The organism is Halopseudomonas sp., assembly GCF_041579695.1.
Taxonomy (GTDB): domain Bacteria; phylum Pseudomonadota; class Gammaproteobacteria; order Pseudomonadales; family Pseudomonadaceae; genus Halopseudomonas.
Genome location: NZ_JBFGFI010000001.1, coordinates 55,242 through 168,684, shown reverse-complemented (window position 1 = coordinate 168,684; position 113,443 = coordinate 55,242). Strand labels below are relative to the sequence as shown.

Genomic DNA, 113,443 nt, shown 5'->3' with positions numbered 1-113,443 from the left:
GCGCCGGTTTCGATCATCTTGGCCTTGATCATTGAATGCCCGGATTTCCACATGACCGGGCGACCGCCCATGCGGCTGACCAGCGCAGGCAGTCGGCGGGTGCATTTTACATCAAACACGATGTCCGCTCCGGGGTGGCGGGTCACTATGTCTTCGGCGAATAGCATCAAAAGTCGGTCGGGATAGATCATTTCGCCAGAGCGGGTGACGACGCCCAGGCGGTCGCCGTCGCCATCAAAGGCGATGCCGATATCGGCGTCGGTCCGCTTGACCTCGGCAATCAGATCCTGAAGATTTTCCAGGTGGCCGGGGTCCGGGTGATGGTTCGGGAAATTGCCGTCAACCTCGCAGAACAGCGGTACAACCTCGCAACCCAGGTCCTCGAGCAGCGCCTGCGCAACTACACCGGCAACACCGTTTCCGCAATCGACAACGACTTTCAGCGAGCGGCCCAGAACCACGTCTTCGGCAATCTGGCGCCGGTAGGTGTCGAGCAGCTCCAGTTGCTGGCGTCCCCCTGAACCCTCGCTGAGATCGTTTTCCCTGAGCCGCTGGTGCAGGGCCTGGATGCGCTGGTCAGCGAGTGTTTCGCCGGAGATGACAACCTTCAAGCCGTTGTAATCGGCCGGGTTGTGGCTGCCGGTGAGCATGACGCCGGACGTGGCCTGGGTAGTGTGGGTTGCGTAATAGAGGACCGGTGTAGGCACCATGCCCAGGTCGATCACCTGACAGCCGCTTTCCATCAGTCCGCGGATAAGCTGTTCCACCAGCGCCGGGCCGGACAGGCGACCGTCACGGCCCACTGCGATATTGGATTCACCGCAGGCGATGCTCTCGCTGCCGATCGCGCGACCGAGCCAGTAGACAGTATCAGCTGTCAGGGTGCGGTCGACTACACCACGGATGTCATAGGCGCGAAAGATTTCCGACGGCACTTCCGGGATCGCCGGCGATGCAGGGGTGCTGCTGGCGCCGAACATGTCGTCTTCGAGATCGTCAATGTTATCGATGATGTCGATATCGAGTATTTCGGTGTCTCTGGGCACCGGTCGCGACGGCGCTGATGCTTTTTTGTCTGATTGCGCCGGCGGGTCCTCGCGGTCGGGGCTTGGTCCCAGTTTTCGGCCATTGCCGGAAGCCAGATGCATGATCTGCTGGGCCACCGGTGCCAGCGGGCCCAGGCGCAGCCCGGCGACCTTGTGGCCCTGTGCGAGCCGGCTGAGTACCGAGGCGTCGGATTTCAGATCGGCAGTCCAGCTGCGCTGCAGCCAGACCAGACCGGCCACTATGCCAAACAGCGCAAGCAGTGCCGACCCGAGCAGGAGCAGGGGGTTGGCCATGCTGGAGACCAGCGCTGCACCAGGCTGGAACTCGATACGCCATATCGGATTTTCCGAGGGCAGGGTCAGCACTTCGCCGAAGCCGCTGCCAGCCTGATACAGCATCTGGGCCGGCGCTCCTGGAAAATTCTGTACCAGTTGCAGCTGCCCTGCATCCGGATCCAGCGGTGGAAGCGCGGTCACTAGCCGCTGCAAATCGAAGGCAGCGACCAGGGTGCCACCAATCGGGGCATTGTCGGACACCCGCAGGGGCGCAACCACATGCAGCCGCCAGGTGCCATCTACCGGATGCGCTTCCATCGGCACCGGCATATTGCGCTCGGCGCGGCGGATCATGTCGAGTACCGCAAAGCTCGGGGGCTGCTGGCCATTGGCGGCGTTCTCTGCCTGGCCGACGGCGAAGATGCGCATCGACTGATTGTCGGCAAGATAAAAGCGCAGCATGCGCTGCACAGTGGTGCTGCCGCCCTGCTGCAGGGCGACCTGAAGCTGGGGATTTGCCGCCAGCCGGTCCAGGTCGTTCTGCAGCTGCTCCGTTGCCTGGTTGAGGGCCCCAAGCTGCTGGGTGGCATAGGTCCTGGCCATGTCGTCGCGGTAACGGTCATTGCTCTGGGCAAACAGCGCCAGCCAGATAAGCCCGGCTGCCAAAGCCAGGCCCGTGAGCGCAATCAGCAGGGGCACAAGCGTACTGGGGAATGCTGCCGAGGTTTTTGCCGGATCCCTGGTCTGCAATTTAATCACTGGGTACTGCCTCCCTGCCGTTGACGTCGAGCCTGGCTCAACGACTGCCTGTATGACCGAATCCGCCGACACCCCGTTCACTGTCGGGGAACTCATCAACCACTTCCAGCTGTGCCTGCACTACCGGTACCAGTATCAACTGTGCAATCCGCTCGCCGGGCTCGATAGTGTAAGGGCGGGCGCCGCGGTTCCAGCAGGATACCATCAGCTGGCCCTGATAATCCGAATCAATCAGGCCCACCAGATTGCCCAGCACGATGCCGTGTTTGTGGCCCAGGCCAGAGCGCGGCAGGATCATTGCGGCAAGGCCGGGATCGCTTATATGGATGGCCAGACCGGTAGGCAAAAGCTCGGTCTGTCCCGGCTGCAGAGTCAGCGGTTCCTGCAGCAGGGCACGCAGGTCCAGGCCAGCCGAGCCCTGCGTGGCGTAATGGGGGAGTGGCCACTGCTGGCCGAGGCGGGAGTCGAGTATCTTGGCTTGCAGCGTGTGCATGGACGTTCCTGTCATGTGTTGTTGTTTTCGGCGCCGGCGCCCAGGCGCGCTCCGATAATTCCGATGATCTGCCTGGCCAGCTTGTGCTTGCTCGCCCGGGGCAGGTGTTCCTGCTGCAGGTTGCGATCAATCAGCGTGACCGCATTATCATCGCTGTTGAAGCCGATGCCGGGCGCACTCACGTCGTTGGCTATGATCAGATCGAGGTTCTTTCGGGTCAGTTTGTCACCGGCATAGGCCAGCACATCGTGAGTTTCGGCGGCGAAGCCGACACACCAGGGGCGTTGCGGATGATTGGCGATCCCGGCGAGGATATCCGGATTGGGTATCAGCTCGAGCGTCAGCCCATTGTTCGCCTGCGGATTTTTCTTCAGCTTGCTGGGAGCGCATTCCGCCGGTCGATAGTCCGCTACAGCGGCAGAGGCAATGAAGACATCCGCCGGCAGCGCCGCTTCACAAGCCACATGCATGTCCAGCGCACTGATCACATCAATTCGATTGACCCGCGGCGGGGTCGGCAGATTGACCGGCCCGGCTACCAGGGTCACCCGCGCGCCGGCCTCGGCCGCGGCTTCGGCCAGCGCAAAGCCCATCTTGCCCGAGCTGTGGTTGGATATGTAGCGCACCGGATCGATTGCCTCGCGGGTGGGGCCGGCATTGATCAGCACGTGTTTGCCGGTGAGCAATCCGCGTTCGAAACAGTCGCTGGCCAGCAGTGCAATCTCGGTCGGATCGAGCATGCGGCCGGGGCCCACATCACCGCAGGCCTGTTCTCCGGCATCGGGGCCGAAGATACGCACGCCGCGGTCACGCAGTTGCGCCAGATTGGCCTGGGTAGCCTGGTCCCGCCACATCGCCTGGTTCATTGCGGGGGCGAGCGCCAGTGGGGCGTCGGAGGCTAGCACCAGGGTGGTCAGCAGATCGTCGCCGCGACCCTGGGCCAGGCGCGCCATCATGTCGGCTGTGGCCGGGGCTATCAGCACGAGGTCGGCCCAGCGTGCCAGCTCGATATGGCCCATGGCAGCTTCTGCGGCCGGATCCAGCAGATCGCCATGTACCGGATGCCCGGACAGTGCCTGCAGCGTCAGGGGAGTAATGAATTCGCGGGCGGCCTGGGTCATCACCACCCGTACTTCCGCCCCGGCATCACGCAGCCGGCGTATCAGTTCGGCGCTTTTATAGGCGGCGATGCCACCACTGACGCCCAGAAGCACTCTCTTGTTCACCAACCGTTGCATGCTGACTCCCGACACCTGCACCTCCGGGGCGCTGTATGAGCAAAAAACCCGATTAAAATAACACAGCACGGGCCGCCAGGCTCCTGCCTCGACCGCCGGGGTCGGAGCTCCTATACTGATCGCTCATCTTACACCGCACGAACAGGAAGTACGTGCCCTTACGCAGGGATTTGCGCATGTCCATCACCGACTGGCCGGTGGCCGAACGCCCCCGGGAAAAACTCCTCAATCAGGGCGCCGCTGCACTTTCCGACGCCGAGCTGCTGGCCATCTTTTTGCGCACTGGCTTGCCGGGCATCAGCGCGGTTGATCTGGCCCGCAAGTTACTCGGTGCCTTCGGCAGTCTGCGCGCGTTGCTGCAGGCCGAACAAGCCGATTTCTGTCTGCATGCCGGTCTCGGGCCAGCCAAGTACGCGCAATTGCAGGCAGTCATGGAAATGGGTCGACGGCACCTGTTCGAGGACCTCAAGCGCGGTACCGCGCTGACCTCACCAGGCGCAGTGAGACATTATCTGCGCAGCCGCATGGCGCATTTACCCCATGAGGTATTCGCCTGCCTGTTTCTGGACAACCAGCACCGGGTGATTACCTTCGAGGAATTGTTCCGTGGCACGTTGGACAGCGCCAGTGTTTATCCGCGTGAAGTGGTCAAGCGTGCCCTGGCCTGCAACGCCGCTGCATTGATTCTCACGCACAACCACCCGTCGGGTGTGGCCGAGCCCAGTCAGGCCGACCAGATGCTCACAAGGCGGCTTAAGGAGGCGCTGGCGCTGGTCGATATCCGCGTGCTTGACCACCTGGTGGTAGGTGATGGCGAGCCGGTTTCATTCGCTGAGCGGGGGCTGCTCTGAAGGCATTAAAAATTAAAAGTCATTGCTTGCAGGGGCGTGTTTTGGTATAAAGCTCCGCTCTTCTCGGGGCTGCGCCTGCTCAAGTTCGTTTGGCAGGTCTGTACGATGCTCGCCCCGGCTGGAAAACAAATTATTTTATGGCTTCCAACCAGTTCGGGTTGGGCAAGTGGTTGGAGAGGGTTAACCATGTCTCGAGTATGTCAGGTGACCGGTAAAGGTCCAGTGACTGGGAACAACGTTTCCCACGCTAACAACAGAACCAAACGTCGTTTTCTGCCTAACCTGCAGCACCATCGTTTCTGGGTTGAGTCAGAGAAGCGTTTTGTACGTCTTCGTACGTCCACCAAGGGCATGCGTATTATCGACAAGCGCGGGATTGATGTAGTGCTTGCCGAAATGCGCGGTCGTGGCGAAAAAGTCTAAGGAGCAGTCCCATGCGTGAATTGATTCGTTTGGTTTCTTCTGCCGGTACTGGTCACTTCTACACTACCGACAAGAATAAGCGTACTACTCCCGATAAGATCGAAATCAAGAAATTCGATCCGGTGGTTCGCAAGCACGTGAACTACAAGGAAGCCAAGATCAAGTAAGATCTGGCTTGCAACAAAAAACCCGCCTCGGCGGGTTTTTTGTTGCCTGTGAATCCTGCAGCAGCCTATTCGCCGCCTACCGCAAAGTTCGGCAAGCTGTCGACGGGCTGGGTGAAGGCGAACGGAATCGAGACGGTAGCCAGACCGATGTTCTTCTGGACCACGAAATGCAGGTGAGGGCCGGTGCTGTTGCCGGTGTTGCCCGATTTCGCCAGCGGCGTGCCGGTGCGTACCCTCTGACCCTCGCTGACGACCACCGAGCGGTGCTTGAGGTGCAGGTACACGCTCATGGTGCCATCGTCATGCAGCAGCCTGACGAAGTTGCCTGAGGGGTGGGTGCCGCGACCGCTCTGATTGTTCTCCACCTTGACCACTACGCCGGGTCTGGCGGCCACAATCGGAGTGCCCTCGGGCATGGCTACATCGATTGCATGCCGACCCTTGGGTCCGGAGTGGCTGTAGCGCCCGCCTGGGCCTTGGGTCACGCGGTACGGGCCGCCCTGCCAGGGTAAGGGGTAATCGACCAGGGCATGCTTGGCGCGCGGGTCGCCGAGCGCGTGGCGCAGCTTGTAGCTGTAGCTCGGCGCGCCGTCGCCAGTGGGGGAAAGCGTCAGCAGTCGAATCTGCTCACGCGGCTGCAACACCCAGCGCACGGGTTTCTGCGGCACGCCGGCCAGATGTTTGGCAGACTCGATGCTCAGTTCGACTTCCACCGGCGCATAGAGATCGTTGTGCACAATCAGTGTCTCGCCACCGGGGTGCTTTTGGGTGGTGACATATACCTGCTTGTCGAAGGTCTCGACCATGGTGTCGGTGAACACGAAGACCTTAGCGCCCTTGACCTCCTTGTCGGTATAGGTCACGACCCCTTTGGCGTCAGTATATTTGTAGATGGTAGAGGCAGACAGCAGAGGGCTCGCCAATAGCAGCGTCAGGCCCAGAAAAAAGGTTCGCATCCTTTGCAACCCTCATGGTGAAGTGATGGTAACAGATTGGGCAATCCTACCCGGATGCACGGACTCTGGCGAGCCGCACATGCGGGTTAGTCAATGGCTTGGCTCAGCGCGTCACCGGCACCGGTTGCAGCGAGTAGGTGCGCAGTGTCGCGGCGAAGTCCTGCAGCGCCTTGATACCGCTTGCCTCGGCCTGGTTGCACCATTCACGGAGCGCCTGCAGCATGTCATGACCATTGGTGCTGGTGCGTGTCCAGATCTGCTGCAGGGCCAGGCGCTTCTCGTAGATTATCCGCAGACGCTGACTGTGATCGAGTACCTGTTGCAGATTCTCTTCATTGCGACTGTCGAGCAGGCTGCTTTCGCGGCTGAGCAGACCCTTGGCGCGGCGGAACAGGTGCCGGACGGAGTCGTCAACGCGTTGCATTTCCTGCGCTACCAGCGGCTTGATCACCAACTTGCGGTATTGCGCCATGATCTGGAAACGGTTGTTCAGTACTGCCATTGCGGTATCCATATCCAGGGTCTGCTTGCCTTCAACCCGGTGGGCGATGGGTGCCGTGCGACGAACCTTGGCCAGGCCCAGCAGGCTGAACAGGCGTATCCACATCCAGCCCATGTCGAATTCCCATTTCTTCACCGACAGTTTGGCGGAGTTGGGGTAGGTGTGATGGTTGTTGTGCAGTTCTTCGCCGCCGATCAGGATGCCCCAGGGCAGGATGTTGGTGGCAGCGTCGCGGCACTCGAAATTGCGATAACCCACGGCATGGCCGAGACCATTGACGACGCCTGCGGCAAACACCGGGATCCACATCATCTGCACGGCCCAGACGGTCAGACCCAGGACACCGAACAGGGCCAGGTCGATAACAGCCATCAGGGTGACGCCGGCCAGCGGGAAGCGCGAATACAGGTTGCGCTCCACCCAGTCATCCGGGCAGTTCTTGCCATAGATGCGCAGCGTTTCTTCGTTACGCGCTTCGGCCATGTACAGCTCGGCGCCCTTGCGCAGTACCGTTGTCAGCCCCTTGTGTACCGGGCTGTGCGGGTCTTCCGGGGTTTCGCATTTGGCGTGGTGCTTGCGATGGATCGCTGTCCATTCGCGTGTATTCATGCTGGTTGTGAGCCACAGCCAGAAACGGAAAAAGTGTTTGAGCGCAGGGTGCAATTCGAGGGCGCGATGCGCTGAATAGCGATGCAGATAAACGGTCACGCTGACGATGGTGATATGCGTCAGCCCCAGGATCACGGCCAGGATCTGCCAGCCGGATAATTGGAGTAAACCTTGATACCACATGGATTGAATCCACCTCTCTGAGAAAACTTTCAAGCAGGAACGGCGGTTAGCCGCTAGCCGATTATGAACCAGCTGCGTGTCGATTGACACGACCGCCAGTCACTTCGGACTGGCAGGCCCTTCTACTGGCCATCAGGGGGTTGTCCGGAAGTTTACCGTGCGGGACTGTGTAACTTAAGTTGTACAAAGGAGACGTAAGTGTACAAGTCATGTACTAATAATATGGCAACTCACATAACAGTCCTCTGGAGGATCACATGTTTGCATTTACTCAGAACGTTACCCGTACTGCCCGCCATCTGATGTTGGCGGTACTTGGTGCCGGGATGCTCGCAGCCGTGCCCGCCCACGCTGATCATCACTCGGAAGTGGCTAAGAAAGACATTGTTGATACCGCGGTGGCTGCAGGCAGCTTCACGACCCTGGTTGCAGCCGTACAGGCGGCCGGGCTGGTCGACACGCTGAAAGGCGAGGGCCCGTTCACCGTATTCGCCCCGACCGACGAGGCCTTCGGCAAGATTCCGGCGGCAGATCTTGATGCCCTTCTCGCCGACAAGGAAAAACTGACGCAGGTGCTGACCTACCATGTGGTTCCGGGCAAGGTGATGGCGGCGGACGTGGTTGCCATGGATAGCGCGGAGACAGTGCAGGGCAGCGCGATCGAGATTGACGCCAGTAACGGCGTGATGGTTGATTCGGCCAATGTGGTCAAGACCGACATCGAAGCCAGCAATGGCGTCATCCACGTGATCGACGCGGTGCTCATGCCGGGCATGTGATCTTTGCCGTGGCTATACGAGGCAGACTCCGGTCTGCCTTTTTTTGATCCGCATCAAGACGAGCTCCCGCGCAGGTTCTAAAATAGCTGCCTTTGTTAACCTGATGGGGAGCGGGTAATGCAGGCAGGGCGGCAACTAGCGTTGCGCTACAAATTCTGGGCGGTCAATGGAGTGGCTTTCTTCAGCGTACTGGTGCTGGTGGTCGTTGCGATGATTCTGGAGCAGCGCAGCGTGAACCAGAGTCGACAGCAGGAGGCGCTCAGCCTGTTGCAGCTTTGGCAGGGTGAGCCTGCGCTGCAACTGCAGGGGCCGCTACAGCCGGTCGTGCTGCGTGCCGATGCGCAAACTGCGGCCGAACGCGAGCTGCTGGCGGCCGCTGGCCCGGAATCGCGCTGGGTAGAACTGGGTGGCTTCACTCTCTGGGGCTTGGAGCGCCCGGTGGGCGCCTGGGTTCTGCGTTCCGCTGGTCCCGGGGCGCTGGCCGTGATCGTCAGCGGCAAATCCTTTCAACAGATATTCATTGAGCGCGCGCCGATCTACGCGATTGCGGTGTTTGTGCTGATGCTCGGCGTGCTGCTGGGCTCGCAGCTGCTCATCCGCTTTGTCGACGGCTACCAGAACCGCCTGCGTACGATGGCGCATTTCGATCCGCTGACCGGACTGCCCAACCGGGTGCTGGCCCGTGACCGCCTGGAACATGCCAAGGACCGCATAGACCGGCGCGGTGGCTGGCTGGCCGTGCTGTTCATCGACCTTGATCGTTTCAAGACGCTGAACGATAGCTACGGACATGATTTCGGCGATCTGGTGTTGCAGTCTGTAGCGCAACGTCTGCAGGAGCGCTGTCGTGATGAGGACACGCTCGCCCGCCTGGGCGGTGACGAGTTCCTGCTGATTCTCGAGCAGTTGCCCGGCCCAGGTGTTGCCAGCCAGGTGGCGAAGAGCCTGCTCGAGGCGTTGAAAGCACCGCTGGTGCTGGATGAGGCCCGTGAGCTCTACGTCGGTGCCAGCATAGGAATTGCACTGTATCCCAAGGATGGAGGCAGTGCCCATGAGCTGATCCGCAATGCGGATGCGGCGATGTACCGTGCCAAGGCGCAGGGCCGCAATACCTACATTCACTACCTGCCGTGCCTGACAGAAGAGGCGCGGGCCCGCTTCGAGCTCGAGCGCTCGCTGCGCGGAGCCATGCGCGCCGATGAGCTGAGTCTGAACTACCAGCCCTTGGTCGATCTGGCGACAGGTCGCGGCATTGGTGCGGAAGCGCTTCTGCGCTGGCACAGTGCCGATCACGGTGTAGTGGGGCCGGACCGCTTTATTCCGCTGGCCGAGGAGAGTGGCCAGATTGTCGCGATAGGAACCTGGGTGCTACATCAGGCATGTCAGCAGGCGAGCGCCTGGCGGCGCGATGGCCTGCTGATCGAGACCATTGCGGTTAACCTCTCGCCGGTCCAGTTCATGCAGCAGAATCTGGTCCAGGTCGTACGCGCCGCACTGGATGTCAGCGGCTTGCCGGCCGGCTGCCTGGAGCTAGAGATCACCGAGGGAGCGCTGATGCAGCACACCGCCCAGGCCGAACAGACGCTGGGCGAGCTGCGCGCGCTCGGTGTGCGCATCTCGATTGACGATTTCGGCACCGGGTATTCATCCCTTGCCTACCTGCGACGGTTTGCGCTGGATAAACTGAAGATCGACAAGAGCTTCCTGGCCGGTTTGCCGAGTGATCCGAGCGACTGCCAACTGGTTCAGACCATTATCGCTCTGGGGAGAAATATGCAGCTGTCAGTGCTAGCCGAGGGCGTGGAAACGGTGGAGCAGAAACTGTGGCTGCAACAGCACGGCTGCGACCAGTGTCAGGGCTATCTGCTCGGTCGACCGATGACCCCTGAGGCATTCGCGGTGCGCTGGCAGGAGCTGCAGCCCAGCTGATCGTCGACCGGCCTCAGGCCGCGACCGGGTCGGGGCGGGTATCAGCCCCGCTGCACAGCTGGTTGCGCCCGGCTGCCTTGGCCCGGTACATGCGCTGATCCGCCTGTTCGAGCAGGGAGCGGTAATTGGCTGCTGCGTCCTGACGACGCTCACCCAGGCCGATGCTGGCAGTCAGCGCGCTGCCATCGGGCCGCACACCGAGCCCTGTCTGCAGAACGCGCTCCAGTGCAGTCGCGGCCTGCGAGAGGCTGGTTCCCGGCATCAGCAGCAGAAACTCCTCGCCGCCCCAGCGCACCAGTGTGTCGCTGCCGCGCAACGCGCTTTGCAGAATTCGACTGGCTTCGATCAGCGCACGGTCCCCGGCCTCATGGCCATAGGTGTCATTCAGTGACTTGAAGTGATCCAGGTCGATGAAGGCGATCGCCAGCGTGCTGTTCTGCCGTTGAGCGTTTTCCCATTGCAGCTTCAGGATTTCTTCACCGCTGCCACGGGAAAAGACTCCGGTAAGCGGATCACGGATGGCCTGGCGGACCAGTGCGATCATGAACGCCAGTTGGCTCATGCCGGCGAGCGAGCTCACCGCCCCGATCAGCATCAACAACCAGAGAGCGCCGGCAAAGGATGGCCAGTTCAGCACGGTCCAGCTCAGAGCTCCGGCGCATGCCTGAGCCAGCAGAAGGATCACTACCATGACCGCGTTTTCCAGCAGCGCCAGCGGAAAGATCGCCAGCCCGGCCATCAGCACGAACGGCAGGAAGGCATAACCAGCGCCGACGGCTGCAGACAGGCTGCTGAGTTGGTAATGACCGAGAATCGTGTGCGAGACGATGTAGAACGCCGTAGGAATCGCGAACAGAATGGCGACCGCCCGGTAGGCATCGAGCAGGCTGCCTCTGGGTTGGTACATCAGCAGCAACCAGATGAAGGCAGCGCAGACCAGAATCCGGCAGGCTGCCAGGCCCAGCCAGAGAGGCAGCGGAAAGACCATCAGGTCGATCACACTCCACAGGGGAGTGAGCACCGCAAACAGAAAGGCGAACAACCTGACCCGGTTGACGATCATCGTCGACCGTCGCTGGGTCAGGAGTACGCTGTGCCGGTTCGGCACCAGCAAAGCGATTATTTCCCGCGGTTTGAGTTCCCCCGGCAGCAGCGTGACCAGCCGCTGACGAAGGATTTCGCCGAATGTGGACATAAGACAGGTTCCGTGCAGACAATTCATTTTCATGAGCGGTAATGGCTAATTGATGGCTCTGGCCATCATGGCGATTACAGCATGCTCGGTGAGCGGGAACCTTGACCGGGGTCAGCTTATGTCATGTTTTCTGCAGCAGGTTTTCCTCATCGGAGGAACGCAGATCCTCGGCAACCTGACGGTCAATCGTGTAGTCAGCAGCCACGTCGTCTGCGCTGGTGGGGGGTGCCGGTGCGGCCCTGTCCGGCAGCGGCAAGCTCGGAGCCGGAGCAGGCACGTCAGATTGAGTCAGCGCGATCGGGCTGCGCAGATGTATCCGATAGATGGGTTCCGGCATCTCAATGCCAGCCGAGTCGAAGGCTGCCTTGACCTGGCGTATTGCTTCGCTGCGGGCCTTCAGAAAATCGCTGTCGTGCTGATTGATCCAGGCCAGAAAGCGCAGTTGTACAGTGCTGTCACCCAGTTCGGCCACCAGTACCTGGGGGCCCGGGTCAGGGAGTATGCCGGTCATCGCGCCCAGGGTCTCGATGCCCAGTTTACGCGCTTGCTGCAGATCCAGATCGACCGAGACGCCGACGCTGAACTCCAGCCGGCGTAGCGGGTTGCGAGTAAAATTGGTCATCGCCGAGGTGATGATCATGCTGTTGGGAATACGCAGATGGTTGCCATCGCGCGTCATCAGCACAGTGTCCCGTGATGTCAGCCTTACCACCGTGCCGATGAAGGCGCCGACCTCGATGATGTCGCCGACATCGAACGGATTGCGTGCACTGAGGAGCACGCCGGCCAGATAGTTCTCGACGATATTACGAAAGGCGAAGCCCACCGCAATGCCGGCAACCCCGGCAACGCCCAGCATCGCCCCCACCAGCGCGGTGGCGTCGAGAATCTCCAGCGCTATCAGTACACCCAGGCCGGTGATGATCATCCGGACGATCCGTTTACCGAGATTGGACGCTAGCTCCGACAGTCCGATACGCCGCAGCCAGGCGCCGCGCGACCCCGCCCACTGCCCGAGGAACCAGAACGCCGCGATTATCAGCAGCGCCACGAGTGCAACCGGCAGCATCTGCAGGGCACTGGCGCCCATTTCCTGAAACTTGCGGGTCGCCGGGCGCAATCGTGCGGCAACGTCGGTTTCCTCGATCAGGCGACTCTGCACGTGAATGACACCCTCGACCCGGCTGGCGATATCCATCAGCTCCCGGGCAGAGCGCGCGTTGGTCACGTCTCCGGCCAACGTGACCACGCCCTGGTCGACACTGACCTGGATGTCTTCCACGCTGTCTATTGCGGCGAGGACGGCCTCGAGACGCTCGCGTATCGCGGTATCGCTGGGGGTGTCGGTAACCCGGATCTCCGGGGCGGTCTCCACGCCCTCCTGGGCCAGTGCCGGGGCAGGCCCGGTGGGCAGCCAGACAAGTACCGCCATGGCCGCGATCGCGAGGCGTTTGAGCATGGTATTTTTCCCTTACCTGAATCGAAGTCGAGCCGCGCCTGGCGACACCAGCGCCATGGTATCAGTGGTATTACTGAGTCGCGCCAGCAGTGTCAAGCTTGGCCGCCACCGGCCCCGGGACTTTGCTGCCGGTAGTGCTGCTCGAGCCGCTGCTCGAACTCGGCGTCCGGCGGTCGCGACGTATCGTATTCCGGTGCTTCCCTGATGGCATCCCGGCTCAGCCCGACCGACACGGTAGCGCTGGACCACTCGATGCTGTCCATCCACTGCGGGGGGATCAGCACCGAATGTCCGAACCACCATTTGCGGGTGTTGATGACCAGATAGCGGATTGCCCAGTTTTCGTCGACCAGCAGATCTTCCACATGGCCGATCTCGCCATCGGCAGCGTCTATGTGGTAACGCTCGACTTCATGACAGCTGCGCAGATGTTCGTCGTCGTTGCGGTTCTGGCGCTCCTCGACTTCGCTGTTGATCACCTGGCTGAGGTAGCCATCGACTCGTCCCGGCGCCATACCGAGCCTGCCGGTGATATCGCCGGCCCAGTAATTTGGATAGCCGTAATACGCGAGCAGCATCTGCTCGTGCTGGCGGGAGACTGGCCGCTCGGTGTCGATATCAGGACTGTCCTCGATCTGCTGACGGGTCAGCCTGGCTTGCAGCACGTCTGATTCGATTTGCGGCGTACCGACCGACATCGGTGTAATCAATACCTTGCGGCTGAACAGCCAGGAGCCGGTCTCGACCACCAGATAGCGAATGACCCACTGCCGATCGTCGAAGTAGAAGTCGCTGACCTTGCCGACGTCCCCATCTGTTGCATCGATGGTGGCGCCCTTGAGCTGGTTGAGACTGCGCAGCATGTGCTACTCCTTCGCGTACTGTTGGTTCTATATCGGACAGCTGCTGGCCATAGGTGGTTCATCCGGCTATGTTATGGTCATCCGGGGGCCAGCATGGCCACCTGCTCATAACCCGCGCTGAAGAGATGCCATGACAACCGACTCCTTCGTGCCACTGAATATGGACCGCCGCATTGCGGTCTGCGTCCGTCCCGGCGATCAGACGTGGCAGGATGCGCCGCAGGCTCCAGTCAGACGCTGGCCACTGGAGCGCGAGGCGCCGGAAAGTGGCCAGGTAACCAGTCTGGTGGAATATCTGCCGAATGCCCGCTTCCCCGAGCATCAGCATCCCGCCGGGGAAGAAATCCATGTGCTTGCGGGTGTGTTCAGCGACGAGAGCGGCGATTACCCGCCCGGGAGCTACCTGCGCAGTCCGGCGGGCTCACGGCACAGTCCGTTTTCCCGGGAAGGCTGTGTGATATTCGTCAAACTCAACCAGTTCGCCGCAGGGGATACACGCGAAGTGCGTCTGCGCCCCTCTCATCAGACCTGGGAGAAGCGAGCGGACGGAGCCGTGATATGTGTATTACACCGGTTCGCTGAAGAGGAGACGGTGCTCTACAGCTGCGCAGCCGGCCAGGCTGTGGATTTGCCCGCCGGCCCCGGTGAGCTGCTGGTCCTTGCCGGTAGCCTGCAGAGCGCTGACGGCGATTTGCCGGCACTGAGCTGGCTTCGTCGCCCCGATCTGGCCGGGCACGGATTGGCCAGCAGGGAAGGGACTGTACTGCTGGTCAAGTCGAACAGTACCGCTGGCGCAGGCTGAGCTAGGCGAACAGCCATATCAGCGCAATGCCCAGGATGATCCGGTAGATAACGAAGGGCTGCATGCCGATGCGGCTGATAAAGACCAGAAAGTAGTGTATGCACAGAAAGGCGCTGATCCCGGACATCACCACGCCGCCGGCCATGAATCCCCAGTCGACCGGAACCGTGGCCTGGTACAGGTCCCAGGACTTCAGCGCGCAGGCAATCACGATCACTGGAATCGACAGCAGGAACGAGAAGCGCGCGGTGGCCTCGCGGCTCAGCCCCAACAACAGGCCGGCGGTCATCGTTATGCCCGAGCGGGATGTGCCGGGGAACAGGGCTATGGCCTGGGCCAGGCCGATCAGCAAAACGTCTTTCCAGTTCATCTGGTTGACTTCACGGGCACCCCGGTGGCGCCAGTCTGCCCAGCTCAACACCAGACCGAACACGATCAGGCCAGCGGCGATATACAGCGGCGAGCGCAGCTGCTGCTCGATCGCACCCTTGAAAACCAGCCCGGCCAGGCCCACCGGGATGGTTGCGAACAACACCCCCCAGGCCAGCCGTGCGTCGTCGTCCAGCTCACGGTGGGTCACCGAGCGGGTCCAGCTGACTGTCATGTTGATCAGGTCGTGGCGAAAATACAGCATTACTGCGGCCAGGCTCCCCAGGTGCAGGGCAACGTCAAATGCCAGGCCCTGATCTGTCCAGCCAAACAGCACCGGGGCAAGAATCAGGTGAGCTGAGCTCGAAATAGGAAGAAATTCGGTGAGACCCTGTATTGCCGCCAGAACCACGACTTGCAGCCAATCCATGAAGAGCAATCCATTGTGCGAGTGAGCGAGGCGGCAATTAAACCACGCCCGCTTTCCTCAGGCGACAGTTGCGACGGGCTCAGCGACAGGATTTTACCGCCTGCTCCGGCAGATAGCGCAGCACCAGGCCGAAATCCACCGTAGCCTCGCCGGGTCTGCGGATGCGTACCACATGACCATCGCCGGGGGCGACCGGCGTGGGCTGATTGTGGTCATCGTGCAGCGCTTCCAGAATGAACGTGTGGATGCCGGCCGGCGTCATGAGCTCCAGCTGGTCGCCAGGGGCAAAGCGGTTTTTCACCTCGATGCGCAGCCATCCATCCACCTCTTCAAGTACCTCGCCGACGAACTGGTGGCGCTCCATGCGCGAGGCACCATGTTCGTAGTTCTGGTAGACGCCCGGCGGATGGCGGCGATAGAAGCCCTCGGTGTAGCCACGGTTGGACAGGCTCTCCAGGTCGTCCATCAGACTCAGGTCGAACGGCACGCCGGCCACCGCATCATCGATTGCGCGGCGATAGGTCTGTACCGTGCGGGCCACATAGAAGTGCGACTTGGTGCGGCCCTCGATCTTCAGCGAATCCAGCCCCATATCGACAAAACGCTGCACGTGCTGCACCGCGCGCAGATCCTTGGAGTTCATTATGTAGGTGCCGTGCTCGTCCTCTTCGATCGCCATCTGCTCTTCGGGCTTGTCGCTCTGGCTGATCACATGCACCGGTCGGGCGAGCGCCTCGATGTTGCCTTCCGGCGTCTGGATTGCCGGTTGCACATCGTATGGCCAGCGGCAGGCATTGGTGCATGCGCCCTGATTGGCGTCGCGATGATTGAAGTATCCGGACAGTAGGCAGCGACCGGAATAGGCGATGCACAGCGCGCCATGCACAAACACCTCGAGACCGATGTCCGGGCAGCGGCGCCGGATCTCTTCGACTTCCTCGATCGACAGCTCGCGCGACAGGATGATTCGCTCCAGCCCCAGCTGCTGCCAGAATTTGACCGTTGCCCAGTTGACCGCATTGGCCTGCACCGAGAGATGTACCGGCAATTCGGGCCAGCGTTCGCGTACCAGCATGATCAGTCCCGGGTCCGACATGATCAGCGCATCGGGCCCCATTGCCACCACCGGCTCGAGATCGCGCAGGTAGGTCGCGACCTTGCTGTTGTGCGCTGCAATGTTGCTGGCGAGATAAAAACGCTTGCCCAGCGCATGGGCCTCGGCAATGGCAGTGGCCATGACCTCGGGGTTATGGAAGTCATTTTCGCGCACGCGCAGGCTACAGCGGGGCTGCCCGGCGTACACCGCATCGGCGCCATAGGCGAAGGCATAACGCATGGCTTTAAGGGTGCCTGCAGGGGCGAGCAGCTCTGGGGCATTGGGCATGGAAGAACTCCGTCAGCGTGCAATAAAAAAGGCAGCAAGGGTAGCCCCGCATGCCAGCGCACGCATTGATCGAGATCATGCTCGCTCCCCGACCATGTGCTCTGGTCTATAGTCGATCAACCACGCCGATGATCGGGATGACCAGATGCCGGCGCGTCTGGCATCGTAGGCTTACCAACAAGAACAACAGAAAGAGGCAGTTCATGCGCTGGAAAAATCGACCAGAGGGATCTAACTGGGGCGACTTTGGTCCCGACGACGAACTGGGTAGACTCAACCTGCTCACGGCGGAAAAGGTACTGCAGGGCGTCGCGGAAGTACGCGAGGGCCGCAGTTTCTGTCTCAGCCTGCCACTGGACTATCCGGGCGGCAACGCGTTGAACAAGTTGCGCCACGCGCCGCGGCGTTTTACCTCCGGGCGCGGCGACAAGCTCAACTACAATTTTGCACTCAACCGCATTAACCCTGATTTTACCGACGTGGTCAGCGATGATGCGGTGCTGTTGTACACCCAGTACTCGACCCAGTGGGACGCGCTGGCGCATGTCGGCAGTCTGTTCGATGCCGACGGTGACGGCGTCGCGGAGCCGCTGTATTACAACGGCTGGCGCGCCGGGGAGGATATTCAGGGTCCGGCCGGACACGAGGATGCGCTGGAGGGCGTCAATGCCCGGCGGCTGGGTATCGAGAAGATGGCCGAGACGGCCGTCAGTGGCCGCGCGGTGCTGATCGACCTGGAGCGTCACTGCGGCCACGAGCGGGTGCTGGTCGACCATGCCCGGCTGCAGCAGATCATGCAGGCTGATGGCGTTACCGTAGAGCCCGGTGACATGGTCTGCATGTATACCGGGTTTGCCGATGTGATTCTGGGTATGCAACAGCAGCCTGACGCCGCGGTGCTGGCATCCAGCTGCGCGGTGCTCGATGGTCGCGATCCGGCCTTGCTGCAGTGGATTACCGACAGTGGGCTGAGCCTGTTGATTGCTGATAATTACGCAGTGGAGGCTTATCCGGCGCGCGAAGGCCAGGGCTGCTGCGCTGCTTTACCGTTACACGAGCATTGCCTGTTCAAGCTGGGCATTCACCTCGGCGAGCTCTGGTACCTGACCGAACTGGCGCAGTACCTGCGCGCCGCAGGCCGCAGTCGTTTCATGCTGACTGCGCCACCATTGCGGCTGCCGGGCGCAGTAGGCTCGCCCGTCACGCCGGTGGCACTGGTCTGATCAGCGGTCGGCGCTGACCTGGAAACTGTCCGACAGCTGGTGCAGGCGGGTGGCGGTTTCCCGCACCTGCCCGGAGCTGGAACGCAGGGTGCTGATCACGCCGGCCATCGAGGCGGTGACCTCCGCCACGTGGCCCGCCTGCCTTCCATGTTCCTTGCTATTGGTGTCCATGACCGCGATCACCTCGAACAGCTCTTCTACCGTCTGATGCAGGGTGTCGTTGTCGTTGGCTGCGTCATCGGCCTGGGTCAGCTGCTGATCGACGTCGCTCACGCCCTGCTCCATCAGGTCGACCGCCTGATGTGTCGCACCGCGGATCGCGGTGATGCCCTGATTGATCTCTGCCGCGGCGGTGGCCGTGCGCGAGGCGAGCGCGCGGACTTCGTCGGCAACCACGGCGAAGCCCCGCCCGTGCTCCCCGGCGCGCGCCGCTTCAATTGCAGCGTTGAGCGCCAGCAGGTTGGTCTGGCTGGTAATGTCAGTGATCATCGACACCATGCCGGCAATCTCGTTGGAGCGTTGATCCACCTGCTGCACACTGCTGGCCGATGTCGCGACAATATCGCGGATCTTGCGCGTACCGTTGGAAACCGTCTCCAGACGCTGGCCAGCCGATTCCACCACTTCGGCCATGGTGCGCTTCATCTGCGCCGCGGTATGTGAAGCACTGTCGATTGTCTGCACCTGGGCCTCGATCATGCGAAGCATCTGCTGGATGGTCAGCGTCACTTCCTCGGCTGTGTCACTGGCCTTCTGGTTGTGCTCGAGCATCTGCTCGCTGTTCTGCAGGGCATGCCGGCTGGCGTGTTTGACGCGGCCGACGATGGTATCGAGGTTGTCGATAAAGCTGTTGGTCCAGCGTCCCAGTTCACCGGTTTCGTCGGCGACCAGACGGGTGGTATCCATGCGCTGGCTCAGATTGCCCTCGCCCTCGGCAATGTTGCGGATGATCTCGGTCATGCGGCCCATCCGCCTGGCCAGCTTGCGCGTGCCGCGACGCCAGAACCACAGGGCCGACAGCCCCACTACCAGCAGATTGAGGCCGCTCGCTGCCGGCAGGCCCAAGCCGGACCAGGCGATCGCGATCTGGCAGCCGCTGATGACCAGCATCAACAGCAGGAAGAGCTTCATCAGGCTGTAGCTCAGTGATCGATAACGGTAGACCTCCTCCAGATCCGCCTCGCACATCATCCCCCAGCGGTCCGGCGAGCCGGCCAGGCTGAACGTCACGCCCTTGCCGATTACCGGAATGTGCCGGTAATCGGAGTAGCCGGGATAGGTGACGAACAGGTTCTGACCCTTGCGGATGGTCTCGCGCACGCCCGGGTGCAATTGTTTGGTGGCCGGGTCGGTAAAGCGCACCTCGAATTCGGTGTGCTCGCGCACGCTGACGGTACCGTAATCGGTCGCGATACCTTCTTTCAAATTGCCGCCGTGGCTGAAGGTATTGTCTTCAAAGCGCGAGCGCGACAGGGCCCGGCCGGGCTCGATGGCCGGATCGAAGTGCGACTCCACCATGAACACGTAGTTGTCACCGGATTCCTGATAGATATGACCGGCTTCGCGCTGGATCAGATCGCCGAGCACGTCGTTCGGCACCCGCGCGCACAGGCAGCACGGCTGATTCTGGTATTGCACTGGCTGGTAGAACATCAGCGTCACCGCATCGTGAAAGCTGGAGGTCGACGGTCCCAGCTCTTTGGTGCGTTGATCTATGTAGGGACCATGCAGGAAGGGCGCGCGCACGCCTTGGTTCAGCGCTTTGGTGTTCGCCGGGGAGGCTGGCAACGACTGCGCGGTGCTGACCAGGGTGCGACCGCTTGGGTCGACCAGAAACAGCTCGCTGGCGTCAGCCATCTTGCGCATCAGTTTGAGCAATTGCGGGCGCTCGACGCCATTGCTGGTGTTTTCCACGTCACGAGCGATGCTTGCCAGCGTGGTCCACTGGTTGTCGCACCATTGCTGCAGCAGACGCATGCGGGTGTCGGCAACGCTGTTGAAGATCTCTTCAAGCTGCGCATAGCGGTTGCTGTTGATTCGGCACGCCCAGCCCATGCTGAGCTTGCCCGCCGAGCCGAACCAGGGAAGCCAGCTGCGCTCGGCCCCGGTAAGGGCCATTTCATCACTGCGTATGGACACGACTACTCTCTCTGATGCGAATGGATAGTGCTTCTCTTTGCAAGAAACGCACCCATCAGAGACATTACTGGAGTCGGCAGCACGGGATAGGCCTGTCTAGCCCGGGTGTTCGCATCGGACCGACTCTTGTCGCTCTGTTCTGGTGCGATAGCGCTACCTGCGGGGCAGGCGATCGCACCAGAAAAGAGCGCTTGCTGCGGTTGCGCTGCTCAGGCAGGAACCAGGCGGCGATGCATCCAGGTCAGTCCGATCGCGGCCGCAATCAATCCGAATGAGAGGACAAACAGCATGGTCTCGCTGACGGGCACGTAGGGGTTGTAGGGCATCGCCAGAAACAGGCCGCCGACCACAAACAATGCTCGCAGCGGCCAGTGCAGCAGACCTCGCTCGCTGAGATCGCCAAGCCGCGGCAGATATCCCTGCAGACCTCCGGCGATCAGGATGATGCCGCCGAGTGCGCAGGCAATCGCCACGATGATCTCCAGCGCGCTGCCTTGCAGCAGCAGTGCGGGTTCGAGTACGAAGAAGAAGGGTATGAAATAGATGATGCTACCCATCTGCATCGACACGAAGCTGGTTTTCATCGGACTGCTGCCGGCGACCGATGCGGCAGCGAAGGCGCCGATGGCCACCGGCGGGGTTATAAAGCTGAGCATGCCCCAGTAGAGAATGAACATGTGTACCGCCATCGGGTTCATGCCGCCGTTGATCAGCGCAGGTGCCAGGGCGATCGCCAGGAATATGTATGCCGCGGTGACCGGCATGCCGATACCCAGGATGAAACTGGTCAGCGCGCCCATGATCAGCAGCACCAGCATGTCACCGCCGGCGATGAACAGCAGATCATTCGCGATGGTGCCGGACATGCCCGAGACGGCCAGCGCACCCATGATCAGGCCAACGCCGGCCATCAGGCCGGTCAATTCGGCGAACAGCGCACCACAGGCTTCGGCGAACTCCTTGAACTGTTGCCACTGCCAGCGACTGTGCTTGCGTAGCTGGTTGATCACCAGCAGCAACGCGGTGGCATAGAACGGCGCTATGGCCTCCTGCTTCATGAACAGCAACATCCAGATCAGGAAGGCGAAAACGAAGATATAGTGCCAGCCTTCCTTCAGCGTCTGGCGTATTTTCGGCAGGTCGATGGCCGGCAGACCCTTGAGCCGGTTGCGCGCCGAATAGAAATCGATCTGGATGAACAGCCCGAAGAAATACAGTGCCGAGGGAACCGCAGCCGCCAGCGCGATCTCGCCGTAGGGGATGTCCAGAAAGGTCGCCATCACGAACGCGGTTGCACCCATCACCGGCGGCATCAATACGCCCCCGGTCGAGGCGCAGGTTTCCACGCCGGCGGCGTAGGTCTTGGTGAAGCCGACCTTGCGCATTGCCGGAATTGAAAGCGGGCCGGTGGTCAGCACGTTGGTTACCACGCTGCCGGACATCGAGCCCATCAGGCCGCTGGAGAAGATCGACACCTTGGCCGGGCCGCCGCGGACCTTGCCCAGCAGGGCGAAGGCCAGATCGATGAAGAACTTGCCGCCGCCGGTGCGCTGCAGCGCGATACCAAACAGCAGAAAGCCGATCACCAGGTTGGCGAATGCCTGGGAGGGAATGCCCAGCAGACTTTCATCACTGTTGGTGTGATAGATCGCGACCAGGTCGATCGGCGTGGAAATGCCGGCGAAGCTGTCGGGCAAATAACCGGCCAGCATCGGAAACATCGAGGCCAGGAACACCACGATGAAAATCGGCCAGCCACCGCAGCGGCGGGTGGCTTCGAGGGCGATAGCCCAGGTCAGCAGACTGATATACACCACATGCTGCGGCGCCATGTATTCCCAGCCTTCGTCCACGGCCTGATTGGAATGAATGATGAAAAACACACAGCAGCCGATGCTGGCCAGAGCCAGAAGCCAGTCATACCATGGCGTTGGATCCACTCGGCGGCCACGTCCAGCCGGAATCGCGACGAAGACCATGGGTAACATCATCGCCAGCAAGCCGTAGATGTACTGGCTGGTCAACATGGTGAAGCCGGTATAACTGCCCAGATTGAAAATCTGGTAGATGGCCAGCGCCGCTGTCGCCACGGCGGTGATCCGCAGCAGATTGCCGGCGACCGGGTGGCGGATGGATTCCTGTTCTTCGGACATGTGCTGCCTCTTTTCGAATCGTGGTCAGTTGCGCAGGCTATGCCCGCGCAATCGGATTGGCGGGTTGCTAGCGGCGAAAGCCTGGATCAAACCCGGCTTCCAGCAATGCGTTGGCGCGCCGCTCTTTCCAGCTGGCCTGGAAAGCCGGGCTGTCGTCTCCGTCGCTCTCGGCCAGCTGCTGCTCCCAGGCCTGTTCAAGCAGCGCCTGCCGCGCCAGCAGACTCTGGTTGTGCGTTTCATGTTCGTCGCGCCATACGCCCTGCTCGCGGAAATAACGTACAGCGCCCTCGTGATAGGGCATCACCCAGTCGAATACCTGACGGCTGAGTTCATAGCCTTCGGCTCCCGGTGCCAGCGTCTTGAAGTCGTCGTAGTGCTCATCGACGAACCGTGTGAGCGCATACACCTCTTCGCTATCGCGGTCCGCATTGGTCACCAGAATCGGCAGCGCATAGCCACCGCCATGCCACGGATCCTCTTCGGACACGCCCGCGCCGCGGGTTTCGAATTGCGGCAGGTAGTAGGGAATCACGTTCTTCGCCCGCTGCCATGCCGCCTGTTCTTTCTCGGTCTCGTTGGGCATATCCAGCCAGTTGATACCCCGCGGGCTGGCGGCGATACGTTCCATCAGCGGGGTGCGCGTAGACATCGGCATGACATCGGCATGGCCGTTGATGATGGCCTCAATCGCTTCGTTGGTCCCGGAGGCATCCACGCGGCGCACGTCTTCCCAGGTAAGGCCACCATAGGCGAGTACCGCTGAGGTGATCATGTTGATCGAGTCGGCGCCGCGAATGAAGATCACCTTCTGGCCCTTGAGTTCACTCGGATGCTCCAGTCCGGTATCTGCCGCGGCGGCAAGCCCGAAGCTCTGGGTGCCCTGGGAGGCCAATACCATGCGAATGGGCTGCGGGCCCCAGTCGGGCTTATTGAACAGGAAGATGCCTTCCTGACCAAAATAGCTGGCGATGCCGCAAAGGCAATAACCCGCGCGGCCGGTTTTCAGCGGAATCATCCGTGATACATCGTTGCGCCCGGGCAGAATGCGGATGTTGCTGCCTTCCTCGAACTTGAGCAGCCCGCCCAGAGCGGCAGCCTGGGCATAACCGGCGGCACCGGTACCGTAGGCGGTCCAGACCATGACGCGGGGGAGGGTGGAGTCGTTAGTGGTTTTTGCCGTGGCAGACAAGGGCAAGGCCAACACCAGTGCCAGCGTGGCCACCAGCCGATACAGGGAGAGTCGCATAAGAAAAGACCTTATTGTGTTTCGCTGTGCGGAACGTATTTATATTTATGTTTCGCTTATCAGAACGCCATTTTACTTTCCATGGGACACATTGCAAAAGGCATAGCGTAATGAAAGGTTAATCCGGCAGGCGTAAAATACAATAAGGGATACAGATTGTTGCGTAAAACAAACCAAAAGCCAGGCGTTCCAGTTGCTGGCGTTTTTTGCAAAGCTGACAGTTCGCGTGGATTACCGCCTTCGCGGTAATGACGAGGTCTGTTGGGGCCTTTGCCATTAACCAGCAAGCATAAAAAAGCCCCGATTCTCGCGAATCGGGGCTTTCTTGCAGCTTTAAGCTGGTCGCTTGCAGCTGATCTTTACACCTTGCTTTCCAGTTCTGGAATCGCTTCGAACAGGTCAGCAACCAGACCGTAGTCGGCAACACCGAAGATCGGCGCTTCTTCGTCCTTGTTGATCGCAACGATCACCTTGGAGTCCTTCATGCCGGCCAGGTGCTGGATGGCACCGGAGATGCCCACCGCGATATACAGGTTCGGTGCAACGATCTTGCCGGTCTGACCGACCTGCATGTCGTTAGGTACGAAGCCTGCGTCAACAGCGGCACGGGATGCGCCTACGGCAGCGCCGAGCTTGTCGGCGAGCTTGTAGAGCATCTCGAAGTTGTCGCCGTTCTGCATGCCGCGGCCGCCGGAAACGACGATCTTGGCACCGGCCAGTTCGGGACGGTCGGACTTGGCCAGCTCTTCACCGACAAAGCTCGATACACCGGCATCCTGCGCGCTGGATACAGCTTCAACGCTGGCGCTGCCGCCTTCGGCAGAAACCGGATCGAAACCGGTGGTGCGCACGGTGATAACCTTGATCGCGGCATCGGACTGCACGGTAGCAATAGCGTTACCGGCATAGATTGGACGTTTGAAGGTATCGGCGCTCTCGACCGCGATGATCTCGGAGATCTGATCAACGTCGAGCAGGGCAGCAACGCGCGGCATGTAGTTCTTGCCGTTTGTGCTGGCAGCGCAGATCACGTGGCTGTAGTTCTTGCCCAGTTCGGCAATCAGCAGCGCGATGTTTTCTGGCAACTGATGGCCATAGACAGCGTTATCCGCCAGCAGGACCTTGGTGACGCCTTCGACCTTGGCTGCTTCGTCAGCTACCGCAGAGCAGTCTTCGCCAGCTACCAGCAGGTCGATGTCACCGCCGATGGCCTTGGCCGTGGCAACGATGTTCAGGGTCGCGGCATTCAGCGCGGCGTTGTTGTGTTCGGCAATAACCAAAATTGTCATTTAGATCACCTTGGCTTGGTTCTTCAGTTTGTCGACCAACTCGTCCACAGAACCTACCTTGATACCGGCACTGCGAGCGGTGGGGGCTTCAACCTTGAGAGTCTTGACCGTGGAAGCGGTGCTGACACCGAGCTCGTCGGGCTTGAGCACTTCCATCGGCTTCTTCTTTGCCTTCATGATATTCGGCAGCGACGCGTAGCGCGGCTCGTTCAGGCGCAGGTCGGTGGTCACGATGGCAGGCAGTTTCAGATCGACTGTCTGCAGGCCGCCGTCGATTTCACGGGTAACCTTGACGCTCTCGCCGGAAACTTCAACAGCAGAGGCAAAGGTGCCCTGGCCGTAACCGCTCAGTGCAGCGAGCATCTGGCCTGTCTGGTTGTTGTCGGAATCGATGGCCTGCTTACCGAGAATGACCAGCTGGGGCTGTTCCTTGTCGACAACAGCCTTGAGCAGCTTGGCAACAGCCAGCGAGCTCAGGTCTTCGGCGCAATCAACCAGGATGGCACGATCGGCACCCAGGGCCAGGGCGGTACGCAGCTGCTCCTGAGCAGCGGTCGGACCAATGGACACAGCGACAACTTCAGTCGCGACGCCTTTTTCTTTCAGGCGCACGGCCTCTTCCACGGCAATTTCGCAGAAGGGGTTCATGGACATCTTGACGTTGGCGAGATCGACACCGGTATTGTCCGCTTTGACGCGGACCTTGACGTTGTAATCAACCACGCGCTTAACGGCGACGAGGATTTTCATGGACGCTAGTCCTCCACAAGTCTATGGGACGCCCGGAGGCGCATGACAATTAAGGGGTTGCATAGGATACCGAGCCAATACACTGCCCGATAGTGCCAATTTGCTAAAACACATGGCAAAAGTGCCGGAATAACGGCGAAATTGCCGTTATTCCGGTAGAGATGTCGCTCAGGCTACGCTCATCAGCTTAGCGTATGCTTCCAGATGATGGTCGTCGTCACCCAACTGATGACTGATCATGACCAGACGCTTGGCGTAGTGGGCCAGCGAATATTCCCAGGTCATCGCGATACCGCCGTGCAGCTGGATCGCCTCTTCGGCAACCTTGCGCGCGGAACGGTTTACCAGGAACTTGGCTGCAGCAAGAGTCCGGCTGCGCTCTTCACTGTCAGCCTCGTCAGCGACGCAGGCGGCAAGAATGGTCATCGAGGTAGCCTGCTCCAGTTCAGTACGCATATCCACCATGCGGTGCTGCAGTGCCTGGAACTTGCCGATCGGTACACCGAACTGCTTGCGCTGCTTGAGGTAGTCAAGCGTCATGTCGCAGGCCACTTCCATCGCGCCGATGGCTTCGGCGCACAGCGCGGCCATCGCGCGGCCAGCCTGATAGGTTATGGCAGCGAAGGCTTCACCGGCCGTACCGAGCAGTTCGCCCTGAACATTGTCCAGGAACAGCTCGCAACCCTTGCGACCATCTACAGTCGCGTATGTGCGGCGGCTGACGCCGGCAGCGTTGGAATCGATGATGAACAGGCTGATTCCCTGCTCGTCACGGACGTCGCCAGCGGTACGGGCCGATACCAGAATCTTGCCAGCGGTGTGACCACCGATGACTACAGCCTTGCGGCCGCTCAGGGTCCAGTCGCTACCGTCCTGCTTGGCGGTGGTCTGCACATCGTTGAGCAGGTAATGGCTGCTCGGCTCGTCGAATGCGACGGCGGCCTGCAGCTCACCGCTGGCGATCGCGCCCAGCAGCTCTTCCTTTTGTGCGTCCGAACCCAGCTGGGTGATCAGACCGCCGGCCAGGATGACCGATTCCATGTAGGGCTCCAGGGTAATACCGCGACCCAGTTCCTGCATGATCAGCATGTTTTCCACGCCGGTGCCGCCAAAGCCACCGAGTTCCTCGGGGAAAGGAATGGCGGTCAGGCCCAGTTCACCCATCTGCTGCCAGAATTCAGGGCTGAAGCCAGTCTCGCTCGCGCTGAATTTCTCGCGCTTGTCGAAGGTGTAGGCGTCGCGTACCAGACGCGCCGCGGTTTCCTGCAGCATCTGTTGCTCTTCTGTGAGTTTGAAGTCCACGACTAATCTCCTACAGTTCCAGAATCATTTTAGAGACGATGTTCTTCTGGATCTCATTGGATCCGCCGAAGATCGACAGTTTGCGCATGTTGAAGTAATCACCTGCCAGCGCCGGGCTGGATTCGGTGTTCAGCATCTCGCCGTCATAATCATATTCCAGCTCCTCCGGCAGGAAGGGCAGGGCATACGGGCCAATCGCCTTGCGCAGCAGATTGGTGATCGCCTGACGGATTTCGGTGCCCTTGACCTTGAGGATCGAGCTCTCGGCACCGGGTACGCCACCTTCCTTCGCGGCTGCGATGATGCGCAGCGTGCTCATTTCGGCGGCCATCAGTTCGATTTCAACCTCCGCGACCTGGGCACGGAAAACCGCATCGTCGATAAGCGGCTTGCCGTTCTTGTGCTGCTGCTTGGCCACCTTCTTCAGGTGGGTCAGCGCCGCTTTGGAGGCGCCGATGCCGGCCAGGCCCGTGCGTTCGTGGGTCAGCAGGTACTTGGCGCAGGTCCAGCCCTTGTTCTCTTCGCCGACCAGGTTCTCTACCGGCACCTTGACGTCGTCGAAGAACACTTCGTTGACTTCATGGTCGCCGTCCAGGGTGATGATCGGACGTACGGTGATACCCGGAGTCGCCATATCGATCAGCAGGAAGGAAATACCGCGCTGTTGCTGGGCTTCGGGATCGGTACGCACCAGACAGAAAATCCAGTTGGCGTGCTGGCCCAGGGTAGTCCAGGTTTTCTGACCGCTGACGATGTAGTGATCACCTTCACGGACTGCGCGGGTCTTCAGCGAGGCCAGGTCAGAACCGGCGCCTGGCTCGGAATAACCTTGGCACCACCAGTCTTCACCGGAGAGAATGCGCGGCAGGTAGTGCTGCTTCTGCTCTTCTGTGCCGAACTTGATGATCACCGGAGCAACCATGTTGACGCCGAACGGAACGGTGCGCGGCGCGCCGAAAGCAGCAGACTCTTCGTCAAAGATGTGTTTTTCAACGGGTCCCCAGGTAGTGCCGCCGTGCTCGACTGGCCAGCCTGGTGCGTACCAGCCACGCTTGGACAGGATTTTCTGCCAGCGCTCATGGTCTTCCTTGGACAGGTTCTTGCCGTTCTTTACCTTGGCAGAGATGTCTTCGGGCAACTCGTTCTTCAGGAACTCCCGCACTTCATCGCGGAAAGCGAGTTCTTCTGGGGTGTAATGAATGTCCATGTCAGGTCCTCGTTTAAATACAGTTCCGGGCCTGCGGTTTGTGCCGCGCGGCCCCGGTCATTAGTGATCGGCTATCAGAGATCGGCGAACTTACGGCCTTCTCTGGCAAGCTTCTCCAGCAATGGAGCAGGTTTCCACCAGGCGCCGTGCTCCTTGTGGAAAGCGCTGATCCGGGCATACACCTGATCCAGCCCAAGACTGTCAGCATAAAACATCGGGCCACCCTGATGTGCGGGGAAGCCGTAACCATTGATGTAAATGACGTCAATGTCACTGGCGCGCTGGGCAATACCTTCCTCGAGGATCTTCGCGCCCTCGTTGATCAATGCAAACAGGGTACGCTCGAGAATGTACTCCTCCGACAGCTGGCGACGTTCTATACCCTGTTCCTTTGAAGCCGCTTCGAGGATCGCCGGCAGGGCTGGATTGTCCAGTGGCGTGCGCGAGCCTTTTTCGTACAGGTAGAAGCCGCGACCGGTCTTCTGACCCAGCATACCTGCCTCGGCCATGCGATCAAGGATCGTCGGCAGCTTGAATTCAGCCGGCAGCGTTTCGCGTTGGCGGGTGCGGATGCTCAGACCGATGTCCAGGCCGGACAGATCACGCATCGCAAACGGGCCCATGGCCATGCCGAACTTGCGCAGTGCGCCATCGACCTGGGCTGGAGTGGCGCCCTCCTCGAGCAGGAATTCGGCTTCGCGGCCATACTGAAAGACCATGCGATTGCCAACAAAGCCGTCGCAGACGCCGACCGGGACGGCGACTTTCTTCAGCTTCTTGCCGATCGCCATCGCGGTCGCCAGGACGTCCTTGGCGGTCTTCTCGCCGCGGACGACTTCGAGCAGACGCATCACGTTGGCCGGGCTGAAGAAATGCAGGCCCACCACGTCCTGCGGACGCTGGGTGAATTCGGCAATCTGGTTCAGATCCAGCGAAGAGGTGTTGCTGGCCAGGATCGCGCCGGGTTTGCAGTGTTTGTCCAGTGCTTCGAAAACGGCCTGCTTGACCTTCATGTCTTCGAAAACGGCCTCGACCACCAGATCCACGCTGGACAGATCGGCATAATCGGTCACGCCTTCGATCAGCGCGAGACGCTTGTTCATCGCGTCTTCAGTCACGCTGCCGCGCTTCACACTCATCATGTAGGTGTCGCGGCAACGCTGCATGGCTTTGCTCTTGGCGTCCTCGCTGACTTCCAGAATCTTCACCGGAATGCCGGCGTTGGCAAAGCACATCGCGATGCCGACACCCATGGTGCCGCCGCCAATCACGCCGGCAGACTTGATCTCGCGGGTCGGCGTGTCCTTGGGCAGGTCGTCGATCTTCGAGGCCAGACGCTCGGTAAAGAAAGCGTGCACCAGTGCTCCGCGCTGCGGCGACACCAGGCACTCGGCGAACAGTTCGCGCTCGCGCTTGAGACCCTCTTCCAGCGGCAGCGTGAAGGAGGCTTCGACAGCGGAGATGCAACGCTGTGGCGAGAACAGGCCAGGCATCTTTTTCTCGATCTCGGCACGCTTGGCCGCAACCAGCGCCGCGTTGTCGATGCCTTCGAGCTTGTCGGTACGCTCGCCGGTGCGGCGGGCACCCTTGCCCTGATCAATCAGCTTTTGCGCGTAGGCGATGCCGGCAGCGGTCAGGTCGCCCTCGATCAGCTCGTCGACTATGCCCAGCTCATGAGCATCGACCGCGCCTATCGGGTTGCCGCTGACGATCATGTCCAGGGCTTTCTGTACGCCAACCAGGCGTGGCAGGCGCTGGGTGCCACCGGCGCCGGGCAGCAGACCCAGCTTGACTTCCGGCAGGCCGACTTTCGCACTCTTCAGCGCAATGCGGTAGTGGCAGCTGACGGCCACTTCCAGGCCACCGCCCAGCGCAGTGCCGTGAATGACGGCAACGCTCGGCTTGCTGCCGGCTTCGATGCCATTGACCACTTCCGGCAGACCAGGCGCTTTCGGCGGCTTGCCGAATTCCTTGATGTCGGCACCGGCCATAAAGGTCGAACCTTCGCAGACCAGGACGATGGCTTTGACCTCGGGATCGGCTTCGGCGGCGTTGAAGCTTTCCTGCAGGCCCTCGCGTACCGCGATACCCAGGGCGTTGACCGGGGGGTTGTTGACCCTGACAACCGCTATGGCGCCTTGTCGTTCCAGTGTGACCACGTCCGACATGCTCAATCTCCATCTGTTGTGATGATAAAAGCTGTTTCGCTATGCGTATTCAGTTTCACTATGCGAAATAATGAAATCATATTCCGCTAGGCAAAATACAAAAAAATAAAGCCGTTGTCGATGCCTGGTAAGAATGAAATACACACCGATCAGCTGGAGTGATGGCCTAGGGGACACCATTGCCCGCCTGGAGTCCGTAATTGGACTCTTCAGGCGGTGGTAGATCTAGATTGCCTCTGGATAACTTCCAGCATCAGACACCTAGCCGTTCGATATCCCGCGCCAGCATCGCCAGTTGGTGGGCCAGCTGGTTCTGAACCTTCTCCTCCGACACCAGATACGACGGCGCGCCGCAGGTCAGGGCCATCAAGGTGCCGTCCTGCAGCTGCAGCGGCACGCCAGCAGCGTTGACGTTGCGGTCCCAGTCACCCAGGGAAAGACAGAATCCGTGGCGCGCGTAGTCCTCGAAGGCTTTCTCCAGGCGCACGGCGGTCTCCGGCCAGGTGTCGGGGCTGCGGTCGGCCAGTGCGGCGATCACATGGCTGCGCTCTTCTTCCTTCATGGCTGCCAGATAGGCGCGACCGGCGGCCGTGGTGCCCAGCGGCAGGCGCACGCCGACGTCCATGCGCAGGGAGGTGGTTTCCGCCGGGCGGCAATTTTCCACATAGATCATCGATAAACGGTCACGGCAGGTCAGGCCAACGGACGTGTTGGTCGAGCGCGCAAACTCATCCATGTAGGGCTTGGCCAGTTGGCGTACGCGCAGATTGGAGACGTAGGCGTAGCCCAGCGCGAGCACGCCTGAGTCGAGTTGGTATTTTTCCAGTTGCGGCGAGTAGCTCAGATAGCCGAGCTTGGTCAGCGTGTAGGTCATGCGCGAGACGGTCGGTTTGGGCAGGCCGGTGATCCGGGCGATATCCTGATTGCCCATCACGACGCTGCCCTGGCTGAAAGCGCGCAGCACATCGAGACCGCGCGACAGCGCCTCGACAAACTTGCGATCCTTGGCCGGTGTGGCTTCACTGAGTGTACTGAGGTCGTCGTTCATGGCCGGTTACCTTGCTAAAGCGCAGCCTGCACTCGCGATCACTGTACGGCGTGATCGGGGCGGCTTTGTTCTGTTTTTATTGTGACGAGCGCGGAATCGTACCGATTCTGCCTGGCGGTACGATTTTGCGTGCGTCCCAATGATTGCACAGCGAAAGGCGATAGAATAGCATCTTTTTGGTATTGTATTCCGCTGTGCAAAATCACGATCCAAATAAGAGGTTCTCATGTCGACACCCGCTCACTCTACCGTCGGTGCCCAGTTGGCGCAGTCGGGACACACCAATATCAGCGACGTGCTGGCCAAAGCCTGCCAGGATTATGGCGACAAACCGGCCTTCTCCTGCGGTACCGATACGCTGAGCTTCACCGGGCTGGAACAACGCGCCGACGCTTTTGCCCGCTACCTGCGCGGACCGGCCGGCCTGCAGCCGGGCGATCGGCTGGCCATCCAGTTACCGAACCTGCTGCAATACACCATTGCCATTTTCGGTGCGTTAAAAGCCGGGCTGGTGATCGTCAATACCAATCCGCAATACACCCCCTACGAAGCACGTCACCAGTTTGCCGACTCCGGCGCGAAGGCCGTCGTGGTGCTCGACAAGCTGGTGCCGCTGGTGCGCAAGATTCAGGGCGAAACTGAGATCGAGTTGCTGATCGTCACCGGCCTGGATGATTTCGCCCATCCCGAATATGTCAGCGAAGCCGACGACGAAGTGCGCTTCATGCAGGCGCTACGCGAAGGCGAAAAGCTCCCGCCAGTAAAGCCCGAACGCGATCTGGATGACCTGGCGCTGCTGCAATACACCGGCGGCACTACCGGAGTATCCAAGGGCGCGATGCTGTCGCACCGCAATATTCTCAGCAACGTGCTGCAGGCGACCAATATCATTCGTCCGGGTGACGTGGAGTATGGCAATGAGGTCCGGGTGTCGCCGTTGCCGCTGTACCATATCTTCGCATTCACGGCCAATTGCATCGCCTCGGTGGCCACCGGTTTCCACAGCGTGCTGATCACCAACCCGCGCGATCTGGACGGCATGATTGCCGACCTCAAGCGTCACCGGATCACGCTGCTGACCGGCATCAATTCACTGTTCGTCTCGCTGATGGCGCACCCCGAGTTCGACAGCATCGACTTCAGCCGCCTCAAGTGGGTCAACTCCGGTGGTGCACCGCTGAACACCGAAATTGCCAAGCGCTGGCAGGCCCGGACTGGCAGCGTGGTGCGCGAAGGCTATGGCCTGACCGAGACCTCGCCGGTAGTCGTCGCCTCCACCGCGTTCACGCCCTACAAGGAAGGCTTTATCGGCCGCGCTGTGATCGATACCGAAATGCGTACCGTCGACGACGATGGCAAGGAGACACCGCGCGGCGAGCCCGGCGAGCTGTTGATCCGCGGCCCGCAGGTAATGCAGGGTTACTGGCAGCGCCCGGAAGCCACCGCAGAAAGCATCACCGAGGATGGCTGGTTGAAGACCGGCGATGTTGGCGTGATAGACCAGGAAGGCTTTCTCAAACTGGTCGATCGCAAGAAGGACATGATTCTGGTCTCGGGTTTCAATGTCTATCCCAACGAGATCGAGGATGTGGTCATGCAGCATCCGGGCATTCGCGAGTGTGTGGCCGTGGGTATCCCCGACGAGAAAAAGGGCGAGGCGATCAAGCTGTTCGTCAGCCTGAGCGACAACAGTCTCGACAAGGACGCAATCATTGCCCACTGCCGAGAGCATCTGACCGGGTACAAGGTGCCCAGCTCGGTAGAGATCCGCGACGATCTGCCCAAGTCCACCGTCGGCAAGCTGCTGCGCCGGGTGCTGCGCGATGAAGCACGCGCTCAGGTTGCTTCATGAGCGCGCTGACATATCAGGTGAACAATGGCCTGGCGGAAATCGCGATGGACGACGGCAAGGTCAACGCCCTCTCCGAGGCGATGATAGGGGATCTGCTGGTCGCGCTGAGCAAAGCTGCTGAAGCCGATCTGCCGGTGCTGATTTTTGGTCGTTCCGGATGCTTCAGTGCCGGTTATGATCGTCGATTGATCGCCGCCGGTGGGCCAGCCAGTGTGGCGATGCGGGCCGCCGGTGACAGGCTGACCCTGGCCCTGCTGGATCATCCCGCGCCGCTGGTGATTGCCTGTACCGGGCATGCGATGGCCAAGGCCGGTTTCATGCTGCTGCTGGCCGACTATCGGCTGGGGGCTGCCGGAGGTTTCCGGGTGAGTCTGAACGAAGTGGCGATCGGCATGACCATGCCGGATGCGGCGATGGCTCTGGCGCGCGAGCGCCTGGCACCCACCTGGCTTTCGCGTTGTGCGCTGCAGGCTGAAGCACTTGATCCGGTACAGGCCTTGGCGGCCGGCTTTCTCGACGAGTTGGCCTCGCCGGCGCAATTGCTGGGCAAGGCGCGCGAGAAGCTCACCACGCTTGCCGCGCTTGACCGCCGCGCCTACCGTGAATCACGCCAGCTGCTCAACGCTCCGCTGCGTGCAGAGCTGGTAAAGCTGCTGGCGCTGTCCTGAAGGTTCAGCGTTAGCCGCGCTGGTAGGTACCAATCAGGCGGTTCATCGCAAGGCAATGCGGCTCGACCTTGGCCAGTAGTTCCCAGAGGCTGAGATTGGCCGGCAGATCAAGCTCCTGGTCCAGTGCCAGTACCCAGAAGTAGTACTTGTGCTGGCCGTGGCCCTCGGGCGGCATCGGGCCTTTATAACCGGTCTTGCCAAAGTTGTTCTTGCCCTGAGTGAAGTCGCCGGTGCCTTCCTTTAGCTCGGTTACAGAGCCGGGGATGTTGTACAGCGTCCAGTGCACGAACCCGTAAGTACCATTGGCCGAGATCAGCGGCGCATCCGGATCGTGACAGATGACAGCATAACCTTGGGTGCCCTCGGGCGGATTGCTCCAGCTCAGCGCCGGGGAAACATCTTCTCCTTCACCGGTGAAGCGGGCGGGGATGGCGCCATCGTGACTGAAGGCGCCGCTGGTCAGCTGCATGTCGTTGGAAAATGCGAAACCCATACTGTACTCCTTGATTTTCAGCGATTGAGTGATCGATCGAGAATGCGTTCTCAGCGAATCAGCGCGCTGAGCAGCCACAAGCCAAACAGCAGCCAGATCACTGCTCCGACAAACTGCCGCCGCAGCAGCGAGCGCACGCCGGCATAGATCAGCAGCAGGCCGATGATGACCGCGACGACGGTAAAGATATTGCTGTCTACGCCCAGTGCGCGGGAAAATCCGTCTACAAAGGCGCTGCTCGCACCGCTCAGGACGTCGAATACCCAGGCCAGGCTGTCGACAACCAGACGGACCAGTGTGCCCAGAGCTTCACCCAGCCATTCAAAGGGATTGGACGATAATTGCATTAATTGTTTCCACGATAATTCAGGCGTTAGCGCAGGCATACCTTAGCAGAAGTCGGTCTACTGCCGTACGCAGGCGATGCAGCATAGAGTGCCGGGCGGGAAGATGAACAGGAAAACCCACCGGCCCGATTCGGAGAAAAAGCGCTGTGCTTCTCTCGTCCGGGAGCGGTGGGGTTTGCACTCAGACTCGCTCGATGACCGCAGCGACACCCTGGCCCAGGCCGATGCACAGGCTGACCAGCGCATAGCGCTTGCCGGTGCGCTCCAGCTGGCGCAGCGCCGTCAGCGTCAGACGCGCACCGGAGGCGCCGAGGGGATGGCCGACGGCAATCGCGCCACCGTTGGGGTTCAGCCGTGGATCGTTGAAATCCAGGCCGAGCATCTTCGCGCAGCCCAGCACCTGGGACGCAAAGGCCTCATTGATCTCGATCACATCCATGTCATCCAGCGTCAAGCCTGAGCGGGCCAGAGCCTTCTTGCAGGCTTCGACCGGGCCCAAGCCCATCAGGCGTGGCTCAACACCGGCCACCGCGCCGCTGAGGATGCGTGCCCGCGGCGTAATGTTGTATTTCTTGCCTACCGCTTCGTTGCCGATCAGCAGCGCCGCGGCGCCATCGTTTACGCCTGAGGCGTTGCCGGCGGTGACCACGCCGCCTTCGAACAGCGGGCGCAACTTGCCGAGTGCTTCCATATCGCTCTGCGGACGGGGATGCTCATCCTGGTCAACGAGCTTGGCTGGCTTCTTGCGACCTTGGGAGACCTCGATGGGATGGATCTCTTCGGCGAAGAATCCCTCAGCGCGGGCTTTTTCATACAGCGCCTGGCTGCGGGCGGCGTAGGTGTCTGCCTCCTCGCGAGTGATGCCCAGCTTCTCGGCGACGTTGTCGGCGGTCTCGGGCATGGTGTCGCAGCCGTATTCCTTCTCCACTTTCGGGTTAGGGAAGCGCGCACCGATAGTACTGTCGAACGCGCGGAACTCGCGGGAGTAGGGGCTCTCGCTCTTGGCGATAACGAATGGCGCACGGCTCATGCTCTCGGCACCACCGGCGATAATCAGCTCGCCTTCGCCGGCTCGGACCATGCGATGGGCGTCTAGAACCGCAGCCAGACCGGAGCCGCACAGGCGGTTGACCGTCAGGCCGGGTACTTCCTGCGGCAGGCCAGCCAGCAACGCGGCATGGCGGGCAATGTTGCGCGCATCTTCGCCGGCCTGGTTGGTGCAACCCATCACCACGTCTTCATAGTCACCTTGATCGAAGGGGTTACGGGCAACCAGAGCGCGCATAACTTCGGCGAGCAGATCATCCGGGCGCACGCTGGCCAGAGCGCCGGCGTGGCGGCCGAAAGGGGAACGCAAACCATCATAGATATAGGCAGTCATTAACGCTTACTCCTGGAAATCGGGTGTAGTGAGAGGCAGATCGAGCTGCACGCGGCGGCGCAGCCAGGGGCTGGGACGGTAGCGGGGCTCGCCGTAGGTCTGCTGCATGTTGGTCAGAATGGTCAGGATGTTCTGTTTGCCGTAATGCTCGCCAAACGCCAGAGGACCCTTCGGATAACCCAGGGCCAGCTGGATCGCCCGGTCGAGCGTTTCGGGGGTGGCAATGCCTTTCTGGGCAATTTCGCTGCCCAGGTTGGCGACGCCAGCGATCAGCCGCTGGATCACGAAACCCGGAGAGTCATTGATCACTTCCACCGGTACGCCGTCTGCAGACAGCGCTTGGTGTGCCTGCGCCACCAGTGCAGCCTCGGCGGCGGGCTGGCGCATCAGCGTGCGGCGCTTGTCCCAGCTGGCCAGGCTGTCCAGCGCCAGGGTCCGGGCGGCGGGTAGTTGCAGGCGGGTCAGGGCAGCGGTGCAGTCTTCACCCAGTGGTGTGATCAGGCATATGGCGCTATCAGAGGGCTGCGCACCGCTTTCCAGCGAGGCGCCGGCTTTTTCCAGCACGCTGGCAACGTTCGCGCGCAGCGCGGCATCTTCGCTCTGCAGCCAGAAGGGACGGTCGACGATTACGGTTTCCGGCGCGCGCTCTTGCGGCTCAATTTTCTGGCCGTCCTCGTAGCGGTAGAAACCCTGGCCAGTCTTGCGACCCAGCAGCCCGGCGGCTACGCGCTGGGCGGCGATGAACGAGGGCGTATAGCGCGGGTCGTGATAGAACTGCTCGTAGACCGACTCCATTACCGCGTGGGATACATCCAGGCCGGTCAGGTCGAACAGTTCGAACGGACCCATGCGGAAACCGGGGCCGTCGCGCAGGATGCGGTCGATCTGCGCGGGTGTGGCAATGCCTTCGCTGAGTATGCGCAGCGCTTCTGTGCCGAACGCGCGGCCGGCATGGTTGACCAGGAAGCCGGGGGTGTCCGGCGTGATCGCGGCAAAGTGACCGGCATTTTCGGCCAGCTTGACCAGGTTCTGGATAACGCCTTCTTCCGTGCGTTCGCCGCGCACCACTTCGACGATTTTCATCACTGGTACGGGGTTGAAGAAGTGGAAGCCGGCCACCCGTTGCGGGCGCTTGCAACTGCTGGCGATCCGGGTCACCGAGAGCGATGAGGTGTTGGTGGCCAGCACGCACTCATCGCTGACCAGGGCTTCAAGCTGGTCGAACAGCTTCTGCTTGACCTCGAGTAGCTCGACGATCGCCTCGATCACCAGATCGCAATCCTTCAGGTCGCTCAGTTCTGCCGCCGGCTGCATGCGTTGCATGGTCGCGTCGAAATCGGCTTCGCTGAGCTTGCCCTTGGCAACCGAGCGCTTGAGCAGGTTGCGGTTGAAGTCGATCGCGTCGTCGATGGCTTCAGAGCGCGTATCATGGATCAGGACCTGCTGACCGCTGCTGGCGAACAGCTGGGCAATACCACGGCCCATCGCGCCTGCGCCGATCACGCCAATTCGGTTGAACATGCAATGCCTCCTCGGTTATTCTTGTTTCGCTGTGCGAAATAGTATTTCGTTCATGACCGTGCGAGATTAAATCCTGCGCCGGATGAGCGCAAGTTCGTCGATGGCGGACCTGTGGCATACTCTGCAGCCAATCCTCCAAGCCAATATCTGCATCAGTGTAGTGAACAAAAGGTGACCTAGCCGTGAACCCCGACCATCGCCAGGCAGTGGCACAGTCCGTAACCGGATTCTTTCAGGACCTGGGCTGTGAATTGCTCGAATACTCCGAGGGCCGCGCCGTCGTTGCCTTGACCCTGACCGAAAAACATCTGAATAACGCCAGCAACCTGCACGGGGGTGTGACCGCCAGCCTGCTCGACATCGCCATGGGTTTGTGTGGCACCTGGGCGCCGAGCGCCGAAGAGCGCCGGGTCGCTATCACGCTCTCGATGAACGTCAATTTCTCCGCTACCGCAGCCCTGGGCACCCGGGTACGCGCGGTGGCTACCCGGCGCAGTGGCGGGCACAAGATATTCATGGCTGCCTGCGATCTGCTCGACGAGAACGACACCCTGCTGGGTTTCGGCGAGGGCGTGTTCAAGAAAGGTGCCTACCGCAAGGATCTGCCGTGAGCTGTGAGCCGGGCCGCCCATGACTACTGTGCTTCTGCCGCTGGGCGTTGCCCTTGAACTGCTGGCGCTGCTCAGCCAGACCTCGTGGCTCAGCTGGCTGGCAGCACTGGCGTTTCTGGCGTACTTCCTGCTGCATTTCAACCGCCTCAATCCTTACCCGCGCTGGCTGGGCATCATCACTCTCGGCGTCCTGGTGGCGGCTGCATTCAATCCCCGAACCGACGCCTCGTTATGGCCGAAGCTGGCCGGTTCGGCGGCCTATTACACCAGCTTCCTCGGCGCCCTGGGCCTGATGCAACTGCTGGCCAAGCGGCTGCCGCAGCTCAGTGAGCTGCACAAGGCGCTGCTATCAGGTTCCAAGGTAGTGCTCTACCCGCGTTATGTGCTGACCGCCGGCAGCATCGGCTCGATCCTCAACTTCGGCATGATGAACCTGCTTTGCGGCACCCTGGCGACCCATCTGCGGCGCTATCCGTTGACCGATCTGCAGCGCCGCGAGGGTCTGCGCAGCGTCATGGTCACCACCCTGCGCGGCTTTGCGCTGGTGCCGCTGCTGGCGCCGACCAGTGTGACCATTGCGATCATTTCCCGGGAAATGCCCGAACTGTCCTGGAGCAGCATGGTGCCCTATGGCGCGGTGGCCGCGGTGATGATGATCCTGGTTGGCTGGCGCCGCGAAACCCGCGGGTTGCTGGCGCTGCGTGACGATATCGGCGACACCACCCGCGCCGAGGGCATGTGGGGTCTGCTGGGTGGCAGCCTGCTGGGGCTGATGCTGATCGGTCTGTTGGCCTGGCAGACGGTACTCAGCGCACCGCAGTCGGCGATGTTGCTGGTCCCGGTGGGCGTGACGCTGTATCTGCTCTGGCGTGACCGCTCGCCGAAGCAGGCGCTGGGCGAGATCGCCGAGAACATGTCGAGCATGCACAACGAGATGTTCATCTTCGGCTGCGCTGCGCTGCTCGGCGGCGCGCTGGGCGCAATCGCCCCGCTGGAGGAAATAGCCGCGTGGCTGGCCGCCGAGCCCAAGTACAATCTGCTGCTGGCGGTAGTGAGTCTGTTCAGTACTATTACCCTGGCGGTGCTCGGTGTGGCACCGATCGTCTCGCTGTCGCTGATCGCCGGGTTGCTCTCCCAGTTGGCGCTGCTCGGCGTGCCGATCATGACGCCGGCAGTGGGGCTGATGTGTGGTTTCTCGCTGGCAATGATCTGCTCGCCATTCGGCCCCTCGACGCTGATACTGGCGCGCTATAGCGGGGAAACGCCTTTTCGCGTGGCCTTCGGCTGGAACGGACGCTTTGTTGCAAGCGTGATGCCGCTGCTGCTGCTGCTGTTGTTCGCCACCTACTGGTGGCACAGCTGAGACCCTGAACCCGATGACAGGTTGATCGAGCATGCCCGAACTACCCGAAGTGGAAACCACCCGGCGCGGTATCGCGCCGCATCTGGAGGGGCGCACCGTGACCCGGCTGGTGGTGCGCGAGCGTCGGCTGCGCTGGCCGATTCCAGAAGACCTGGCGATCCAGATCGAGGGCCAGACCTTCAGCCAGATCCGCCGCCGGGCCAAGTATCTGCTGATGGATATTGGCGGCGGTAGCCTGATCAGCCATCTGGGCATGTCGGGTAACCTGCGCCTGGTGCCAGTGGGTACTCCGTCGCTCAAGCATGAGCATGTGGATATCGAACTGGATTCCGGTTTGGCGCTGCGCTACACCGATCCGCGGCGTTTCGGTGCGATGCTCTGGATCAAGGCCGGCGAGGTGCACCCGCTGCTCTCGCGGCTGGGTCCCGAGCCGTTGTCCGATCTGTTTGACGGCGAGCGCCTGTACCAGTGCTCGCGGGGCAAGACCAGTGCGGTCAAACCCTTCATCATGGATAACGCGGTGGTGGTCGGTGTCGGCAACATCTACGCCAGCGAAGCGCTGTTTGCTGCCGGTATCGATCCTCGCCGCGAAGCCGGGCGTATCAGCCGCGCCCGTTACCAGCGCCTGGCAGCAGAAATCCGCCGCGTACTCGCGCATGCGATCGAGCGTGGCGGTACTACCTTGCGCGATTTCACCGGTGGCGACGGCCAGCCAGGTTATTTTCAGCAGGAGCTGTTCGTCTATGGCCGCGGCGGTGAATTGTGCAAGCTTTGCGGCACTACCTTGTCGGAGACCCGCCTGGGGCAGCGCAGCTCGGTTTTTTGCCGTCTTTGCCAACGTTAACCTATCTTCCGGCGGAGGCTTGCAGCCGGTGTATTGTGCCTGGCGCAGGGTTCTGGCTTACTGTCGAAGAGCTCTTGGCCCACGCGGGTCGCATTTCCACGGCATCGGATTCCGCAATTCCGCAATTCCGCAAATGTGCCTACAATGATGAGTGACGGCTATCCCGGATGGATAGCTCAACAAGACCAAAGGCCTCTCGGGCCACAACCAGGGATTCCCAATATGCGCCTGTTACGTCACACCACAGCCTTGATGGCTGGCCTGCTGCTCAGCGCTGCTGCACAGGCTGTCGAGCCGAATCAAACCGGATACGTCGGATACACAGATGAGCCTGGCTACTTCGCGATGATTGGTGATCTGCTCATCGCCCGCCCGCTGCTCGCGGGCGTTACCGCAATCGGTGCCGCGGCTTTTGTGGTCAGTCTGCCCTTCACGCTGGCGGCCGGTAATACCGCTGAGGCCGGACGCGAGCTGGTAGTACGGCCTGGCGAGGCGACCTTTGTCCGCTGCCTGGGCTGCACCAAGAGCGGTTACGGCCGCAAGCACAGCGACGAGCGTCGCTGATCCTGGTGGCCGCGGGCTGTCGACCCGCGGCAGCAGTCCGCAGCCTTTCACGAGTAGTAGGCTGATGCGCAATATATTCAAACCCTTCTGGGTGCCGGTACTTTTGCTGGCGCTCATCGTTCTTTTTGTCTGGAAATCGGACCTGGCTACCCTGGCGGCCGGTATCGCGCTTTTCATGCTTGGCATGTTCCACTTGCAGGATGGCTTTCGCGCCTTTACCGGTGGGGCGCTGGAACGTTGGCTCAAGCGCAGCACCAACCGGCTGTGGAAAAGTCTGCTGTTCGGCGTTGCCAGCACGGCCCTGGTGCAATCGAGCTCCCTGATCACCCTCCTGACGATCGCGTTCCTGAGTGCCGGGATGATCAGCCTGGTGGCGGGCATCGGCATCGTTTTCGGCGCCAACCTGGGGACCACGACCGGCGCCTGGCTGATTGCGCTGGTCGGCCTGAAGGTCGACCTGTCGATCGCGGCGATGCCTCTGCTGGTATTTGGCGTGCTGCTGGGACGCCGCGTCGAAAATCTCTGGAAGGGCCTTGGCCAGCTACTCCTGGGGATCGGCCTGTTGTTCCTGGGTATCGATCTGATGAAGGCCGGATTTGCCGGATTCGAGGGTCTGCTCAGGCTTGAAAGCATGCCTGTATCCGGCTGGACCAGCGTACTGATCTATGCGTTTATCGGTCTGATGGCCACCGTGCTGATGCAATCCAGCCACGCCGCGCTGATGCTTACCCTGGCTGCCCTGGCCAGCGGCCAGCTGTTGTACGGCAATGCGCTGGCCATGGCGGTGGGGGCCAACCTGGGGACCACGGTCACTGCGGTGATCGGCGCCATTGGCAGCAATAATGCCGGCCGCCGCCTGGCTGCCGCGCACATCCTGTTCAATCTGGTGACCGCTGTGGTGGCGCTGGCCTTTCTGCCCGCTCTGGTCAGGTCGGTGGACTGGACTGCGGCGCTGCTGGGGATCGCGGCTGACGCCCACACCCTAAAGCTGGCGCTGTTCCATACGCTGTTCAACGTCCTCGGGTTGGTCATCATGCTGCCGATGATTCCGCTGCTGGTGAAATACCTGATGCGCTGGCTGCCGGATCTGCCATCGCTGGCGACCCCGACAGACGAATCGCTGAGTCTCAGCGAGCAGCCACGGATGCGTGCGCGATTTCTCAATGACAGCGCGCTGCTGCACAGCGATACCGCGCTGAAGGTGCTGGATCAGGAGGTCCGCAATCTGGCGGCGCTGGCCAGACAGGTGGTCGCCGCGGCGGTATATCTGCCCCCAGCGGCGCTGCAGGACATCTCGCGTGAGAGATTGCACCGGCTGGTGCTGCGCGCAGTGCCGCTGGAGCAACGCGAGGACGCCGAGGCGCTCTACGAGAGGCACGTCAAGGGCGTGTATGCCGACATCATCGACTTCTGCAGTCGGATCGACCGTTCGCTGCGACCGGAACAGCAGAAACTGCTGCTGGATGACAATGCCGCGGCGCGGGAGCTGATTGAGGCGGTGAAGGCGGCGAACTACCTGCAACGCAACCTGCGCAAGCAGATCGACAGTACCCAGCCGGCGATTCACCAGGCCTACGACATGTTGCGCGAGCAGTGCGGTCTGGCCGTGGTCGAGCTGGGCCGGCTACTCGATATGCATGGCGACCGCGAGGCGCAGACGGAGTTGTTCGAGCGCTACGAGGAGGAGGAAGCGCTGTTTGCCGAGCATTATCAGCAGACAGTTCAGAATCACCTGCGCGACCGCCAGCTGGACGGCTGGCAGGCGACTTCAATGCTCAATGACCTGCATGCTGCGCTGCGTATACGGCGTCACCTGTTCCGCGCCCACGGGGTGTTGGTAGAAAAGCCGCTGGCGCCGATCGACGCCGTGCTGGGTGAGCCGCCAGCGAGAATAGAGCCTTCGCTTACTCTGCCGTAACCGCGGGCCGGGCCTGGGTATCAGCGGCGGGTCCGGCGGCCGGTGAGGTTTCTCCCGGCGCCTCGACCCGGGCCTGTCCGACTCCCCGCGGGTCACTGGCGGCCTTCAGCGTGCCGGCAGTCTTGTCCCACTGCACTGCATGCATGTCGCCATAGTCGCGGCCGACAGCCTTGAAACTGTGACCCATGGCTGCCAGCTCGGCACGCTGCTCCGTGTTGATGGCATCATCCTCGACCTGGATATGATCGGGCAGATATTGGTGGTGAAAGCGCGGCCGGCTGACCCAGGCGTGCGGCGGCTCGCCCCTGACGGCTTCCAGCGCGCCCAACAGCACCATGGTGATGATGCGGCTGCCGCCGGGAGTGCCGAGTACCGCCAGGTGCCGGTCATTTTCCAGCATGGTCGGCGTCATGCTCGACAGTGGGCGTTTACCCGGTGCGATTGCATTGGCCGCGCTGCCGGTCAGTCCGTAGGCATTCACACCCTCCGGGTCGGCGGCAAAATCGTCCATCTCGTTATTCAGCAGTACACCGATGCCCGGCACAGTGAAGGCCGCGCCGAACGGCAGATTGATGCTCAGGGTGGCCGCGACCGCATTGCCGTGACGATCGACCAGGGAAAAGTGCGAAGTGTTGTTGCCCTCGCTGAAGGGCGCGGGCGGGCCGAGCTCCAGACTGGGCGTGGCACGCTGCGAGTCGATGTCGGCGGCGATGTTACGGGCATGTTCCTTTGAAAGCAGACGCTCGACCGGTACCGCTACAAAGTCGCTGTCACCGAGCAGCAGACGGTCGCGGTAGACCCGACGCATCAGCTCGACCAGTTGGTGGGTGCGCGCTGTGGAACCAGGCGCCGCGTCGGGCAAGGCTTCCAGACCCTGGAGGATCCCGGCCAGCGCAATGCCGCCGGCAGAGGGCAGCGGGGCGCTGATAATCTCGTGGCCGTGACTGCGGAAACGGACAGGCTGGCGCGGTATCACCCGATAGGCATCGAGGTCAGCCTGCTGCCAGGCGCCACCTGCGCCCTGCACCGCAGCGAGCAGTTGGCTGGCAACCGGACCCTGGTAGAAGCCTGCACGGCCCTTGGCGGCGAGCTGGCGGAGAGTTTCGGCCAGTTCCGGCTGTCGCAATATTGTACCTTCGGCGGGCAGTTCACCATCGCGCAGGAACAGCCGGGTAGTCTCGGCATCAGCGCGCATGGTTTCGAGGCGGAATGCGCCAAGAGCGCGGTAGCGGCTTGTAACCGCGAAACCCTGCTCTGCGGCCTCGATCGCCGGCTGCAGGCTGGTGCTCAGGGGCAGCTTGCCGTATTCCACGCTGAGCTTGACCAGCGCAGCCGGCAGGCCGGGAATACCGGCGGCGCGCGGTCCGTTGATGGCCGGGTCGCGCTGCACTTCACCTTCACTATCCCGATAGAAATCCCGACCGGCGTCCAGCGGTGCGGTTTCCCGCGCATCGAGGAACAGGTAGCGGGCTGTTGGCTCGGCGCTTTCACGCAACAGAAAGAATCCGCCGCCGCCCAGCCCGGAGCTGTAGGGCTCGACCACACCGAGCGTCGCTGCCACGGCCACCGCGGCGTCGAAGGCATTGCCGCCCTGATCGAGAGTCCGATGGCCGGCGGCAGTGGCTGCAGGATGTGCACTGGCCACCGCCTGTTGATCCAGCGCAGCCATGGCGGGCACCGCGCTGGCGAGAGAGAGAATCAGTAGCAGGCTCCTGAGGCCCGTGGCGAATGGCGCGCGCAGTGCAGTCATGGCTTATTGGCCTGTCAGAGTGTGGTATTTCTCCAGCAATTCTTCCTGGCTCTCAACGTGTTCCGGATCGAGTGGAATGCAGTCGACCGGGCACACCTGCTGGCACTGGGGTTTGTCAAAATGCCCGGCACACTCGGTACACAGGTTGGGGTCGATCACATAGATCTCTTCCCCCTGGGAAATGGCGTTATTGGGGCATTCGGGTTCGCAGACGTCGCAATTGATGCAATCGTCGGTGATTATCAGGGACATGGATCGGGAGCTCCGCGTGAAGGCCCGACAGTCTATTCGTGGTAACGCTTGATCAGCGCCTCGTTGACGGTCGGGTGCACAAACTTGGTGACGTCCCCGTTCAGCGCGGCAATCTCACGCACCAGCGAGGAGGAGATATAAGAATACTGCTCCGACGGCGTCAGGAACAGGCTTTCGACATCGGGTGCCAGCACCCGGTTCATATTCGCCAGCTGGAATTCATACTCGAAGTCCGATACCGCGCGCAGGCCGCGCAGCAAAACGTTGGCATCCACCTTCTTGACGAAGTGCGCCAGTAGCTCGGAAAAACCCACTACCTCCACGTTAGGCACATGTGCCAATACTTCACGGGCCATGTTCACCCGCTCGTCGAGGGTGAACGCCGGATTCTTCTTGGTGCTGGCGGCGACGGCGACGATAACCTTGTCGAACAGGCGGGAGGCGCGCTCCACCAGATCGGTATGGCCCTTGGTGATAGGGTCGAAAGTGCCGGGATAAAGAACCGTGTTCATTGCGCGTGATCCTGCAACAGTGGGGTTGATGCGCAGATGGTAGCCCAATGCCGCCGCCGGGGCCAACCAGTGCGCTCCAGCCCCATGCCTATGCTTGCATCCGGGTGGCCAGGCTGCTCGCTAGTTTCGATACCAGGCCGTAGATCGACAGCTGTGGATTGGCGCCGATGCTGGTGGGGAACAGCGAGCCGTCGAATATCGACAGGTTCTCGATCTGGTGGTGGCGGCCCAGGCTGTCCGTCACCGCCTGCGTTGGGTCCTCACCCATCGCGCAGCCGCCCATCACGTGGGCACTGGCCAGGCGCACATCGTAGATCGCATAGCGCAAGCCCTCGACCTGCTGCTGGAAATCCGCCCAGCTGCGGCTCAGCTGGCCCTGGCTGTGCACCGGCATCACCGCAGAGGCGCCAGCAGCGAACTGGATCTCGCCCATGGCCAGCCAGGCGCGGCGGGCGCCGTCCCAGATGTAATCATCCAGCGGATAGTCCAGCACCGGATTGCCGTCTTCGCGCAGCGCCACACTGCCGCCCTGGCTGCGTTCGTCGAAACCGTCGCGCATCAGTGCAATCACGATGTTGCTCTGGGCCAGCTTCTGATTGCGCTCGAAGTTGGTCTGGCCATGCCCGCCCAGCAGTGCAGAGGTAATGCTCGGCTGCATCGGCGGTACTTCGAGCTTGAAACCGATAGGCCCGGTAGTGCCGTTGTTCCACTGGAACTGGTCGGAGTAGATCGACTGTGGGGCGCCATAGAAACCGTTGATGTCGGTGTCGTACTGGGCGACGTTGAAATTCACCGGATGCAGGAAGGTACGCTTGCCCAGACGGCCGTGCGGGTCCGGCGCGTTGGAGCGCAGGAGCAGGCCGGGGCTGTTGATCGCGCCGCCAGCGAGCACCACATGACGACCGCGCAGGGTAAAGCGCTGGCCATCGGCGCTGGTCAGCCGGTCATTCATCGCCCGGCATTGCACACCGGTCACCCGGTCGCCCTCCAGCACCAGCTTTTCCGCCCGTGCGGTGTGGATCAGCGTGGCGCCTTTGTCCAGCGCCGACGGTATCGTGGTGACCAGCATCGATTGCTTGGCATTGGTCGGGCAGCCGGTGCCGCAGTAGCCGAGGTTCCAGCAGCCACGCACGTTGCGCGGAATCACCTGCCAGTGCCAGCCCAGGGACTCGCAGCCGGCGCGTATGACGTCGTTGTTGGCATTCGCCGGCACGGCCCAGGGAGCCACGCCCAGACGCTCTTCCATGCGGGCGAACCAGGGCGCCATGCTGGCCGAGTCCAGCCCCTTGACGCCATGCACGTCAGCCCAGTGGGTCAGGGTCTGGTCGGGGGTGCGGAAGCTGCTGGTCCAGTTGACTGTAGTCGTCCCGCCGACCGTACGGCCCTGAAGAATGCCGATGCCGCCGTCGGCGGTAGCCCGGGCAGCGCCCTCCTGATAAAGCTCGGCATAGGCCTTGGCTTCATCGTTCTTGAAGTCGCTGGAGGTCTTCAGCGTGCCTTCTTCCACCAGCAGCACCTTGAGGCCGGCCTGGGCCAGGATTTCGGCACTGGTACCACCGCCGGCACCGGTGCCGATGATGATTACGTCGGCTTCGAAGGTCCGTTCGGAGTTGAAATCGCTGGCATCCAGCACGTGCCAGCCGCGGTCAATGCCTTGTAAAAACAGATCAGGAACGGGCATGGAAATTACCTGCAGAGAATCAGATTTGGGGCGGACCGGGGTAGCCGGCGGCGGCCCAGGAAGCGGGGGTGGCATACCAGGCCATCAGCAGCAGCTGGCTCAGAGCGCTATGGCCCTGGCGCAGCATGTCCAGGCGGCTGTCGCGCCAGCGCTGCAGAAACGCCTGCACATCGGCGGTAGAAGCGGAGTCCCAACTACCCCAGATGCCGGTCAGCGGGCCACGGGTCAGCGGCATTGAGAGCATGCCGAGCAGATCGCCGACCTGGCTCTGCACTGCGTCAGAGGTCCAGGCCAGGGTGGTGTCGAGCTGTTGTATCGCGGCCTGAAGATTGTCCCGGTCGACAGCCGGATGCGGTCCCACAAGGCCGCGCATTATTGCTGACACGACCGGAATATCGCTGTCACGCAGCACTGCATAGCCGCTGGCTGGTTGGCTGCTGCTGCAACCGGACAGGGTGGCAGTCATGCCGACGGTAGCGAGCGCGGCACTGGCACCCGCGCCGAGCTTGAGAAACTGGCGCCGATTGAGCTGCGCGGAAGTTAGAGACGTCATTTTCGGCTCCTGACGATCAACGGATGAACAGTTTGTAGACCAGCTTGAGCACCGCGCCTCCATAGGGCGGGTAGATCGGCCGGGCACCGTTGAAGCGTTGCTTGATATACACACCCTTGGCCTTGCTGAATGTCAGAAAACCCTCATGGCCATGGTAGTGGCCCATGCCGGAGGGGCCGATGCCACCAAAGGGCATGTCATCCTGCGCCACGTGCAGGATGGTGTCGTTGATACACATGCCGCCGGCGTGGGTCTGGTTCATCAGCCGCTCCTGTTCGGCCCTGTCGTAACCGAAATAGTAGAGCGCCAGCGGGCGCGGCCGGTCGGCAATATAGTCCATCGCTTCTTCGATGCGGTCATACGGCAGAATCGGCATCAGCGGACCGAAGATCTCTTCCTGCATGATCTTCATGTCATCGGTGACATCCAGCAGCAATGTCGGCGGTAGCACGCGGGTATCGCTGAAATCCTCGTCGGCCGGGTTCAGCTCGATTACCCGTGCACCCTTGTCGCGAGCATCCTGCAGATAGCCCTGAATGCGCTGGTACTGGCGCGGATTGACCACCTGGGTGTAGTCGGCATTGTCACGCAGGCTGGGATAGAGCCGGGCGAACTGGCTGCGCAAGGCTTCGATCAGGTCGTCCACGCGCTCGCGCGGGCACAGCACGTAGTCCGGGGCGACGCAGGTCTGCCCCGCATTAACTCCCTTGCCGAAAGCAATGCGCTCAGCGGCGTCGGCCATGGGCACATCCTTGGATACGATGGCCGGCGACTTGCCGCCCAGCTCCAGCGTGACCGGGGTCAGGTTCTCTGCGGCAGCGCGCATCACATGCTTGCCGATGCCGGTGCTGCCGGTGAACAGCAGATGGTCGAATGCCAGCTGCGAGAAGGCCATGCCGACTTCTGCCTCGCCGGTGATCACTGCCACCTGGTCCTCGGCGAAAATATCACCCAGCATCTGGGCGAAAACCTTCGCGGTCTCCGGCGTGGACTCGCTCATCTTGATCATCACCCGGTTGCCGGCGGCCAGGGCGCCAGTCAGGGGGCCCATCGCCAGATACAGCGGGTAATTCCAGGGAACGATTACGCCGACCACACCCAGCGGCTGGTAGATGACCTTGGCCTTGCCCGGCTGGAAGGCCATGCCGACGTGGCGAGACGAGGGTTTCATCCAGCTTCGCAGGCGTTTGCTCACATACTTGATACCTTCGAGCGCCGGCAGGATTTCGGCGAGCTTTGTCTCGTCGGCCGAGCGGCGGCCGAAGTCGCTGCTGATGGCATGGATCAGCGGCTCCTGGTAGCGCAGCAATGCAGCCTTGAGCGCCTTGAGTGCATCGATCCGGTTTTCCGCCGACGGCATCGGGCTGTGGCGGAAGGCCTCACGCTGTTGCTCGAACAGCTGCTGCATGCGTGAAATCGCCTGTTGCTGGTCCTGCATATAAGCAATATCGGCTACCATGTGAACGCTCCGGCAGGACCTCTGTCAGGTCGGTTTAGTATTTGAGGAAAGGTATTTTTAGAGCAATTGCTCTAGGCTGTCAATGCAACTGCCGGATCGGCGACGGCATTCGATATGTTCCAACTATTGGGAATAGGCATGAAAACCCGCGATCGCATACTCAATACCAGCCTGCAGCTATTCAACGAGCTGGGTGAGCGCACGGTAACCACCAATCACATCGCGGTGCACATGGGCATGTCACCGGGGAACCTGTATTACCACTTTCGCAATAAGCAGCAGATCATCGCCGAGCTGTTCGGCGCCTATGAGCAGCAGGTCGATGCCTATCTGAGCGTGCCCCAGGGCCGCCCGCTGGAAATTGCCGACAAGGCGCGCTATCTGGAGTCGATCTTTGCCGGGCTCTGGGAGTACCGCTTTCTGCATCGCGATCTGGAGCATCTGCTCAATAGTGATCCGGATCTGGCCCAGCGCTATCGGGTGTTTTCACAGCGCTGTGTGCACAGCGGCGAGGCGATCTACCAGGGCCTGGTCGATGCCGATATTCTCTGCCGGGAGCGGACCGATCCGCAGGCGCTGGCGATCAACAGCTGGCTGCTGATGACCGGTTGGGTAGGTTACCTGTACACCACCGTACTGGATCCGGAACAGCCTGAGTTGACGCCCGAGCTGCTGCGCCGCGGGGTCTACCAGGTGCTGGCGCAGGAGCGCGGGCTGCTGACTGCCCGTTCGCGCGAGGCCGTGCAGGCCATGCTGGATTATTACTACGTCCCGCTGTGAACCCGGTTATCCGCCGCTGGCACACTGCGAGACGAACCACTGCGGCAGGCGCCGTTCGAGGTAGAAGCGCGGTTTTGCAACGGAGCCCTCGACAAAGCCCACGTGCCCGCCACCGGGGTGCAGTTCCATTTGTGTGCCGGGCGACAGCTCGACCTGCTCGGGCAGGCTGTGTGGGTAGACGAAGGGATCATTCAGCGCCTGGATGATCAGCGTAGGCACCGCGATGGTACCGAGGAAGAAGCGGCTGCTGCAGCGCCGGTAGTAATCCTCCGCGCTGGTGTAGCCATGCAGCGGCGCTGTCACCCGTCCGTCGAAATCCCAGAATGAATCCATGCCTTCCAGTGATCCCAGCGCAGCCAGCCGGGCATGTTCGGCCCCGCGATCCTGATGGGCGAACAGCCGCTGCTTGTTCTTCACATAGGCCAGCATGTCGCGCATGAAGCGGGCCTGGTACACCCGGGAAAAGCCCAGCTGAAGCCGGTCGGCGCACTGGTCCAGGCGAAACGGCACGGAAACCGCGGCCGCCGCCTGCAATCGTGCATCGGCGCCACGCTCGCCCAGATACTTGAGCAGCACGTTGCCACCCAGGGAGTAACCCGCTGCGGCTAGAGGCCGATTCGGCGCGGCCTGGTGAAGATGTTCGATCACCTCGGCAAGATCTTCGCTGGCGCCGGAATGGTAACCGCGAGCCAGATGATTCGGCTCGCCCGAGCAGCCACGCCAGTTCACCGCCACACTCTGCCAGCCGATTGCCGCCAGGGCCTGCTGCTGGCCGAGAATGTACAGCGAGCTTGAGCTGCCGGTCAGGCCATGCAGCAGGATCACGCAGGGGTGGCCTGAATCTTCCGGCCCGTACCAGTCGATATCGAGGAAGTCGCCGTCCGCCAGGGTCACCCGTTCACGCCGGCGCTGCAAAACCGGCGAGAGGCGGAACAAAGGGGCATACAGCGTAGGCAAATGGCCACCGGGCAGCCATCTGGCCGGGCGAAACGGCGTCACGCGTGGCGTTGCCAGAGGCTATACCAGACCTGACCGGCGCGCTTCTCGCGGTGCAGCGTCCAGCTCGCCGGCCGCGGTAGCTCGCTCGGCCGGCACTCGCTTTCGGTATAGATCAGCGCGTCCGGGCTCAGCCAGCCATTGTCTTCGAGCGCGGCGCAAGCCGGGGCGAGCAGGTCCTGGCGAAACGGTGGATCGAGGAACGCCAGCTGGAACGGCTCGGCCGGAGCGGTTGCCAGCATCGCCAGGGCGTCCTGTTGGCGTATCTCGGCGCGGTCGCAGTTCAGGGTCTGCAAGTGCTCGCGCAGGGTGTTGACCACTTCCCGACTGGTGTCGCCGGCAAGTACCCATGCAGCACCGCGGGACAGCGCTTCCAGCGTCAGCGCGCCACTGCCGGCAAACGGATCCACGCAGCGCGCACCTTCCACGTGGCCACTAAGCCAGTTGAACAGGGTTTCGCGCACCCGGTCCGGGGTCGGTCGCAGGCCCGGCTGCACGCGGAAGGCGAAGCGGCGGCTACGCCAGGCACCGGCAATGATGCGCAACTGACTCTGCTGGCTGGACACTGGTTTCATTCCGCGGGCTCCATCATCTCTGCCGGAGTCATCAGTTCTTCGGCCGGCTCCACGCCCTCGAGCGCTTCGACTTCCTCAAGCACCATCTCCGGCCCCACGGTAACGATCACCCTCCGGTCGGGATCGACATGTCGCTGGAATGCATCACGCACTTCGTCGACTGTGAGCTTTTCCACCTGATCGAGGAATATTTGCATATGGTTGAGCGGCAGATCGTAGAAGCCGATCATGCTCAGCTGGCTGACGATAGCGCTGTTGCTGGCGGTGGACAGCGGAAACTCGCCCATGATCTGGCGCTTGCTGCGCACCAGCTCCGCCTGTGTCGGGCCGTCGCGCACGAACTCTTCAAGCGTGGTATCGATCACTTCCAGCGCCAGCGTGACCTGATCGCTGCGGGTCTGCATGCTGATCTGGAAGGGGCCGTCGGCCTGCATCGGCACCATGCTGCTGTTTACCGAATAGGATAGCCCGCGCTTCTCGCGAATCTGCTCCATCAGGCGCGAGCCGAAACCGGAGCCGCCGAGAATCTGGTTGCCGACGTACAGCGCGGCATAGTCCGGATCATGCCGGCTGATGCCGAGCTGGCCGAGCAGGATGTGGGTCTGCTGCGAATCGAACAGCACATGTTCATGGCGAGCCTGTACGGCATCGGGCTCTGGCACCGTCGCAGCGGCAGGCCCTTGTGGCAGCGCGCGCGCAATCCGGCTGGCAATACGCTCGGCCTGTTGCCGGTCGACGTTGCCGACCAGGGCGATTACCGCATTGCCCGCTGTGTAGTATTCGTCATGGAAGGTTTCCAGCGTCTCCGTCTTCAGTAGTGCCAGGCTGTCGGGCTGCCCGGAAGGCAGACTGCCATAGGGATGCTCGGGATACAGCGCCGCCCAGAAGGCTTCGCTGCCCAGCGCCGAAGGGCTCTGCTGGCGCATTTGCAGGCTGGCCAGTAGCTGGTTGCGCAATCGGTCCAGCGCGTCACCGGGAAAGGCCGGCTCGCTGACTACCCGGGCGAACAGGTCCAGTGCCGGCTGCAGCTTGTCGTTGGCCGTCAGCGTGCGCAGGCTGGCCAGCGCCATGTCGCGGTGTGAGCTGTTGCTGTACTGCGCGCCGAGCTTTTCAAAGTTGGCAGCGATGGCGCCGGCGTCCATTCCTTCGACGCCTTCATTGAGCATGCCGTTGGTCACCAGGGCCAGGCCCGGCAGATTGCCGTCGCGGCTGGCGCCAGCAGCAAACATCAGTTGCAGATCAAGCATGGGCAGCTCGGCGGCCTGCATGAAATAGACCCGCGCGCCCTCATCGGTGGTCCAGTGCTGCAGGTCCAGGCTGCGACGTGCTGGCGCCTTGTCCAGGTCGACCCGCTGCAATGATTCGAGCGGTGGCAACTGATCGGGGTCCGCGTCGGGCGAGGTGTCGTCGGCGGTCTTTGCGGGAGCGGCGTCGTCAACCTGAGCCGCTGCCGGCGTGGGTTGATCGTCGCGGTTAATGGATTTGCTCAATAACAGGCCGAATACTAGAACCAGCACAACACCGGCAAGCAGCCAGCGCACGAGGGGTATGGGTCTGGCGGACATCAGTTGGCTCCTTGGCGTTCGTTCGTCGGGGCCTGGGTGGCGGGCGCTTGCGGCATCGGTTCCGACGCCGGTGGCTCGGACTCTGTAGCCGGCTTCGCGGGAATGACATGGCCGCGGGTCAGCCGTTCGGCTACCAGATACTTTGCGGCCACTGCGCTGATCTGCTCTGGCGTAATGGCCTCCAGCGCGGCGGCATCCTGTTCAATCAGCTCCCAGTCCAGTCCGACGCTCTCGAGCTGGCCAATCTGGTTGGCCTGATGGGTGATGCTGTCCTGCGCGTACACCTCCTCGGCAATCAACTGGTTCTTGACCCGGGTGAGCTCTGCGGAGTCCGGCGGCGTGTTCTTCAGCAGATCGACCTCTGCCCAGAGCGCCTCCTCGAGTTGGTCCAGGGTAACCCCGCGCGACGGATTGGGCAGGCCGCTGAGCATGAATAGCGTGTCGCCGCGGGCAAAGCCGCTGTAGCTGGCGTTAGCCGAGGTAGCTATCGCCTGGTCACGCTCCAGCCGGCTGGCCAGCCGGGCGCTGTAGCCCGCATCCAGCACGCCCTCGAGCAGACGCAGAGCATGCACCTCCCAGGCTTCTGCGGCGGTGCTCAGGCTGGGTACATTGAAGCTCATGATCAGGCTCGGCAGCTGCACGTCGACCTCGATGGTGACATTGCGCTGGGCTCCGCCCGGCAACTCCAGCGGCGCTTTCTGTGGTGGCAGTTCGCCGGCCGGAATGGGACCGAAATAGGTCTCGACCAGTGGCCGCACTTCCTCGAGCGAAACATCGCCGACGATTACCAGAATGGCGTTGCCCGGCTGGTACCAGGTGCGATACCAGGCGCGCAGATCCTCGATGGTCAGGCGCTCCAGGTCGTGCATCCAGCCGATGATCGGCTTGCTATAGGGGCTGGCCATATGGGCCTGGGTAAGGAATCGCTCATAAGCCAGGCTGTTGGGATTGTCATCCACACGCAGCCGGCGCTCTTCCTTTATAACTTCCATCTCGCGCAGGAACTCGTCCTCCGGCAGCCGCGCGGTATGCATACGCTCGGCCTCCATTTCCAGCGCTATCGGCAGGTGCTCGCGGCTGAGCACCTGGTAGTAGGCTGTGTAGTCGCGACTGGTGAACGCGTTTTCCTGGGCGCCCAGGCTGCCCAGCAGTTTCGAGGCCTCGCCCGGCTCCAGGTTTTCGCTGCCCTTGAACATCATGTGTTCCAGCGCGTGGGAGATGCCGGTCTGGCCCGGCGGCTCATGGCTGCTGCCGACCCGATACCAGAGCTGGGAGACCACGACCGGAGCGCGGTGATCTTCACGAACTATCACCTTCAGCCCGTTGTCCAGATGGAACTCGTGGGTGGCCTGGCGTGGCTCCTGCGCCTGGGCGGGGAGGCCAGCCAGGGCGAGGATAAAGGTAGTAAAAGCGATTTTCAGCCGTAGCATGCAAGCATCCTGTAGGAACGTACCGCCTGTGGCGGAAGTGGGGTAGGATAACCCAACCTTCAATGCGGCGGTCAAACACCCGCTGCCCGATCCTAGATAGTGAAAGTCAATGTTTGGTTCCAAAGACAAGTCAGACCGCCCCGCCACAGCCAAAGACCAGCCCGAGGCCAGCAAGTCCGAGAAAAAGGGCCTGTTCGGCTGGGGCAGACGCAAGACCGAAGACACCGACAATCAGGCTCCGGTCCAATCGACGCCTGAGCCGACGCCTGAGTCAGCGCCCAGGAGCGCTCCTGAGAGCACGACTCAGAGCAGCGATGAAGCGGCGCGCGCCGCGGCTGAGTCGCTGTTCTCCGGACTGGGTCAGGCGGAAGAAAAGCAGCAGCCGGAGTCCCGGCGACCGGAATCCCGGCCCGAGGAACAGGAGCCCGCCGCAGGCAGTTTCCTCGCGCGCATGAGATCAGGTCTGTCCAAGACCAGCGTCAATCTGGGCGAGGGCATGGCCAACATGTTCCTCGGCGAGAAAGACATCGACGACGAGCTGCTCGAAGAGCTGGAAACCCGTCTGCTGATGGCCGACGTAGGCATCGAGGCGGCAACGCTGATCATGGAGTCATTGCAGCAGCGCGTACGCCGTCGCCAGCTGTCCAATCGCAAGGCGTTGTACCGCGCATTGCAGGACGAGCTCGAGACGTTGCTGGTGGATGTCGCCAAGCCCATGGTGATCTCGCCGGAGAAAAAACCCTTCGTGATTCTGGTTGTCGGCGTCAATGGTGTGGGCAAGACCACCACCATCGGCAAGCTGGCCAAGCGCCTGCAGAGCGAGGGCCGCAGCGTCATGCTCGCCGCGGGCGACACTTTCCGCGCGGCGGCAGTCGAGCAATTGCAGGTCTGGGGTGAGCGCAACAATATCCAGGTGGTGGCGCAGCACACCGGCTCCGATTCGGCCTCGGTGGTGTTCGACGCGCTGCAGGCGGCCAAGTCCCGTGGCGTAGATGTACTGATCGCCGACACCGCCGGCCGGCTGCACAACAAAGACAACCTGATGGACGAATTGAAGAAGGTCAAACGGGTAATGACCAAGCTCGACCCGGACGCGCCGCATGAAATCCTGCTGGTGCTGGATGCAGGCACCGGGCAGAACGCGATTTCCCAGACCAAGCTGTTCGACCAGGCGGTGGGTCTCGACGGACTGGTGCTGACCAAGCTGGACGGTACCGCCAAGGGCGGCGTCATCTTCGCGCTGGCCAAGCAGTTTGGCCTGCCCATCCGCTTCATCGGCGTAGGCGAGAAGATCGACGATCTGCGGCCGTTTACCGCGCCGGAGTTCGTCAAGGCGCTATTCGGGCGTGAGTAGGCCATGATTCGTTTCGAGCAGGTCAGCAAGCGTTATCCCAACGGCCACATGGGCCTGGATAACCTGAGCTTCCACATCAAGGTCGGTGAGATGGTATTCATCACCGGCCATTCCGGCGCGGGCAAGAGCACGCTGCTCAAGCTGATCATGTGCATGGAGCGGCCCACGTCCGGCCAGGTACACGTGGGCGGGCAGAACCTGCGCGAACTCAGCGGCGATGACATCCCCTATCTGCGTCGTCAGGTGGGCGTGGTGTTCCAGAATCACCAGCTGCTGTTCGACCGCACGGTATTCGACAACGTTGCCTTGCCGCTGATCATCAACGGTACGCCGCCCGGTGAAGTGGGCCGGCGGGTGCGCGCAGCGCTGGACAAGGTCGGGCTGCTGAGCAAGGAAAACCTGTATCCCATCGCCCTTTCCGGTGGCGAGCAGCAGCGCGTCGGCGTTGCCCGCGCGGTGGTGCACAAGCCCGCGCTGCTGCTGGCCGACGAGCCGACCGGGAACCTGGACCCGGCATTGTCGGCCGAGATCATGTCGCTGTTCGAGGACTTCAACCGCGTGGGCGTCACGGTGATTATCGCCAGTCACGACCTACCGCTGATCGCCACGCTGGATCACCGCATGCTGACCCTGGATCAGGGCCGTCTGCTTCGGGACGGGGAATAGCATGGCTGACGACAAGCAGAAAACGCCGGGCAAACGTGATGCAAAGGCGCCCAAGGGTGCCGCACGCTCACAGCACAGCTGGAAACATTCGCTGCGCAGCTGGCTTGGCAGCCATCGTGACAGTGCGCGCCAGGCGCTGGAGCGGCTGCGACACAACCCGCTGAGCAGTGCGATGACGATTCTGGTCATGACCATCGTGCTGGCCCTGCCGATGGGTCTGGCAGTGCTGATTGGCCAGGTCGAGCGGCTGGGTGTCGACTGGCAGCGAGCCGCGCAACTCTCTGTGTACCTGCAGGAGGATGTGAGCGCCGAATCCGCTGGCAGCCTGCTGGAGCAGGTCCGCGCGCAGGAGCAGGTGGCCGATGCACAACTGCTGGATGCCGAACTGGCCCTGGCCGAGTTCAAGCAGCACTCGGGAATGGGCGATGCGCTGGACCAGCTGGCCTACAACCCGTTGCCGGCGGTAATAATCGTTACCCCGGTGAGTATCGAGGGCGGCGCCGCTACCCTTGAGCCGCTGCGCGACCGGCTGGCCGGCATGCAGGGTGTTGATCAGGTGCAGATTGACCTGCTGTGGATAGAGCGGCTGACGCGGATTCTCGCCCTTCTGGAACGCTTCACCGGCGGGTTGGCGGTATTGCTGGTACTGGCGCTGCTGCTGGTGATGATCAACACCATCCGCCTGGCGATCGAAAGCCGGCGCGACGAGATCCTGGTAATCAAGCTGGTCGGCGGTACCGATGCCTTCGTCCGCCGGCCATTCCTCTATATAGGGGTGCTGTACGGGTTGATCGCCGGGCTGCTGGCCTGGCTGTTGCTCGCGGTCGGCATGGGCTGGTTGAACAGTGCCGTGCGCGAAGTGGCGACGCTGTACCAGAGTGACTTCGAGCTGGCCGGTATGCCGGTGGTCGATGGGCTGACACTGGTCGCCGGCGCGATGCTGCTCGGTCTGGTCGGTGCATGGCTTGCCGTTGGTCGGCACATTGCAGACATCCAGCCGGAATGATTGTCTCTTTGCACGAGGGCGCAAGCACGCGGGCGGCTTTCACTGAAGCGCACTAAAAAGCTGTCCTTGTGCTGAACTTGAGCGAGCATTCACAGTCATATCCCGCAGTGATATACTCGGCTGTCAATTTTTTGGAGTACAAACATGAGCACTGCTTTGCAGCCCGTACATAATCTGGTCCCCGGTGCGAACCTGGAGGCTTATGTCCAGACGGTGAGCAGAATTCCGATCCTCAGTGTTGAAGAGGAGCGGGAGTTGGCTGATCGTTTGTTCTACAGCGAAGATCTGGAAGCGGCGCGGCAGCTGGTCATGTCGCACCTGCGCTTTGTTGTGCACATCGCCCGCAGTTATTCCGGCTATGGCCTCGCCCAGGCAGACCTGGTGCAGGAAGGTAACGTCGGTCTGATGAAGGCGGTCAAGCGTTTCAACCCGGAGATGGGTGTGCGTCTGGTGTCCTTTGCGGTGCACTGGATCCGTGCCGAGATCCACGAGTTCATCCTGCGTAACTGGCGCATCGTCAAGGTCGCGACCACCAAGGCCCAGCGCAAGCTGTTCTTCAACTTGCGCAGTGCCAAGAAGAAGCTGTCCTGGCTGTCCGAGGAGGAAGTCAATGCGGTAGCGGCCGATCTGGGCGTGGTGACCCGTGAAGTGCGTGAGATGGAGAGTCGCCTGTACGGGCAGGATGTCGGTTTCGATGGTGCCCAGGATGAGGACGACGACGTAAAGGCCTATGCGCCGGTGCATTATCTCGAGGACAAGCGCTACGATCCGGCCACCCAGCTGGAGTCCTCTGACTGGGCCGACAGTTCGGTTGCCCAGTTGCAGAACGGTCTGGAACAGCTCGACGAGCGCAGCCGCGATATTCTCTATCAGCGCTGGCTGGCCGAGGAAAAGGCCACCTTGCACGAGCTGGCGGCCAAGTATCAGGTGTCGGCCGAACGCATCCGGCAGCTGGAAAAGAACGCGATGAACAAGTTGAAGAAGAATCTGGACAGCGAAGACGCCGCCTGATTGCAGTAATCGACGGCATCCAGCAGCAAAAGGCATCCTCCGGGATGCCTTTTGTGTTTCTGGCCCCCCGGCGCCCCAACCGGCATAATCCCGGCAACTAATAACAAACTTTCAGGAGTAGCGCATGAGTTATCGCCCCCGAGCCGGCATGGCCACCCTTTTGAGTGTGGTCGTGATCGGCCTGTATTTCCTCGTTACCTGGGTCATGGACCAGCGCGAACCTGAGCCGCTGCAGTGGCAGAAGCAATATCAGCAGTCAATCTGGACCCCGCTGCGCGAAGGCGAGCTGACCCTGGCGGGGGTGGACAAGCCGTTGGGCGTGGGCAGATTGTGGATGGTCAGTGTCGAGGACGAGCCGCTATTGGTCAGCCGCTATGTGATCGAGAGCGACGAACTCAACTGGCGGATACAGGCAGTCATCGAGCTGGATCCCGAGCGCATGGAGAGCCTGGTCCAGGCGCAGGACTGGCAGGCTGGTATGCGCGATCAGTCGGTGTCGCCCTCGGTAGGTGCCGCGCTGGCCGGCCAACCAGTCGAGCGCGTCAGCCTGATTCCGGCCGAACCGGTCGCGGTGAAACGTATCATGGCCACCTTGGGCGAGCCGGACATGCGCATGGATGTCAGTGAAGGTAACCAGGCGTGGGTATATGGCCGCGAAGGCGTGGTGGTTGCGGTCAGTGGTGACGAGGCGCATTCAATCATGTTCGGATTGCAGGGCGCCCGCTAGAGCCGCAGCGGCTGCTCAGATGTCCAGGCGGTTACGCCAGTAACGCAGGGAGAGCCAGTCGGGTAATGCCCGGCCCTCCTGCATCTCGCGCAGGTAGTGGCTGCCACCCAGTTGGCGGGACTGATTCTGGATCCAGCGAGCGCGGCGCTGGACATGGGCCGGTGGGTTTGCCGCGCTCCACTCCCGTGGATTGGGTAACACGGCCGCCAGCAGGCTGGCCTGGCGATCAGACAGGTAGCTGGCGCCGATCCCGAAATGGGCCTGAGCCGCAGCATCCACACCAAATACGCCGCGATCCCACTCTGCAATGTTGAGATATACCTCGAGAATCCGCTGCTTTGGCCAGAGCACTTCGATCCACAGCGTGAACCAGACCTCCAGGCCCTTGCGCACCCAGCTGCGGCCGGACCAGAGAAACTGGTTCTTCGCCACCTGCTGGCTGATGGTGCTGGCCCCGCGCACGCTGCCGCCGCGTCGGTTATGCTCCACCGCTGCCTTGATCGCAGCCACGTCGAAACCATAGTGCTCGGCAAAGCTCTGGTCTTCGGCGGCGATCACCGCCATTTTCATGCTATCGGGTATGCTGTCGTACGGCACCCAGTCGCGGCGAATTTCGTAGGGAGTGTCATCGCCGCGGTGTTCGATCCAGCGCTCGACCATCAGCGCCGAGCCGGGGGAGGGTACCCAGCGCAGGAGAATGACCGGCAGCAGGCTGATCAGCATGAGGATCAGCACCCACTTGACGACCTTGAGCAGTACTTTCTTGAACATTAATGGGTCCTTCCCAGCGTTGGCCCGCAGTATAGAACGGAGTATTCGGCCATGGCCAAACTATTGCTTTTGCTGGCGTCTGTCAGCGGATTTACCGGGGTAGCACTGGGCGCGTTCGGGGCCCACGGCCTGCGCGACAAACTGCCGGAGAATCTGCTCAATGCCTTCCAGACCGGTGTCCAGTACCAGCTGTGGCACACCGCCGCACTGGTCGGCATCGCGCTGCTGTTGCTGCGCTGGCCGGAGGGTACGCTGTTCAAGGTCTCCGGTGGGCTCTTCGTCGCCGGTATCCTGCTGTTTTCCGGCAGCCTGTATGCCCTGGCGCTCAGCGGCATCGGCAAGCTGGGCATCATCACGCCCTTCGGTGGTGTGGCCTTCATGCTCGCCTGGCTGTGCATGGGCGCGGGCGTATGGCGTCACCTGTGAGCCGTTGAGCATGGTCAGCCCCGGCGCGATCACGTTACAATAGCGCTTTCCGATGACCCCCAGCCCCCGAGAAGTCCATGCAGATCCTACTGAATGGCGACCCTTTCGTCCTTGACCGCGCAATGACCCTGACCGACCTGATCGAGCATCTGGGTCTGACCGGCAAGCGTCTGGCCATCGAGCTGAACCTGGAAATCGTGCCGCGCAGCGAGCACAGCGAGACCTTTCTCGCCGAGGGTGATCGGGTCGAAATCGTCCATGCCATTGGCGGCGGCTAGCCTGCCCTGCGGAGAACCCATGACAGATCTGAATCAGGATGCCTTTACCATTGCCGGCGTACAGTACGGCTCACGGTTGCTGGTTGGTACCGGCAAGTACAAGGATATGGAAGAGACCCGCGCGGCCATCGAGGCCTCGGGCGCGGAGATCGTCACCGTCGCCATCCGTCGCAGCAACATCGGCCAGAACCCCGATGAGCCCAACCTGCTGGACGTGATCCCGCCGGATCGCTACACCATCCTGCCCAACACCGCTGGCTGCTATACCGCCGAAGACGCCGTGCGCACCTGCCGCCTGGCCCGCGAACTGCTGGACGGGCGCAACCTGGTCAAGCTGGAAGTACTCGCCGACCAGAAGACGTTGTTCCCCAACGTGATCGAAACCATCAAGGCCGCCGAAGTACTGATCAAGGATGGCTTTGACGTGATGGTCTACACCAGCGACGACCCGATCATCGCCCGCCAGCTGGCCGAGATGGGTTGCGTGGCAGTTATGCCGCTGGCCGGTCTGATCGGCTCGGGCCTGGGTATCTGCAACCCGTACAACCTGCGCATCATCCTCGAAGAGGCCACCGTGCCGGTACTGGTCGACGCCGGTGTGGGCACCGCTTCCGATGCGGCCATTGCCATGGAGCTGGGTTGTGCCGGCGTATTGATGAACACCGCCATCGCCCATGCCAAACAGCCGGTCATGATGGCCGAAGCCATGAAGCATGCCGTACTTGCCGGGCGTGGCGCGTTTCTCGCCGGGCGGATGGAACGCAAGCTCTACGCCAGCGCCTCCTCGCCGCTGGCCGGCACCTTTTTCTGAACGAGTCCTACATGTCCCAGACCCCGATCGACAGCGCCGACAACCTGCCAGACGAAGACCAGAACCCGGCGCCCGAAGCCGCTACAGGCGAGGAGGGCGCAGCCCATCCGCGCCGCGCCATCCGCAGCTTCGTGATGCGCGCCGGCCGCATGACCGAGGCCCAGAAACGCGGCATCGATCTCGGCTGGCCGCGCTTTGGCCTGAACCTGGACCAGGGCCAGCTGGATCTGGCCGCCATGTTCGGCCGCCACGCACCCCGCACCCTGGAAATCGGCTTTGGTATGGGGCAATCCCTGCTGGAAATGGCTCAAGCCGCACCCGAGCAGGATTTTATCGGCGTCGAGGTGCATCCCCCGGGTGTGGGCTCTCTGCTCAACGGCGTGCTGACAACCGGCGTCAGCAACCTGCGGGTATTCGACTGCGATGCTATCGAAGTGCTCAACCAGTGCATCCCCGATGCCAGCCTGGACCGGGTACTGCTGTTCTTCCCCGATCCCTGGCACAAGAAGAAGCACAACAAGCGTCGCATCGTGCAGTTGGCGTTTGTCGAGCAGCTACGCAGCAAGCTGAAAATCGGCGGCATCTTCCACATGGCTACCGACTGGGAAGCCTACGCCGAGCACATGCTGGAAGTCATGAGCGCCGCACCGGGTTACCGCAATCTGGCCGAAGACGGCACCCACGTCCCGCGCCCGGAAGAGCGGCCGATCACCAAGTTCGAACGCCGCGGCGAGCGGTTGGGGCATGGGGTGTGGGACCTGAAGTTCGAGCGGGTGGCCTGAGACGCCAGTAGGCAATGACCTGATTTGAGCAAGCATGGCAGGCAGTATGAATATTGCCATGGGAGCGGTCAGCGGATTTGGCGCAAGAGCGTCCCGGTGGCTCGAGCGGTTAGGGCGCAGGCTCGCCGACCAAGGCCGGGAATTGCTCGGGTGTGACGGTTTCGTGCTCAAGCAGCAAGCGCGCACCCTGCTCAAGCAAGTCACGGCGCTGTTCCAGCAGGGCATGTGCCTCCTGGTAGGCACTGTCTATCAATTGCTTGATCGACTGGTCGATTTTCTCGGCGGTTTTCTCGGAATAGTCGCGGCTCAGACCCACCCCAGGATTGTCGCCCAGAAAGCGCGATTGGTGCTGCTCAAAAACCCCCTGCCCCAGCTCGGGGCACATGCCAAAGCGGGTGACGATCTGGCGTGCAATATCGGTTACCCGGGCAAGATCATCTGCCGCGCCGGTAGAGATTTCCTGGAATACCACATCCTCCGCGGCACGGCCGGCTAGCAGAACCACAAGACGATTTTTCAGCTCCCGGGTAGTAATCAGGTAGCGATCGTCGGTTGGCCGCTGCAGGGTATAACCCAGCGCGCCGACTGAGCGCGGGATGATTGATACCTTGTGCACCGGGTCCATGCCGGGCAGCGCCGCCGCCACCAGTGCGTGGCCCATTTCATGGTAGGCCACGACCTCTCTTTCATGGGGTTGCAGGAGCCGCCCATGGCGCTCGGAACCGGCCACAATACGTTCGATGGCCTGGGTGACATCATCCATGCCCACGCTATCGGCATCGCGTCTGGTAGCAATGATCGCGGCTTCATTCACCAGATTGGCAAGATCCGCACCGGTAAAACCGGTCGTCAGGCCCGCTATCTTGTCTGGATCTATATCGGCATCACAGATAACCCGCTTCAGATGAACCTGCAAAATTGCCGCACGGCCCACCCGGTCCGGGCGGTCGATGATTACCTGCCGATCAAATCGACCCGCCCGGGTCAAGGCCGGGTCCAGTACTTCCGGGCGGTTGGTGGCTGCAAGCAGAACCACACCTTCGTGCGGATCAAAGCCATCCAGCTCAGCCAGCAACTGATTCAAGGTCTGCTCCTTTTCATCATTGCCGCCGAGGTTGCCCACTCCTCGCCTCATGCCAAGGGAGTCCAGCTCATCGATAAAGATGATACAGGGAGCGGCCTCACGGGCTTGCACAAAAAGATCGCGAACTCGCGCCGCGCCCACGCCAACAAACATCTCAACAAATTCTGAACCGGAAATCGAAAAGAACGGCACTCCTGCCTCGCCTGCAACAGCCCGGGCTACCAGGGTTTTCCCTGTGCCCGGCGGGCCGACCAACAGGATGCCCTTGGGAATACGCGCGCCCAGCCGGCCGTAGCGGGGCTGATCCTTGAGAAACGAAACGATTTCCTGCAACTCGGCTTTGGTTTCATCAATGCCGGCTACATCTTTAAAGGTCACCCCGGTATCGCGCTCGACATACACGCGAGCTCGCGACTTGCCGATATTGACCATACCGCCAAGGCCCTGGCGATTGGCAATATTGCGGAACATGAATACCCAGATACCAATGATCAGCAGCATTGGAAACAGCCAGGAGAGCAGATTGCTCAACCAGGTACTACTCGGCCGATTGCGGAATACAGTGTCATGGCGCACCAGCAGCTCCGCCAGATCAGTATCAACCCGCTGGGTAACAAAGCGTGTATGAGAGCCCGCCGGTGAGACAAAACGACCTTGAATGTCATGCTGGCTGATAACCAGGTCCGTCACCGCGCCCTGTTCAAGCTGCTCGAGGAACTCGCTATAGGGCAGCGTGGTGGTTGACTGCTGGGTGCCCCACCAGCCTTGAAATAGCATCAGCAAGATGAAAGCAAAGGCGAAATAACCCAGATTCCATTGATGGGTCTTGTGCAGCGCCATAAGCACCTCAGGCTGTAGGTATGGTCCAATTAAACCCCGGAATGCCCTACCACGGCTTGATCGTTATCAATGCAGTGGTGTCGAACAGGCGTATAGCGGGTCACCACGGTAATTGCTGCTATTAACAAAGGGTCCAGTCAGTTAACAAAAATTGGAGTGGTAATTAGTGGAAATGTTCATCTGACCCGGGTTTTCTGCTGCAAGTGCTACATCCATCCCGCCGTGTTGGAGCATTTCAGCCTGGGGGAGTTATCCAGGCTCAACAAGCTGCGGGTGCGTAAAGGGCTGAAACGGAGATGGCGGCGCTGGCGATGTTTCTGGAGCGGTTGGAAGCCGACCAGGCAGCAACACTTTTCTAGCGCCATAACGCATGATATATCTACCCCACTGGCCAAGCTTGCTTGACAGCACTCCCTCCTATTTTGGCAAGGAATGCCGACAATCCCGCTTGCGTGCATTTTATTCGTTCAGATCGACGCTGTGCGTGTTCTTGGGCGCAAGGATGGGCGGTAGCGTGCCAGAACCCCCTCCACAAGTAGACCTGATTGTTTAGCCGGTGGGCGCATACCTGGGGAACTCGACCGTAATGGTCCGGCCTGCCGGGGCACTAGTACAGGAATGTAGAAATAACTAAAAAAGGAAATGTGATGAGCGACTCTGCTACAGGCAATAACTTTCAGGTGGTGTGTTCCGGTGTGTTGCCCGGTTTTAGCCATACGGACGCACGCTCGGCCTTGGCCGAGCTGTTCAAGACCACCGAAGAGACAGCCGAGAAAATTCTTGCCAGCAATCGTGCCGTGATTAAAGCGGGTATTGATGAGGCCCTGGGGGAGAAGTATCTGCAGAAGCTTTCCAGCATTGGTATTGCTGCTCATTTGAAGCCTGAGCCTGTGATGGTAGCCTCAGCCTCCGACGCTGCAGCCATTTCCACTGCTACTGGGGGCGGCGGCGAGCGAATCTCGTCCAATACCGGTGCAGCAACGAGACACAAGACAGAAGAGCATGTGCCTTTTGTCTTTACCGGTAACGGCTTTGAGTATTTCAAGATCTGGATCGTAAACATCCTGCTGTCCATTATTACTCTTGGCATTTATTCCGCCTGGGCCAAGGTACGCAACAAGCAGTATTTTTACGGTAATACCCTGCTTGATGGCGCCAGCTTTTCCTACACGGCCAGTCCGGTCAAGATTCTGATTGGCCGCATCATCGCCTTTGTCTTCTTTGTTGTTTATGCCGTGGCGGGGGAGCTGAGTATTGTCGCCGGTGTGATAATGGCTGTGTTGTTAATTGTGTTCATACCCTGGGTGATCTGTACGTCGCTGCGTTTTAACGCCCGCTACAGTCAGTATCGCAACGTGCCTTTCGTATTTCACGGTCGCCTGGGTGAGGCCGCGATGGCGTTTCTGCTGTGGCCGCTGCTTGGCGTTGTCACGCTCGGCATCCTGATGCCTTATGCCTATTACCAGCAGCAAAAATTTGTCTATAGCAACCATGCTTACGGCACCGCAGAGCTCGATTTCAGGGCCACCGTGGGCGCTTACTATGTGGTCTTTCTGCTAGTGCTTGGGATTTTCGTGATTGGCGGTATTGCCGCATCTTTAGCTGGCATAGTGCTGCCGCTGCTGGCTTTCCCGGTGGTTGCAGCTGTGTATCTAGGTGCTTTCGCCTATTTTGTCGTGGCCACCAGCAACCTTAACTACAACAATATTCATGTGCGCGAGCACCGCTTCGAGGCCCAGTGGAAGGTGCAGTCCTACTTTTGGCTGCTGTGTACCAATACGCTGGGCATCCTTGTGACCCTGGGCTTTTTTATTCCCTGGGCTCGCGTGCGCACTGCTCGCTACAAAGCCGAACATACCAGTGTGCTGGCGGTGGGTGATCTGGATAGCTTTGCCGCTGCCGAGCGAGATGCCGTGGGTCCGGTGGCTGAGGGCGTAGGCGATTTGTTTGATATCGACGTGGGCTTCTAGGGAATTCTGTGATGCAGCCTATAGCAGGTAGCTGGTTTATGGCGGGCCAGGCTCGCCGTGAAGCGGCCGAGCTGACAGTGGATCCGTCGGGTCTTGCGCGCATTGTCGCGCAGGGGGAGGGCCGCGAGCTGGCGCGGGAGAATGCCGCCGAGCTGGATGTCAGCTCGCGGCTCGGGCAAACGCCGCGGTTTGTGCGTCTGCCCTGTGGCGGCGTACTGGAAACTGGCGACAATGATGCGGTGGATGCCTTGCTGCATCAGTGGCAGCCCAGCCGGTTTAGGGGCTGGATTCACCGGCTCGAAAGCCACTTGCCCTTTGTGGTCGTCACTGCCGTGCTGGTTCTGGTTCTCGCCTGGGCGAGCATTGTTCACGGCTTGCCGGCTGCCTCAGAGCGGATGGCTCACGCCCTGCCAGCGGAAACGCTCAACACCATTTCCAGAGAAACCCTGGCGCTGATGGACAAGCTGTACCTGGAGCCCAGCGAACTTTCCGAAGAAAAGCAGGCTGAACTGCAGTCAGACTTTGCCCCTGTGCTGGCCGCCTACCCGCAGTTGCCGCTCAAGGTCATATTTCGCAAGAGCTGGGAGCGCCTCGGCGCCAATGCCTTTGCCCTGCCCGACGGCACCATGATCTTTACCGATCAAATCGTGACGCTGGCAGAGCGCAATGAGGAGTTGGTGGCGGTGTTAGCGCACGAGGTGGGTCATATTCATCATCGCCACAGCCTGCGCGCCATGATTCAAAACAGTGTGATCGGTATAGCCTATCTGATGGTAGTGGGCGATGCCTCGGCAGTGGGCGACCTGCTGGTAGGCTTGCCGGTAGTGGCGGCGACCCTGTTCTATTCCCGCGATCACGAAATGGAAGCGGACCGTTTTGCCGTTGCCTACCTCGACCGTCAAGGCATTAAGCGCCAGGCTTTTGTGAATATTTTGCAGCGGATGGACGAAAGCGCCCGCTGCCGGGAATTACTCAGCGAGGATGATGACATTCCTGTCGATGAGTTGTCCGAAAGTGAGCGGGTGAAATTGTGCGACGAATTTCTGGCTGAGGGGAATGAGCCCAAAGACAGCACCTTGAGCAACTACTTGTCCACTCACCCTGCGATGCAGGAACGGTTGGAGCGGTTTGTTGAATACCCCCGTATGGGGGTCAGATGAACATTAAGTTTTCTGACCATCCGCTTCATAAGTCTTTATTCATCCTTGGCCGCGAATTTGTCCTTCATCAAATAAGCATAAGCCGTATTGAAAGCAGCCTCCTGAAAAGCCTTGAGATCCGTCGCGGCGTAGGCGATCTGGATCGGATAGCGCTTCAATGATTCCTTGATGGCCGGGCAAAAGGCAAGACTTGACCCTGATTCCGCAACCTGTTTTCCTATATTTGGCTGTACTTCGTGCTCTGGATTGGTTTCAGGGACGGCAGCTATTGGCCTGTATTTTAAGAGTCGGCTGCATAGCGCCCGATATCAATATCAGTAGTTGTACTCCAGGCACAAAACAACAAAAGAGACTTCAATATGACCACCAGAAACTATCTCGGCGTCGCCCGTGGCGCTTTTCTGAGTGTGGCCATTGCCAGCGCCATACCGGTTGGCTTTACCGCTACGCAAGCCAATGCCCAAGCATCTAGCAACAGCAATCTAGAAATAGCTGGCGCTATCAACGGGGGTGGAGCGGCGCTCTCTCAGCGCAAATACGACCTCACGGTCACCTCGTTTGACGGCACAGAGATAGCGATAACGGTCTTTCAGCCAGCCCTGACGCAGGATCAGCCAGCCCCTTTGCTGATGTACAGCCATGGTTGGGGCGGCAGCCGCTCAAAGGATCTCAGCGACGGCGACTCGCTCACTGAGGCTGCTCGCAAGGCCTGGGAATCTGGTTATTTCGTGCTCAGCTTTGATCAGCGCGGTTTCGGCGAGAGCGGTGGTCAAGCCAATTCGCAGGATCCGGATATTGAGGGCCGTGACATACAAGCCCTGCTTGACTGGGCTGAAGGCAATCTCGCACCGCACTTGGCCTACCTCAAAGGCGACCCTCTGGTGGGTGGGATCGGACTGAGCTACGGCGGCGGATTCCAGCTCGTTGGCTCCAGTGTTGACCCCCGTTTCGATGCGCTGGTGCCGGCGATGACCTGGCATGAATTGCCCTACAGCCTGAGCCCGGAAGGCGTTCCCAAGACGCTTTGGCTCTCGGTTTTAAGTGGGCTCGCAAGGGAGAACCAAGCGCCCTGGCTTACTCAGGCTTACGCCGAATCGCTCTCTGGTACTGCCAGTGAGGGGGCGGGCGAGCGTCTATCGCGCAACGGTCTTGGGGCGTATTGCAGGCCGCGTACCGATGGCCTTGGCGTACCCAGGGTCGACGCCCTTTTCGTCCAGGGCGTGAACGACACGCTATTCAACTTCAACGAAGCCGCCTGGAATTACGACTGTCTGCGTAATGCTGGGAATGATGCTTACCTGTTTGTAACGACCGGTGGACATATTCTGCCAGCCGTTCAGGACGGTTCCGATGGGGGCACTGCTAACTTTGGCGGCTTCTTCAACGACATGCAGTGCGGCGACAGCCGTTATAGCATCGCTGATTTGTCTTATACCTTCCTTGACGGCAAGCTGCGTAAATTGCAACGCACTATCCCGATTCCGCGCGTATGCCTGACCCAGGATCGCGTTCAAGGGGTGATCAGCGATGAGGTGCCTAAAGGTGGCATGGAGCTGCATTTCAACAGTGGCAACTTGCTGGTCGGTCCGCCGTCGGTTGACGTAGTGCTCAACCTGCTGCGCAAGCTCGACCCCGAGACCCTGTCAGAGGTGCTCAGCCGACTATCTGCGGACACAGCCAGGTTGCTGACTGACGCATTGCTTGGCTTGGTGACTATAGATTCTGAGCGGGTAACCTCGCTGCTGACGGAGCTTGTTGAAACCCAGCCTCCAGCGCTTCTTGCGGATCTTGGAACTGCTCCGCGCTTTGTGCCTCTGTACCAGGCCACCAGTGATCAAATTCTTGCTGGGCTGCCGCTGGCAGACCTGACTATTGACGGGGAGGCGGCACTTGATCCACGTATGTTCGTCGGGCTGGGCATCAGGCGGCTGGGGCAGCTCAGCCCCGCACTGCTGCATGATCAGATCCTGCCCCTGCGCGGCACTGGCGCACGTCAAACGGAGCTAGTCGGCACCAGCACGCAGCTGCTCACTGGTGATGAGGTCGGTCTAATGCTCTACGGCTTTCACCCACAGTACACACTCGGGTATTCCCGAATCCCAAGCGCAGTAACCTTGAAAGGCTCTGTGCAGTTGCCATTGCAGTGACGTCAGGACTGCCCACCGGTGAGATGCCGGTGGGTAAGGGACCTTTTTAGAGGCCTTTATTCATCCTTAGCAGCGAATTTGTCCTTCATCAAATAAGCATAAGCCGTATTGAAAGCAGCCTCCTGAAAAGCCTTGAGATCCGTTTCGGCATAGTCGATCTGGATCGGGTTGCGCTTCAGCGAGTCCTTGATATCCGTCGTGGGCATGACGGTTACCTTCAGGTCTTTGATCAGCTCTATGGTCGCTTCCAGCTTGAAACCGACCGCGCCGCCGGCAAATTTGCCTTTCATCGGTCGCTGGCGAATCACCACTTGGTCGACCTTGTAGTCTTCCATCAGCTTGGCAAATGTCTGCTGAAAATAGCGCAGCTCTTGCGTGCTGTTGATATCCCTCAATGTCAGCTTTCGAGTGCGAAAATCAGGCAACTCGAAAAGCTCGTCTGTCAGCGACAGCAAGCACACATTCACATCATTACTGTTGATATCGACGCCACATACTCTCATAGGATTTCCCCTCTACCTGAATGGGCGCAGTGTAGCGCAAACGCCGAGTCGAGCTGTCGATTCCTGGGTCAGTGGCGTTCATCAGAGAGCGGGCTGCGAGCCAAAAATATCGTCATATCAAACGATCAACCCTATCTATTGGCTTAAATACACCGGCTGAGAACCTGCGCTCTTCCCTAAGATAGGCACATAACAATAAATGGGAGTAAGCATGAAAAAGTCGATTATCTCGATTGTCGTTTTGCTGTTGGTCGGCTGCGCCCTGTTCTGGGCAACAGCTGACCAGGATATGCGCCGGCTGGTGCTGAATTTCCCCACCAATACCGATGTGCTGTTCTGGTCGACGCCGGAGCGCGATGCTGCTTTCCGGGTTCTGGACCGCTTACCTGTGCTTTCGGAGTCGCGAGTGATTGCCGCCGGTGAGAACGCCTATCCCTTGCCTAAGGGCGCACCTCTGGAAATTGGGATGGATGTCGACGCCTACATGGCATCGCAACGCGCCGCTGCTCTGGTGATCGTTCATGATGGCAAAATACGGCTTGAGCAATACGGACTGGAGTTTGGGCCCGAGGGTCGCTGGACCAGTTTCTCCGTTGCCAAATCCTTTACCTCGACGCTGGTCGGTGCCGCTATCAAGGACGGCTACATCAAGAGCATCGATGACACTGTGTCGGAGTACATTCCCGACCTGAAAGGCTCTGCTTACGACAATGTCACCATCAAACAATTGCTGACGATGACCTCGGGTGTGAAGTGGAATGAGGACTATGGTGACCCCCAGTCAGACGTTGCGCTTTTTACCGCGCACAAAGCCGAGCCGGGTGTTGATGTCACCGTGAGCTATATGCGCCAACTGGAATCCGAGGCGGAGCCGGGCACCAAGTGGGTCTACAAAACCGGTGAGACAAACCTGATTGGCGTGCTGGCCAGCTCGGCCGCCAACAAGCCGCTCGCGGAATACCTGTCCGAGAAAGTCTGGCAGCCCTTTGGCATGGAGCAGGATGCGACCTGGTTACTGGGATCCACCGGGCATGAAGTCAGCGGCTGTTGCATCCAGGCGGCTACTCGGGATTACGCCCGCTTCGGGCTGTTCATCATGGCTGGAGGCATAGCCGATGGGGAGCAGGTATTGCCTGACGGCTGGATCACCGAGGCCACCACCAGGCAGGCGGATATCGGCAGGCCAGGGCATGGCTACGGCTATCAATGGTGGACCATGGATGATGGCGCCTATATCGCGCAGGGGATTTTCGGCCAGGGCATCTTCATCGATCCCAAGCGGAACCTGGTGATCGCCTCGAACGGTAACTGGCCTCAGGCTACCGATATGCAGGGCGGTAATCAGGGGGAAGAGCGCCTGGCTTTTTATCGGCAGGTGCAGTTGGCAATCGATCAGGAGGCTCAACCCTAGTGGGAGCCATCCACCCCAACAATACCCCCACATACGCTTTGGTAACACAACTGGTGGCTGTGACCGGTCGGTTCTACACTGAGCGGCATATGATCAACAGGGAGTATCCGCATGTCTTATGAAACGCTCGATTATCAGGTAAACGACGGCATTCTCACGCTGACCCTGAACCGCCCCGACCGCATGAATGCATTCAACGGTGCGATGTGCCGTGAGCTGATCGCGGCCTTTGACGCCGCCGATGCCGACGATGACGTGCGCGTGGTCATCATGACCGGCGCGGGCAAGGCGTTCTGTGCGGGCGCGGATCTGGAGAAGGGCGGTGATACCTTCAACCGTCACAAGCGCCAGAGCGAGCCGGAAGGTAATACGCTGCGTGATGGTGGCGGTACGGTTTCCCTGCGCATCTATGAATGCACCAAGCCGGTGATCGGTGCGTTCAACGGTGCGGCAGTGGGCGTGGGTGTGACCATGACCTTGCCGATGGATATTCGCATGGCGTCGACCAAGGCGAAGTTCGGCTTTGTGTTTGCCCGTCGCGGCATCACCATGGAAGCCTGCTCAAGCTGGTTCCTGCCGCGTCTGGTCGGCCCGATGCAGGCCGCCGAGTGGGTGTATACCGGTCGTGTATTCAGTGCCGAAGAGGCGCTGAAGGGCGGGCTGGTGCTCAGCCTTCACGAGCCGGACGAGCTGTTGCCGGCGGCCTATGAGCTGGCGAAAGAGATCGTCGAGAATACGTCGCCCATGTCCACCTTGCTGAACCGTCAGTTGATGTGGCGCATGATGGGTGCGGATCATCCGATGGAAGCGCACAAGGTTGATTCGCGGGCGATTGCCTTCATGGGCGAGTCGGCTGATGCCCAGGAGGGGGTACAATCCTTCCTCGAGAAGCGTCCGCCGCAGTTCAAACTGAGCCCGAGCAAGGACCGTCCGCCATTCTACCCCTGGTGGGACGAGCGCCCCTTCAAGTAAGAGCTGCCCATTACCCCAGGTACAGAGGAGACCATCATGAGTCGTCATTTCGAATCCGCCGCCGGACTGTGTGAAAACCGCGATCCGGCGACCGAAGGCTTTGTGTTCAACCAGACCATGCTGCGTATCAAGTCACCGGAGAGCACTCTGGATTTCTATACGCGCATCATGGGCATGACGTTGGTCAAGAAGCTGGATTTCGAGCAGATGCAGTTCAGCCTGTACTTTCTGGCTGCGGTCGACAGCAAGGACCTGGGGTTGTGGTCGGATGATCCGAAGGAACGGCTGGTGCAGACCTTCGGCCGCCCGGCGATGCTCGAGCTGACCCATAACTGGGGCACCGAGAACGACGCGGATTTTGCCTACCACAATGGCAACGATGAGCCGAAGGGCTTTGGCCATATCGGCTTTGCGGTGCCGGATCTGGAGGCAGCCTGCGCACGCTTCGAGGAGCTGGGCGTGAGCTTCGTCAAGCGGCCGCAGGATGGCAAGATGAACAACATAGCCTTCATCCGCGACCCGGATGGCTACTGGATCGAGCTGTTCACGCCGGGTGACCTGCGGGGAGCGTTCGGCTGAAAGCCCGGATGAAATCTCGGCTGACTTTCTTGCAGGCATAAAAAAACCGGGCGCTGTTATCAGCGCCCGGTTTCGTTTACCGCCGGATCAGACCAGATCGAAGCGGTCTGCGTTCATCACCTTGTTCCACGCCGAGACGAAATCCTTGACGAATTTCTCCTTGGCGTCGTCCTGGGCGTAGGCTTCGACCAGAGCGCGCAGCTGCGAGTTGGAGCCGAATACCAAGTCCACCCGAGTGCCGGTCCATTTCACCTGGCCGCTGTTGCGGTCCCTGCCTTCGAACACGTCTGGATCCGCCTGGGTGGGTGCCCACTGGGTGTCCATGTCGACCAGATTGACGAAAAAATCGTTGGTCAGTGTGCCCGGCTGGTGTGTGAATACGCCGTGCTGGCTGCCGCCGTAGTTGCCACCGATTACCCGCATGCCGCCGACCAGTACGGTCATTTCCGGTGCGCTGAGGCCAAGCAGTTGGGCCTTGTCGACCAGCATTTCTTCCGGCGACACGGTGAACTTGGCTTTGGCGTAGTTGCGGAAGCCGTCGGCTTCAGGTTTCAACCATTCGAACGAGTCCACTTCGGTCTGCTCGTCGGTCGCGTCGGTGCGGCCCGGTGCAAAGGGCACGGTGATCTGATGACCGGCAGTGCTAGCGGCCTGTTCAATCGCAGCCGCGCCACCCAGCACGATCAGATCAGCCAGCGAGACTTTCTTGTTGCCCGCCTGGGCAGCATTGAAGTCGCTCTGGATGCCTTCCAGTACCTTCAGTACCCTGTCCAGTTGCTCTGGCTGGTTGGCTTCCCAGTCTTTCTGCGGGGCCAGGCGGATACGTGCGCCGTTGGCGCCGCCACGCTTGTCCGAGTCGCGAAAGAGCGAGGCGGCCGACCAGGCGGTGTAGACCAGTTCGGAGTTGCTGAGGCCGGAGGCGAGCAGCTTGGCCTTGAGATCGGCGATATCCTGGTCGTTGACCAGTTCGTGATCGACCGCCGGGACCGGGTCCTGCCAGATCAGGTCTTCCTGCGGTACGTCTGGGCCGAGGTAGCGCACCTTCGGGCCCATGTCGCGGTGGGTCAGTTTGAACCAGGCGCGGGCAAAGGCATCGGCGAACTCTTCCGGATTCTTGTGGAAGTGTTCGGAGATCTTGCGGTAGGAGGGGTCCTCACGCATGGCGATGTCGGCAGTGCTCATCATGATCGGCACGCGCTGGGTCGAATCTTCTGCATCCGGGGCGTGGTCCTTGTCGGCCAGACCCTTGGGTGCCCACTGGTGCGCGCCGGCGGGGCTCTTTGTCAGCTCCCATTCGTAGCCGAACAGGACGTCGAAGTAGCTCATGTCCCATTGTGTCGGGGTGGGTGTCCAGGCGCCTTCCAGCCCGCTGGTGATGGTGTCGCGGCCTTTGCCGCTGCCATGGCTGTTCTTCCAGCCAAAACCCTGGTCTTCAATCGGCGCGGCTTCGGGCTCGGGACCCATATGGCTTTCCAGGCTGGCGCCGTGGGTTTTGCCAAAGGTGTGGCCACCGGCGGTGAGAGCGACTGTCTCGTAGTCGTTCATCGCCATGCGCGAGAAGGTTTCACGGATGTCGCGGGCCGAGGCCAGCGGGTCGGGGTGGCCGTCCGGGCCCTGCGGGTTGACGTAGATCAGACCCATCTGCACGGCGGCCAGCGGGGCTTCCAGCTCGCGGTCACCGGAGTAGCGGCTGTTGTCCTTGTCGCTGGTGGCCAACCATTCTTTCTCGGCACCCCAGTAGATGTCTTCTTCGGGGCTCCAGATATCCGCGCGGCCGCCGCCAAAGCCGAAGGGCTTGAGGCCCATGGATTCGATCGCGATATTACCCGTCAGGATGTACAAGTCAGCCCAGGACAATTTGTTGCCATACTTGCGTTTGATTGGCCACACCAGCCGGCGGGCCTTGTCGAGGTTGCCGTTGTCCGGCCAACTGTTCAGGGGAGCGAAACGCTGGTTGCCGGTGGACGCGCCACCGCGTCCATCCGCTACGCGGTAGGTACCAGCGGCGTGCCAGGCCATGCGGATCATGAATGGTCCGTAGTGACCGTAGTCAGCCGGCCACCAGTCCTGGGAGTCGGTCAGGAGTGCAGTGATATCTTTTTTAACTGCTGCATAATCCAGCTTGTTGAATTCTTCGGCATAGTCGAAGTCTTCACCCATGGGGTCTGATTTTGGGTTGTGCTGGTGCAGGATGTTCAGGTTTAACTGGTTGGGCCACCAATCCTTGTTCATGACGCCACGCCCGTGCAGCTTGGTGTTCGAGCCGTGCATTACGGGGCATTTGCCGCTTTGAATATCACTCATGTCTGTCTCCCACGTGTACTGATAAATGATGCGGCGCTAGGCTGCATCCTGTTCTCTTGTTGCCGGTATGTTTTGCCGTGGAGTAGCCTGGCGAGAAGGATCCCGCAGCATGGCTTCCGCTACCTCTGGTTACAGATCATGTCAATGAACGGAGATTGAGGACAGTGATAAATGGCAAACACGGCGATAGGGTTTGACTATTGATCGGGTGGTAGCAGACAGCGGACCGGTGCAGAGCCGATCCGACAGGGTGGGGTTCAGGGAATCAGGCGGGTCAGGGCGGCGCGAGGTCCTTCGGGGATGGCGCAGGACTGATTGCTGCTGCGCTCGACAAACACATGGACGAAGCGCCCTAGAGCGCAGGCGGTTTCGGTGCCTTGCTTGAATACGCCCAGTTCGTAATGCACCGAGCTGTTGCCCAGCTTCGCGACGCGCACGCCAATCTCGATGGCGTCGGGAAATGCAATCGGCGCAAGGTAGTCGCAGCCGGAGCTGACGACGAACGCCACCTGCTCGCCATTGTGTATATCCAGCCCGCCCTGTTCGATCAGCCAGCTGTTCACCGCGCTGTCGAAGTAGTTGTAATACACCACGTTGTTCACATGACCGTACACGTCGTTGTCGTGCCAGCGGGTGGTGATGGGGTGCAGGTAGGGATAATCGTTACGTGTGGGTTTGTTGTTCATGACAAGGTCTTCTCTCGGGGAAACTCGATTCAACGGGTCGGGCTGCGTTAGCCGACACCCTCAGTAGACACGCCGTGGATCCATCCCTGGGGGCTCGCTATGCCCATCCCTGGGCATAAACGGTCTACTACAGGTATCAGCCAACGCACCTCTTGGCTCCGTGCTTTCTGCTGTACCAGAAAATCAAAACGCCTTGCGATAGATCGCCAGGGCGTCGGCTTCGGTCAGTTCCCGCGGGTTGTTGACCAGCAGGCGCTGTTGCAGCATCGCGTCTTTGGCCAGTTGTGGCAGCATATCTTCCGGCACACCGGCATCACGCAGGCGCGTGGGCAGCTTGCAGCGTGGGCTCAGGGCAGACAGCTCGGCAACCAGTTGCTCAGTCAGGCTGGCGGCATTGCCGGCCTTCAGATCCTTGACCAGCAATGGCGCCAGCTCGGCATAGAGGACCTCGGCGGATGACGAGTTGAATTCGATGACCGCCGGCAATACCAGAGCGTTGGACAGGCCATGGGGTATATGGAAATGGCCGCCCAGCGGGTAGGCGAGGGCGTGGACTGCGGCGACCGGCGCGTTGGCGAATGCCTGGCCGGCGAGCAGGGCGCCGAGCAGCATGCCCTGGCGCGCTTCGCGGTTGCTGCCGTTGTGCACGGCTTCGTCCAGGTTGGCTGCCAGCAGGCGCAAAGCCTCGCGGGCGAGCATATCGGACAGCGGGTTTTTCTTGATCTTGCTGGTGTAGGCCTCGATCGCATGCACCATGGCATCGATGCCGGTGGCGGCGGTGACAGCGGGCGGCAGGCCGACCGTGAGCTCGGCATCCAGCAGGGCCATGTCCGGCAGCAGGACGGGTGAGACCACGCCCATCTTGGTGGTTTCGCCGGTGGTGATGATCGAGATCTGGGTGACCTCCGAACCGGTACCAGCGGTGGTCGGCACCTGGATCAGCGGCAGACGCTGGCCCTTGGCATTGCCCACGCCGTAGATGTCGGAGAGTTGCTGGTTGCAGTTGGGGTGCGCGAGGAATGCAACCAGCTTGGCCACGTCCATGGAGCTGCCACCGCCAAAACCCACGACCAGGTCGGCATTCATCGCGCGGCCCTGTTCAACTGCGGCCATGACGACCGCTTCCGGCGGGTCCGCCTGGACTTCGTCGAAGATCTCATAGGCAACGCCGGCTTTGGCGAAACCGGGGGTGATGCTGTCGAGCATGCCCAGTTTGGTGATGCCCGGATCGGTCACTATCATTACACGGGATGCGCCGCGCTCCTTGCAGAGCTCGGCCAGACGGGCGGCGGAGCCGGATTCGCAGAGAATCTGGGCAGTGGTGGCAAACAGGAAAGGAGACATGGGTACCTCGGTGAATGAGACAGTTCGGGATACTGTATGGAAGCCAGCGGAAAGCTGCAAGCCGCTCGCTCTCAGAGAAACATCTCGAGTAGGTCATTGAGGAACAGCCGGCCGCGTTCGGTGGGGCGCAACTGGTCGTGCCAGGGCTCCAGCAGGCCGCGCTCGACTGCGCGGTCCAGCAACGGGGCGATGCTGGCCAGCGACTGACCGGTGCGTGCCTGGTAATAGGCTGCCGGCACACCGTCGCTCAGGCGCAGGGCATTCATCAGGAAATCGAAGGACAGGTCGGCCGCTTCGATGATCTTGTCGCTGGCGCGGAAGGGCTTGGCCGGGTCCAGATAGTCACGCGGCACGCGGGTTTTCCAGTTGCGTTCCACCCGGCCGTCGGCATGGGTGTGCTTGCCGTGGGCGCCGGCGCCGATGCCGATAAAATCACCGTATTGCCAGTAGTTCAGGTTGTGCCTGGCCTGGCGATCCGGGTGCGCATAGGCGGAAATTTCATATTGCGTCAGGCCCGCCTCGGCCAGCCGGCGCTGACCGGTTTCCTGAATATCCCAGAGAACATCTTCCACCGGCAGGGTGGGCGGCTTGTTGTAGAACACCGTGTTGGGCTCGAGCGTGAGCTGGTACCAGGACAGGTGTTCCGGACCGAGCGCGATAGCCTGGTCAATGTCGGCCAGTGCCTGTTCCACCGACTGCCCGGGCAGGCCATGCATCAGGTCCAGATTCAGGTTGTCGAACCCGGCGCAGCGGGCCATGTCGACGGCTGCCAGGGCTTCACGGTCATCGTGGATGCGCCCCAGGGCCTTGAGGTGCACCGGGTTGAAGCTCTGGATGCCGATGGACAACCGGTTGATGCCGGCGCTGCGGTAGTCGGCAAACTTGGCCTGCTCGAAGGTGCCCGGGTTGGCTTCCAGGGTGATTTCGATGTCATCGGCAAAGTGCAGCCGCGCCGCCATGGCTTCGAGGATCCGGCCCAGGCTGGCCGCGGAAAACAGGCTGGGTGTGCCGCCGCCAAAGAAAATTGAGCGCAGTTCACGTCCGCTGGCGGTGTGAAGATCCTGCTCCAGATCCGCAATCAGCGCATCCACATATTCCTGCTCGGGCAGGCCCTCATCGCTGACGTGGGAGTTGAAATCGCAGTACGGGCATTTGCGTACGCACCAGGGAATGTGGACGTAGGCTGACAGGGGCGGGAGCCTGAAGCTTGGAACCGAGAGCTGGGAGTCGTCTGTTCGGGTTTGCGCTTCCAGCGTCTGGCGTTCGGCTTCCAGCTGACTCACACCAGTCCCAGGCGCGTGCGCAGGCCCGCCATCGCGCGGGCTCTGTGGCTCAGGTGATTCTTGTCTTCGGGGCTCAGTTCGGCGCTGGCGCAGTCTCTCTCTGGTACCCAGAACAGCGGATCGTAACCGAAGCCCTGGCTGCCGCGGGGTTCATGCAGAATCCGGCCGTGCCAGACGCCTTCGCTGATGATGGGCGTCGGGTCTTCTGCGTGAAGCATCAGTACCAGTACCGAGATGAACCGCGCGCCACGCTGATCGTCAGGCACGTCGCGCATCCTTTCGAGCAGCTTGGCGTTATTGGCCTGGTCACCGCCGTTAGCATAGCGCGCCGAGTAAATGCCCGGCGCGCCACTGAGGGCATCTACCGCCAGGCCGGAGTCGTCAGCCAGTGCCGGTAATCCGGATGCCCGGGCCGCATGCCGGGCCTTGAGGATGGCGTTTTCGACAAAGGTCAGCCCGATTTCTTCCACTTCCTGGCGCACAAAGTGGCTTTGTGGCAAGACCTCGACGTCATCGCCGAGCATGGCTTGCAGCTCGGCAAGCTTGCCGGCGTTGCCGCTGGCCAGCACCAGCTGGCGGAACGGCAGTCGGGGCGTCTCACTCATCCGGGAAGAATTCCTTCTGGAAATTCAGGGTATGCACCGGACCGCCTTCTTCCGGCTGCACATTGACTTGAAAACGCAGGACGGTACGTACCGGAGCGCTGTAGTTGGTAACGAAATACAGCGCCTGGTCCTCTTCGACACGAATGAAATCCAGTTCGTTTTTCTGCTCCAGTAGGGTGGTGACTGTGCCGGTAACCCGCGCATCCACGGGCTCCGGGCCCTCGGATGTTTCCCGCTGGACGGCAATATTGAGTACGCCCTGATCAGGGCCGCGCTCGAGCCCGACGTTGGCTGCAACTTCCGGTGATACGTAGCTGCTGTTGAAGGCACTGTAATACACCAGGATATCGCCGAAGCGTTGCGGGCTTTGGTCCTGGGCAATGGCGAGCGGGGCGATCGTCAGCATGAGGGTGCAGATCAGCGTGCGTAGCATGTTGTTCTCCTATCGGGTTACCCGGTAGATGGCGATTTCACCCAGCATGTTTGGCCAGAGGCCGCTCAACCAGGTGCTTTGATGCGCCTGGTCTACCACCAGCCGGTCAAGGATGCGAATCGAGCGTTGACGGCACAGATCCTCAAAATCCTTGAACGTACAGAAGTGAATGTTGGGTGTGTTGTACCAAGTATAGGGCATGAATTCCGATACCGGCATGCGGCCCCTGCTGCCCAGGTAGAGGCGGCAGCGCCAGTGAGCGAAATTGGGGAAGGTGAGTATCGCTTCGCGCCCGATGCGCAGCATCTCTTCCAGCACCTGGTCGGGATAGTGAACGGCCTGCAGCGCCTGGGTCATGAGCACGCTGTCGAAGGTGTTGTCGCCGAAGTTGCTCAGGCCGGCGTCCAGGTTCTGTTCGATCACATTGACGCCGTTTTCGATGCAGGCATTGATCTTGTCGGGGTCGATCTCCAGACCGTAGCCGGTCACCTTGCGGTGATCCGACAGGTAGCGCAGCAATTCGCCATCGCCGCAACCCAGGTCCAGCAGGCGACTGCCGGGCTTGATCCATTCCTGGATGATCTCCAAATCCGCACGCATGCTCATCAAGCCACCTCGATCTGGTTCATGTAGGCCTGGAACGCCCGCACATAGCGGGGGATCGGCAGCAGGAAGGCGTCATGGCCCTGGGCGGCCTCGATCTCGAGATAGCTGACCTGCTTGCCGGCGGCGAACAGCGCGTCCACCAGCTCCCGCGAGCGGGCCGGCGAGAAACGCCAGTCGGTGGTGAATGACATCACCATCACCCGGGCTTCTATCGGGGCCAGGCTGTTGGCCAGGTTGCCGCCATGGGCGCCTGCAGGGTCGAAATAATCCAGCGCCTTGGTCATCAGCAGGTAGGTATTGGCATCGAAGCGCTCGGAAAACTCCTGGCCCTGATAGCGCAGGTAGCTTTCCACCTGAAACTCGACGCTGGTGAAGTCGTAATTGAGTACGTCGGTGCGCAGCTCGCGGCCGAACTTCTCGCCCATCGAATCATCCGACAGATAGGTAATGTGGCCAACCATGCGCGCCAGCATCAGCCCGCGCTTGGGAATCACGCCAAAGGCGGCATAGTCACCGTTATGGAAGTCCGGATCATTGATGATCGCCTGGCGCGCGACTTCATTGAAGGCAATGTTCTGCGCCGACAACTTGGGTGCGGTCGCGATCGCCACGCAATGACGAATGCGTTGGGGGTAACTGATTGCCCACTGCAGCGCTTGCATCCCGCCCAGGCTGCCGCCGACTACCGCGGCCCAGCAATCTATGCCCAGGCGGTCGGCCAGCAACGCCTGGCTGTTGACCCAGTCTTCTACTGTGAGAACCGGGAAATGCGCGCCATAGGACTTGCCGGTCGCCGGGTCAATGCTTGATGGCCCGGTGGAGCCATGGCAGCCGCCCAGATTGTTCAGGCTGACCACAAAGAAGCGGTTGGTGTCGATGGGCTTGCCCGGTCCGATGCACGCATCCCACCAGCCAGGCTTGCGCTCATCGCTACGGTGGTAACCGGCGGCGTGGTGATGCCCGGACAATGCATGGCAGATCAGCACCGCATTGCTGCGGTTGGCGTTCAGCTCCCCGTAGGTTTCATACACCAGCTCGAACTGGTCCAGCGCCTTGCCACAGGCCAGGGCGAGCGGATCGGAGAATGTTTCACGCTGGGGTGTCACCAGGCCGACGGAATCGGCGGGGAATCTGGACATGGATAACCTGTTCCTGTGTGTTTCGGCGACTGCCAGCCCTGGGCCGCCAACCAACGAGGCGCCAGTCTAAAGAGCGCTGGAGCCTTGCGCAATATGCGCCCTGTGGCAGGGACGCAGCGGCCCGGGCGGCGATGACGCCGGGCCTTTCTGCCGGTCTGATGCGGGGCGCTTACAACGCCAGCGTCAGACCGCGGGGCATGCCGGTCGCGGCAGCGATATTGGCGATCACCAGCATGTCGATCAGGCGCAGCGCGATGAACGCAAAGATCGGAGACAGGTCCAGGCCGCCCATCGACGGCAGGATCGCACGGACAGGAGCCAGCACGGGTTCGCACAGTTGATGAACCAGAATGGCGGCCGGGTTGACGCTCTGCGGTGCTACCCAGGACAGGATCACGCTGATAATCAGGGCGAAGAAGAAAATCTTCAGAAACAGTGCGGTCACTGCAATCAGGGACCAGACTAGGATCTGCAGGATGTTCGGCAGCGCGGCGCCCATCAGCTTGATAATGATTGCCATCAAGACCATCTGCACGAGTAGGGCGAGGATCAGCGAAGCGAAATCGATCCCACCGTAACCCGGAATGACCCGGCGCAGCGGCATCAGCAGCGGTTTGGTAGCACGGACGATGAACTGCGAGATCGGGTTATAGAAGTCCGCTTTGACCAGTTGCAGGATAAAGCGCATCAGCACGATAACCAGATACAGGCTGCCAAGGGTCTGGATCACATAGATCGCAGCCATGTTCAAATTGTTCATGCAGCCTCCTCAGGCAAGTTCTTTAGTCATTTCTGCTGCGCGGGTCGCGGCGGCCTGCATCGCCCGTTCGACGATTGCTGGCAGGTCGTCGCGGGCAAAGCTGTTGATTGCCTGTTCGGTGGTGCCGCCCGGCGAGCACACGCGGCGGCGCAGCTCGGCCGCATCCACGTCACTGTGTACGGCCATGTCGGCGGCACCCAGTGCAGTGAACAGTGTCAGTCGCTCTGCGGTGTCGCGGGGCAGGCCGAGCTTTTCGCCGGCGGCGGTCATCGCTTCCATCATATAGAAGAAGTAGGCCGGGCCGCTGCCGGATACCGCTGTGACCGCGTCGATCAGCTCTTCGCGCTCGAGCCAGAGACTGATACCCACCGCATTGAGGATGGTCTCGGCCTGCTGTTTCTGGGTATCGCTGACGCTTGCGTTGGCAAACAGACCGCTGACACCCTGGCGCCGCAGCGATGGGGTGTTGGGCATGCAACGTACGATCGCGCTGCCTTCACCCAGCCACTGCTCGAGGCTGGCGCAGTTGATACCCGCAGCGATCGAGACGATCAGCTGGCCGGGCTTGCGCTCGCGCGGCAGGTCGCGGCACACAGCCTGCATTACCTGGGGCTTGACCGCCAGCACCAGCACGTCGCACTCGGCGGCCAGGACCGCGTTATCCAAGCTCGTGCCGATGCCGAATTGCTTGCCCAGCCGCTCGCACTGTTCGGCGGTGCGGTCGCTGGCAATGATCTGTGCAGGCTTGATGTTCTGCTGCAGCATGCCGCCGATCAGGCTGGTGGCCATGTTGCCGGCGCCAATGAAACCGATGATGGGAGCGGTCATGGGGTGTCCTTTGTCTTGGTGTGGGGGGCAGAGGGCGCGGCCGGCGCGCCGGTTTTCTCACGCTCGCCAAACAGGGCGGTACCGACGCGCACCAGGGTGGCGCCTTCCTGCACGGCTTCGCCCAGATCATCGCTCATGCCCATGGACAGGGTGTCGAGTGGTAATGATAGAGATTGCAGCAGTGCATGCAGTTCGCGCAGCGGGCGACGGCGGCCCTCGCTGTCGTCGGCCGGTGCTGGTATGGCCATCAGGCCGCGCAGCTTCAGGCGTGGTAGTGCAGAGACCGCCGCAGCAAGTTCGGCCACGTCTTCGGGCATGACGCCGGACTTGCTCTCTTCGCGGCTGATATTCACCTGCAGGCAGATGTTCAGCGGCGCCAGCTCGGTCGGGCGTTGCTCGGACAGACGCTGGGCAATCTTCAGCCGGTCGACCCCATGCACCCAGTCGAAATGCTCGGCGATCGGCCGGGTCTTGTTCGACTGGATGGGGCCGATGAAATGCCAGGTCAGAGGCAGCTCGGCAAGCGTCTCGATCTTGTCCAGCGCCTCCTGCAGATAGTTTTCGCCGAAGTCCCTCAAACCCGCGGCCCAGGCGTCACGTATCGCACTGGCCGGACGCGTCTTGCTCACGGCTATGAGAGTGACTTCGGCGGTATCACGCCCGGCTATGACCGCCGAACGCGCAATACGTTCACGAACGTTTGCAATATTCTCTGCTATCGTAGACATTACCAAGATTACTACCTAGCCAATATCGGAAAAGACCTCCAGGCATTCTACATGCTTGCCGGTTGCAATGGGGAACCCAATGGATATAACCGAGCTGTTAGCCTTCAGCGCCAAGCAGGGCGCGTCGGACTTGCACCTGTCGGCAGGATTGCCGCCCATGATCCGAGTCGATGGTGATGTACGTCGTATCAACGTTCCGGCGATGGACCACAAGATGGTGCATGGCCTTATATACGACATCATGAACGACAAGCAGCGTAAGGATTTTGAGGAATTCCTGGAGACCGACTTTTCCTTCGAGGTGCCCGGTGTGGCCCGTTTCCGGGTTAACGCCTTCAACCAGAACCGGGGCGCCGGCGCGGTTTTCCGTACCATTCCCTCCAAGGTTCTGAGCATGGAAGACCTGGGCATGGGCGATGTGTTCAAGAAGATCTCCGATGTGCCCCGTGGTCTGGTGCTGGTAACCGGTCCCACCGGCTCGGGCAAGTCCACCACCCTGGCGGCGATGCTCGACTATCTGAACTGCACCAAGTACCAGCACGTGCTGACCATCGAGGACCCGATCGAATTTGTCCACGAGTCCAAGAAGTGTCTGGTCAACCAGCGGGAAGTACACCGCGATACCCTCGGCTTCGCCGAAGCCCTGCGCTCGGCGCTGCGTGAAGACCCCGACATCATCCTGGTCGGTGAGATGCGTGACCTGGAGACTATCCGTCTGGCGCTGACAGCGGCAGAAACCGGTCACCTGGTGTTCGGCACCCTGCACACCACCTCCGCCGCCAAGACCATCGACCGTGTGGTCGACGTGTTTCCGGCAGAGGAAAAGTCGATGGTGCGCTCGATGCTCTCCGAGTCGCTCACCGCCGTTATCTCGCAGACACTGCTGAAGAAGATCGGCGGCGGTCGTGTGGCTGCGCATGAAATCATGATTGGTACACCGGCCATCCGTAACCTGATCCGCGAGGACAAGGTCGCGCAGATGTATTCGGCGATCCAGACCGGTGGCAACCTGGGCATGCAGACGCTGGACATGTGCCTCAAGGGCCTGGCCGCAAAGGGTATAGTTACCCGCGAAAGTGCCCGCGAGAAGGCCAAGTCGCCCGACGGATTCTGATAGCCGCGCCAATGCGGGGCTGATGCCCGAAATGTCCTAGAAGAGAGATACCATGGAGTTCGAGAAACTGTTACGGCTGATGGTCGAGAAGGGCGCTTCGGACCTTTTCATCACCGCCGGTGTGGCGCCGAGCATGAAGATGAACGGCAAGATCCTGCCCGTGACCAAGACCGCCCTGTCACCTGAGCAGACCCGTGAAACGGTGCTCGGGGTAATGACCGAATCCCAGCGCCGCGAGTTTGCCGAGAATCGCGAGTGCAATTTTGCGATCAGTGCCCGCGGTATCGGCCGTTTCCGCGTCAGCGCCTTCTACCAGCGCAATCTGGTGGGCATGGTGCTGCGTCGTATCGAGATCAACATCCCGACGATGGAAGAACTGCGGCTACCGGAAATTCTCAAGAAACTGTCGATGACCAAGCGCGGACTGGTCATATTTGTGGGTGCGACCGGTACCGGCAAGTCCACTTCGCTGGCGTCGATGATTGGCTATCGTAACAAGAACTCCAGCGGCCACATCATTACCATCGAAGATCCGATCGAGTTCATCCACCAGCATCAGAACTGCATCGTCACCCAGCGTGAGGTAGGGATTGATACCGACTCGTTCGAAATCGCCCTGAAGAACACCCTGCGCCAGGCACCCGATGTGATTCTTATCGGCGAGGTGCGGACCAAGGAAACCATGGATCACGCGGTGGCCTTTGCCGAAACCGGTCACCTGTGCCTGGCCACCTTGCACGCGAACAACGCCAACCAGGCCCTGGACCGCATCATTCACTTCTTCCCGACCGAGATGCACCAGCAGGTCTGGATGGACCTGTCGCTCAACCTCAAGGCGATCGTCGCCCAGCAGTTGATTCCCACGCCCGACGGCAAGGGCCGCCGCGCAGCTATCGAAGTGCTGCTCAATACGCCGCTGGCTGCCGACATGATCCGCAAGGGTGAGGTGCACGAGCTCAAGCCGCTGATGGCGCGCTCGACTGAGTTGGGTATGCAGACTTTCGATCAGGCGCTCTACAAGCTTTACAGCCAGGGCGAGATCACCTACGAAGATGCGTTGGCCCATGCCGACTCGGCCAACGACCTGCGCCTACTGATCAAGCTGGGTTCGGAAACCGACGGCAAATCGTTGATGTCTGGCGGCAAGAACGATTTCGCACTGGAAGGTAACGACGAGGACCACAGGCGCTGAGCGGCTGCCGTTTCCCGCCGATCGACAGGCCTGGGCGATACGTCCGCCTCAGGCCTGGTAGACCAACTTCCCGTTAGAGATAGTGTGAGTCACCTTGCACGGCACGCCCTGACCAATAAAGGGACAGTTGGCGCCTCTGGATATCCAGTTATGACCGATCAGGCTGGCGTCGACCGGGTCGAACAGTGCTATGTCGGCCCGCGCGCCGATTGCCAGGGTACCGGCGGGCAGGCCCAGGGCGGCGGCGGGTCCGCAGGTGAGTCGCGACAGGAGTGCCGGCAATTCCAGCAGGCCGTCGGCCACCAGTGTCATCGCCAGCGGCAACAACACCTCGATGCTGCTGATGCCCGGTGCAGAAGCAGCAAAGGGCACCCGCTTGGCTTCCTGCTCGTGGGGCTGATGGTGCGATGAAATCGCCTGCACCACGCCACTCTGTACTGCCTGCCGCAGCGCGCGCCGGTCGCTGCTGCTGCGCAGCGGCGGCAATACATGCAGCAGGCTGGAAAAGCCTTCCAGATCCTCGTCGCACAACAACAGCTGGTACATCGCCACATCGGCGGTCACGCGCAGCCCGCGAGCCTGGGCGTCGGCCAGCATCTCCATCGCCCGGGCGCTGCTCAGTCCGCTGAAATGGGCCTGCACGCCGGTCTGCTCTATCAGCAGCAGGTCCCGGGCCAGAGCGATGGTCTCGGCGGTTTCGGGAATGCCGACCAGCCCCATGCGTGCCGCAGTGGCGCCTTCGTGCGCGCTGCCGCCCTGGGCCATTTCCGGATCCTGGGACATGAACACCACCGGCACATCGAACCCCGCCGCGTATTCCAGGGCGCGGCGCAGGATGCGGTTGCTCTTCATCGGTGCCAGGCCCTGGGTAAAGGCCACGCAGCCAACGTCACGCAGGGCCACCAGCTCGCTGAGATGCTCGCCCCCGAGCCCATGGGTCAGCGCGCCAAAGGGGAATACCCGGGCATGACCTGCGCGTTCACTGCGCTCAAGGATCAGCTCGGCCACCGCTGGCGTGTCCAGTACCGGCCGCGTGTCGGGCAGGCTGCACAGGCTGGTCACGCCACCTGCGGCTGCGGCTCGGGTTTCACTGTCGATGGTGCCCTTGCGGGTCTGGCCGGGCTCGCGCAGGCTGACGTTGAGATCGACCAGGCCGGGGCTGGCAATCAGCCCGCGGGCATCGATTGTCTGCTGCGGCTGAAAGACCTGGGGAGCCTCGCCGATGGCCACGATATGGCCGTCATCGATATGCAGATCGGTAATCTGGTCAAGGTTACTGGCCGGATCGATGACCCGGGCACCTTCAATGGTCAGTCGCATGCTTGGCTTCCTGGTTGTGCTGGCGCTGGGCGTTCTGCCCGGCCATGGCCATCGACATCACGGCCATGCGTACGGCGATGCCGTAGGTTACCTGATTGAGAATCACTGACTGGGCGCCGTCGGCGACTTCCGATTCTATTTCCACACCCCGATTGATCGGGCCGGGGTGCATCACCAACGCGTCCGGCTTGGCCAGTGCGAGGGTTTCGCGGGTCAGGCCGTAGAGGCGGTAGAACTCTCCCTCGCTGGGTAACAGGCCGCTCTGCATGCGCTCTTTCTGCAGGCGCAGCATGATCACCACGTCCACATCACGCAGGCCGACGCGCAGGTCGTTGAATACCCGTACGCCGTATTGTTCGATACCGGCTGGCAGCAGGGTGCGCGGAGCGATCACTCGTATGTCAGGGCAGCCTAGGGTGTGCAACGCCTGCATGTTCGAGCGGGCAACCCGCGAATGCAGAATGTCGCCGACAATCGCCACCGACAGGTTCTCGAAGCTGCCGCGGTGACGGCGGATGGTCAGCATGTCGAGCATTGCCTGGGTCGGGTGCGAGTGGTTGCCGTCGCCGGCGTTGATGATCGCCACGTCCGGGCACACCTGCTGGGCAATGAAGTGCGCGGCGCCCGAGTCGCCGTGGCGCACCACGAACATATCCGCGGCCATGGCCTCGAGGTTGCGCAGGGTGTCGTACAGTGTTTCGCCCTTGCTGGTCGAGGAGGTCTGGATGTTCAGGTTGAGCACGTCCGCTGACAGGCGTTTGGCCGCGAGCTCGAAGGTCGTACGGGTGCGCGTGGAGTTTTCGAAGAACACGTTGCATACCGTCTTGCCGCGCAGCAGCGGTACCTTCTTGACCGCGCGCTCACCTACTTCAAGAAAGGAATCGGCGGTATCCAGCAATTCTGTGAGCAGATCCCGCGACAGCCCCTCGATGGTCAGAAAGTGCCGGAGCTGGCCCTGGTGGTTGAGTTGCAGATGACTGGGAATCGGGGTCATTGGGCTCTCTACTTGGCGACTGGGTTCAGGGTCAGTTGCAGCGGCTGCGGGCCGGTCAGCTTGATGCGCTGCCCCTCGGGTAGCGTCATGCTGGTGCCCAGCACATCGGCGCGGATCGGCAGTTGCCGCGCTTCAATGTCGATCAGCGCGACCAGGGTCACCGACGCCGGCCGTCCATAGTCGAATAGTTCGTTCAGTGCGGCGCGGATGGTACGGCCGGTCATCAGCACGTCGTCGACCAGAACCAGATGCCGGTCATCGACGCTGAACGGCAGTTCAGACGGCCGTACCCGCGGCGGCAGGCCATTCTGCTCGAAGTCGTCACGGTAGAAGGCGATGTCCAGGGTGCCCAGCGGCGCCTGCGGCAGGCATTGGTCGCGCAGGCGTTCGGCAATCCAGACGCCGCCGGTGTGAATGCCGACAAAAGCCGGGTCCTGGATATTGCGGTGCGACAGATAATCGGTCAGGTCCGCAGCCATGCGCTCGAGCATCGGGGCTACATCGGGCAGAGCGCTCATGACGTCTCCTTGGGCAGGTTGCCAAGCCAGGTTTCCAACAGCAGCGCTGCGGCCAGACTGTCCACCGGGTTGTCCCGGTAGCTCGCTGGCGTGCGGCCGCTGTCGCGCAGGTTCTGTTTGGCTTCAAAGGTGGAAAGACGCTCGTCGATGCACTCGACGGGCAGATTGAATCGTCCGTGCAGGCGACGGGCAAATTTCTCCGCGCGGCCGCTCATCTCGCTCGGGGTGCCGTCCATGTTGAGCGGCAGGCCAATGACCAGGGTGTCGGGTTTCCATTCGCGGATCAGCCGGCCGACCTGCTCCCAGTCCGGTACGCCATCGCGGGCGCGCAACACGGCCACAGGCTCGGCGCGGCAGGTCAGGCTTTGTCCTACCGCTACACCGATCTGGCGAGTGCCGTAATCAAAGCCCATGGCCCGTTGCAGTGACGCCATCAGGCGTGCCCGGCCTGGCTGGTGAGCAGGTTCAGATCAATACCCAGCGTGCGCGCTGCAGCGGCCAGGCGCTGGTCGCTGGGCAGCTCGAACAGAATATGGTTGTCGGCGGGGCAGCTGAGCCAGACATTGTCGACTAGCTCCTGGTCAAGCTGTCCGGCCTCCCAGCCGGTGTAGCCCAGCATGATCAGCACTTCGCGCGGACCGTTGCCGTGGGCCATGTCGAGCAGGATGTCGCGGGAGGTAGTCAGTTGCAGCGGGCCCAGGTCCATGCTCGCCTCCCATTGTTCGGCGCCGCGGTGGAGCACGAATCCGCGCTCGGTCTGCACCGGACCGCCGTTGTACACGGGTACGCTGGCGATCGAACCGGGCATGTCGGTGGCGGGCTGCAGCTGCTCGAGAATGTCCGCCAGGTTCAGGTCGCCCGGCTGATTGACCACCAGCCCCATTGCGCCCTGTTCATCATGGTCGCACAGGTAGATCAGGCTGTTGACGAAACGTGGATCGGCCATGTGTGGCATGGCGATCAGAAAGTGATGCTTGAGGTAACTCGGGATGATTTGGCTCATGCGCCTAGTATTGGGGTTTGAGCGGCAAGCTTCAAGCATCGGCGGCTGTCGCTGGGCAGACTAGAAGCTGGAAATCGTGTTGCCCGGCTCGAAACGCCAGGTCCGGATGATTTCGAGCACGTCCACATCCATCAGGTCGCCGGTAAACGGGGCGTAGGGCGCCGCCAGTCGAACGATCCGCTGCGCCGCGTTATCGAGTATCTTGTGGCCGGAGGATTCAAGGATCTGAACCTCGCGCAGGGTGCCGTCGCGGTTGATCGAGACCAGCAGACGCAGACTGCCATAGATGCGCTCGCTACGGGCCTCTGCCGGGTAATTCTGGTTGCCGACGCGCTCAACCTTGCGACGCCAGGCATCCTTGTAGTACGCGCCCTTGTCCTGCATCGTCGAGGCCGCGTTGAGGCGATGCACGCGGGGTCGGTTGGCATAGAGCTGCTCTTTTTCAGCCAGCTGCGCTTCCAGGCTGGCAATTTCCGCCGACAGCTGGCTGCGGTTGAAGCGTGGCAGCGAAGGCGTGACCTTTTCCTCTGGCGGCGGGGCATCGCGGGCGGTGACTGCCTTTTCCGGTTGGGGCGCCGTGGTGGTGACCACCTGCTTTTCCACAGCCGGGGTGGGTGGCGGCGCGCTGGCTTCCTGTGGTGGAGTCACCTGGTTGATCTCGGCATCCTGGAATACCGTTTCTTCGGTTGTGCTGGGCGCCGCCTTCTCATCCAGTGTGCCGCTGCCTTCCTGATTGAGTTGGGCCAGGTAGTCGGCCTTCTCCGGTGCCTGCTCGCTGGACTGGGTGGCGAGGGTAATCTCCAGAGTCTTCGATAACTCGCTGGGAGACGGCAGGTCGAAGGTCACGCCAAGAATGATCAGTGCGTGCAGCACGGCCGCCAGAAACAGCGCAAAACCCAGACGATCGCGCGCCGTTACTTCCACAGGAGTGGCGGCGGCAGTCGGGGTGACGGGTCTAGCGGTTTTTTTCATGCTGTCCGTGGGCGGGATGCGGCTGGCGTTTCTGCGCAGTCTGCCGCGCAATCCGGCAAATGTCTACGCACCCGGGCGTGCCTGGAGCTGACGCTCGATGGCGTCCATCAGTTGACCGCCGATATCGGTCTGGTAGGCGCTGTCGATTTCGCGGATGCAGGTCGGGCTGGTCACGTTGATTTCGGTGAGATAGTCGCCGATGACATCAAGACCGACAAACAGCAGGCCGCGCTGGCGCAACGAGGGGCCTACCTGAGCTGCAATCCAGCGGTCGCGCTCGGTCAGCGGGCGCGCTTCGCCGCGGCCCCCGGCCGCCAGATTGCCGCGGGTTTCTCCCTTTTGTGGAATGCGCGCCAGACAGTAAGGCACCGGTTCACCCTCGATCATCAGGATGCGCTTGTCACCGTCGCTGATCTCCGGCAGATATTTCTGCGCCATGATCTGCTGCTGGCCGTGCCGGGTCAGGGTTTCGATAATCACGCTGAGGTTGCTGTCGCCCTCGCGGATGCGAAATATCATCGATCCGCCCATTCCTTCCAGCGGTTTGAGAATTACGTCACGGTGTTCGGCGATAAAAGAGCGCAAAATATCCGCGCGCCGGCTTACCAGATTGGGGGGTGCGCACTGGGGGAACTGGGTCGCGAACAGCTTCTCGTTACAATCGCGCAGGCTGCCCGGACGATTGACTACCATCACGCCTGCCCGTTCGGCCGCTTCCAGTATGTGCGTGGCATAGAGAAATTCGTCGTCGAAGGGCGGGTCCTTGCGCATCAGGATCACGTCGAGATCAGCCAGTGGTGCATGCTCGGGTTCGGCCAGGTCAAACCAGTGCTCGGGATTGGCGTAGACGCGAAGCTTGCGCAAGTGACCCATGGCCTGGCCATTGGCGAGGTAGAGATCCTGCGGCTCGAGATAGAAAAGCTCCCAGTCGCGTTGCTGGGCGGCCAGCAGCATGGCCAGCGAGCTGTCTTTCTTGTAACTGATCGCACGGATGGGATCCATCACGATGCCGAGGCGTATATGCATGAGTAGTCGGTCCGCTGAGTGGGGCACAATGCGAAAGGAGTGTAACCTCGCGAGGCTTGGGGCGAAAGGTTGACTAATGTCGTCAGATGTCTCATATCTGATGCCTTGAACGCAAAAAACGGGTATACCTGCTTGGCAAATAGATTGGCCATGGAAACTGTGATAAAAGTACGCGGAATAGGGACAGAGCGTTCTGGCGCCGCCATTTTGACGTCGACGCCGACGACTCACCATTAATAACAAGGGCTGGTTAAATGGAAGAAAATTTCGAAAGCCTGAAAGTCATGGTTATTGACGACAGCAAAACCATTCGCAGAACGGCGGAAACCTTGCTCAAGAAGGTTGGTTGCACCGTCATTACCGCAGTAGACGGTTTTGATGCGTTGGCCAAGATTGCCGACAACAACCCCGATATCATTTTCGTCGATATCATGATGCCCAGGCTCGACGGTTACCAGACCTGTGCCCTGATCAAGAACAACAGCGCGTTCCGCTCAACGCCGGTGATCATGCTGTCCAGCAAGGACGGCCTGTTCGACAAGGCGAAGGGGCGGATTGTCGGCTCTGATCAGTATCTGACCAAGCCGTTCAGCAAGGAAGAGCTTCTGGGCGCTATCCGCGCCCATGTTCCGCAATCCGACGACCTAGCAGGTGCTTCGGAGGCGTGAGCCTCCGCACCTTCAGCCATACCGGGGGAGCCATATGGCCCGAATACTTGTAGTAGATGATTCGCCGACCGAGTTGTACAAGCTCACTGGCATGCTGGAAAAGCATGGCCACGAAGTCCTCAAGGCCGAGAACGGCGCCGATGGTGTAGCCTTGGCTCGCCAGGAAAAGCCCGACGCGGTTCTGATGGATATCGTCATGCCCGGCCTCAACGGTTTTCAGGCCACCAGGCAGTTGACCAAAGACGCCGAAACTGCGCATATTCCGGTGATCATCGTGACGACCAAAGACCAGGAAACAGACAAGGTCTGGGGGAAGCGCCAGGGCGCCAAGGACTACCTGACCAAGCCGGTCGAGGAAGCCACCCTGATCAAGACGTTGAAGTCCGTGCTGGGAGCCTGAAGGCCCCGGCATATGCCGCATAATAACCAGAACAGGCACGGCATGTCAGAATCCACGCATCCTTTCGATACTCTCAGACAGCTCGCGCAGCACTGTCGCAGCCAGGCCATGGGCTTGCCTGCGCAGGACGTTGTCAGCGAAACCTGGAGCGGAGTGGGTTTCCGGCTCGCCGGCCAGGCAATGGTCGCAGCAATGGGCGAGGTTGCCGAAATTCTCCACGAACCGCGTTACACGGCGCTGCCCCGGGTCAAGACCTGGGTTCGCGGTGTGGCCAACGTACGCGGGCGTCTGTTGCCGATCATCGATCTGAGTCGCTTCTTCGGCGCTGCCGTCAGCGCACCACGCAAGCAGCGCCGCGTTCTTGTGCTTGATCGTGACGGCCTTTTTGTCGGCCTGCTGGTCGACGAGCTGCTCGGCATGCAGCATTTTCCTGTTACCAGCTTTACCACCGAAGTGCCCACAACGGATGAAGGGTTTCGACCTTTTGTGGTGGGAGCCTATGTCCAGGACCAGGTTTCCCTGGTATTCAACTTCAGGGCTTTGGCGCGAGATCAGGCGTTTCTCGACGTAGCGATTTGATCAGGGGGCGACCGGATATTCCGGTAACGCGACAGACAAAAGCAACAACAAGAACCATGCGGTAGGCCAGGTAGGGGCCAGATGATGAAAAAGTTCGATACCCAGATTTTCTCCGCAATGCGAAGCAATCGCACGATTACCGGCCTGTTCGCAGCGCTGGTACTGTCGCTGCTGCTGCTGTTCGTCAACTTCCTGTATCTCAACATCCAGAGTGGCTACGACACCGAATACATCGGTCACGCCGGCGAACTCCGGGTGCTCTCCCAGCAGATCTCGAAGTCGGCCAGTGAGGCGGCGACGGGAACGCCCGAAGCCTTCGGTCTGCTGCTTGATGCGCGTAACGATTTCCAGCGTCGCTGGGACTACCTGACATTGGGACACTCCGAGACCGGCCTGCCTTCGGCGCCTGCGGTCCTCGATGACGAGGTTGGCCAGGTTCAGGAAAACTGGAGCAGTGTGCGGACCAACGCCGACGAAATTCTTGCCAGCCAGGCCACCGTGCTATCGCTGAATGATGTAGCGTTGACTCTCTCCGACACCATTCCACAGCTGCAGGTCGAGTACGAGGAAGTAGTAGACCTGCTGATCGCCAACGAAGCTGCTGCTGATCAGGTAGCGATTGCCCAGCGTCAGTCACTGCTCGGCGAACGGATTCTGAACTCGGTGAACCGGGTACTCGCGGGTGAGGAAGATGCGGTCATGGCGGCAGACAGCTTCGGCCGCGATGCCAGTCTGTTCGGTCGCGTACTGCTTGGCATGCTCGAGGGCAACGCCACCATGGGCATTTCCCAGGTGACGAATCCTGACGTAGTTGTGCGTCTGAACGAGATTGCCGATCTGTTCCGCTTCGTTTCCGACTCGGTGGACGAGATTATGCTGACTTCACCCGAGTTGTATCAGGTGAGTCTGGCGGCAAACCAGATCTTTGCTGACTCGCAGCTGCTGTTGAACAACGTGTCGGACCTGACCAGCGGTTTCGAGGCGCGCAGCGAAGCCCGCTGGATCAACACCCTGTTCGGCTATTTATTGGGTATCGTCGCTCTGGCCTGCATTCTGCTGATTGGCGTGCAGATGACTCGGGAAACCCGTCGCCGTCTGGCTGAGACCGCGGAAAAGAACGACAAGAACCAGGCGGCAATTCTGCGTCTGCTGGACGAAATCGCCGACCTTGCAGACGGTGACTTGACGGCAGAGGCCACGGTGAGTGAAGACTTCACCGGCGCGATTGCCGACTCGATCAACTACACGATCGACCAACTGCGCGCGCTGGTCGGCACGATCAACGACACCGCCCTGCAGGTATCGGCTGCAGCCCAGGAAACCCAGGGCACGGCGATGCATCTGGCCGAGGCATCCGAGCACCAGGCGCAGGAAATTGCCGGCGCCTCGGCGGCGGTTAACGAAATGGCCGTGTCGATTGACCAGGTATCGGCCAACGCCGCTGAGTCCTCGGCGGTAGCGGAGCGTTCGGTAGCCATTGCCAACAAGGGTAACGAAGTGGTGCAGAACACCATTACCGGCATGGACACCATTCGCGAGCAGATTCAGGATACGTCGAAGCGGATCAAGCGTCTTGGTGAGTCTTCCCAGGAGATCGGGGATATCGTGAGCTTGATCAACGACATTGCCGACCAGACCAACATTCTTGCACTTAACGCCGCGATCCAGGCCTCCATGGCCGGTGACGCGGGTCGTGGTTTCGCGGTGGTAGCGGACGAAGTACAGCGTCTGGCGGAACGTTCTTCGGCGGCGACCAAGCAGATCGAGGCGCTGGTGAAGACGATTCAGACCGACACCAATGAGGCGGTTATCTCTATGGAGCAGACCACTTCCGAAGTTGTCCGCGGTGCGCGCCTGGCCCAGGACGCCGGTGTGGCGCTGGAAGAGATCGAGAAGGTATCGACCAGCCTCGCAGCCCTGATCCAGAACATCTCCAACGCGGCTCGCCAGCAGGCGTCTTCTGCTGGTCACATCTCCAATACGATGAACGTGATCCAGGAAATCACCTCGCAAACCTCCGCCGGTACCACGGCCACAGCGCGCAGCATTGGCGATCTGGCAGCGCAGGCCGAATCGATGCGTCAATCGGTCGATGGCTTCACTCTGCCGCAGCAACTTTGAGATGGGCGCGCGGGTAGCCTGGCGGCTATCTGCACTCCGCAATGAGCAAGGGATACACAGTGCAGAAAACGCCAAACTGGTCATTACAGCAACTGCCGGAGATGGATACGCAGCAATTCCGTCAATGGCAGGCATTGCTGGAGGCTCGGACCGGGGTCTGCGTCACTGACCAGCGCCGGGTTTTTCTGCAGACCAGTCTGGCAACTCGCATGCGCGAGCTCCAGATGGAGGACTATCAGAGTTACTACGAATACGTCACCCAAGGGCCGGCCGGTGCGATTGAATGGTCGGCGCTGATAGATCGTCTGACGGTGCGTGAAACCAGTTTCATGCGGCACCGCCCCTCCTTTGACTGCGTCCAGGACCATCTCCGCGATCTGCTCACCACGCGTTCACCGGCTCAGCCACTGCAATTGTGGAGCCTGGGCTGCGCAAGTGGCGAAGAGGCGTATTCCCTGGCCCTGATTACCGAGCAATGCCTGGCAGACGCTGGCGGCAAAGCGCCCGACTATGCGATATGGGCCACCGACATCAGCCTCAAGGCTCTGGAACAGGCGCGTCTGGCGCGCTATCCGGCGAATCGCCTGCGCGGTCTTACCGATGTCGAAAAAGCGCGTTGGATGCAACCGGTGGAAGGCGACAAGCTGGAAATCCTGGCGGCGCTGCGCGACCGAATCTGCTTTACCAGGCTGAACATCCTGGAATTGGCCCAGGCCCCGATAAGGGACCTGGATATCATTTTCTGCCAGAACCTGCTCATCTACTTCCGTCGCTGGCGCCGCCGCGATCTGCTCAACCTGCTTGCCAAAAGACTGGCTCCGGGTGGCATGCTGATAATCGGACTGGGTGAGATAGTGGACTGGAACAATCCTCTGCTAGAGCGGGTACCCGACGATCGGGTACAGGCCTATGTGCGGCGGAATATTCACGAAAGTGTGGAGTGACTATGGGTGATCGGCATGATTATGTCGCCCTCGACTGGGTAAAAGGGGAGATTTCCGAGACGCTGAATCAAGCGCGTCAGGCCCTGGTAGCCTTTGTCGAGAATCCCGGCGATTCGACCCGGTTGCGTTTCTGTCTGACCTATATTCACCAGGTCCATGGCACGCTGCAGATGGTCGAGTTTTACGGAGCTGCACTGCTCGCCGAGGAGATGGAGAAGCTTGCCCAGGCATTGATGCACGGCAGCACCAGTCGCGAGGGCGAGGCGCTCGACGTGCTGATGCAGGCCATACTCCAGCTGCCAACCTATCTGGACCGTGTGCAGTCGGGAAGACGAGACCTGCCTCTGGTGTTGTTGCCGCTACTCAACGACATGCGTACGGCGCGGGGCGAGAACCTGTTGTCTGAGAATGCGCTGTTCACGCCCGATGTAGATACCGGCAGCCCAACAGAGGGTGCCGAACGGCTGGGCAATCTCGCCGACGAAGATACCGTGCGGCAGTTACGCAAACTGCGCCAGGCCTTGCAGGTCGCCCATGCGGGCATTATCCGCAACCAGGATATTCCGGCCAATGCGCAGCGGCTCGGCAAGGTTTTTACCCGCCTGCAGGCGCTTTGCCAGGGTTCTGTCCATGCCGATCTCTGGGCTGCCTATGCCGGTGTAGTCGAAGGCGTAGAGCATGACAGCATCGACGCTGGTGCAGCCATCCGTCAATTGCTGCGGCAGGCTGACCGCGAGGTCCGGCAGCTGCTTGACCAGGGCGCGGCCGCGCTGGATAACCCGCCCGCGCTGGAACTGCTGCGTAACCTGCTGTTCTACGTGGCCAAGAGCCCGGGCGGCAGTCCGAGACTGGATGCACTGAAACAGCGTTACCAGCTCAAAGCCCTGCTCACCGAGGATGATATTGCCAACCAGGCAACCGGCTCGCGCCTGGTCGGCCCTGATCGCAGCGCAATGCAGTCGGTAGTCGAGGCGCTGGGTGAGGAGCTGCTGCAGGCCAAGGACCGGCTGGATCTGTTCGTGCGTAGCGACCGGACCCAGACCATTGAGCTGGCGGCCCTGGTGCCGGCGATGAAGCAGATAGCCGATACCCTGGCAATGCTCGGTCTGGGTCAGCCCCGGCGGGTACTGCTGGAGCAGATCGAACTGGTTGGCCAGCTGGCCGGCGGGGAGTCTGAGATCAACGATTCCTCACTGATGGATGTGGCTGGCGGCCTGCTGTACGTCGAGGCCAGCCTGCACGGCATCCTGGGGATGGAGCGTGAGCGCAGCAAGGCGCCTGGCTCAGGTCAGGGCAGCGACATGCAGCGCCTGGCAGCGGCCCAGGATATGGTGCTGGTCCATCGCCAGGTGGTGCAGGAAGCGCGAAATGCATTGGAGCAGAGCAGGGAGGCGATCAACGCTTTCATCGTCAGTCAGTGGGACCACTCCCAGCTGGAGCCGGTCGACGATCTGTTAAACAGTGTGCGTGGCGGTCTGGAAATGCTGCCGCTGGAGCGCTGCGCCGCGATCATCGGCAATTGCCGACGGTATGTCATCGATCAGTTGCTGACTCCGAAAAAGATTCCGGGCTGGCCGGAGCTGGACGCGCTGGCCGACGTAATAACCAGTGTCGATTACTACCTGGAACGGCTGGCCGAAGACGACAGTGAGCGCGGCGACAATATCCTTGCCGTAGCCGCGGATCGACTTGTTGAGCTGGGCTATGGCCTGGATTCAGCCCTGCCGGAAACATCGGCTGCGGCCGAGAGTTCGGTAGAGGCGGGGGTGGAACAGGTTGAGCCTGAATCCGCGCCGGAGCAGGAGGACGCCATTGCAGCCGATCTGCAAACGGACGAGCTTCCGGCCGAGCTGGCAGAGATCGAAACCACTGCGAGCGATGTTCCGCCCACCGTGGAGCCGACTGAAGAGCAGTTGCCAGTCAGCGAGACGGCTGAAACCTCGACAGCGACGGAAGACGAGGATTTTGATGCGGAACTGGTCGAAATCTTTGTCGAGGAAGCAGGCGAAGTACTCGAGACGCTGACCGAATTCACTCCGCTCTGGCAAGCGAGCCACGACGACCACAAGGCCCGGGCCGAGGTGCGCCGCGCATTTCACACGCTCAAGGGCAGTGGGCGGATGGTCAAGGCCGGCATCATGGCCGAGCTCGCCTGGTCGGTTGAAAATATGCTCAACCGGGTTATCGACCGCAGTATCGAGCTTACGCAGGCAGTCTTTGAGGTGGTCAACGCGGTACGCGCCGTGATGCCTGAACTGGTCGAGGATTTCGCCCTCAGCAAGCAGCAGGCTCTGCCGGAAGTGGGTCGTCTGACCGCTATAGCCGATGCCCTTTCACGCGGGGAGTCGGCAGAGGATGCGCTAGCCGTCGAGCATGAATCCGAAAGCAGCGGCGATGCGATCGAAGAAGCTGCCAGGCAGGCCGCAGTTGCAACCGCCGACACAGTGCTGGCAGATGGGGAAGAGCTGGGTGAGTTGCCGGTTCCCGATGTGGAGCTGGAAATCGAGCCCGAAGCCGAGCCCGAATCTGATCTCGAGCAAGAGCTTGAGCCTGCGGCGAGCGAAGCAGGTGAGCAGTCCACGGCCGAAACAGCGCCCGGGACCGAAGAGGTTTACCCGGCACAGCCTGAAACGACCTGGGAACTGCCCGATAGCGAGGTGATCGGCGACGCCGAACAGCCAGCACCCGAACTGGCGGAAATGGCCCTGGAGCACGGTCTGGATCCGATGCTACTGGAGATCTTCTACAACGAGACCCAGTCGCATATCGAACAGATCAACGCCTTTATCGCACAATGCGAACAGGCACTGCCCCGTCCGGTCAGCGATGCCCTGCAGCGCGCGCTGCATACTCTCAAGGGTAGCGCGCACATGGCCGGAATCCAGCCTATTGCCGTGCTTGCTACGCCGCTGGAAAGGCTGGCAAAAGACTTCAAGGCCAACCTGATCCCGGCTGACCAGTCGCTGGTCGATCTGCTCAATGATGCTGTCGAACTGTTTGAAGCCGGCGTCGCTCAGCTTGGCAGCACGCCCGAGCGTGCGCTGGAGGGCACCGACGAATTTCTCGAGCGCCTGGACAGCGTTCGCCAGCGCGGTCTGGCGGCGCGCGACAGTAGTCGCGCGGACCTGGACCAGGGCACTGCCAACGCTGGCCTGTTGTCGATCTTCCTGACCGAGGGTATCGACCATCTGCTGGATGTTACCGATACCCTGGCGCTCTGGGAGAATGGCGAAGGTCCGGCAATCGATAGCCGCGAGCTTTGTCAGAGCCTGCGTGCGCTCGGCGAAGTGGCCGGCGACGTGGAACTGGACGTCATCGAGTCGCTGTGTCAGAACCTTGAGGACATGCACGAAGCCTTGATGACCGAGCGGGTTGAATTGCGCCAGCCTGAGGTCGAGGCCCTGACCGCCGCGCATGAGCGTCTGATCGGCATGATGGACCAGGTAGCGGCCCACCAGCATATCGCGCCGGCGACAGCCGAAATTGCAGCATTGCATGCACTGCTGCCGCATCCGCCTCAGGCGGCTGGTGAACCCGTCTCGCCCGCACCAGCTGTATCCGGCGCCACCTGGAATCCGCAGGATGCCGGTACTGATGCCGAGCTGGTGGATATCTTCCTGGAGGAGGCTCAGGAGATCATCGACAGCGCATCGGCCAGTTTGCAGGAATGGATCGCCGATCCGGCGAACACCCTGGCAGTGGAATCCCTGCAGCGGGATCTGCATACCCTCAAGGGCGGCGCCCGCATGGCGGAGATTCCGCCGATCGGTGATCTCGCCCACGAGCTGGAATTTATCTACGAAGGCCTGGGCAACCAGCGTTATCAGCCCAGCGCCGGCCTGAATGATCTGTTGCATGCCTGCCACGACAGTCTGGCCGAGATGGTTGAGGGTGTGATGGCCGGCCGGCCGATCAGTGACGGCTCGGCCCTGATCGCCGCGATCAAGGGTTATCGCGCGCAACCCGACAAGCCCCCGCAGTTGCCTGGTCAGAGCGATGAGGCAGAGGTGGCGCCGCAGTTGCAGCGCGAAGCAAAGGAAACCGATTCCACCGAGATACTGGCAACCGATCCATTGCAGGGCATGCTGGGCATGTTCGTGGAAGAGGCGCGCGAGCTCTTGGCCCCCTGCGCTGCGCTACTGGCGCGCAGCCAGGACGAACCGGCCGCGGCTGACGAACTGGTGCGTCGTGTGCAGACCCTCAAGGGCAGTGCGCGGATGGCAGGCCAGAGCGAGCTGGCCGGGCAAAGCAAGAAACTGGAAGCCGATCTGCAAGGGGCAAGTGCGTCGCCGGAGCAGTTGAATAACCAATTGCAGCAACTGCACGCGGCAGTGGAAAGTCTCGGCGGCGGCGTCGAGCCCGGGCTGGCAGACTGGTCCATGCCCGAAATCGCTGCGCCCGCACCGTCGGCGCCTCCGACCGCCAGTGCCGGAGAGCCGCCGCAAGCAATAGCTGCTCCGCGTCAGACCCTGGCTGCGGTCAAGAACATACTACAACAGGCAATGGCGGCCAGTGATGCCGGTAGCGATGATCAGTCTGCACGTATCAGTGGCCAGGAAACCGTCAAGGTATCGGCCAAGCTGCTTGAAGAGCTGGTCAACCTGGCCGGGGAGACATCCATTTTCCGCGGCCGGATCGAACAGCAGGTCAACGATCTGGCCCATACGCTGAACGACGTCGACAGCACCATCGAGCGAGTGCGCGATCAGCTGCGTCGTCTCGACATGGAGACCCAGGCGCAGATTCTTTCGCGTCACCAGGAAGAGATCGATCAGGCCTACGAGGACTTCGATCCGCTGGAAATGGACCGCTATTCGCAGCTGCAGCAGCTGTCGCGCTCGCTGTTCGAGTCCGCGTCGGATTTGCTCGATCTGAAGGAAACCCTGGCCGCCAAGAGCCGTGACGCGGAGACGTTGCTGCTGCAGCAGGCGCGCGTTAACACCGAGTTGCAGGAAGGTTTGATGCGCACGCGCATGGTGCCGTTTGAACGGCTTCTGCCGCGGATGCGCCGGGTGGTGCGTCAGGTGGCCAGCGAAGTGGGCAAGCAGGTGATTCTGGAGATTGGCAGCGCCGAGGGCGAAATGGATCGCAGCGTGCTCGAACGCATGATCGGGCCGCTGGAGCACATGCTGCGTAACGCGGTGGACCATGGTATCGAATTGCCCGAAGTGCGCCAGGAGCAAGGCAAACCGGAGGAGGGCCGCATTACCCTCGATCTGCAACGCGAGGGCGGCGAGATCGTCCTGCTGTTGTCAGACGACGGCGCTGGCATCAACCTGGACGCGGTACGCCGCAAGGCGATCGAGCGCGGTCTGATGGACGCCGACGCCGAGCTGACCGACCAGGAAGTGCTGCAGTTCATTCTCGAGGCCGGTTTCTCCACCGCCGACAAGGTTACCCAGATTTCCGGCCGTGGCGTCGGTATGGATGTGGTCAACTCGGAGGTCAAGCAGCTTGGCGGCAGCATGAGCCTGGACACCCGTCCGGGCAAGGGCAGCACCTTCACCATTCGCCTGCCCTTCACCGTATCGGTCAACCGGGCACTGATGGTCTACTCCGGAGATGACCTGTACGCAATTCCGCTGAATACCATCGAGGGTATCGTGCGCGTCTCCGGCTATGAGCTGGAGGCCTATTACGCCCCCGACGCCCCGCCGTTCGAATACGCCGGCAAGCGTTATGACCTGCGCTATCTCGGTGATCTGCTGGTAACCGGGCAGCAGCCGCGACTCAGCGGGCACAGCTTGCCGCTGCCGGTCATCCTGGTACGCGGCGCTGAGCACACGGTGGCCGTCCAGGTCGACGCACTGGCCGGATCGCGGGAAATCGTGGTGAAGAGTATGGGCAAGCAATTCGCCGTGGTGCCGGGTATCTCCGGCGCCACCATCCTCGGGGATGGCCGCGTGGTAGTGATTCTCGACCTGCTTGCGATCATCCGCGCCCAGCTGGCGTTGCAGTCCCAGCAGCGTCTTGCGGCCGAACGTGCCCAGGGCGGCGCGGAAAAGGAAGAAGAGCGCGCGACCCTGGTGATGGTGGTCGACGATTCGATTACCGTGCGCAAGGTCACAACTCGTCTGCTCGAGCGTCACGGCATGGAAGTGGTTACCGCCAAGGACGGGGTCGAGGCAATTGCCCGGCTGCAGGATATGCACCCGGACATCATGCTGCTGGACATCGAAATGCCCCGTATGGACGGCTTCGAAGTCGCCACGCTGGTGCGTCATGACGAACGGCTCAAGGACCTGCCGATCGTGATGATCACATCGCGTACCGGAGAGAAGCACCGGGAGCGCGCGAAGACCATCGGCGTGAATGATTATCTGGGCAAGCCCTACCAGGAAAGCCAGTTGCTGGAAGCAATTGGCAAGCTGGTCAAGGTTCGTGATTGAGCCAGCTGCGCCTGCTATTGCGCTGCTGGCAGGCACCACGCAGAAGCGTCAGCTGTTGCAGGAGGTGCTCGAAGGCTTCGGTTATCGGGTGATCTTCGCTGGCGCACCCGAGGACCTGGACTGTGCTGCGCTGGAGGCAATCGAGGCTGACGCCTGGTTGCTGGAGCTGGCCGATGAGTCCGAGCTGGCCGACTGGCTTCTTGAGCAAAGCCCGGTACCGGTGCTCCTGGGGGCGGGGGAGGTACCGCATCACGAAAGCGAGGATTATCCACGCTGGAAACGCCGGCTCCTGGCCAAGCTGCTACCGTTGCTGGGGCCGCCGCCGGAACCGCAATGCCCGCCGCCCGGTTTCGAAAACGCGCCGCCTGGATTACCGCCGGCCCGGTGCATCTGGTTGCTTGCGGCATCCTTGGGCGGGCCTGCAGCGGTGAAGCGTTTTCTTGACCGGTTGCCGGCTACGCTGCCGGTCGCATTCGTCTATGCGCAGCACATTGATGCCGGATTCGAGGCGCAGTTACCGGTGATCCTCGGCCGGCAGAATACCTGGCGGGTGCTCAACTGTGTCAGCGGTGCTCATCTGCATGAGGGAGAGGTTCTCGTGGCACCGATCAGGCGAAGCCTGAGCTTTTCGCCGGAAGGGCAGGTACGGCTCAGCGACACGCCCTGGCCCGGACCTTACCAGCCTTCTATCGAGACACTGCTCGATGCTGTTGCCGGCGCCTTCGCGCCGGCCTGTGGTGCCATCATTTTCAGCGGGATGGGTGAGGATGGCGTGCAGGCATGTGGCCGACTGCGCGACCAGGGAATTCAGGTCTGGACTCAGGACGCCGAGAGCGCAGCCTGCGCGATCATGCCCGAGGCGGTGAAAGATGCGGGTTACAGTAGCCGCCAAGGTTCACCGGAAGCACTGGCTGATGCGCTGCGCTACTGGGTAGCACAGGAATGGCCGGTTGCGCTTTAGCGCGGCGGCAAAACAGAAATACGAGAGGACGCGGTATGACGGACGCACTGGAAAGCCTGAATGGACTGATCGTTCCGCTCGCGGAGCAGGCGCTGCTGCTGCCCAACGTGGCAGTGGCGGAGCTGGTGGGGTTTCGTCTCAACCGCGAGCCCGGTAACGCTCCGCCCTGGTTTCTTGGCTGGACGCTCTGGCGTGACCAGCAGGTGCCGGTAGTCGATCCCTATGTGCTCCTCGACGAGCAGCCTGATGAGACCGGGAGACAGCCACGCACGCTGATCCTCAATGCCATCGGCGAGCGGCCGGGGGTGCATTTCATTGCCCTGCGCGTATGGAGCATTCCCCGTTCGCGCAAAATCACCCGAGGCGAGATCAGTGCCGAACAGGGCTGTGTTCCTTATGTGCTGCAGACGGTGAAGCTGGGCGAGGAGGCGCAGACATTGTGCATACCCGATCTGCTCGGCATCGAGCAGACCCTGAATAACGCCGGTCTGCTGCGCGCCTGACGCCCGGCGCTCAGACCGGAAAGCTCAGCCGCGCCTCGGTGCCGCCGCCACTGCGGTTGAGCAGCTGCACGGTGGCTCCATGGCTCTCGGCGATGCGCTTGACGATCGCCAGACCCAGGCCGGTACCCTTGGTAGTGCGTGCACGGTCGCCGCGGGTGAACGGCGTGAACAGGGCTTCGCACTCGGTGGGATCGATACCGGGCCCGCGATCCAGAATCGCAACTACCAGATAGGGCTGCGCGGCGGCACGGGTAACGTAGGTACAGACCTCTATGCCGGCGCCACCGTGGTGCAGTGCATTGTCGATCAGGTTGCCGATTACCCGCTTCATCGACAGGCGCCGAAGCTTGATCAGCGGCACCGGCTCAAGGCATAGCCTGACCAGTTCCTCGCCGGTATTCAGCGGCGCGACTACCTCACGAATAATGTCATTGATGTCCTCGGCCTCGGTCGCCTCGGTACTGCCGTCACGCATGAAGGACATGAACTGGTCGAGAATCGCATCCATGTCCTCAATGTCGCGAATCATGCCCTCGGTCAGGTCGGGATCGGCGCTGGACAGCAGCTCGGTCGAAAGACGCATACGGGTCAGCGGTGTACGCAGGTCGTGGGATACGCCGGCCAGTAGCATTGCCCGGTCGCGGTTGGCCTGTTCGACGTCGTAAGCCATCTGGTTGAAGGCCCGGTATACCTCGGAAATCTCGGCCGGACAGTTAGTATCCAGCAGGCGCACGCTCTGTCCCTTTCCGATACGCCTTGCTGCACGCTCGAGGGTTTTCAGCGGGTTGTTGAGCTGGCGCACGAATACCCAGGCGGCTGCGGTGGAGAGCAGGCCTATAAGCCCCAGCCAGAGCACTACTATCCAGATACGCTGGCCACGAAGTGGGTGCGCGTAGAGGGGCACCTGCAACCAGTTGTCGCCGTAGCTGGGTTGATGCACCCAAAGCAGCGGTTCGCCCTGTATGCGCACACGTACCTGGGTCATGTCGCCCAGCTCTTCACGAAGCTGAGTGGTAAATATGCCCGAGTAGGGCCAGTGAACTTCTCCCTTGGGTACCTCCTGGGCAGGTATCAGGCGCAGGCCGGTGACCTGCTCGATCTCTGCACGGGCGGCGGGATCGCTGGCCCAGTAGGAAGTGACCAGCATTGCGGTACCGTGGCTGTACTGCCGATCGACCAGCAGATCTTCGTTGGCCAGCAGGTACAGCATGGTCAGGATTTTTGAAAACAGCGTAACCAGCAGTACCAGCGTGATAGTGCGGGCAAAGAAGCTGCGCGGCATCAATGGATGCCAGCCGGGACCCCCTTTCACGAACCCTTGCCGTCCGGTACGAATACGTAGCCGACACCCCATACGGTCTGGATGTAACGCGGCTTGGATGGATCGGGCTCAAGCATGCGGCGCAAGCGTGAGATCTGCACGTCGATCGAGCGTTCCAGTGCATCCCATTCGCGGCCGCGGGCCAGCTGCATGAGCTTGTCACGGGTGAGCGGTTCACGGGGATGCTGCACCAGGGCCTTGAGCACGGCGAATTCACCCGTGGTCAGCATATGCACTTCATCGCCACGGCGCAGTTCGCGTGTGGCCAGGCTGAGTACGAACTCGCCGAAGCTGACTTCTTCGTCCTCGCCACCCGGGGCGCCCGGCACCTGGGGAGCCTGGCGACGCAGTACCGCCTTGATGCGGGCGACCAGTTCGCGGGGATTAAACGGCTTGGGCAGATAGTCATCTGCGCCCTGTTCCAGGCCGAGAATCCGGCTGGCCTCGTCGCCCTTGGCGGTCAGCATGATGATTGGCGTCTTGTTGTCCTGGTCGCGCAGACGCTTGCACGCAGTCAGACCATCCTCGCCGGGCAGCATCAGGTCCAGCACAATCAATGAATAGAGTTCGCGGGCAAGCAGGCGATCCATCTGTTCGGTATTTTCCACGGCCCTGACGCGATAACCCTGTTCAGTCAGAAAGCGCTCGAGCAAACGGCGCAGTCGCACGTCGTCGTCAACAATCAGGATCTTTTCACCTTCACTGGTCATACCGGCTCCACCCTTGTTCAGTTCGTTTGTATTGTGTATGAACCCGCCTGTTAGCGGGCCTGCGCATTGTTACAAGAGGTTTCTTTTGTATAAGTTTTTACCCCTGAGCAGTCGGCCGCCGAGTTCCCCCGATCCACCCCGTGAGCGAATCTGTCGGTTATACTGCGCTGCCTGTAAAACTGACTCGGAAATCTTGCCCATGGAATCTATCGCCTCACGCATCGCCACCGAACTCGCCGTTCGTCCCGAGCAGGTCGACGCGACCGTGAGGCTGCTGGATGAAGGCGCCAGCGTGCCGTTCATTGCGCGCTACCGCAAGGAGGTCACCGGCAGTCTGGACGACACCCAGCTGCGTTACCTGGAAGAGCGCTTGCGCTACCTGCGCGAGCTCGAGGATCGCCGTTCGACCATTCTTGCCAGTATTGGCGAGCAGGGCAAGCTGACTGCCGAGCTCGAGCGCGACATTCGCAGCGCCGACAGCAAGACCCGGCTGGAAGATCTCTATCTGCCCTACAAGCCCAAGCGCCGCACCAAGGGGCAGATAGCGCTGGAAGCAGGCCTGGGTCCGCTGGCAGAGAGCCTGTATGCCGACCCGGCGCTGACACCCGAGCAGGAAGCGGCGGCGTTTGTTGATGCAGAGAAGGGCGTTGCCGATGTGAAAGCGGCACTTGATGGCGCCAAGTACATATTGATGGAGCGCTTCAGCGAGCAGGCGAGTCTGCTGGAGCGCCTGCGAAGCGCCCTGCGTCAGGATGGCCGCGTGGTATCGAAACTGGTGCCGGGCAAGGAGCAGGAGGGCGCCAAGTTCCGGGATTACTTCGATTATGCCGAAGACCTGCGCAAGGTACCTTCGCACCGCGCGCTGGCGATTCTGCGCGGGCGCAATGAGGGCATCCTCAGTATTGGCCTGGAACTCGGTGAGCCGGACCGGCCGGCCAGCGCGCCGCATCCCTGCGAGGGGATGATTGCCCAGGCGGTGGATGTTCGCGACGAGGGGCGTGCGGGTGACCGTTGGCTGGTCGAGGTGGTGCGCTGGACCTGGCGCGTCAAGTTGTTGGGTCAGCTGGAAACCGAACTGCTCGGTGATCTGCGCGAAAGCGCTGAAGACGAAGCGATCCGGGTATTCGCCAGCAACCTCAAGGATCTGCTGCTGTCGGCGCCCGCAGGGCCGCGGGTCACCCTCGCGCTGGACCCGGGGCTGCGCACCGGCGTCAAGGTGGTGGTGGTGGATGCGACCGGCAAGCTGGTGGACTTCACCACCGTATTTCCCCACGCACCACGCAACCAGTGGCAGGAGTCCCTGGCCGTGCTGGCCGCGCTGTGCAGCAAGCACAGCGTCACCCTGCTGGCGATCGGCAATGGCACCGCATCGCGTGAGAGTGACAAGCTGGCAGGCGAACTGATCAAGCTGTGCCCGCAGCTGCCCCTGCAGAAGATCATGGTGTCCGAGGCGGGCGCATCGGTGTACTCGGCATCGGAACTGGCAGCCAAGGAATTCCCGGAACTGGATGTGACCTTCCGCGGCGCAGTCTCGATCGCGCGCCGTCTGCAGGACCCTCTGGCCGAACTGGTGAAGATCGAGCCCAAGGCCATCGGTGTCGGCCAGTATCAGCATGACGTGTCCCAGGTAAAGCTGGCGCGCAGCCTGAATGCGGTGGTCGAAGACTGTGTGAACGCCGTCGGGGTAGATCTCAATACCGCCTCGGCGCCGCTACTCACGCGCGTTTCGGGACTCAATCCGACCATCGCACAGAACATTGTCGATTACCGTGATCAGCACGGCGCCTTTGGTACCCGCCGCGAGCTGCTCAAGGTGGCGCGGCTGGGTGACAAGACCTATGAACAGGCTGCGGGTTTTCTGCGGGTGATGAATGGCGATAACCCGCTGGACGCCTCGGCGGTGCACCCGGAAGCCTACCCGCTGGTCGAGCGGATTGCCGGCGAAACCGGTCGCGATGTGCGTACCCTGATTGGTGATTCTGCCTTCCTGCGCAAGCTCGACCCAAAGAACTTCACCGATGCCCACTTCGGCGTGCCGACCATTACCGACATTTTGCTCGAGCTGGACAAGCCGGGTCGGGATCCGCGCCCGGAATTCAAGGCCGCGGCGTTCCAGGAAGGCGTCGAGACCCTCCGCGATCTAAAGCCAGGCATGCAGCTTGAGGGCGTGGTGAGCAACGTCGCCAATTTTGGCGCCTTCGTTGATATTGGCGTGCACCAGGACGGCCTGGTACATATTTCCATGCTCGCCCACCAATTCGTCAAGGATCCGCGGGATGTGGTGAAGGCCGGCGATATCGTGCGCGTCAAGGTGATGGAGGTGGACATCCCTCGCCAGCGCATTAGCCTCAGCATGCGCATGGATGACGAGCCTGGCGCTGAAACCCATGGGCGCCCCGGTGCCTCCGATCGGCCGACCCGGGCGCAGGGCGATCGTGCCAAAAACAAAGGTCAGGGCCGCGGTCAGAGTGCCGGCGCTGGTGCGCAGCCAGCCGCCGGTGGTACCTTTGCCAACCTGTTTGCCAATGCCAAAGACCTGAAGAAGCGTTGAGAATGAGCCCACATCCCACATTAAATCGCATGAGCGCCTTTACCCGGATGCTCGGTCTTGAGTTCAAGTCGATCGAAGTCGGCACCTGCACGCTGACCCTGCCGATCCGTGAAGATCATTTCAACTCTACCGAGCGGGTGCACGGGGGGGTGATTTTTTCGCTGCTGGATTCAGCCATGGGGGCGGCTGCTTTCAGCGTCCTGGAGCCCCATGAATCGACTGCTACAGTGGAGTGCAAGATCAACTACACCCGCGCGGTAGTCGGTGGTGAGCTGGAGTGCATCGGCAAGGTCGTGCATGCCGGCACCCGCACAGTGGTGGTTGATGGCGAGATACGCCAGGACGGTGCCCTGGTGGCCAAGGCCCTGGGCACCTTCGCGCGGATCTGATCCGGTATTCAACAGTCTGCCGTGCGCCATGCGCAGGGCCCGTTTGGCTAAGGAGTGACAACCTTGTCACCAGCATTCAGCGACACTCTCGATCTGCTCTACAGCACTGCCGGACGCGAAGTCTTGCGCGGTTGCCGCCACGGTATCGAAAAGGAAAGCTTGCGCACCACGCCGGACGGCACGCTGGTGCATACGCCGCACCCGGTGGCGCTGGGCTCGGCACTGACCCATCCGAGTATCACCACCGACTATTCAGAAGCGCTGATCGAGTTGATCACCCCGGTGAACACCAGCCTTGATGCGCTGTTCGACAGCCTCGACATGACCCATCGCTTCGTCTACGCACAGCTGGGTGACGAGCTGCTGTGGACCGAGTCGATGCCATGCAGGCTGCCTGCCGATGCGCAGATCCCGATTGCCTGGTACGGCACGTCCAATGTGGGCATGCTCAAGCATGTCTATCGTCGTGGCCTGGCGATCCGCTACGGCAAGGCGATGCAGTGTATCGCCGGCATTCACTACAACTTCTCGTTACCGGCCAAGCTATGGGCGACCTTGCAGCAGCAGGAAAGCGACCAGCGTTCTGCCCAGGACTACCAGTCCGACCGCTACATGGCGATGATCCGCAACTTCCGCCGTTACGCCTGGCTCCTGATGTACCTGTTTGGCGCTTCGCCGGCAGTCTGCGCGACTTTCCTCCAGGGTCGTGACCACAAGTTGCATAAGCTGGGTGACAACACGCTGTACCTGCCCTATGCCACCAGCCTGCGCATGAGTGACCTGGGTTACAACAACAACGCCCAGTCAGGACTGAACGTCTGCTACAACTCGCTCGACAGTTATATCCAGAGCATGCAGGAGGCAATCAGTCTGCCCTTTGCCGCCTATGACCGTATGGGCACGCATGATAGCGACGGGCAATGGCAGCAGCTCAATACCAACCTGTTGCAGATCGAGAACGAGTTCTACAGTCCGATCCGGCCCAAGCGTGTGACCAATAGCGGCGAGAAGCCAGTGCACGCGCTTGCCTCGCGCGGTGTCGAGTACATTGAAGTGCGCTGCATGGATATCGACCCGTTCGTGCCATTGGGTATCGAGCCGGCAACGGCCCGCTTTCTGGACAGCTTCCTGCTCTACTGCGCCCTGCACGAGAGTCCGCCGCTGACAGAGGAAGCTTGTGTGGAAACCGGTGAGAATTTCGCCCTGGCTGTCAAGCGTGGTCGCGAGCCTGGCCTGCAGCTGTCAGACGGCGGCGAATCGCGAGATTTGGTCACCTGGGGTGACGAATTGCTGGGGCGTATCGGCTACTGTGCCGCGCTGCTGGATCGCGTACATCAGGCCGAGGTTTACACGCAGAGCCTGACAGAGCAGCGGGCCAAACTCGCAAATCCTGCGTTGACGCCATCGGCTCGGGTGCTCGATGCGATCGCAGGGCACGGCAACAGCTTCTTCCGCTTTGCCCTGGAACAATCGAAGCTGCACCGCGAACATTTTGCCGCCAGGCCACTGGATGACCAGACCCTCGCCGCCTATCGGGCCGAAGCCGCGGCCTCCCTGGCCGACCAGCAGTCTATCGAAGCGTCTGACGAAACGGATTTTGACAGCTTTGTTGCCAGCTACCTGAGCCAGGGCATCGCCGACTAGCTGGCGGAAATGCCCGGCCGGCTGTGTGGCGGTGCTGGGCGTTACGGGGCTTTACCGGGCGTTTACTGCGTGACCAGGTTGGTGAACAGCAGATCATCCACCAGCGGTTTGCCTTCTTCCTCTTCGAGCACTTCGCGCACCGCGGTCAGCGCTTTACTGCGCAGCTCTTCCTTGCCTTCCAGCGTCCCGACGCTTTCCAGGGTCTCATGGGCGAACAGGCTGACCAGCGCATTGCGTATCAGCGGATCGTGATATTCAATCCGCGGCACCGCGGCTGGGTCGTTGGCCCGCAGCGCAACATCGACCTTCATGTACTGGATCTTCGGGCCGGGGCCGACGGTGCCGACAAAAGCCGGCTTTAGCTCGACATACTGGGCGCCGGCCACCGGAGCATCCTCGGCCTGGACGTGTGACACCGCGAAAAGGCTTAGCAGCAGGGGCAGGGCGAGAAACGTGCGCATGGGTTAGACTCCTTATGGTTGGCCACAGGATAGCCGAGGGTGGCTCCCCAGCCAACCAGCGCCGCGGCGGATGTTATGAACGGCAATCAATCAAGGGCATGGTCATTGACCCGGCTGCCCCGCTTGCGACTAGACTGTGTGAAAACCTGATAATGGAGTCATCATGAAAGCCGTATTGTGCAAAGAATTTGGTCCCGCCAGCAGCCTGGTACTGGAAGAAACCGCCGATCCCGTTGCCAAACCCAACGAAGTGGTCCTGGACATCCATGCCGCAGGGGTCAACTTTCCCGACACGCTGATCATTGAAGGCAAATACCAGATCAAACCGCCATTCCCGTTCTCCCCGGGTGGTGAAGCCGCCGGGGTGATCGCCAGCGTCGGTGACAAGGTCAGTCATCTCAAGCCCGGTGATCGGGTCATGGGGCTGACCGGTTACGGCAGTTTCGCCGAACAGATCGCCGTTGATGCCTCGCGCATCCTGCCTATCCCCAAGAACATGGACTTTGTGACCGCCGCTGGCTTCAGCATGACCTACGGCACGTCCATGCACGCACTCAAGCAGCGTGCCGACCTTAAGGCGGGCGAGACCCTGCTGGTCCTCGGCGCATCGGGTGGTGTGGGCCTGGCGGCAGTAGAAATCGGCAAGGCCATGGGTGCGCGCGTTATCGCCGCCGCCTCCAGCGCCGAGAAGCTGGAGGTAGCGCGCGCCGCTGGCGCCGACGAACTGATCAACTACTCGGAAGTCAGCCTCAAGGATGCGGTCAAGGAACTGACCAAGGGCCAGGGCGCCGACGTGATCTACGATCCGGTCGGTGGCGACCTGTTCGACCAGGCCGTGCGTTCGATCAACTGGAAAGGCCGCCTGCTGGTCGTAGGCTTCGCCAGCGGCCGCATTCCCGAATTCCCGGTGAACCTGGCTCTGCTGAAAGGCTCTTCCATCGTCGGTGTGTTCTGGGGCTCCTTCGCTGCTCGCGAGCCACAGACCAACCGGGAAAACTTTGAGGAGCTGTTTGCCTGGTTCACCGAGGGCAAACTCAAGCCCCTGGTTTCGGAAAAATTCCGTCTGGACCAGTACGAAGACGCGCTGAACATCCTTACTTCACGCAAGGCCGTGGGCAAGGTTGTGGTTCAGGTTCGCGACTGAATCGGCACTACTGGCTGCCGGCATACCCCTGCTGGCGCCAGGCTTCGAATATCAGCACCGCAGCACTGTTCGACAGGTTCAGGCTGCGGCTGTCTGGCCGCATCGGAATCCGCAGTACCTGATCCGTTGGCAGGCCTTCACGTACCGCCGCCGGCAGGCCCCGGCTCTCGGGACCGAACAGAAACAGATCCCCCGGCTTGAAAGCCACCTCACTGAAATTGCGGGTGCCCTTGGTACTCAGCGCAAACACGCGCTGTGGCTGCACCGCCGCCAGACAGGCCTCCAGGTTCGCATGGGTTCTGACCGCAGCAAACTCGTGATAGTCCAGCCCTGCGCGGCGCAGCCGCTTGTCATCCAGCTCGAAACCCAGTGGCTCAATCAGATGCAGGCTGCAGCCGGTATTTGCGCACAGGCGGATGATGTTACCGGTATTGGGCGGGATTTCCGGTTCGAGCAGGGCGATGTGGAACATGGGTGCGCCAGTAGGTAATGTGGATGGCGAAGTCTAGGCTGGGGCGCGCGCAGCGGCAAGCTAACAGCTACTTTCCTTTCGCCCATAAAAAAAGGTGACTCCAGCCTGCCTGAACCGGAGTCACCTCAAATACACCCACAGTTAACTAAGCATCAAGCGTGCCAAAAGCCGTTTGCTGGCTCGCTATTCGTTCTCTTCCTCGTCGTGACCGTCTATATTCATACCCAGTTCCTTGATTTTGCGGGTCAGGGTATTGCGGCCCCAGCCCAGTAACTGCGCGGCATCGCGGCGTCTGCCGGCAGTGTGCTTGAGGGCTGTTTCAATCATGATGCGCTCGAACGCGGGGACGGCTGTTTCCAGCAGGCTGGTGACCCCGCGGTCCAGTTCCTGGTCGGCCCAGATGCGCAAACTGTGCTCCCAATGGCCATCTGTTGCACCGTCGTGGTGCTGGTTGAGCATTTCCGGGGGCAGGTCCTCAAC

At 61.2% G+C, this 113,443-nt stretch carries 104 protein-coding genes (2 of these 104 only partly in view); 44 read left to right on the top strand and 60 right to left on the bottom strand.

Annotated elements, in window-relative coordinates:
* The 3 genes in view from ABYA88_RS00805 to coaBC are tightly spaced (at most 37 nt apart) and all read right to left on the bottom strand, a layout consistent with a single transcriptional unit that may run on beyond the window.
* Positions 1 to 2,081: the 5' portion of a phosphomannomutase/phosphoglucomutase gene (locus tag ABYA88_RS00805; RefSeq protein WP_373184540.1), read on the bottom strand. It extends 442 nt beyond the left edge of the window; the window shows 2,081 of its 2,523 coding nt (coding positions 1–2,081); the start codon lies at positions 2,079 to 2,081; its stop codon lies beyond the left edge, outside the window.
* A 37-nt stretch (positions 2,082 to 2,118) separates the two neighbouring features.
* Positions 2,119 to 2,574 carry a dUTP diphosphatase gene (dut, locus tag ABYA88_RS00800; protein WP_373184538.1) on the bottom strand — a complete coding sequence of 152 codons (456 nt, stop codon included), beginning with the start codon at positions 2,572 to 2,574 and terminating at the stop codon, positions 2,119 to 2,121.
* 11 nt (positions 2,575 to 2,585) lie between these two features.
* The gene (gene coaBC, locus ABYA88_RS00795; protein WP_373184536.1) at positions 2,586 to 3,812 is read right to left on the bottom strand and encodes a bifunctional phosphopantothenoylcysteine decarboxylase/phosphopantothenate--cysteine ligase CoaBC; all 1,227 of its coding nucleotides are present in this window, start codon (positions 3,810 to 3,812) and stop codon (positions 2,586 to 2,588) included.
* Between the two features lie 176 nt (positions 3,813 to 3,988).
* Between coaBC and radC the strand changes: the two genes are divergently transcribed.
* The 3 genes from radC (at position 3,989) to rpmG (ending at position 5,253) form a co-directional block, all read left to right on the top strand.
* Positions 3,989 to 4,663 (top strand): DNA repair protein RadC, encoded by a 675-nt coding sequence (gene radC, locus ABYA88_RS00790; protein WP_373184534.1) that lies wholly within the window; start codon positions 3,989 to 3,991, stop codon positions 4,661 to 4,663.
* Positions 4,664 to 4,849: 186 nt separating this feature from the next.
* Positions 4,850 to 5,086 (top strand): 50S ribosomal protein L28, encoded by a 237-nt coding sequence (gene rpmB / locus ABYA88_RS00785; RefSeq protein WP_150276538.1) that lies wholly within the window; start codon positions 4,850 to 4,852, stop codon positions 5,084 to 5,086.
* An 11-nt stretch (positions 5,087 to 5,097) separates the two neighbouring features.
* Complete coding sequence (rpmG, locus tag ABYA88_RS00780; RefSeq protein ID WP_070882577.1) at positions 5,098 to 5,253, top strand: 50S ribosomal protein L33; 156 nt, start codon at positions 5,098 to 5,100, stop codon at positions 5,251 to 5,253.
* A 65-nt stretch (positions 5,254 to 5,318) separates the two neighbouring features.
* Here the strand turns inward: rpmG and ABYA88_RS00775 are convergent, their stop codons facing one another.
* Both ABYA88_RS00775 and desA read right to left on the bottom strand, forming a co-directional pair.
* Complete coding sequence (locus ABYA88_RS00775) at positions 5,319 to 6,209, bottom strand: peptidoglycan DD-metalloendopeptidase family protein (protein WP_373184532.1); 891 nt, start codon at positions 6,207 to 6,209, stop codon at positions 5,319 to 5,321.
* 103 nt (positions 6,210 to 6,312) lie between these two features.
* Positions 6,313 to 7,503, bottom strand: a complete 1,191-nt coding sequence (gene desA / locus ABYA88_RS00770; RefSeq protein WP_373184531.1) for a delta-9 fatty acid desaturase DesA — start codon at positions 7,501 to 7,503, stop codon at positions 6,313 to 6,315.
* A gap of 257 nt (positions 7,504 to 7,760) precedes the next feature.
* On the opposite strand from desA, the gene ABYA88_RS00765 reads away from it, so the two are divergent.
* Together ABYA88_RS00765 and ABYA88_RS00760 are read left to right on the top strand one after the other, a co-directional pair.
* On the top strand, positions 7,761 to 8,282 hold the full coding sequence (locus ABYA88_RS00765) for a fasciclin domain-containing protein (RefSeq protein WP_373184529.1): 522 nt from the start codon (positions 7,761 to 7,763) through the stop codon (positions 8,280 to 8,282).
* 117 nt (positions 8,283 to 8,399) lie between these two features.
* Positions 8,400 to 10,211, top strand: coding sequence for a putative bifunctional diguanylate cyclase/phosphodiesterase (locus ABYA88_RS00760; protein ID WP_373184527.1), 1,812 nt, complete (start codon positions 8,400 to 8,402; stop codon positions 10,209 to 10,211).
* Between the two features lie 13 nt (positions 10,212 to 10,224).
* On the opposite strand, the gene ABYA88_RS00755 is transcribed toward ABYA88_RS00760, so the two are convergent.
* From ABYA88_RS00755 to ABYA88_RS00745, 3 genes are all read right to left on the bottom strand, one after another.
* Entirely contained in the window at positions 10,225 to 11,406 is a 1,182-nt protein-coding gene (locus tag ABYA88_RS00755) for a diguanylate cyclase (RefSeq protein WP_373184525.1), read from the bottom strand.
* 121 nt (positions 11,407 to 11,527) lie between these two features.
* Positions 11,528 to 12,865 carry a mechanosensitive ion channel domain-containing protein gene (locus ABYA88_RS00750; RefSeq protein WP_373184523.1) on the bottom strand — a complete coding sequence of 446 codons (1,338 nt, stop codon included), beginning with the start codon at positions 12,863 to 12,865 and terminating at the stop codon, positions 11,528 to 11,530.
* A 92-nt stretch (positions 12,866 to 12,957) separates the two neighbouring features.
* Positions 12,958 to 13,728, bottom strand: a complete 771-nt coding sequence (locus ABYA88_RS00745; protein ID WP_373184521.1) for a PRC-barrel domain-containing protein — start codon at positions 13,726 to 13,728, stop codon at positions 12,958 to 12,960.
* 130 nt (positions 13,729 to 13,858) lie between these two features.
* Here ABYA88_RS00745 and ABYA88_RS00740 point away from each other — a divergent pair, with 130 nt between their 5' ends.
* Entirely contained in the window at positions 13,859 to 14,530 is a 672-nt protein-coding gene (locus tag ABYA88_RS00740; protein WP_373184520.1) for a cupin domain-containing protein, read from the top strand.
* 1 nt (position 14,531) lies between these two features.
* Here the strand turns inward: ABYA88_RS00740 and ABYA88_RS00735 are convergent, their stop codons facing one another.
* Together ABYA88_RS00735 and yegQ are read right to left on the bottom strand one after the other, a co-directional pair.
* Entirely contained in the window at positions 14,532 to 15,329 is a 798-nt protein-coding gene (locus ABYA88_RS00735; RefSeq protein ID WP_373184518.1) for an undecaprenyl-diphosphate phosphatase, read from the bottom strand.
* A 79-nt stretch (positions 15,330 to 15,408) separates the two neighbouring features.
* Entirely contained in the window at positions 15,409 to 16,713 is a 1,305-nt protein-coding gene (yegQ, locus tag ABYA88_RS00730) for a tRNA 5-hydroxyuridine modification protein YegQ (protein WP_373184516.1), read from the bottom strand.
* A gap of 203 nt (positions 16,714 to 16,916) precedes the next feature.
* Here yegQ and ABYA88_RS00725 point away from each other — a divergent pair, with 203 nt between their 5' ends.
* Positions 16,917 to 17,936, top strand: coding sequence for a cyclase family protein (locus tag ABYA88_RS00725; protein WP_373184514.1), 1,020 nt, complete (start codon positions 16,917 to 16,919; stop codon positions 17,934 to 17,936).
* On the opposite strand, the gene ABYA88_RS00720 is transcribed toward ABYA88_RS00725, so the two are convergent.
* The 9 genes from ABYA88_RS00720 to ABYA88_RS00680 all read right to left on the bottom strand — a co-directional run bounded on the left by ABYA88_RS00720 (position 17,937) and on the right by ABYA88_RS00680 (position 31,238).
* Positions 17,937 to 20,075 (bottom strand): methyl-accepting chemotaxis protein, encoded by a 2,139-nt coding sequence (locus ABYA88_RS00720; protein ID WP_373184512.1) that lies wholly within the window; start codon positions 20,073 to 20,075, stop codon positions 17,937 to 17,939. It abuts the gene before it with no gap.
* A 209-nt stretch (positions 20,076 to 20,284) separates the two neighbouring features.
* A complete protein-coding gene (locus ABYA88_RS00715) occupies positions 20,285 to 22,228 on the bottom strand; it encodes a TRAP transporter permease (RefSeq protein ID WP_373184510.1) in 1,944 nt (647 codons plus the stop codon).
* A gap of 67 nt (positions 22,229 to 22,295) precedes the next feature.
* Complete coding sequence (locus ABYA88_RS00710) at positions 22,296 to 23,474, bottom strand: TAXI family TRAP transporter solute-binding subunit (RefSeq protein WP_373184508.1); 1,179 nt, start codon at positions 23,472 to 23,474, stop codon at positions 22,296 to 22,298.
* A 359-nt stretch (positions 23,475 to 23,833) separates the two neighbouring features.
* Positions 23,834 to 24,763 carry an electron transfer flavoprotein subunit alpha/FixB family protein gene (locus ABYA88_RS00705; protein WP_373184506.1) on the bottom strand — a complete coding sequence of 310 codons (930 nt, stop codon included), beginning with the start codon at positions 24,761 to 24,763 and terminating at the stop codon, positions 23,834 to 23,836.
* A complete protein-coding gene (locus ABYA88_RS00700; RefSeq protein ID WP_373184504.1) occupies positions 24,764 to 25,513 on the bottom strand; it encodes an electron transfer flavoprotein subunit beta/FixA family protein in 750 nt (249 codons plus the stop codon).
* Positions 25,514 to 25,681: 168 nt separating this feature from the next.
* On the bottom strand, positions 25,682 to 26,815 hold the full coding sequence (locus ABYA88_RS00695; RefSeq protein WP_373184502.1) for an acyl-CoA dehydrogenase family protein: 1,134 nt from the start codon (positions 26,813 to 26,815) through the stop codon (positions 25,682 to 25,684).
* 10 nt (positions 26,816 to 26,825) lie between these two features.
* Positions 26,826 to 28,022 carry an acyl-CoA dehydrogenase family protein gene (locus tag ABYA88_RS00690; RefSeq protein ID WP_373184500.1) on the bottom strand — a complete coding sequence of 399 codons (1,197 nt, stop codon included), beginning with the start codon at positions 28,020 to 28,022 and terminating at the stop codon, positions 26,826 to 26,828.
* Positions 28,023 to 28,096: 74 nt separating this feature from the next.
* Entirely contained in the window at positions 28,097 to 30,190 is a 2,094-nt protein-coding gene (locus tag ABYA88_RS00685) for a 3-hydroxyacyl-CoA dehydrogenase NAD-binding domain-containing protein (RefSeq protein WP_373184499.1), read from the bottom strand.
* A gap of 253 nt (positions 30,191 to 30,443) precedes the next feature.
* The gene (locus ABYA88_RS00680; protein ID WP_373184497.1) at positions 30,444 to 31,238 is read right to left on the bottom strand and encodes an IclR family transcriptional regulator; all 795 of its coding nucleotides are present in this window, start codon (positions 31,236 to 31,238) and stop codon (positions 30,444 to 30,446) included.
* 226 nt (positions 31,239 to 31,464) lie between these two features.
* Between ABYA88_RS00680 and ABYA88_RS00675 the strand changes: the two genes are divergently transcribed.
* Both ABYA88_RS00675 and ABYA88_RS00670 read left to right on the top strand, forming a co-directional pair.
* Positions 31,465 to 33,090 (top strand): AMP-binding protein, encoded by a 1,626-nt coding sequence (locus tag ABYA88_RS00675; RefSeq protein WP_373184495.1) that lies wholly within the window; start codon positions 31,465 to 31,467, stop codon positions 33,088 to 33,090.
* A complete protein-coding gene (locus tag ABYA88_RS00670; protein WP_373184493.1) occupies positions 33,087 to 33,758 on the top strand; it encodes a crotonase/enoyl-CoA hydratase family protein in 672 nt (223 codons plus the stop codon). The genes ABYA88_RS00675 and ABYA88_RS00670 overlap by 4 nt, the downstream gene beginning before the upstream one ends.
* Before the next feature lie 10 nt (positions 33,759 to 33,768).
* Here the strand turns inward: ABYA88_RS00670 and ABYA88_RS00665 are convergent, their stop codons facing one another.
* The 4 genes from ABYA88_RS00665 to ABYA88_RS00650 form a co-directional block, all read right to left on the bottom strand.
* On the bottom strand, positions 33,769 to 34,251 hold the full coding sequence (locus tag ABYA88_RS00665; protein ID WP_373184491.1) for a YbhB/YbcL family Raf kinase inhibitor-like protein: 483 nt from the start codon (positions 34,249 to 34,251) through the stop codon (positions 33,769 to 33,771).
* A gap of 50 nt (positions 34,252 to 34,301) precedes the next feature.
* Positions 34,302 to 34,598 carry a hypothetical protein gene (locus ABYA88_RS00660; protein ID WP_373184489.1) on the bottom strand — a complete coding sequence of 99 codons (297 nt, stop codon included), beginning with the start codon at positions 34,596 to 34,598 and terminating at the stop codon, positions 34,302 to 34,304.
* A gap of 181 nt (positions 34,599 to 34,779) precedes the next feature.
* Entirely contained in the window at positions 34,780 to 35,979 is a 1,200-nt protein-coding gene (locus ABYA88_RS00655; RefSeq protein ID WP_373184487.1) for a 3-oxoadipyl-CoA thiolase, read from the bottom strand.
* A 6-nt stretch (positions 35,980 to 35,985) separates the two neighbouring features.
* Complete coding sequence (locus ABYA88_RS00650; protein ID WP_373184485.1) at positions 35,986 to 37,500, bottom strand: 3-hydroxyacyl-CoA dehydrogenase; 1,515 nt, start codon at positions 37,498 to 37,500, stop codon at positions 35,986 to 35,988.
* Between the two features lie 182 nt (positions 37,501 to 37,682).
* Between ABYA88_RS00650 and ABYA88_RS00645 the strand changes: the two genes are divergently transcribed.
* The 5 genes from ABYA88_RS00645 (at position 37,683) to ABYA88_RS00625 (ending at position 42,800) form a co-directional block, all read left to right on the top strand.
* The gene (locus tag ABYA88_RS00645) at positions 37,683 to 38,111 is read left to right on the top strand and encodes a PaaI family thioesterase (protein WP_373184483.1); all 429 of its coding nucleotides are present in this window, start codon (positions 37,683 to 37,685) and stop codon (positions 38,109 to 38,111) included.
* 19 nt (positions 38,112 to 38,130) lie between these two features.
* Positions 38,131 to 39,474: a hypothetical protein gene (locus ABYA88_RS00640; RefSeq protein ID WP_373184481.1), complete on the top strand. Its 1,344-nt coding sequence runs from the start codon at positions 38,131 to 38,133 to the stop codon at positions 39,472 to 39,474.
* Positions 39,475 to 39,505: 31 nt separating this feature from the next.
* Entirely contained in the window at positions 39,506 to 40,318 is an 813-nt protein-coding gene (gene mutM / locus ABYA88_RS00635; protein WP_373184479.1) for a bifunctional DNA-formamidopyrimidine glycosylase/DNA-(apurinic or apyrimidinic site) lyase, read from the top strand.
* Between the two features lie 222 nt (positions 40,319 to 40,540).
* Positions 40,541 to 40,882: a multidrug transporter gene (locus ABYA88_RS00630; RefSeq protein WP_373184478.1), complete on the top strand. Its 342-nt coding sequence runs from the start codon at positions 40,541 to 40,543 to the stop codon at positions 40,880 to 40,882.
* A gap of 64 nt (positions 40,883 to 40,946) precedes the next feature.
* On the top strand, positions 40,947 to 42,800 hold the full coding sequence (locus ABYA88_RS00625; RefSeq protein WP_373184476.1) for a Na/Pi cotransporter family protein: 1,854 nt from the start codon (positions 40,947 to 40,949) through the stop codon (positions 42,798 to 42,800).
* Here the strand turns inward: ABYA88_RS00625 and ggt are convergent.
* The 6 genes from ggt to ABYA88_RS00595 all read right to left on the bottom strand — a co-directional run bounded on the left by ggt (position 42,787) and on the right by ABYA88_RS00595 (position 49,007).
* Positions 42,787 to 44,550, bottom strand: coding sequence for a gamma-glutamyltransferase (gene ggt, locus ABYA88_RS00620; RefSeq protein ID WP_373184474.1), 1,764 nt, complete (start codon positions 44,548 to 44,550; stop codon positions 42,787 to 42,789). The genes ABYA88_RS00625 and ggt overlap by 14 nt on opposite strands.
* Before the next feature lie 3 nt (positions 44,551 to 44,553).
* Positions 44,554 to 44,802: a YfhL family 4Fe-4S dicluster ferredoxin gene (locus ABYA88_RS00615; protein WP_373184472.1), complete on the bottom strand. Its 249-nt coding sequence runs from the start codon at positions 44,800 to 44,802 to the stop codon at positions 44,554 to 44,556.
* A gap of 32 nt (positions 44,803 to 44,834) precedes the next feature.
* Entirely contained in the window at positions 44,835 to 45,314 is a 480-nt protein-coding gene (coaD, locus tag ABYA88_RS00610; protein ID WP_373184470.1) for a pantetheine-phosphate adenylyltransferase, read from the bottom strand.
* Positions 45,315 to 45,402: 88 nt separating this feature from the next.
* Positions 45,403 to 46,995, bottom strand: coding sequence for a GMC family oxidoreductase N-terminal domain-containing protein (locus ABYA88_RS00605; RefSeq protein ID WP_373184469.1), 1,593 nt, complete (start codon positions 46,993 to 46,995; stop codon positions 45,403 to 45,405).
* A gap of 19 nt (positions 46,996 to 47,014) precedes the next feature.
* Positions 47,015 to 47,548 (bottom strand): twin-arginine translocation signal domain-containing protein, encoded by a 534-nt coding sequence (locus ABYA88_RS00600; RefSeq protein WP_373184467.1) that lies wholly within the window; start codon positions 47,546 to 47,548, stop codon positions 47,015 to 47,017.
* Between the two features lie 16 nt (positions 47,549 to 47,564).
* Positions 47,565 to 49,007 carry a coniferyl aldehyde dehydrogenase gene (locus tag ABYA88_RS00595; RefSeq protein ID WP_373184465.1) on the bottom strand — a complete coding sequence of 481 codons (1,443 nt, stop codon included), beginning with the start codon at positions 49,005 to 49,007 and terminating at the stop codon, positions 47,565 to 47,567.
* Positions 49,008 to 49,145: 138 nt separating this feature from the next.
* Between ABYA88_RS00595 and ABYA88_RS00590 the strand changes: the two genes are divergently transcribed.
* Positions 49,146 to 49,787, top strand: coding sequence for a TetR/AcrR family transcriptional regulator (locus tag ABYA88_RS00590; protein WP_373184463.1), 642 nt, complete (start codon positions 49,146 to 49,148; stop codon positions 49,785 to 49,787).
* A 6-nt stretch (positions 49,788 to 49,793) separates the two neighbouring features.
* Here the strand turns inward: ABYA88_RS00590 and ABYA88_RS00585 are convergent, their stop codons facing one another.
* Genes ABYA88_RS00585 through ABYA88_RS00570 form a run of 4 tightly spaced genes read right to left on the bottom strand, consistent with a single transcriptional unit; the run spans position 49,794 to position 54,353 of the window.
* Positions 49,794 to 50,786, bottom strand: a complete 993-nt coding sequence (locus ABYA88_RS00585; protein ID WP_373184461.1) for a hydrolase — start codon at positions 50,784 to 50,786, stop codon at positions 49,794 to 49,796.
* The gene (rsmD, locus tag ABYA88_RS00580; protein WP_373184459.1) at positions 50,783 to 51,358 is read right to left on the bottom strand and encodes a 16S rRNA (guanine(966)-N(2))-methyltransferase RsmD; all 576 of its coding nucleotides are present in this window, start codon (positions 51,356 to 51,358) and stop codon (positions 50,783 to 50,785) included. The genes ABYA88_RS00585 and rsmD overlap by 4 nt, the downstream gene beginning before the upstream one ends.
* On the bottom strand, positions 51,355 to 52,923 hold the full coding sequence (locus ABYA88_RS00575; protein ID WP_373184457.1) for a M16 family metallopeptidase: 1,569 nt from the start codon (positions 52,921 to 52,923) through the stop codon (positions 51,355 to 51,357). Before ABYA88_RS00575 ends, rsmD begins: the two co-directional genes overlap by 4 nt.
* Positions 52,923 to 54,353 (bottom strand): M16 family metallopeptidase, encoded by a 1,431-nt coding sequence (locus ABYA88_RS00570; protein ID WP_373184455.1) that lies wholly within the window; start codon positions 54,351 to 54,353, stop codon positions 52,923 to 52,925. The genes ABYA88_RS00575 and ABYA88_RS00570 overlap by 1 nt, the downstream gene beginning before the upstream one ends.
* Before the next feature lie 109 nt (positions 54,354 to 54,462).
* On the opposite strand from ABYA88_RS00570, the gene ftsY reads away from it, so the two are divergent.
* From ftsY to ABYA88_RS00545, 5 genes are all read left to right on the top strand, one after another.
* A complete protein-coding gene (gene ftsY / locus ABYA88_RS00565; RefSeq protein WP_373184454.1) occupies positions 54,463 to 55,707 on the top strand; it encodes a signal recognition particle-docking protein FtsY in 1,245 nt (414 codons plus the stop codon).
* 3 nt (positions 55,708 to 55,710) lie between these two features.
* Positions 55,711 to 56,373, top strand: a complete 663-nt coding sequence (gene ftsE, locus ABYA88_RS00560) for a cell division ATP-binding protein FtsE (RefSeq protein WP_373184453.1) — start codon at positions 55,711 to 55,713, stop codon at positions 56,371 to 56,373.
* Position 56,374: 1 nt separating this feature from the next.
* The gene (ftsX, locus tag ABYA88_RS00555) at positions 56,375 to 57,379 is read left to right on the top strand and encodes a permease-like cell division protein FtsX (RefSeq protein ID WP_373184452.1); all 1,005 of its coding nucleotides are present in this window, start codon (positions 56,375 to 56,377) and stop codon (positions 57,377 to 57,379) included.
* Between the two features lie 144 nt (positions 57,380 to 57,523).
* Positions 57,524 to 58,390: an RNA polymerase sigma factor RpoH gene (gene rpoH / locus ABYA88_RS00550; protein WP_373184451.1), complete on the top strand. Its 867-nt coding sequence runs from the start codon at positions 57,524 to 57,526 to the stop codon at positions 58,388 to 58,390.
* 124 nt (positions 58,391 to 58,514) lie between these two features.
* A complete protein-coding gene (locus tag ABYA88_RS00545; RefSeq protein ID WP_373184450.1) occupies positions 58,515 to 59,117 on the top strand; it encodes a hypothetical protein in 603 nt (200 codons plus the stop codon).
* 15 nt (positions 59,118 to 59,132) lie between these two features.
* Here ABYA88_RS00545 and mtgA read toward each other — a convergent pair whose 3' ends face one another.
* The gene (gene mtgA, locus ABYA88_RS00540; protein ID WP_373184449.1) at positions 59,133 to 59,888 is read right to left on the bottom strand and encodes a monofunctional biosynthetic peptidoglycan transglycosylase; all 756 of its coding nucleotides are present in this window, start codon (positions 59,886 to 59,888) and stop codon (positions 59,133 to 59,135) included.
* A 51-nt stretch (positions 59,889 to 59,939) separates the two neighbouring features.
* Here mtgA and ABYA88_RS00535 point away from each other — a divergent pair, with 51 nt between their 5' ends.
* The 4 genes from ABYA88_RS00535 (at position 59,940) to trmB (ending at position 62,185) form a co-directional block, all read left to right on the top strand.
* On the top strand, positions 59,940 to 60,314 hold the full coding sequence (locus ABYA88_RS00535; protein ID WP_373184448.1) for a DUF423 domain-containing protein: 375 nt from the start codon (positions 59,940 to 59,942) through the stop codon (positions 60,312 to 60,314).
* A 77-nt stretch (positions 60,315 to 60,391) separates the two neighbouring features.
* A complete protein-coding gene (gene thiS / locus ABYA88_RS00530) occupies positions 60,392 to 60,592 on the top strand; it encodes a sulfur carrier protein ThiS (RefSeq protein ID WP_373184447.1) in 201 nt (66 codons plus the stop codon).
* Positions 60,593 to 60,611: 19 nt separating this feature from the next.
* Positions 60,612 to 61,403 carry a thiazole synthase gene (locus ABYA88_RS00525; protein ID WP_339844044.1) on the top strand — a complete coding sequence of 264 codons (792 nt, stop codon included), beginning with the start codon at positions 60,612 to 60,614 and terminating at the stop codon, positions 61,401 to 61,403.
* Positions 61,404 to 61,414: 11 nt separating this feature from the next.
* Positions 61,415 to 62,185, top strand: coding sequence for a tRNA (guanosine(46)-N7)-methyltransferase TrmB (gene trmB / locus ABYA88_RS00520; RefSeq protein WP_373184446.1), 771 nt, complete (start codon positions 61,415 to 61,417; stop codon positions 62,183 to 62,185).
* 109 nt (positions 62,186 to 62,294) lie between these two features.
* Here trmB and ftsH read toward each other — a convergent pair whose 3' ends face one another.
* Positions 62,295 to 64,103 carry an ATP-dependent zinc metalloprotease FtsH gene (gene ftsH / locus ABYA88_RS00515; RefSeq protein ID WP_373184638.1) on the bottom strand — a complete coding sequence of 603 codons (1,809 nt, stop codon included), beginning with the start codon at positions 64,101 to 64,103 and terminating at the stop codon, positions 62,295 to 62,297.
* A 653-nt stretch (positions 64,104 to 64,756) separates the two neighbouring features.
* Here ftsH and ABYA88_RS00510 point away from each other — a divergent pair.
* The gene (locus ABYA88_RS00510) at positions 64,757 to 66,079 is read left to right on the top strand and encodes a YjgN family protein (RefSeq protein WP_373184445.1); all 1,323 of its coding nucleotides are present in this window, start codon (positions 64,757 to 64,759) and stop codon (positions 66,077 to 66,079) included.
* 11 nt (positions 66,080 to 66,090) lie between these two features.
* Positions 66,091 to 67,239: a M48 family metallopeptidase gene (locus tag ABYA88_RS00505; protein WP_373184444.1), complete on the top strand. Its 1,149-nt coding sequence runs from the start codon at positions 66,091 to 66,093 to the stop codon at positions 67,237 to 67,239.
* A 35-nt stretch (positions 67,240 to 67,274) separates the two neighbouring features.
* Here the strand turns inward: ABYA88_RS00505 and ABYA88_RS00500 are convergent, their stop codons facing one another.
* Positions 67,275 to 67,409, bottom strand: a complete 135-nt coding sequence (locus ABYA88_RS00500; protein WP_373184636.1) for a DUF3010 family protein — start codon at positions 67,407 to 67,409, stop codon at positions 67,275 to 67,277.
* Between the two features lie 189 nt (positions 67,410 to 67,598).
* On the opposite strand from ABYA88_RS00500, the gene ABYA88_RS00495 reads away from it, so the two are divergent.
* Positions 67,599 to 69,386, top strand: a complete 1,788-nt coding sequence (locus tag ABYA88_RS00495) for a CocE/NonD family hydrolase (RefSeq protein WP_373184443.1) — start codon at positions 67,599 to 67,601, stop codon at positions 69,384 to 69,386.
* Positions 69,387 to 69,442: 56 nt separating this feature from the next.
* Here ABYA88_RS00495 and ABYA88_RS00490 read toward each other — a convergent pair whose 3' ends face one another.
* Entirely contained in the window at positions 69,443 to 69,889 is a 447-nt protein-coding gene (locus ABYA88_RS00490) for a DUF3010 family protein (RefSeq protein ID WP_373184442.1), read from the bottom strand.
* A 211-nt stretch (positions 69,890 to 70,100) separates the two neighbouring features.
* Between ABYA88_RS00490 and ABYA88_RS00485 the strand changes: the two genes are divergently transcribed.
* From ABYA88_RS00485 to gloA, 3 genes are all read left to right on the top strand, one after another.
* A complete protein-coding gene (locus ABYA88_RS00485; RefSeq protein ID WP_373184441.1) occupies positions 70,101 to 71,300 on the top strand; it encodes a serine hydrolase in 1,200 nt (399 codons plus the stop codon).
* Positions 71,301 to 71,411: 111 nt separating this feature from the next.
* On the top strand, positions 71,412 to 72,272 hold the full coding sequence (locus ABYA88_RS00480; RefSeq protein WP_373184440.1) for a crotonase/enoyl-CoA hydratase family protein: 861 nt from the start codon (positions 71,412 to 71,414) through the stop codon (positions 72,270 to 72,272).
* 36 nt (positions 72,273 to 72,308) lie between these two features.
* Positions 72,309 to 72,851, top strand: coding sequence for a lactoylglutathione lyase (gloA, locus tag ABYA88_RS00475; protein ID WP_373184439.1), 543 nt, complete (start codon positions 72,309 to 72,311; stop codon positions 72,849 to 72,851).
* Positions 72,852 to 72,938: 87 nt separating this feature from the next.
* On the opposite strand, the gene katG is transcribed toward gloA, so the two are convergent.
* The 11 genes from katG to ABYA88_RS00420 form a co-directional block, all read right to left on the bottom strand.
* Positions 72,939 to 75,155, bottom strand: coding sequence for a catalase/peroxidase HPI (gene katG / locus ABYA88_RS00470; RefSeq protein ID WP_373184438.1), 2,217 nt, complete (start codon positions 75,153 to 75,155; stop codon positions 72,939 to 72,941).
* Between the two features lie 257 nt (positions 75,156 to 75,412).
* Positions 75,413 to 75,841 carry an acyl-CoA thioesterase gene (locus ABYA88_RS00465; protein ID WP_373184437.1) on the bottom strand — a complete coding sequence of 143 codons (429 nt, stop codon included), beginning with the start codon at positions 75,839 to 75,841 and terminating at the stop codon, positions 75,413 to 75,415.
* A 183-nt stretch (positions 75,842 to 76,024) separates the two neighbouring features.
* Positions 76,025 to 77,185 carry an iron-containing alcohol dehydrogenase gene (locus ABYA88_RS00460; RefSeq protein ID WP_373184436.1) on the bottom strand — a complete coding sequence of 387 codons (1,161 nt, stop codon included), beginning with the start codon at positions 77,183 to 77,185 and terminating at the stop codon, positions 76,025 to 76,027.
* Between the two features lie 71 nt (positions 77,186 to 77,256).
* The gene (hemW, locus tag ABYA88_RS00455) at positions 77,257 to 78,438 is read right to left on the bottom strand and encodes a radical SAM family heme chaperone HemW (protein ID WP_373184634.1); all 1,182 of its coding nucleotides are present in this window, start codon (positions 78,436 to 78,438) and stop codon (positions 77,257 to 77,259) included.
* 26 nt (positions 78,439 to 78,464) lie between these two features.
* Entirely contained in the window at positions 78,465 to 79,073 is a 609-nt protein-coding gene (rdgB, locus tag ABYA88_RS00450; protein ID WP_373184435.1) for an RdgB/HAM1 family non-canonical purine NTP pyrophosphatase, read from the bottom strand.
* Positions 79,066 to 79,506: a DUF4426 domain-containing protein gene (locus ABYA88_RS00445; protein ID WP_373184434.1), complete on the bottom strand. Its 441-nt coding sequence runs from the start codon at positions 79,504 to 79,506 to the stop codon at positions 79,066 to 79,068. Before ABYA88_RS00445 ends, rdgB begins: the two co-directional genes overlap by 8 nt.
* Positions 79,507 to 79,515: 9 nt before the next feature.
* A complete protein-coding gene (gene metW / locus ABYA88_RS00440) occupies positions 79,516 to 80,106 on the bottom strand; it encodes a methionine biosynthesis protein MetW (protein WP_373184632.1) in 591 nt (196 codons plus the stop codon).
* Positions 80,107 to 80,111: 5 nt separating this feature from the next.
* Complete coding sequence (locus ABYA88_RS00435; RefSeq protein WP_373184433.1) at positions 80,112 to 81,251, bottom strand: homoserine O-acetyltransferase; 1,140 nt, start codon at positions 81,249 to 81,251, stop codon at positions 80,112 to 80,114.
* Positions 81,252 to 81,420: 169 nt separating this feature from the next.
* Complete coding sequence (locus tag ABYA88_RS00430; RefSeq protein WP_373184432.1) at positions 81,421 to 82,011, bottom strand: YggT family protein; 591 nt, start codon at positions 82,009 to 82,011, stop codon at positions 81,421 to 81,423.
* Between the two features lie 9 nt (positions 82,012 to 82,020).
* Entirely contained in the window at positions 82,021 to 82,839 is an 819-nt protein-coding gene (proC, locus tag ABYA88_RS00425; RefSeq protein WP_373184431.1) for a pyrroline-5-carboxylate reductase, read from the bottom strand.
* The gene (locus ABYA88_RS00420) at positions 82,836 to 83,567 is read right to left on the bottom strand and encodes a YggS family pyridoxal phosphate-dependent enzyme (protein ID WP_373184430.1); all 732 of its coding nucleotides are present in this window, start codon (positions 83,565 to 83,567) and stop codon (positions 82,836 to 82,838) included. Before ABYA88_RS00420 ends, proC begins: the two co-directional genes overlap by 4 nt.
* A 79-nt stretch (positions 83,568 to 83,646) precedes the next feature.
* On the opposite strand from ABYA88_RS00420, the gene ABYA88_RS00415 reads away from it, so the two are divergent.
* Both ABYA88_RS00415 and ABYA88_RS00410 read left to right on the top strand, forming a co-directional pair.
* Positions 83,647 to 84,681 (top strand): type IV pilus twitching motility protein PilT, encoded by a 1,035-nt coding sequence (locus ABYA88_RS00415; protein WP_373184429.1) that lies wholly within the window; start codon positions 83,647 to 83,649, stop codon positions 84,679 to 84,681.
* Positions 84,682 to 84,733: 52 nt separating this feature from the next.
* Positions 84,734 to 85,873, top strand: a complete 1,140-nt coding sequence (locus ABYA88_RS00410; protein WP_373184428.1) for a PilT/PilU family type 4a pilus ATPase — start codon at positions 84,734 to 84,736, stop codon at positions 85,871 to 85,873.
* 48 nt (positions 85,874 to 85,921) lie between these two features.
* On the opposite strand, the gene ABYA88_RS00405 is transcribed toward ABYA88_RS00410, so the two are convergent.
* From ABYA88_RS00405 to gshB, 7 genes are all read right to left on the bottom strand, one after another.
* Positions 85,922 to 87,193, bottom strand: a complete 1,272-nt coding sequence (locus ABYA88_RS00405) for a dihydroorotase (protein ID WP_373184427.1) — start codon at positions 87,191 to 87,193, stop codon at positions 85,922 to 85,924.
* Positions 87,177 to 88,187 carry an aspartate carbamoyltransferase catalytic subunit gene (locus ABYA88_RS00400; RefSeq protein ID WP_373184426.1) on the bottom strand — a complete coding sequence of 337 codons (1,011 nt, stop codon included), beginning with the start codon at positions 88,185 to 88,187 and terminating at the stop codon, positions 87,177 to 87,179. The genes ABYA88_RS00405 and ABYA88_RS00400 overlap by 17 nt, the downstream gene beginning before the upstream one ends.
* Before the next feature lie 8 nt (positions 88,188 to 88,195).
* Positions 88,196 to 88,705, bottom strand: coding sequence for a bifunctional pyr operon transcriptional regulator/uracil phosphoribosyltransferase PyrR (gene pyrR / locus ABYA88_RS00395; RefSeq protein ID WP_373184425.1), 510 nt, complete (start codon positions 88,703 to 88,705; stop codon positions 88,196 to 88,198).
* Positions 88,702 to 89,139 carry a Holliday junction resolvase RuvX gene (ruvX, locus tag ABYA88_RS00390; protein WP_373184424.1) on the bottom strand — a complete coding sequence of 146 codons (438 nt, stop codon included), beginning with the start codon at positions 89,137 to 89,139 and terminating at the stop codon, positions 88,702 to 88,704. Before ruvX ends, pyrR begins: the two co-directional genes overlap by 4 nt.
* Positions 89,139 to 89,708: a YqgE/AlgH family protein gene (locus ABYA88_RS00385; RefSeq protein WP_373184423.1), complete on the bottom strand. Its 570-nt coding sequence runs from the start codon at positions 89,706 to 89,708 to the stop codon at positions 89,139 to 89,141. Before ABYA88_RS00385 ends, ruvX begins: the two co-directional genes overlap by 1 nt.
* Before the next feature lie 60 nt (positions 89,709 to 89,768).
* Positions 89,769 to 90,680 (bottom strand): TonB family protein, encoded by a 912-nt coding sequence (locus ABYA88_RS00380; RefSeq protein ID WP_373184422.1) that lies wholly within the window; start codon positions 90,678 to 90,680, stop codon positions 89,769 to 89,771.
* Positions 90,681 to 90,743: 63 nt separating this feature from the next.
* A complete protein-coding gene (gene gshB / locus ABYA88_RS00375) occupies positions 90,744 to 91,706 on the bottom strand; it encodes a glutathione synthase (RefSeq protein ID WP_373184421.1) in 963 nt (320 codons plus the stop codon).
* A gap of 254 nt (positions 91,707 to 91,960) precedes the next feature.
* On the opposite strand from gshB, the gene ABYA88_RS00370 reads away from it, so the two are divergent.
* From ABYA88_RS00370 to ABYA88_RS00335, 8 genes are all read left to right on the top strand, one after another.
* The gene (locus tag ABYA88_RS00370; RefSeq protein ID WP_373184420.1) at positions 91,961 to 92,374 is read left to right on the top strand and encodes a PleD family two-component system response regulator; all 414 of its coding nucleotides are present in this window, start codon (positions 91,961 to 91,963) and stop codon (positions 92,372 to 92,374) included.
* Between the two features lie 34 nt (positions 92,375 to 92,408).
* Positions 92,409 to 92,774 carry a twitching motility response regulator PilH gene (gene pilH / locus ABYA88_RS00365; protein WP_335607198.1) on the top strand — a complete coding sequence of 122 codons (366 nt, stop codon included), beginning with the start codon at positions 92,409 to 92,411 and terminating at the stop codon, positions 92,772 to 92,774.
* Between the two features lie 42 nt (positions 92,775 to 92,816).
* On the top strand, positions 92,817 to 93,353 hold the full coding sequence (locus ABYA88_RS00360; RefSeq protein ID WP_373184419.1) for a chemotaxis protein CheW: 537 nt from the start codon (positions 92,817 to 92,819) through the stop codon (positions 93,351 to 93,353).
* A gap of 84 nt (positions 93,354 to 93,437) precedes the next feature.
* Positions 93,438 to 95,474 (top strand): methyl-accepting chemotaxis protein, encoded by a 2,037-nt coding sequence (locus ABYA88_RS00355; protein ID WP_373184418.1) that lies wholly within the window; start codon positions 93,438 to 93,440, stop codon positions 95,472 to 95,474.
* A gap of 59 nt (positions 95,475 to 95,533) precedes the next feature.
* The gene (locus ABYA88_RS00350; RefSeq protein WP_373184417.1) at positions 95,534 to 96,418 is read left to right on the top strand and encodes a protein-glutamate O-methyltransferase CheR; all 885 of its coding nucleotides are present in this window, start codon (positions 95,534 to 95,536) and stop codon (positions 96,416 to 96,418) included.
* A gap of 2 nt (positions 96,419 to 96,420) precedes the next feature.
* On the top strand, positions 96,421 to 102,807 hold the full coding sequence (locus ABYA88_RS00345; protein ID WP_373184416.1) for an Hpt domain-containing protein: 6,387 nt from the start codon (positions 96,421 to 96,423) through the stop codon (positions 102,805 to 102,807).
* The gene (locus ABYA88_RS00340; protein WP_373184415.1) at positions 102,800 to 103,768 is read left to right on the top strand and encodes a chemotaxis protein CheB; all 969 of its coding nucleotides are present in this window, start codon (positions 102,800 to 102,802) and stop codon (positions 103,766 to 103,768) included. Before ABYA88_RS00345 ends, ABYA88_RS00340 begins: the two co-directional genes overlap by 8 nt.
* A 35-nt stretch (positions 103,769 to 103,803) precedes the next feature.
* On the top strand, positions 103,804 to 104,271 hold the full coding sequence (locus ABYA88_RS00335) for a chemotaxis protein CheW (RefSeq protein ID WP_373184414.1): 468 nt from the start codon (positions 103,804 to 103,806) through the stop codon (positions 104,269 to 104,271).
* Positions 104,272 to 104,281: 10 nt separating this feature from the next.
* Here the strand turns inward: ABYA88_RS00335 and ABYA88_RS00330 are convergent, their stop codons facing one another.
* Positions 104,282 to 105,553 carry an ATP-binding protein gene (locus tag ABYA88_RS00330; RefSeq protein ID WP_373184630.1) on the bottom strand — a complete coding sequence of 424 codons (1,272 nt, stop codon included), beginning with the start codon at positions 105,551 to 105,553 and terminating at the stop codon, positions 104,282 to 104,284.
* A gap of 26 nt (positions 105,554 to 105,579) precedes the next feature.
* Positions 105,580 to 106,302 carry a two-component system response regulator OmpR gene (ompR, locus tag ABYA88_RS00325; protein WP_373184413.1) on the bottom strand — a complete coding sequence of 241 codons (723 nt, stop codon included), beginning with the start codon at positions 106,300 to 106,302 and terminating at the stop codon, positions 105,580 to 105,582.
* Positions 106,303 to 106,501: 199 nt separating this feature from the next.
* Here ompR and ABYA88_RS00320 point away from each other — a divergent pair, with 199 nt between their 5' ends.
* The 3 genes from ABYA88_RS00320 (at position 106,502) to gshA (ending at position 110,886) form a co-directional block, all read left to right on the top strand.
* Positions 106,502 to 108,853 carry a Tex family protein gene (locus ABYA88_RS00320; protein ID WP_373184412.1) on the top strand — a complete coding sequence of 784 codons (2,352 nt, stop codon included), beginning with the start codon at positions 106,502 to 106,504 and terminating at the stop codon, positions 108,851 to 108,853.
* A 2-nt stretch (positions 108,854 to 108,855) separates the two neighbouring features.
* On the top strand, positions 108,856 to 109,242 hold the full coding sequence (locus ABYA88_RS00315; RefSeq protein ID WP_150276626.1) for a PaaI family thioesterase: 387 nt from the start codon (positions 108,856 to 108,858) through the stop codon (positions 109,240 to 109,242).
* Between the two features lie 63 nt (positions 109,243 to 109,305).
* Positions 109,306 to 110,886 carry a glutamate--cysteine ligase gene (gene gshA / locus ABYA88_RS00310; RefSeq protein WP_373184411.1) on the top strand — a complete coding sequence of 527 codons (1,581 nt, stop codon included), beginning with the start codon at positions 109,306 to 109,308 and terminating at the stop codon, positions 110,884 to 110,886.
* Positions 110,887 to 110,948: 62 nt separating this feature from the next.
* On the opposite strand, the gene ABYA88_RS00305 is transcribed toward gshA, so the two are convergent.
* Positions 110,949 to 111,347 (bottom strand): flagellar basal body-associated FliL family protein, encoded by a 399-nt coding sequence (locus ABYA88_RS00305; protein ID WP_373184410.1) that lies wholly within the window; start codon positions 111,345 to 111,347, stop codon positions 110,949 to 110,951.
* A gap of 163 nt (positions 111,348 to 111,510) precedes the next feature.
* Here ABYA88_RS00305 and ABYA88_RS00300 point away from each other — a divergent pair, with 163 nt between their 5' ends.
* The gene (locus tag ABYA88_RS00300) at positions 111,511 to 112,491 is read left to right on the top strand and encodes an NADPH:quinone oxidoreductase family protein (RefSeq protein WP_373184409.1); all 981 of its coding nucleotides are present in this window, start codon (positions 111,511 to 111,513) and stop codon (positions 112,489 to 112,491) included.
* Positions 112,492 to 112,498: 7 nt separating this feature from the next.
* Here the strand turns inward: ABYA88_RS00300 and trmL are convergent, their stop codons facing one another.
* Positions 112,499 to 112,963 carry a tRNA (uridine(34)/cytosine(34)/5-carboxymethylaminomethyluridine(34)-2'-O)-methyltransferase TrmL gene (trmL, locus tag ABYA88_RS00295; protein ID WP_373184408.1) on the bottom strand — a complete coding sequence of 155 codons (465 nt, stop codon included), beginning with the start codon at positions 112,961 to 112,963 and terminating at the stop codon, positions 112,499 to 112,501.
* A 183-nt stretch (positions 112,964 to 113,146) separates the two neighbouring features.
* A protein-coding gene (gene ntrC, locus ABYA88_RS00290) for a nitrogen regulation protein NR(I) (RefSeq protein ID WP_373184407.1) crosses the window boundary here: on the bottom strand, positions 113,147 to 113,443 show its 3' portion. The gene runs 1,134 nt beyond the window's last position; 297 of the gene's 1,431 nt are visible here — the last part of the coding sequence; its start codon lies off the right edge, out of view; it ends in the stop codon at positions 113,147 to 113,149.

Coding starts and splice junctions, on each gene's coding strand:
- ABYA88_RS00755 (WP_373184525.1), bottom strand. CDS start 11,406: ATGTCCACATTCGGCGAAATCCTTCGTCAGCGGCTGGTCACGCTGCTG.
- ABYA88_RS00320 (WP_373184412.1), top strand. CDS start 106,502: ATGGAATCTATCGCCTCACGCATCGCCACCGAACTCGCCGTTCGTCCC.
- ABYA88_RS00460 (WP_373184436.1), bottom strand. CDS start 77,185: ATGTCTCCTTTCCTGTTTGCCACCACTGCCCAGATTCTCTGCGAATCC.
- ABYA88_RS00670 (WP_373184493.1), top strand. CDS start 33,087: ATGAGCGCGCTGACATATCAGGTGAACAATGGCCTGGCGGAAATCGCG.
- desA (WP_373184531.1), bottom strand. CDS start 7,503: ATGTGGTATCAAGGTTTACTCCAATTATCCGGCTGGCAGATCCTGGCC.
- yegQ (WP_373184516.1), bottom strand. CDS start 16,713: ATGCCCAATGCCCCAGAGCTGCTCGCCCCTGCAGGCACCCTTAAAGCC.
- ABYA88_RS00630 (WP_373184478.1), top strand. CDS start 40,541: ATGCGCCTGTTACGTCACACCACAGCCTTGATGGCTGGCCTGCTGCTC.
- gloA (WP_373184439.1), top strand. CDS start 72,309: ATGAGTCGTCATTTCGAATCCGCCGCCGGACTGTGTGAAAACCGCGAT.
- ABYA88_RS00590 (WP_373184463.1), top strand. CDS start 49,146: ATGAAAACCCGCGATCGCATACTCAATACCAGCCTGCAGCTATTCAAC.
- ABYA88_RS00700 (WP_373184504.1), bottom strand. CDS start 25,513: ATGAAAATCCTCGTCGCCGTTAAGCGCGTGGTTGATTACAACGTCAAG.
- ABYA88_RS00600 (WP_373184467.1), bottom strand. CDS start 47,548: ATGACGTCTCTAACTTCCGCGCAGCTCAATCGGCGCCAGTTTCTCAAG.
- ABYA88_RS00545 (WP_373184450.1), top strand. CDS start 58,515: ATGAGTTATCGCCCCCGAGCCGGCATGGCCACCCTTTTGAGTGTGGTC.
- ABYA88_RS00400 (WP_373184426.1), bottom strand. CDS start 88,187: ATGACCCCGATTCCCAGTCATCTGCAACTCAACCACCAGGGCCAGCTC.
- ABYA88_RS00665 (WP_373184491.1), bottom strand. CDS start 34,251: ATGGGTTTCGCATTTTCCAACGACATGCAGCTGACCAGCGGCGCCTTC.
- ABYA88_RS00765 (WP_373184529.1), top strand. CDS start 7,761: ATGTTTGCATTTACTCAGAACGTTACCCGTACTGCCCGCCATCTGATG.
- ABYA88_RS00775 (WP_373184532.1), bottom strand. CDS start 6,209: ATGCGAACCTTTTTTCTGGGCCTGACGCTGCTATTGGCGAGCCCTCTG.
- rpmB (WP_150276538.1), top strand. CDS start 4,850: ATGTCTCGAGTATGTCAGGTGACCGGTAAAGGTCCAGTGACTGGGAAC.
- ABYA88_RS00675 (WP_373184495.1), top strand. CDS start 31,465: ATGTCGACACCCGCTCACTCTACCGTCGGTGCCCAGTTGGCGCAGTCG.
- ABYA88_RS00595 (WP_373184465.1), bottom strand. CDS start 49,007: ATGGTAGCCGATATTGCTTATATGCAGGACCAGCAACAGGCGATTTCA.
- ABYA88_RS00435 (WP_373184433.1), bottom strand. CDS start 81,251: ATGTCCAGATTCCCCGCCGATTCCGTCGGCCTGGTGACACCCCAGCGT.
- ABYA88_RS00655 (WP_373184487.1), bottom strand. CDS start 35,979: ATGACTGCCTATATCTATGATGGTTTGCGTTCCCCTTTCGGCCGCCAC.
- ABYA88_RS00680 (WP_373184497.1), bottom strand. CDS start 31,238: ATGAACGACGACCTCAGTACACTCAGTGAAGCCACACCGGCCAAGGAT.
- ABYA88_RS00485 (WP_373184441.1), top strand. CDS start 70,101: ATGAAAAAGTCGATTATCTCGATTGTCGTTTTGCTGTTGGTCGGCTGC.
- ABYA88_RS00625 (WP_373184476.1), top strand. CDS start 40,947: ATGCGCAATATATTCAAACCCTTCTGGGTGCCGGTACTTTTGCTGGCG.
- ABYA88_RS00605 (WP_373184469.1), bottom strand. CDS start 46,995: ATGCCCGTTCCTGATCTGTTTTTACAAGGCATTGACCGCGGCTGGCAC.
- ftsE (WP_373184453.1), top strand. CDS start 55,711: ATGATTCGTTTCGAGCAGGTCAGCAAGCGTTATCCCAACGGCCACATG.
- ABYA88_RS00495 (WP_373184443.1), top strand. CDS start 67,599: ATGACCACCAGAAACTATCTCGGCGTCGCCCGTGGCGCTTTTCTGAGT.
- rpmG (WP_070882577.1), top strand. CDS start 5,098: ATGCGTGAATTGATTCGTTTGGTTTCTTCTGCCGGTACTGGTCACTTC.
- ABYA88_RS00760 (WP_373184527.1), top strand. CDS start 8,400: ATGCAGGCAGGGCGGCAACTAGCGTTGCGCTACAAATTCTGGGCGGTC.
- ABYA88_RS00615 (WP_373184472.1), bottom strand. CDS start 44,802: ATGTCCCTGATAATCACCGACGATTGCATCAATTGCGACGTCTGCGAA.
- ABYA88_RS00335 (WP_373184414.1), top strand. CDS start 103,804: ATGACGGACGCACTGGAAAGCCTGAATGGACTGATCGTTCCGCTCGCG.
- ABYA88_RS00650 (WP_373184485.1), bottom strand. CDS start 37,500: ATGTTCAACCGAATTGGCGTGATCGGCGCAGGCGCGATGGGCCGTGGT.
- ruvX (WP_373184424.1), bottom strand. CDS start 89,139: ATGGCGTCACTGCAACGGGCCATGGGCTTTGATTACGGCACTCGCCAG.
- ABYA88_RS00305 (WP_373184410.1), bottom strand. CDS start 111,347: ATGCGCACGTTTCTCGCCCTGCCCCTGCTGCTAAGCCTTTTCGCGGTG.
- mutM (WP_373184479.1), top strand. CDS start 39,506: ATGCCCGAACTACCCGAAGTGGAAACCACCCGGCGCGGTATCGCGCCG.
- proC (WP_373184431.1), bottom strand. CDS start 82,839: ATGACCGCTCCCATCATCGGTTTCATTGGCGCCGGCAACATGGCCACC.
- pyrR (WP_373184425.1), bottom strand. CDS start 88,705: ATGAGCGCTCTGCCCGATGTAGCCCCGATGCTCGAGCGCATGGCTGCG.
- thiS (WP_373184447.1), top strand. CDS start 60,392: ATGCAGATCCTACTGAATGGCGACCCTTTCGTCCTTGACCGCGCAATG.
- trmB (WP_373184446.1), top strand. CDS start 61,415: ATGTCCCAGACCCCGATCGACAGCGCCGACAACCTGCCAGACGAAGAC.
- ABYA88_RS00710 (WP_373184508.1), bottom strand. CDS start 23,474: ATGCGACTCTCCCTGTATCGGCTGGTGGCCACGCTGGCACTGGTGTTG.
- ABYA88_RS00575 (WP_373184457.1), bottom strand. CDS start 52,923: ATGTCCGCCAGACCCATACCCCTCGTGCGCTGGCTGCTTGCCGGTGTT.
- radC (WP_373184534.1), top strand. CDS start 3,989: ATGTCCATCACCGACTGGCCGGTGGCCGAACGCCCCCGGGAAAAACTC.
- ABYA88_RS00405 (WP_373184427.1), bottom strand. CDS start 87,193: ATGCGACTGACCATTGAAGGTGCCCGGGTCATCGATCCGGCCAGTAAC.
- katG (WP_373184438.1), bottom strand. CDS start 75,155: ATGAGTGATATTCAAAGCGGCAAATGCCCCGTAATGCACGGCTCGAAC.
- gshB (WP_373184421.1), bottom strand. CDS start 91,706: ATGCATATACGCCTCGGCATCGTGATGGATCCCATCCGTGCGATCAGT.
- ABYA88_RS00535 (WP_373184448.1), top strand. CDS start 59,940: ATGGCCAAACTATTGCTTTTGCTGGCGTCTGTCAGCGGATTTACCGGG.
- rpoH (WP_373184451.1), top strand. CDS start 57,524: ATGAGCACTGCTTTGCAGCCCGTACATAATCTGGTCCCCGGTGCGAAC.
- ABYA88_RS00690 (WP_373184500.1), bottom strand. CDS start 28,022: ATGGACATTCATTACACCCCAGAAGAACTCGCTTTCCGCGATGAAGTG.
- rdgB (WP_373184435.1), bottom strand. CDS start 79,073: ATGAGTGAGACGCCCCGACTGCCGTTCCGCCAGCTGGTGCTGGCCAGC.
- ABYA88_RS00415 (WP_373184429.1), top strand. CDS start 83,647: ATGGATATAACCGAGCTGTTAGCCTTCAGCGCCAAGCAGGGCGCGTCG.
- ftsX (WP_373184452.1), top strand. CDS start 56,375: ATGGCTGACGACAAGCAGAAAACGCCGGGCAAACGTGATGCAAAGGCG.
- ABYA88_RS00315 (WP_150276626.1), top strand. CDS start 108,856: ATGAGCCCACATCCCACATTAAATCGCATGAGCGCCTTTACCCGGATG.
- ABYA88_RS00750 (WP_373184523.1), bottom strand. CDS start 12,865: ATGCTCAAACGCCTCGCGATCGCGGCCATGGCGGTACTTGTCTGGCTG.
- ABYA88_RS00480 (WP_373184440.1), top strand. CDS start 71,412: ATGTCTTATGAAACGCTCGATTATCAGGTAAACGACGGCATTCTCACG.
- dut (WP_373184538.1), bottom strand. CDS start 2,574: ATGCACACGCTGCAAGCCAAGATACTCGACTCCCGCCTCGGCCAGCAG.
- mtgA (WP_373184449.1), bottom strand. CDS start 59,888: ATGTTCAAGAAAGTACTGCTCAAGGTCGTCAAGTGGGTGCTGATCCTC.
- ABYA88_RS00330 (WP_373184630.1), bottom strand. CDS start 105,553: ATGCCGCGCAGCTTCTTTGCCCGCACTATCACGCTGGTACTGCTGGTT.
- ABYA88_RS00430 (WP_373184432.1), bottom strand. CDS start 82,011: ATGAACAATTTGAACATGGCTGCGATCTATGTGATCCAGACCCTTGGC.
- ABYA88_RS00525 (WP_339844044.1), top strand. CDS start 60,612: ATGACAGATCTGAATCAGGATGCCTTTACCATTGCCGGCGTACAGTAC.
- ABYA88_RS00660 (WP_373184489.1), bottom strand. CDS start 34,598: ATGCAATTATCGTCCAATCCCTTTGAATGGCTGGGTGAAGCTCTGGGC.
- ABYA88_RS00745 (WP_373184521.1), bottom strand. CDS start 13,728: ATGCTGCGCAGTCTCAACCAGCTCAAGGGCGCCACCATCGATGCAACA.
- ABYA88_RS00715 (WP_373184510.1), bottom strand. CDS start 22,228: ATGTCCGAAGAACAGGAATCCATCCGCCACCCGGTCGCCGGCAATCTG.
- ABYA88_RS00380 (WP_373184422.1), bottom strand. CDS start 90,680: ATGAAAAAAACCGCTAGACCCGTCACCCCGACTGCCGCCGCCACTCCT.
- ABYA88_RS00360 (WP_373184419.1), top strand. CDS start 92,817: ATGTCAGAATCCACGCATCCTTTCGATACTCTCAGACAGCTCGCGCAG.
- ABYA88_RS00445 (WP_373184434.1), bottom strand. CDS start 79,506: ATGCTACGCACGCTGATCTGCACCCTCATGCTGACGATCGCCCCGCTC.
- ftsY (WP_373184454.1), top strand. CDS start 54,463: ATGTTTGGTTCCAAAGACAAGTCAGACCGCCCCGCCACAGCCAAAGAC.
- ABYA88_RS00505 (WP_373184444.1), top strand. CDS start 66,091: ATGCAGCCTATAGCAGGTAGCTGGTTTATGGCGGGCCAGGCTCGCCGT.
- ABYA88_RS00725 (WP_373184514.1), top strand. CDS start 16,917: ATGCGCTGGAAAAATCGACCAGAGGGATCTAACTGGGGCGACTTTGGT.
- ABYA88_RS00640 (WP_373184481.1), top strand. CDS start 38,131: ATGACTACTGTGCTTCTGCCGCTGGGCGTTGCCCTTGAACTGCTGGCG.
- ABYA88_RS00300 (WP_373184409.1), top strand. CDS start 111,511: ATGAAAGCCGTATTGTGCAAAGAATTTGGTCCCGCCAGCAGCCTGGTA.
- ompR (WP_373184413.1), bottom strand. CDS start 106,302: ATGACCAGTGAAGGTGAAAAGATCCTGATTGTTGACGACGACGTGCGA.
- coaBC (WP_373184536.1), bottom strand. CDS start 3,812: ATGCAACGGTTGGTGAACAAGAGAGTGCTTCTGGGCGTCAGTGGTGGC.
- ABYA88_RS00345 (WP_373184416.1), top strand. CDS start 96,421: ATGGGTGATCGGCATGATTATGTCGCCCTCGACTGGGTAAAAGGGGAG.
- ABYA88_RS00510 (WP_373184445.1), top strand. CDS start 64,757: ATGAGCGACTCTGCTACAGGCAATAACTTTCAGGTGGTGTGTTCCGGT.
- ABYA88_RS00355 (WP_373184418.1), top strand. CDS start 93,438: ATGAAAAAGTTCGATACCCAGATTTTCTCCGCAATGCGAAGCAATCGC.
- ABYA88_RS00685 (WP_373184499.1), bottom strand. CDS start 30,190: ATGTCGGACGTGGTCACACTGGAACGACAAGGCGCCATAGCGGTTGTC.
- ABYA88_RS00490 (WP_373184442.1), bottom strand. CDS start 69,889: ATGAGAGTATGTGGCGTCGATATCAACAGTAATGATGTGAATGTGTGC.
- trmL (WP_373184408.1), bottom strand. CDS start 112,963: ATGTTCCACATCGCCCTGCTCGAACCGGAAATCCCGCCCAATACCGGT.
- ABYA88_RS00735 (WP_373184518.1), bottom strand. CDS start 15,329: ATGGATTGGCTGCAAGTCGTGGTTCTGGCGGCAATACAGGGTCTCACC.
- metW (WP_373184632.1), bottom strand. CDS start 80,106: ATGCGTGCGGATTTGGAGATCATCCAGGAATGGATCAAGCCCGGCAGT.
- coaD (WP_373184470.1), bottom strand. CDS start 45,314: ATGAACACGGTTCTTTATCCCGGCACTTTCGACCCTATCACCAAGGGC.
- ABYA88_RS00570 (WP_373184455.1), bottom strand. CDS start 54,353: ATGCTACGGCTGAAAATCGCTTTTACTACCTTTATCCTCGCCCTGGCT.
- ggt (WP_373184474.1), bottom strand. CDS start 44,550: ATGACTGCACTGCGCGCGCCATTCGCCACGGGCCTCAGGAGCCTGCTA.
- ABYA88_RS00740 (WP_373184520.1), top strand. CDS start 13,859: ATGACAACCGACTCCTTCGTGCCACTGAATATGGACCGCCGCATTGCG.
- ABYA88_RS00705 (WP_373184506.1), bottom strand. CDS start 24,763: ATGACAATTTTGGTTATTGCCGAACACAACAACGCCGCGCTGAATGCC.
- ABYA88_RS00465 (WP_373184437.1), bottom strand. CDS start 75,841: ATGAACAACAAACCCACACGTAACGATTATCCCTACCTGCACCCCATC.
- ABYA88_RS00410 (WP_373184428.1), top strand. CDS start 84,734: ATGGAGTTCGAGAAACTGTTACGGCTGATGGTCGAGAAGGGCGCTTCG.
- ABYA88_RS00420 (WP_373184430.1), bottom strand. CDS start 83,567: ATGTCTACGATAGCAGAGAATATTGCAAACGTTCGTGAACGTATTGCG.
- rsmD (WP_373184459.1), bottom strand. CDS start 51,358: ATGAAACCAGTGTCCAGCCAGCAGAGTCAGTTGCGCATCATTGCCGGT.
- ABYA88_RS00370 (WP_373184420.1), top strand. CDS start 91,961: ATGGAAGAAAATTTCGAAAGCCTGAAAGTCATGGTTATTGACGACAGC.
- pilH (WP_335607198.1), top strand. CDS start 92,409: ATGGCCCGAATACTTGTAGTAGATGATTCGCCGACCGAGTTGTACAAG.
- ABYA88_RS00385 (WP_373184423.1), bottom strand. CDS start 89,708: ATGAGCCAAATCATCCCGAGTTACCTCAAGCATCACTTTCTGATCGCC.